The 111,067-nt window shown below is 67.0% G+C and carries 111 protein-coding genes, 1 tRNA gene and 1 pseudogene (1 of these 113 cut by a window edge); 65 read left to right on the top strand and 48 right to left on the bottom strand.

All coding sequences use genetic code 11. The annotated features are described in order from the left end of the window. The first annotated feature begins 63 nt into the window (after nt 1-63). The 3 genes from ACTIMO_RS02510 to ACTIMO_RS02500 all read left to right on the top strand — a co-directional run bounded on the left by ACTIMO_RS02510 (nt 64) and on the right by ACTIMO_RS02500 (nt 2,703). The gene (locus tag ACTIMO_RS02510) at nt 64-657 is read left to right on the top strand and encodes a TetR/AcrR family transcriptional regulator (protein ID WP_055766642.1); all 594 of its coding nucleotides are present in this window, start codon (nt 64-66) and stop codon (nt 655-657) included. Nucleotides 658-792: 135 nt separating this feature from the next. After that, nucleotides 793-1,620 (top strand): GAF and ANTAR domain-containing protein, encoded by an 828-nt coding sequence (locus tag ACTIMO_RS02505; RefSeq protein ID WP_055766645.1) that lies wholly within the window; start codon nt 793-795, stop codon nt 1,618-1,620. 15 nt (nt 1,621-1,635) lie between these two features. After that, complete coding sequence (locus ACTIMO_RS02500) at nt 1,636-2,703, top strand: Gfo/Idh/MocA family protein (protein ID WP_448181385.1); 1,068 nt, start codon at nt 1,636-1,638, stop codon at nt 2,701-2,703. 22 nt (nt 2,704-2,725) lie between these two features. On the opposite strand, the gene ald is transcribed toward ACTIMO_RS02500, so the two are convergent. Beyond that, entirely contained in the window at nt 2,726-3,841 is a 1,116-nt protein-coding gene (gene ald / locus ACTIMO_RS02495) for an alanine dehydrogenase (RefSeq protein ID WP_055766655.1), read from the bottom strand. A 265-nt stretch (nt 3,842-4,106) separates the two neighbouring features. On the opposite strand from ald, the gene ACTIMO_RS02490 reads away from it, so the two are divergent. Beyond that, entirely contained in the window at nt 4,107-5,336 is a 1,230-nt protein-coding gene (locus ACTIMO_RS02490) for a PucR family transcriptional regulator (RefSeq protein ID WP_448181384.1), read from the top strand. Between the two features lie 28 nt (nt 5,337-5,364). On the opposite strand, the gene ACTIMO_RS02485 is transcribed toward ACTIMO_RS02490, so the two are convergent. Continuing rightward, nucleotides 5,365-5,781, bottom strand: coding sequence for a helix-turn-helix domain-containing protein (locus ACTIMO_RS02485; RefSeq protein ID WP_422390807.1), 417 nt, complete (start codon nt 5,779-5,781; stop codon nt 5,365-5,367). Nucleotides 5,782-5,939: 158 nt separating this feature from the next. Between ACTIMO_RS02485 and ACTIMO_RS02480 the strand changes: the two genes are divergently transcribed. Together ACTIMO_RS02480 and ACTIMO_RS02475 are read left to right on the top strand one after the other, a co-directional pair. Beyond that, the gene (locus ACTIMO_RS02480) at nt 5,940-6,203 is read left to right on the top strand and encodes a hypothetical protein (RefSeq protein ID WP_448181383.1); all 264 of its coding nucleotides are present in this window, start codon (nt 5,940-5,942) and stop codon (nt 6,201-6,203) included. A 178-nt stretch (nt 6,204-6,381) separates the two neighbouring features. Next, the gene (locus ACTIMO_RS02475) at nt 6,382-7,146 is read left to right on the top strand and encodes a MerR family transcriptional regulator (protein WP_448181382.1); all 765 of its coding nucleotides are present in this window, start codon (nt 6,382-6,384) and stop codon (nt 7,144-7,146) included. A 109-nt stretch (nt 7,147-7,255) separates the two neighbouring features. Here the strand turns inward: ACTIMO_RS02475 and ACTIMO_RS02470 are convergent, their stop codons facing one another. Beyond that, nucleotides 7,256-8,818, bottom strand: a complete 1,563-nt coding sequence (locus ACTIMO_RS02470) for a diguanylate cyclase domain-containing protein (RefSeq protein ID WP_448181381.1) — start codon at nt 8,816-8,818, stop codon at nt 7,256-7,258. A 215-nt stretch (nt 8,819-9,033) separates the two neighbouring features. On the opposite strand from ACTIMO_RS02470, the gene ACTIMO_RS02465 reads away from it, so the two are divergent. Further along, nucleotides 9,034-9,879, top strand: a complete 846-nt coding sequence (locus ACTIMO_RS02465; RefSeq protein ID WP_448181380.1) for a DUF1206 domain-containing protein — start codon at nt 9,034-9,036, stop codon at nt 9,877-9,879. A gap of 16 nt (nt 9,880-9,895) precedes the next feature. Continuing rightward, a complete protein-coding gene (locus tag ACTIMO_RS02460; RefSeq protein WP_422390803.1) occupies nt 9,896-10,279 on the top strand; it encodes a DUF2256 domain-containing protein in 384 nt (127 codons plus the stop codon). Between the two features lie 125 nt (nt 10,280-10,404). Here ACTIMO_RS02460 and ACTIMO_RS02455 read toward each other — a convergent pair whose 3' ends face one another. The 3 genes from ACTIMO_RS02455 to rhaI are packed head-to-tail and all read right to left on the bottom strand — an operon-like array spanning nt 10,405 to nt 15,114. Beyond that, nucleotides 10,405-11,862 (bottom strand): rhamnulokinase, encoded by a 1,458-nt coding sequence (locus tag ACTIMO_RS02455; RefSeq protein WP_448181379.1) that lies wholly within the window; start codon nt 11,860-11,862, stop codon nt 10,405-10,407. 1 nt (nt 11,863) lies between these two features. Next, nucleotides 11,864-13,951, bottom strand: a complete 2,088-nt coding sequence (locus ACTIMO_RS02450; RefSeq protein ID WP_422390801.1) for a bifunctional aldolase/short-chain dehydrogenase — start codon at nt 13,949-13,951, stop codon at nt 11,864-11,866. Further along, complete coding sequence (gene rhaI, locus ACTIMO_RS02445; RefSeq protein WP_422390800.1) at nt 13,948-15,114, bottom strand: L-rhamnose isomerase; 1,167 nt, start codon at nt 15,112-15,114, stop codon at nt 13,948-13,950. Before rhaI ends, ACTIMO_RS02450 begins: the two co-directional genes overlap by 4 nt. Before the next feature lie 227 nt (nt 15,115-15,341). On the opposite strand from rhaI, the gene ACTIMO_RS02440 reads away from it, so the two are divergent. From ACTIMO_RS02440 to ACTIMO_RS02410, 7 genes are all read left to right on the top strand, one after another. Next, the gene (locus ACTIMO_RS02440; RefSeq protein ID WP_422390799.1) at nt 15,342-16,373 is read left to right on the top strand and encodes a LacI family DNA-binding transcriptional regulator; all 1,032 of its coding nucleotides are present in this window, start codon (nt 15,342-15,344) and stop codon (nt 16,371-16,373) included. A 201-nt stretch (nt 16,374-16,574) separates the two neighbouring features. Continuing rightward, nucleotides 16,575-18,065, top strand: a complete 1,491-nt coding sequence (locus tag ACTIMO_RS02435; RefSeq protein WP_055766687.1) for a sugar ABC transporter ATP-binding protein — start codon at nt 16,575-16,577, stop codon at nt 18,063-18,065. Then, on the top strand, nt 18,062-19,105 hold the full coding sequence (locus ACTIMO_RS02430) for an ABC transporter permease (protein ID WP_055766690.1): 1,044 nt from the start codon (nt 18,062-18,064) through the stop codon (nt 19,103-19,105). The genes ACTIMO_RS02435 and ACTIMO_RS02430 overlap by 4 nt, the downstream gene beginning before the upstream one ends. 166 nt (nt 19,106-19,271) lie before the next feature. Further along, complete coding sequence (locus ACTIMO_RS02425; RefSeq protein WP_448181378.1) at nt 19,272-20,360, top strand: ABC transporter permease; 1,089 nt, start codon at nt 19,272-19,274, stop codon at nt 20,358-20,360. A 61-nt stretch (nt 20,361-20,421) separates the two neighbouring features. Then, the gene (rhaS, locus tag ACTIMO_RS02420; protein WP_055766693.1) at nt 20,422-21,486 is read left to right on the top strand and encodes a rhamnose ABC transporter substrate-binding protein; all 1,065 of its coding nucleotides are present in this window, start codon (nt 20,422-20,424) and stop codon (nt 21,484-21,486) included. A 153-nt stretch (nt 21,487-21,639) separates the two neighbouring features. After that, on the top strand, nt 21,640-23,109 hold the full coding sequence (locus ACTIMO_RS02415) for an arabinose isomerase (RefSeq protein WP_448181377.1): 1,470 nt from the start codon (nt 21,640-21,642) through the stop codon (nt 23,107-23,109). A gap of 72 nt (nt 23,110-23,181) precedes the next feature. Beyond that, complete coding sequence (locus ACTIMO_RS02410; RefSeq protein WP_055766699.1) at nt 23,182-23,508, top strand: L-rhamnose mutarotase; 327 nt, start codon at nt 23,182-23,184, stop codon at nt 23,506-23,508. A 170-nt stretch (nt 23,509-23,678) separates the two neighbouring features. On the opposite strand, the gene ACTIMO_RS02405 is transcribed toward ACTIMO_RS02410, so the two are convergent. The 6 genes from ACTIMO_RS02405 to ACTIMO_RS02380 all read right to left on the bottom strand — a co-directional run bounded on the left by ACTIMO_RS02405 (nt 23,679) and on the right by ACTIMO_RS02380 (nt 30,240). Next, nucleotides 23,679-26,159, bottom strand: a complete 2,481-nt coding sequence (locus tag ACTIMO_RS02405; RefSeq protein WP_448181376.1) for a glycoside hydrolase family 65 protein — start codon at nt 26,157-26,159, stop codon at nt 23,679-23,681. 46 nt (nt 26,160-26,205) lie between these two features. Continuing rightward, nucleotides 26,206-26,937 carry an HAD family hydrolase gene (locus tag ACTIMO_RS02400; RefSeq protein WP_448181490.1) on the bottom strand — a complete coding sequence of 244 codons (732 nt, stop codon included), beginning with the start codon at nt 26,935-26,937 and terminating at the stop codon, nt 26,206-26,208. Nucleotides 26,938-27,214: 277 nt separating this feature from the next. After that, the gene (locus ACTIMO_RS02395; RefSeq protein WP_422390793.1) at nt 27,215-27,427 is read right to left on the bottom strand and encodes a zinc-binding dehydrogenase; all 213 of its coding nucleotides are present in this window, start codon (nt 27,425-27,427) and stop codon (nt 27,215-27,217) included. After that, the gene (locus tag ACTIMO_RS02390) at nt 27,372-27,755 is read right to left on the bottom strand and encodes a cupin domain-containing protein (protein WP_422390792.1); all 384 of its coding nucleotides are present in this window, start codon (nt 27,753-27,755) and stop codon (nt 27,372-27,374) included. The genes ACTIMO_RS02395 and ACTIMO_RS02390 overlap by 56 nt, the downstream gene beginning before the upstream one ends. 245 nt (nt 27,756-28,000) lie before the next feature. Beyond that, nucleotides 28,001-29,023, bottom strand: a complete 1,023-nt coding sequence (locus ACTIMO_RS02385; protein ID WP_422390791.1) for an NAD-dependent epimerase/dehydratase family protein — start codon at nt 29,021-29,023, stop codon at nt 28,001-28,003. Between the two features lie 200 nt (nt 29,024-29,223). Further along, on the bottom strand, nt 29,224-30,240 hold the full coding sequence (locus ACTIMO_RS02380; protein ID WP_448181375.1) for a LacI family DNA-binding transcriptional regulator: 1,017 nt from the start codon (nt 30,238-30,240) through the stop codon (nt 29,224-29,226). Nucleotides 30,241-30,360: 120 nt separating this feature from the next. Between ACTIMO_RS02380 and ACTIMO_RS02375 the strand changes: the two genes are divergently transcribed. The 12 genes and pseudogenes from ACTIMO_RS02375 to ACTIMO_RS02320 all read left to right on the top strand — a co-directional run bounded on the left by ACTIMO_RS02375 (nt 30,361) and on the right by ACTIMO_RS02320 (nt 44,996). Then, nucleotides 30,361-31,662, top strand: coding sequence for an ABC transporter substrate-binding protein (locus ACTIMO_RS02375; protein WP_448181374.1), 1,302 nt, complete (start codon nt 30,361-30,363; stop codon nt 31,660-31,662). Between the two features lie 9 nt (nt 31,663-31,671). Further along, nucleotides 31,672-32,697, top strand: coding sequence for a carbohydrate ABC transporter permease (locus ACTIMO_RS02370; protein ID WP_448181373.1), 1,026 nt, complete (start codon nt 31,672-31,674; stop codon nt 32,695-32,697). Then, nucleotides 32,697-33,569, top strand: a complete 873-nt coding sequence (locus ACTIMO_RS02365; protein WP_055766721.1) for a carbohydrate ABC transporter permease — start codon at nt 32,697-32,699, stop codon at nt 33,567-33,569. Before ACTIMO_RS02370 ends, ACTIMO_RS02365 begins: the two co-directional genes overlap by 1 nt. A 34-nt stretch (nt 33,570-33,603) precedes the next feature. Next, nucleotides 33,604-35,949 (top strand): beta-xylosidase/alpha-l-arabinosidase, encoded by a 2,346-nt coding sequence (locus ACTIMO_RS02360; RefSeq protein WP_448181489.1) that lies wholly within the window; start codon nt 33,604-33,606, stop codon nt 35,947-35,949. Next, nucleotides 35,946-37,202 (top strand): endo-1,4-beta-xylanase, encoded by a 1,257-nt coding sequence (locus ACTIMO_RS02355; RefSeq protein WP_448181372.1) that lies wholly within the window; start codon nt 35,946-35,948, stop codon nt 37,200-37,202. Before ACTIMO_RS02360 ends, ACTIMO_RS02355 begins: the two co-directional genes overlap by 4 nt. Nucleotides 37,203-37,514: 312 nt before the next feature. Continuing rightward, a complete protein-coding gene (gene arfA / locus ACTIMO_RS02350; protein ID WP_448181371.1) occupies nt 37,515-39,020 on the top strand; it encodes an arabinosylfuranosidase ArfA in 1,506 nt (501 codons plus the stop codon). A 172-nt stretch (nt 39,021-39,192) separates the two neighbouring features. Further along, entirely contained in the window at nt 39,193-39,942 is a 750-nt protein-coding gene (locus ACTIMO_RS02345; protein WP_448181370.1) for a YfbU family protein, read from the top strand. A gap of 293 nt (nt 39,943-40,235) precedes the next feature. Beyond that, the gene (locus ACTIMO_RS02340; protein ID WP_448181488.1) at nt 40,236-41,414 is read left to right on the top strand and encodes a Gfo/Idh/MocA family protein; all 1,179 of its coding nucleotides are present in this window, start codon (nt 40,236-40,238) and stop codon (nt 41,412-41,414) included. 43 nt (nt 41,415-41,457) lie between these two features. Continuing rightward, nucleotides 41,458-41,688: pseudogene (locus ACTIMO_RS02335) on the top strand (hypothetical protein); the annotation flags it as partial. Beyond that, nucleotides 41,685-42,380, top strand: a complete 696-nt coding sequence (locus ACTIMO_RS02330) for a ThuA domain-containing protein (RefSeq protein WP_055766735.1) — start codon at nt 41,685-41,687, stop codon at nt 42,378-42,380. The pseudogene ACTIMO_RS02335 and the gene ACTIMO_RS02330, both read left to right, overlap by 4 nt. Then, a complete protein-coding gene (locus ACTIMO_RS02325; protein ID WP_422390787.1) occupies nt 42,365-43,459 on the top strand; it encodes a Gfo/Idh/MocA family protein in 1,095 nt (364 codons plus the stop codon). The genes ACTIMO_RS02330 and ACTIMO_RS02325 overlap by 16 nt, the downstream gene beginning before the upstream one ends. A gap of 526 nt (nt 43,460-43,985) precedes the next feature. Then, entirely contained in the window at nt 43,986-44,996 is a 1,011-nt protein-coding gene (locus tag ACTIMO_RS02320) for a DUF808 domain-containing protein (protein ID WP_055766743.1), read from the top strand. Nucleotides 44,997-45,061: 65 nt separating this feature from the next. Here ACTIMO_RS02320 and ACTIMO_RS02315 read toward each other — a convergent pair whose 3' ends face one another. From ACTIMO_RS02315 to ACTIMO_RS02290, 6 genes are read right to left on the bottom strand one after another with little or no spacing between them, the layout of a single operon-like run. Continuing rightward, nucleotides 45,062-45,802: an HpcH/HpaI aldolase family protein gene (locus ACTIMO_RS02315; RefSeq protein WP_448181487.1), complete on the bottom strand. Its 741-nt coding sequence runs from the start codon at nt 45,800-45,802 to the stop codon at nt 45,062-45,064. 50 nt (nt 45,803-45,852) lie between these two features. Further along, nucleotides 45,853-46,638, bottom strand: a complete 786-nt coding sequence (gene hpaH, locus ACTIMO_RS02310; protein WP_055766747.1) for a 2-oxo-hept-4-ene-1,7-dioate hydratase — start codon at nt 46,636-46,638, stop codon at nt 45,853-45,855. Nucleotides 46,639-46,640: 2 nt separating this feature from the next. Then, complete coding sequence (gene hpaD, locus ACTIMO_RS02305; RefSeq protein WP_055766750.1) at nt 46,641-47,714, bottom strand: 3,4-dihydroxyphenylacetate 2,3-dioxygenase; 1,074 nt, start codon at nt 47,712-47,714, stop codon at nt 46,641-46,643. A gap of 40 nt (nt 47,715-47,754) precedes the next feature. Next, entirely contained in the window at nt 47,755-49,305 is a 1,551-nt protein-coding gene (gene hpaE / locus ACTIMO_RS02300) for a 5-carboxymethyl-2-hydroxymuconate semialdehyde dehydrogenase (protein WP_055766753.1), read from the bottom strand. 10 nt (nt 49,306-49,315) lie between these two features. After that, nucleotides 49,316-49,984, bottom strand: coding sequence for a GntR family transcriptional regulator (locus ACTIMO_RS02295; RefSeq protein ID WP_448181369.1), 669 nt, complete (start codon nt 49,982-49,984; stop codon nt 49,316-49,318). Next, nucleotides 49,977-51,443, bottom strand: coding sequence for a fumarylacetoacetate hydrolase family protein (locus ACTIMO_RS02290; RefSeq protein ID WP_448181368.1), 1,467 nt, complete (start codon nt 51,441-51,443; stop codon nt 49,977-49,979). The genes ACTIMO_RS02295 and ACTIMO_RS02290 overlap by 8 nt, the downstream gene beginning before the upstream one ends. A gap of 287 nt (nt 51,444-51,730) precedes the next feature. Between ACTIMO_RS02290 and ACTIMO_RS02285 the strand changes: the two genes are divergently transcribed. From ACTIMO_RS02285 to paaK, 4 genes are all read left to right on the top strand, one after another. Next, entirely contained in the window at nt 51,731-53,647 is a 1,917-nt protein-coding gene (locus ACTIMO_RS02285) for an FAD-binding monooxygenase (RefSeq protein ID WP_055766761.1), read from the top strand. 1 nt (nt 53,648) lies between these two features. Then, on the top strand, nt 53,649-54,371 hold the full coding sequence (locus ACTIMO_RS02280; RefSeq protein WP_422390779.1) for an IclR family transcriptional regulator: 723 nt from the start codon (nt 53,649-53,651) through the stop codon (nt 54,369-54,371). A 179-nt stretch (nt 54,372-54,550) separates the two neighbouring features. Continuing rightward, nucleotides 54,551-55,915 (top strand): MFS transporter, encoded by a 1,365-nt coding sequence (locus tag ACTIMO_RS02275; RefSeq protein ID WP_082471199.1) that lies wholly within the window; start codon nt 54,551-54,553, stop codon nt 55,913-55,915. A gap of 60 nt (nt 55,916-55,975) precedes the next feature. Continuing rightward, complete coding sequence (gene paaK / locus ACTIMO_RS02270) at nt 55,976-57,307, top strand: phenylacetate--CoA ligase PaaK (RefSeq protein ID WP_157365715.1); 1,332 nt, start codon at nt 55,976-55,978, stop codon at nt 57,305-57,307. An 18-nt stretch (nt 57,308-57,325) separates the two neighbouring features. On the opposite strand, the gene ACTIMO_RS02265 is transcribed toward paaK, so the two are convergent. Beyond that, complete coding sequence (locus tag ACTIMO_RS02265; protein WP_055766770.1) at nt 57,326-57,538, bottom strand: hypothetical protein; 213 nt, start codon at nt 57,536-57,538, stop codon at nt 57,326-57,328. 25 nt (nt 57,539-57,563) lie between these two features. On the opposite strand from ACTIMO_RS02265, the gene ACTIMO_RS02260 reads away from it, so the two are divergent. After that, nucleotides 57,564-58,088, top strand: a complete 525-nt coding sequence (locus ACTIMO_RS02260; RefSeq protein WP_448181367.1) for a CGNR zinc finger domain-containing protein — start codon at nt 57,564-57,566, stop codon at nt 58,086-58,088. Nucleotides 58,089-58,219: 131 nt separating this feature from the next. On the opposite strand, the gene ACTIMO_RS02255 is transcribed toward ACTIMO_RS02260, so the two are convergent. Together ACTIMO_RS02255 and ACTIMO_RS02250 are read right to left on the bottom strand one after the other, a co-directional pair. Beyond that, nucleotides 58,220-58,654 carry a VOC family protein gene (locus tag ACTIMO_RS02255; protein WP_422390776.1) on the bottom strand — a complete coding sequence of 145 codons (435 nt, stop codon included), beginning with the start codon at nt 58,652-58,654 and terminating at the stop codon, nt 58,220-58,222. Nucleotides 58,655-58,761: 107 nt separating this feature from the next. Then, the gene (locus ACTIMO_RS02250) at nt 58,762-59,172 is read right to left on the bottom strand and encodes a MarR family winged helix-turn-helix transcriptional regulator (RefSeq protein ID WP_448181366.1); all 411 of its coding nucleotides are present in this window, start codon (nt 59,170-59,172) and stop codon (nt 58,762-58,764) included. A 161-nt stretch (nt 59,173-59,333) separates the two neighbouring features. Here ACTIMO_RS02250 and ACTIMO_RS02245 point away from each other — a divergent pair, with 161 nt between their 5' ends. Next, nucleotides 59,334-59,657 carry a hypothetical protein gene (locus ACTIMO_RS02245; RefSeq protein ID WP_422390774.1) on the top strand — a complete coding sequence of 108 codons (324 nt, stop codon included), beginning with the start codon at nt 59,334-59,336 and terminating at the stop codon, nt 59,655-59,657. Nucleotides 59,658-59,723: 66 nt separating this feature from the next. Here ACTIMO_RS02245 and ACTIMO_RS02240 read toward each other — a convergent pair whose 3' ends face one another. Continuing rightward, nucleotides 59,724-61,385, bottom strand: coding sequence for a thiamine pyrophosphate-binding protein (locus tag ACTIMO_RS02240; RefSeq protein WP_448181365.1), 1,662 nt, complete (start codon nt 61,383-61,385; stop codon nt 59,724-59,726). Nucleotides 61,386-61,665: 280 nt separating this feature from the next. Between ACTIMO_RS02240 and ACTIMO_RS02235 the strand changes: the two genes are divergently transcribed. Continuing rightward, nucleotides 61,666-62,514, top strand: a complete 849-nt coding sequence (locus ACTIMO_RS02235; protein WP_448181364.1) for an HpcH/HpaI aldolase/citrate lyase family protein — start codon at nt 61,666-61,668, stop codon at nt 62,512-62,514. Between the two features lie 3 nt (nt 62,515-62,517). On the opposite strand, the gene ACTIMO_RS02230 is transcribed toward ACTIMO_RS02235, so the two are convergent. The 4 genes from ACTIMO_RS02230 to ACTIMO_RS02215 form a co-directional block, all read right to left on the bottom strand. Further along, a complete protein-coding gene (locus tag ACTIMO_RS02230) occupies nt 62,518-62,748 on the bottom strand; it encodes a zinc-ribbon domain-containing protein (RefSeq protein WP_448181363.1) in 231 nt (76 codons plus the stop codon). 440 nt (nt 62,749-63,188) lie between these two features. After that, the gene (locus ACTIMO_RS02225) at nt 63,189-64,271 is read right to left on the bottom strand and encodes a fatty acid desaturase family protein (protein ID WP_055766797.1); all 1,083 of its coding nucleotides are present in this window, start codon (nt 64,269-64,271) and stop codon (nt 63,189-63,191) included. Nucleotides 64,272-64,387: 116 nt separating this feature from the next. Continuing rightward, nucleotides 64,388-65,017, bottom strand: a complete 630-nt coding sequence (locus tag ACTIMO_RS02220) for a flavin reductase family protein (protein ID WP_055766801.1) — start codon at nt 65,015-65,017, stop codon at nt 64,388-64,390. A 109-nt stretch (nt 65,018-65,126) separates the two neighbouring features. Continuing rightward, on the bottom strand, nt 65,127-66,581 hold the full coding sequence (locus ACTIMO_RS02215; protein ID WP_448181362.1) for an MFS transporter: 1,455 nt from the start codon (nt 66,579-66,581) through the stop codon (nt 65,127-65,129). Nucleotides 66,582-66,974: 393 nt separating this feature from the next. Here ACTIMO_RS02215 and ACTIMO_RS02210 point away from each other — a divergent pair, with 393 nt between their 5' ends. Next, a complete protein-coding gene (locus ACTIMO_RS02210) occupies nt 66,975-67,892 on the top strand; it encodes an SDR family oxidoreductase (protein WP_055766803.1) in 918 nt (305 codons plus the stop codon). Between the two features lie 101 nt (nt 67,893-67,993). Here the strand turns inward: ACTIMO_RS02210 and ACTIMO_RS02205 are convergent, their stop codons facing one another. After that, a complete protein-coding gene (locus tag ACTIMO_RS02205; protein WP_448181361.1) occupies nt 67,994-69,118 on the bottom strand; it encodes a hypothetical protein in 1,125 nt (374 codons plus the stop codon). A gap of 129 nt (nt 69,119-69,247) precedes the next feature. Here ACTIMO_RS02205 and ACTIMO_RS02200 point away from each other — a divergent pair, with 129 nt between their 5' ends. After that, nucleotides 69,248-69,748, top strand: a complete 501-nt coding sequence (locus ACTIMO_RS02200; RefSeq protein WP_055766806.1) for a DUF456 domain-containing protein — start codon at nt 69,248-69,250, stop codon at nt 69,746-69,748. Between the two features lie 88 nt (nt 69,749-69,836). Here the strand turns inward: ACTIMO_RS02200 and ACTIMO_RS02195 are convergent, their stop codons facing one another. From ACTIMO_RS02195 to ACTIMO_RS02185, 3 genes are all read right to left on the bottom strand, one after another. Continuing rightward, a complete protein-coding gene (locus tag ACTIMO_RS02195) occupies nt 69,837-71,606 on the bottom strand; it encodes a glycoside hydrolase family 15 protein (RefSeq protein ID WP_448181486.1) in 1,770 nt (589 codons plus the stop codon). A 208-nt stretch (nt 71,607-71,814) separates the two neighbouring features. Next, complete coding sequence (locus ACTIMO_RS02190; RefSeq protein ID WP_448181360.1) at nt 71,815-73,323, bottom strand: S10 family peptidase; 1,509 nt, start codon at nt 73,321-73,323, stop codon at nt 71,815-71,817. Nucleotides 73,324-73,359: 36 nt separating this feature from the next. Next, complete coding sequence (locus tag ACTIMO_RS02185) at nt 73,360-74,961, bottom strand: DHA2 family efflux MFS transporter permease subunit (RefSeq protein ID WP_448181359.1); 1,602 nt, start codon at nt 74,959-74,961, stop codon at nt 73,360-73,362. 114 nt (nt 74,962-75,075) lie between these two features. Here ACTIMO_RS02185 and ACTIMO_RS02180 point away from each other — a divergent pair. Then, nucleotides 75,076-75,148, top strand: a tRNA-Ala gene (locus ACTIMO_RS02180). A gap of 130 nt (nt 75,149-75,278) precedes the next feature. Here the strand turns inward: ACTIMO_RS02180 and ACTIMO_RS02175 are convergent. Then, complete coding sequence (locus ACTIMO_RS02175; RefSeq protein ID WP_448181358.1) at nt 75,279-75,578, bottom strand: hypothetical protein; 300 nt, start codon at nt 75,576-75,578, stop codon at nt 75,279-75,281. A 1,040-nt stretch (nt 75,579-76,618) separates the two neighbouring features. Between ACTIMO_RS02175 and ACTIMO_RS02170 the strand changes: the two genes are divergently transcribed. The 6 genes from ACTIMO_RS02170 to ACTIMO_RS02145 all read left to right on the top strand — a co-directional run bounded on the left by ACTIMO_RS02170 (nt 76,619) and on the right by ACTIMO_RS02145 (nt 82,296). Further along, complete coding sequence (locus ACTIMO_RS02170) at nt 76,619-77,161, top strand: hypothetical protein (RefSeq protein WP_448181357.1); 543 nt, start codon at nt 76,619-76,621, stop codon at nt 77,159-77,161. A gap of 378 nt (nt 77,162-77,539) precedes the next feature. Continuing rightward, nucleotides 77,540-77,965, top strand: coding sequence for a hypothetical protein (locus tag ACTIMO_RS02165; RefSeq protein ID WP_448181356.1), 426 nt, complete (start codon nt 77,540-77,542; stop codon nt 77,963-77,965). Between the two features lie 896 nt (nt 77,966-78,861). Further along, entirely contained in the window at nt 78,862-80,016 is a 1,155-nt protein-coding gene (locus ACTIMO_RS02160; RefSeq protein WP_448181355.1) for an RNA-guided endonuclease InsQ/TnpB family protein, read from the top strand. A gap of 284 nt (nt 80,017-80,300) precedes the next feature. Next, on the top strand, nt 80,301-80,618 hold the full coding sequence (locus tag ACTIMO_RS02155) for a hypothetical protein (RefSeq protein ID WP_448181354.1): 318 nt from the start codon (nt 80,301-80,303) through the stop codon (nt 80,616-80,618). After that, nucleotides 80,611-81,393 (top strand): metallophosphoesterase family protein, encoded by a 783-nt coding sequence (locus tag ACTIMO_RS02150; protein ID WP_448181353.1) that lies wholly within the window; start codon nt 80,611-80,613, stop codon nt 81,391-81,393. The genes ACTIMO_RS02155 and ACTIMO_RS02150 overlap by 8 nt, the downstream gene beginning before the upstream one ends. Before the next feature lie 207 nt (nt 81,394-81,600). Beyond that, nucleotides 81,601-82,296: a DUF6308 family protein gene (locus ACTIMO_RS02145; protein WP_448181352.1), complete on the top strand. Its 696-nt coding sequence runs from the start codon at nt 81,601-81,603 to the stop codon at nt 82,294-82,296. 186 nt (nt 82,297-82,482) lie between these two features. Here the strand turns inward: ACTIMO_RS02145 and ACTIMO_RS02140 are convergent, their stop codons facing one another. Beyond that, nucleotides 82,483-83,292 (bottom strand): hypothetical protein, encoded by an 810-nt coding sequence (locus ACTIMO_RS02140; RefSeq protein WP_448181351.1) that lies wholly within the window; start codon nt 83,290-83,292, stop codon nt 82,483-82,485. A gap of 548 nt (nt 83,293-83,840) precedes the next feature. Between ACTIMO_RS02140 and ACTIMO_RS02135 the strand changes: the two genes are divergently transcribed. The 5 genes from ACTIMO_RS02135 to ACTIMO_RS02115 are packed head-to-tail and all read left to right on the top strand — an operon-like array spanning nt 83,841 to nt 85,346. Then, the gene (locus ACTIMO_RS02135; RefSeq protein ID WP_448181350.1) at nt 83,841-84,068 is read left to right on the top strand and encodes a GmrSD restriction endonuclease domain-containing protein; all 228 of its coding nucleotides are present in this window, start codon (nt 83,841-83,843) and stop codon (nt 84,066-84,068) included. 36 nt (nt 84,069-84,104) lie between these two features. Next, nucleotides 84,105-84,392: an excalibur calcium-binding domain-containing protein gene (locus ACTIMO_RS02130; protein WP_448181349.1), complete on the top strand. Its 288-nt coding sequence runs from the start codon at nt 84,105-84,107 to the stop codon at nt 84,390-84,392. Nucleotides 84,393-84,420: 28 nt separating this feature from the next. After that, nucleotides 84,421-84,633, top strand: coding sequence for a hypothetical protein (locus ACTIMO_RS02125; protein WP_448181348.1), 213 nt, complete (start codon nt 84,421-84,423; stop codon nt 84,631-84,633). Nucleotides 84,634-84,671: 38 nt separating this feature from the next. Then, on the top strand, nt 84,672-85,010 hold the full coding sequence (locus tag ACTIMO_RS02120) for a hypothetical protein (protein WP_448181347.1): 339 nt from the start codon (nt 84,672-84,674) through the stop codon (nt 85,008-85,010). Between the two features lie 9 nt (nt 85,011-85,019). Then, entirely contained in the window at nt 85,020-85,346 is a 327-nt protein-coding gene (locus ACTIMO_RS02115; RefSeq protein WP_448181346.1) for a hypothetical protein, read from the top strand. An 8-nt stretch (nt 85,347-85,354) separates the two neighbouring features. Here the strand turns inward: ACTIMO_RS02115 and ACTIMO_RS02110 are convergent, their stop codons facing one another. After that, entirely contained in the window at nt 85,355-85,516 is a 162-nt protein-coding gene (locus tag ACTIMO_RS02110; protein ID WP_448181345.1) for a hypothetical protein, read from the bottom strand. Nucleotides 85,517-85,655: 139 nt separating this feature from the next. Continuing rightward, complete coding sequence (locus ACTIMO_RS02105; RefSeq protein WP_448181344.1) at nt 85,656-85,892, bottom strand: hypothetical protein; 237 nt, start codon at nt 85,890-85,892, stop codon at nt 85,656-85,658. 54 nt (nt 85,893-85,946) lie between these two features. Here ACTIMO_RS02105 and ACTIMO_RS02100 point away from each other — a divergent pair, with 54 nt between their 5' ends. The 6 genes from ACTIMO_RS02100 to ACTIMO_RS02075 all read left to right on the top strand — a co-directional run bounded on the left by ACTIMO_RS02100 (nt 85,947) and on the right by ACTIMO_RS02075 (nt 89,693). Beyond that, on the top strand, nt 85,947-86,252 hold the full coding sequence (locus ACTIMO_RS02100; protein WP_448181343.1) for a helix-turn-helix domain-containing protein: 306 nt from the start codon (nt 85,947-85,949) through the stop codon (nt 86,250-86,252). Next, complete coding sequence (locus ACTIMO_RS02095; protein ID WP_448181342.1) at nt 86,252-86,449, top strand: hypothetical protein; 198 nt, start codon at nt 86,252-86,254, stop codon at nt 86,447-86,449. Before ACTIMO_RS02100 ends, ACTIMO_RS02095 begins: the two co-directional genes overlap by 1 nt. Before the next feature lie 8 nt (nt 86,450-86,457). Next, nucleotides 86,458-86,703: a hypothetical protein gene (locus ACTIMO_RS02090; protein WP_448181341.1), complete on the top strand. Its 246-nt coding sequence runs from the start codon at nt 86,458-86,460 to the stop codon at nt 86,701-86,703. A gap of 1,753 nt (nt 86,704-88,456) precedes the next feature. Further along, nucleotides 88,457-89,125 carry a hypothetical protein gene (locus ACTIMO_RS02085; RefSeq protein ID WP_448181340.1) on the top strand — a complete coding sequence of 223 codons (669 nt, stop codon included), beginning with the start codon at nt 88,457-88,459 and terminating at the stop codon, nt 89,123-89,125. 66 nt (nt 89,126-89,191) lie between these two features. Then, nucleotides 89,192-89,419 (top strand): hypothetical protein, encoded by a 228-nt coding sequence (locus ACTIMO_RS02080; RefSeq protein WP_448181339.1) that lies wholly within the window; start codon nt 89,192-89,194, stop codon nt 89,417-89,419. 10 nt (nt 89,420-89,429) lie between these two features. Next, nucleotides 89,430-89,693, top strand: a complete 264-nt coding sequence (locus tag ACTIMO_RS02075; protein WP_448181338.1) for a DUF6221 family protein — start codon at nt 89,430-89,432, stop codon at nt 89,691-89,693. Here ACTIMO_RS02075 and ACTIMO_RS02070 read toward each other — a convergent pair. From ACTIMO_RS02070 to ACTIMO_RS02050, 5 genes are all read right to left on the bottom strand, one after another. Beyond that, nucleotides 89,690-90,004 (bottom strand): hypothetical protein, encoded by a 315-nt coding sequence (locus ACTIMO_RS02070; protein WP_448181337.1) that lies wholly within the window; start codon nt 90,002-90,004, stop codon nt 89,690-89,692. The two genes, ACTIMO_RS02075 and ACTIMO_RS02070, sit on opposite strands and share 4 nt — an antisense overlap. A gap of 25 nt (nt 90,005-90,029) precedes the next feature. Then, a complete protein-coding gene (locus ACTIMO_RS02065) occupies nt 90,030-90,830 on the bottom strand; it encodes a hypothetical protein (protein WP_448181336.1) in 801 nt (266 codons plus the stop codon). A gap of 264 nt (nt 90,831-91,094) precedes the next feature. Continuing rightward, entirely contained in the window at nt 91,095-91,415 is a 321-nt protein-coding gene (locus ACTIMO_RS02060) for a hypothetical protein (RefSeq protein ID WP_448181335.1), read from the bottom strand. A 71-nt stretch (nt 91,416-91,486) separates the two neighbouring features. Continuing rightward, complete coding sequence (locus ACTIMO_RS02055; protein ID WP_448181334.1) at nt 91,487-91,621, bottom strand: hypothetical protein; 135 nt, start codon at nt 91,619-91,621, stop codon at nt 91,487-91,489. A gap of 432 nt (nt 91,622-92,053) precedes the next feature. Next, nucleotides 92,054-93,373 (bottom strand): hypothetical protein, encoded by a 1,320-nt coding sequence (locus ACTIMO_RS02050; RefSeq protein WP_448181333.1) that lies wholly within the window; start codon nt 93,371-93,373, stop codon nt 92,054-92,056. Between the two features lie 35 nt (nt 93,374-93,408). On the opposite strand from ACTIMO_RS02050, the gene ACTIMO_RS02045 reads away from it, so the two are divergent. Then, nucleotides 93,409-93,615, top strand: coding sequence for an SOS response-associated peptidase family protein (locus ACTIMO_RS02045; RefSeq protein ID WP_448181332.1), 207 nt, complete (start codon nt 93,409-93,411; stop codon nt 93,613-93,615). Nucleotides 93,616-93,743: 128 nt separating this feature from the next. Here the strand turns inward: ACTIMO_RS02045 and ACTIMO_RS02040 are convergent, their stop codons facing one another. After that, nucleotides 93,744-95,564, bottom strand: coding sequence for a tyrosine-type recombinase/integrase (locus tag ACTIMO_RS02040; protein WP_448181331.1), 1,821 nt, complete (start codon nt 95,562-95,564; stop codon nt 93,744-93,746). Nucleotides 95,565-96,126: 562 nt separating this feature from the next. Beyond that, nucleotides 96,127-97,392: a tyrosine-type recombinase/integrase gene (locus tag ACTIMO_RS02035; RefSeq protein WP_448181330.1), complete on the bottom strand. Its 1,266-nt coding sequence runs from the start codon at nt 97,390-97,392 to the stop codon at nt 96,127-96,129. A 131-nt stretch (nt 97,393-97,523) separates the two neighbouring features. On the opposite strand from ACTIMO_RS02035, the gene ACTIMO_RS02030 reads away from it, so the two are divergent. The 5 genes from ACTIMO_RS02030 (at nt 97,524) to ACTIMO_RS02010 (ending at nt 100,534) form a co-directional block, all read left to right on the top strand. Continuing rightward, entirely contained in the window at nt 97,524-97,694 is a 171-nt protein-coding gene (locus tag ACTIMO_RS02030) for a hypothetical protein (protein WP_448181329.1), read from the top strand. Continuing rightward, on the top strand, nt 97,691-98,260 hold the full coding sequence (locus tag ACTIMO_RS02025) for a hypothetical protein (RefSeq protein WP_448181328.1): 570 nt from the start codon (nt 97,691-97,693) through the stop codon (nt 98,258-98,260). The genes ACTIMO_RS02030 and ACTIMO_RS02025 overlap by 4 nt, the downstream gene beginning before the upstream one ends. A gap of 138 nt (nt 98,261-98,398) precedes the next feature. Next, complete coding sequence (locus ACTIMO_RS02020) at nt 98,399-98,581, top strand: SOS response-associated peptidase family protein (RefSeq protein WP_448181327.1); 183 nt, start codon at nt 98,399-98,401, stop codon at nt 98,579-98,581. A 604-nt stretch (nt 98,582-99,185) separates the two neighbouring features. Continuing rightward, on the top strand, nt 99,186-99,773 hold the full coding sequence (locus ACTIMO_RS02015; RefSeq protein ID WP_448181326.1) for an RNA polymerase sigma factor: 588 nt from the start codon (nt 99,186-99,188) through the stop codon (nt 99,771-99,773). Next, the gene (locus ACTIMO_RS02010) at nt 99,770-100,534 is read left to right on the top strand and encodes a hypothetical protein (RefSeq protein ID WP_448181325.1); all 765 of its coding nucleotides are present in this window, start codon (nt 99,770-99,772) and stop codon (nt 100,532-100,534) included. Before ACTIMO_RS02015 ends, ACTIMO_RS02010 begins: the two co-directional genes overlap by 4 nt. Nucleotides 100,535-100,609: 75 nt before the next feature. Here the strand turns inward: ACTIMO_RS02010 and ACTIMO_RS02005 are convergent, their stop codons facing one another. The 3 genes from ACTIMO_RS02005 to ACTIMO_RS01995 are packed head-to-tail and all read right to left on the bottom strand — an operon-like array spanning nt 100,610 to nt 104,383. Continuing rightward, nucleotides 100,610-101,068 (bottom strand): DUF6262 family protein, encoded by a 459-nt coding sequence (locus ACTIMO_RS02005; protein ID WP_448181324.1) that lies wholly within the window; start codon nt 101,066-101,068, stop codon nt 100,610-100,612. Then, a complete protein-coding gene (locus ACTIMO_RS02000; RefSeq protein ID WP_448181323.1) occupies nt 101,068-103,215 on the bottom strand; it encodes a tyrosine-type recombinase/integrase in 2,148 nt (715 codons plus the stop codon). The genes ACTIMO_RS02005 and ACTIMO_RS02000 overlap by 1 nt, the downstream gene beginning before the upstream one ends. Next, nucleotides 103,202-104,383 carry a tyrosine-type recombinase/integrase gene (locus ACTIMO_RS01995; RefSeq protein ID WP_448181322.1) on the bottom strand — a complete coding sequence of 394 codons (1,182 nt, stop codon included), beginning with the start codon at nt 104,381-104,383 and terminating at the stop codon, nt 103,202-103,204. Before ACTIMO_RS01995 ends, ACTIMO_RS02000 begins: the two co-directional genes overlap by 14 nt. 209 nt (nt 104,384-104,592) lie before the next feature. Between ACTIMO_RS01995 and ACTIMO_RS01990 the strand changes: the two genes are divergently transcribed. Further along, nucleotides 104,593-104,976: an SOS response-associated peptidase family protein gene (locus ACTIMO_RS01990; RefSeq protein ID WP_448181321.1), complete on the top strand. Its 384-nt coding sequence runs from the start codon at nt 104,593-104,595 to the stop codon at nt 104,974-104,976. Here ACTIMO_RS01990 and ACTIMO_RS01985 read toward each other — a convergent pair. Continuing rightward, nucleotides 104,973-105,983, bottom strand: coding sequence for a hypothetical protein (locus ACTIMO_RS01985; RefSeq protein WP_448181320.1), 1,011 nt, complete (start codon nt 105,981-105,983; stop codon nt 104,973-104,975). The genes ACTIMO_RS01990 and ACTIMO_RS01985 overlap by 4 nt on opposite strands. A gap of 235 nt (nt 105,984-106,218) precedes the next feature. After that, nucleotides 106,219-106,545, bottom strand: coding sequence for a hypothetical protein (locus ACTIMO_RS01980; protein WP_448181319.1), 327 nt, complete (start codon nt 106,543-106,545; stop codon nt 106,219-106,221). 253 nt (nt 106,546-106,798) lie between these two features. Here ACTIMO_RS01980 and ACTIMO_RS01975 point away from each other — a divergent pair, with 253 nt between their 5' ends. The 4 genes from ACTIMO_RS01975 (at nt 106,799) to ACTIMO_RS01960 (ending at nt 109,365) form a co-directional block, all read left to right on the top strand. After that, on the top strand, nt 106,799-107,404 hold the full coding sequence (locus ACTIMO_RS01975) for a recombinase family protein (protein WP_448181318.1): 606 nt from the start codon (nt 106,799-106,801) through the stop codon (nt 107,402-107,404). Then, entirely contained in the window at nt 107,401-107,703 is a 303-nt protein-coding gene (locus ACTIMO_RS01970) for a hypothetical protein (RefSeq protein ID WP_448181317.1), read from the top strand. The genes ACTIMO_RS01975 and ACTIMO_RS01970 overlap by 4 nt, the downstream gene beginning before the upstream one ends. A gap of 23 nt (nt 107,704-107,726) precedes the next feature. Next, nucleotides 107,727-108,212, top strand: coding sequence for a hypothetical protein (locus ACTIMO_RS01965; protein WP_448181316.1), 486 nt, complete (start codon nt 107,727-107,729; stop codon nt 108,210-108,212). 250 nt (nt 108,213-108,462) lie between these two features. After that, nucleotides 108,463-109,365 carry a hypothetical protein gene (locus tag ACTIMO_RS01960; RefSeq protein WP_448181315.1) on the top strand — a complete coding sequence of 301 codons (903 nt, stop codon included), beginning with the start codon at nt 108,463-108,465 and terminating at the stop codon, nt 109,363-109,365. Between the two features lie 309 nt (nt 109,366-109,674). Here ACTIMO_RS01960 and ACTIMO_RS01955 read toward each other — a convergent pair whose 3' ends face one another. Further along, on the bottom strand, nt 109,675-110,565 hold the full coding sequence (locus ACTIMO_RS01955; protein ID WP_448181314.1) for a F510_1955 family glycosylhydrolase: 891 nt from the start codon (nt 110,563-110,565) through the stop codon (nt 109,675-109,677). Nucleotides 110,566-110,787: 222 nt separating this feature from the next. Then, a protein-coding gene (locus ACTIMO_RS01950; RefSeq protein WP_448181485.1) for a DUF305 domain-containing protein crosses the window boundary here: on the bottom strand, nt 110,788-111,067 show its 3' end. 416 nt of this gene lie beyond the right edge of the window; 280 of the gene's 696 nt are visible here — the last part of the coding sequence; the start codon falls outside the window, past its right edge; the stop codon is at nt 110,788-110,790.

The following is a 111,067-nucleotide window of genomic DNA, read 5'->3' as shown; positions in this document are numbered from 1 at the left end:
AACCGCGTCTGCTCAGGGTCAAGCGGACCACGGTCCGTTTTATTCCGGGTCTATGCTTGCCCCATGCAGGGGGAGGGCTTGCTCCGGGTCACCGGCGACGACGGAGAACGCATGGATGCGGCGCGGAACCGCCGGCTCCTGCTCGACGCCGCGGCCGAGATCGTGGCGACCTGCGGTGCGGAACGGCTGACCACCGATGCGGTGGCGCGCAGGGCGGGGGTGGGCAAGGGAACCGTCTTCCGCCGGTTCGGAAGCCGGGCGGGTCTCATGCACGCACTCGCCGACGAGGCCGGACGGGAATTCCAGCAGGCCTTCATGAGCGGTCCGCCGCCGCTCGGCCCGGGCGCCCCGCCGCTGGAGCGGCTCATCGCCTTCGGAGAGGCGAGCATCGCCAGGATGCGCCTGGACGGACAGATCCTCCGGGCCACGGAACAGCAGGGCGGACCCGATCTCGAGCACCCGACGCAGCGGTTGGTCCGCCTGCACCTCGCGATGCTGCTGCGGGGGATCGGGGTATCCGATCCCGAGGTGGGCGCCTACCACCTGGCCGCCGTCCTCAACGCCGGTCTGCTGCTCCACCTGCAGGACGATCGGGGGATGTCCGGAGAGCGGCTGACCGCCTCGTGGGCCGCCCTCGTCACTGCTCTCGCCGCCTGACGGCGCGCCGCCGGCTCCGCCGCTCAGGGCCCCGGTAGGCGGTCCGATGTCGGTCCGGGGTGATCGCCGACCCCTTGTACACTGTGGAAAAAGCGCCGGCAGCCTGCCGGCGGGCGAGTCGAGGTTGGAGTCGGTATGGAGGAGCTACCCGAGGCGCAGGCCGATGCCCGGGCGACATCCGCCGGCGACGACCCGTCCTCGCGCATCCTCCACATGGTCGCCGACGAGGTGGAGGTCCTGCCGCCCGCGGAGGCCGCCGCGCGACTCCAGGACCTGCTCGTCGACCATCCGGACGTCCGGTCCTTCCTCCAGGAGCTCGCGGACTTCACGGCCGAGACGCTGGGGACGCAGGGGGACACCTACTGCGGGATCACCCTGCAGCGGTCTCCGAGCGAGCAGCTCACCGTCGCGAGCAGTGGCGAGAAGGCCCGTGCGATGGACGAGGTGCAGTACGACCATAACGACGGCCCGTGCCTGCACGCCCTCCGCGTCCACGACGAGGTCTTCATCGCCGATGTCGTCTCCGAGGACCGCTGGCCGGACTTCATGCGGCACATCGCCCGCAACGACGTCGGCGCCATGTTCTGCCTCCCCCTGGACCTCGAGGGGTCCGCCCGCGCGGCCCTGAACCTGTACGCAGAGGACAGCTCGGTCTTCAGCGACGAGTACCGCCGGGTGGCACGGGCCTTCACCGTCCAGGCGTCGCAGGCACTCAAGCTTGCGGTGAGGGTGGCGCAGCACACGGCGACCGCGGAGGACCTGCACGCAGTCCTCCAGACCCGTACCGAGATCGATCTCGCCGTCGGCATCATCATGGGGCAGGACAACTGCTCGCAGAAGGACGCGTTCGACAAGCTCCGCCGGGCGTCGAACTCCCGCAACGTCAAGCTGCGCGTCCTGGCGGCGGGGATGGTCGCCGGCCTCAACGGCTCCGTGCCCCGCGCGCACTTCGACCCGTCCTGATCCTTCCGCGCGCCCGTGTCAGCATCTCCCGACCGTCCGATCAGCACGGTCCTGGTCGGCTTCGGCCACGGCGGCCGCGTCTTCCACGCCCCGCTGCTCCGGCATGACCCGCGCTTCGATGTCGCCGCCGTGGTCACGCGCAGCGAGGCCCGGCAGGACGCGGCACGGACGGAACATCCGGATGCCGTCGTCGTCGGCACCCTCGGCGACGCACTCCGCGCGGTGCCGGCCCTCGAACTCGCGGTGATCACGACGCCCAACGCGACGCACGGTCCGCTGGCCACCGCGGCCCTGGCGGCCGGCCTGCACGTGGTGGTCGACAAGCCGCTCGTCGTCGACGCCGAGCAGGGCGAACGGCTGCGCCACGCCGCCCTGCAGGCCGGCCGGCTCCTCGTCCCCTTCCACAACCGCCGCTGGGACGGTGACGTCCTGGCCGTGCGGGCAGCGGTGGACGCCGGCAGGCTCGGGTCCGTGCGGAGCGTCGAGTCCGCTATCGAGTCCTGGAAGCCGACCGTCGGCAAGGCCTGGAAGCGCGAGGCGGCGCCCGCTGCGGGCGGCGGCGTCCTCCACGACCTCGGGACCCACCTGATCGACCAGGCGCTGGTGCTCTTCGGCCCGGGGGAGGCCGTCTTCGCGCAGCTGCACCGGAACCGGGAGGACACCTCCGCGGAGGACACGGCGTTCGTCGTCATCGAGCACGCGTCGGGCGTGACGAGCCATGTGCGCGCCGGCACGCTCGAGCCGCTGGCCCGCCCACGGTTCCGCGTGACCGGCAGCGCCGGTTCGCTCGTCATCACCGGGACGGACCCGCAGGAGGCGCTGCTGGACCGGGGTGTCCCTCCGGCCGGAGTCGCCGCAGCCGCTGCCGGCCTGCCGGGCGCGAGCCGCGGTGTGCTCGGCGCGGGCGGGACCGCGGAGCCCTTCCCCGTGGGACCGGGCGACTACCCGGCGTTCTACGCCGGCCTCGCCGCGGCGATCGACGGGGAGGGACCCCCTCCCGTATCGGTGGAGGAGGCCCTCGCCGTCGTCCGGCTCATCGAGCGGGTCCACGCGGCGTTCCCCGTCCGGCGCGGCCCGCGCTGAGCGCGCGGCCGGCGGACAGGGGTCACCCGACCAGCGCGGCCCAGTCCTCGGCGAGCTCGAGGCCGTGCGCCGCCGACACGGAGTGGTGTGCCACCCGGCCCGCGGCGACGTTGAGTCCGCGGGCCAGCGCCGGATCGGCGGCGAAGGCTCCCTGCACGCCCTTGTCCGCGAGGGCGACGGCGTAGCGAAGGGTCACATTCGTCAGCGCGTAGGTCGAGGTGTTCGGGACGGCGCCGGGCATGTTGCCCACGCAGTAGAAGAGGGACCCGTGGACCCGGAAGGTCGGGTCCTCGTGGGTGGTGACGCGCGAATCCTCGAAGCACCCGCCCTGGTCCACGGCGATGTCGACGAGGACGCTGCCGGGCTTCATCCGCGCGACGAGGGCATTCGTGACGAGCTTCGGGGCGCGCGCGCCCGGGATGAGGACGGAGCCGATCACGAGGTCCGCCTCGAGGACGGAGGTCTCGATCTCCAGCGAGTTGGAGGCGACGGTCTTGACGCGGCCCGCGTAGAGCGCGTCGATCTCGCGCAGCCGGGCGATGTCGATGTCGAGGATGGTGACCTCCGCACCCGTCCCGACCGCCATCGCCGTCGCATTGGTCCCCGCGACGCCCGCGCCGAGAACCACCACCTTGGCGGGGCGCACTCCTGCCACCCCGCCGAGCAGCAGGCCCGGGCCGCCGGCGGGCGCCGTCATCACCTGCGCGCCGACCTGGACGGACAGGCGGCCGGCGACCTCGGACATGGGAGCGAGGAGGGGGAGCGAGCGGCCGTCCTGCACCGTCTCGTAGGCGATGGCGGTGACGCCGGCGTCGAGCAGGGCACGGGTCAGCTCCGGCTCGGCAGCCAGGTGGAGGTACGTGAACAGGATGAGCCCTTCGCGGAAGCGGTGGTACTCCGCCGCGACCGGTTCCTTCACCTTCATGACCATGTCCGCGCGGGCCCACACGTCGTCGGCCTCGTCCACGAGTTCGGCTCCCGCCGCCTCGTACTCTGCATCGGTGATGCTGGATCCGGTCCCGGCACCGCGCTCGACCAGGACGGTGTGTCCGTGGGCGCGGAACTCATGGACGCCGGACGCGGTGATCGCCACCCGGAACTCGTTGTTCTTCACTTCTTTGGGGACGCCGATGATCATGGGATTCTCCAGGCTGCGATCGGGGCGGACGGGGTGACTCCACGATAGGCCCGTGCCGGGCGGCCCGATCGGGGGTCCCGGATCAACGTCACCGTGGAGCATCGCCGGCCGGCCCGCCCGGCGGGGCGGAACAGCGCCCCGCCGCGGAACCGTGGCTCTGTGACGCGCACCACTAGCACGGCGACGTCGATGCCGCCATCGACAGATGTCGAGTCCGGGCGCGGCAGATGTCGCCCGCGACGACCGGTCGCCCTACTGTTGGTCTGTGCAGAACCAGGCCATCGAGGACGTCGTCGAGTCCATCGCGCAGCGCCTCGGACGCGGGCTCTCGCTCGAGGATCCCGACGGCGTGCTCCTCGCCTACAGCAGCCACCAGACCTCGGCCGACCGCGTCCGCGTCAACTTCCTCCTCAGCAAGCGGGTCCCCGCCGACGTCAGCGAGTGGCAGCAGCGGCACGGCATCACCCAGGCCGTGCGCGCCGTCGCCGTTCCGGCGAACGAGGGTCTCGGGATGCTCGGACGTGTCTGCGTTCCCCTCCTCGTTCGGGGCTTCCGGGTCGGCTACCTGTGGGTGCAGCAGCAGTCGAGCGATGACCCCGCCGCCGGGATCCTGGCTGCGCTCCCGGCCGTCCGGCCGACCATCGACCGGCTGGCCGAACTGCTCCTCGAGACCGACACGGCATCCTCCGAGCGCCGGACCCGGCGTGAAGGGACGTTCCTGGCGGCCTGCCGCGGCGTCGCCACCGCCGTCGAGGAGCTGCGGGGCTGGCGGGAGCTCGGTGGCCACGGCCCCTGGCGCATCGCCATGGTGTACGAGGTCCCCCATCCGACCGCACCGAGGGAGGGGGGCGACCCGAACGAGGCCGCGCTGCTGCAGCGCACCCTCGCGCTGCAGGCGACGGTCGGCGTCGCACCCGTCCTGTTCAGCGCCGGGTCCTCGGACGTCTCGGTCCTCCTGTGCGCGGCGGACGTGGGCCGCACGGCGCTGGCGCAGGTGCTGGACAGGTACACCCGCGAGGTGGAGAAGCGCGCAGGCCGGTCGGCCGGCCGCTTCATCCTCGGGTTGAGCGAGACCGCGGCCGATCCACGGGACCTGATGGAGGCCATGCTGGAGGCGCAGCATGCCGTCCAGGCCGCCGCAGTGGATCCGCAGCTCGGCGAGACCTGCGCCTATGCGGACATCGGGGCCTACCAGTTCCTCGGCGCCGCCGGCTGGCAGGCTCCCGCGCCGGGCAGCGTCCACTTCGCGGAGCTGAGCGAGGCCGACCGTGTGGAGGAACTCCTTCCGGTCCTCGAACTGCTCTACGACAAGAACGGGTCGGTGCAGGACGTCGCAGCCCAGCTCCATCTCCACCGCAGCAGTGTCTACAACAGGCTGGCGCGCATTCGTTCCATCATCGGCGTCGATCCGCTGGCGGGGCTGGTGCGCCTCGAACTGCACCTGGCCCTCAAGGCCCAGCGCTGGCGGTCACGGCCCCGTTTCGAGCGCGACTGACCGCGTCCCACCGAGCTGATCCGGGCCGTCAGCGGGACCCGGCCGCGTCCGCCCCGTGCGGTGCCCCGGCCGGATCCCTGCGCTCGAGCTGGCCACGGAGCCACTCCTCGACGTCCGCCCTGCGGAGGCGCCGGTGCGAGCCCCGGTACTCGACCGGGAGGGTTCCCGCATCCGTGAGCTTCCGGAGGTAGCTGTGCGAGATCCCGGCGAGCTCCGCCGCCTGCGACGTGGTGAGCAACTCGGCGACCGACGTCACCTGCACGGCATCGCCGTCGGACAGGCGGGCGAGGAGGTCGACGACGGCGGCCTGGGCCTCCGCGGGAAGGCGGTGCGCCGTGCCGTCCACGAAGACGGTGACGTCGCGGCTGGAGTCGAGGGCCCGGCGGAGCGGACCCGCCAGTTCCGGCGGGAGGGCTGGTGACGATCTCGGGGCCCTGGAAGTCATGGAGCCCATTGTGCCAGCCGGCGTCGCGGCATCCGGACCCCGCCCCGGCGCCGAGAAATCCCTGCTTCCGCACGGCGGAGCGGGAGTCTATATTCTAGGTATAAGTACCCTTACTACTTGTTTCCAGTGCCGGAGGCAAGACGAAAAAGGTGAATCTCATGACAATCATCGATCACGGGCGGAGCCTGCGCACCAGCGGCCCCACCTCTCATCTCCTCGACACGGGCGAATCACCCTCCTGCCCCCGGTGCCACACCGACGACTACCTGATCTTCGAGGAGTTCGTCCCGGCTCGGCAGGCCGACCACTCCACGGACCTGCTTCCGGCGAGTGCCAGCTACAGCTGCTCAGAGTGCGGTACTTTCAACGCCCATACGGTGCCGACGTCGTGGCGCCCGCCCCAGTGGTTCTGGTACAGCTGACGCTTCCGCAGTGCACCGCTGTCCGGTCGGGCTGACCGGCCCGACCGGAGACCCACGGCTCCTGTCCACTATCTGCGCGCCGTGGCCGACACGCCTTATTTGACCCTGCCTCTGCGTCAACTCCTACCGTTGTACCCACCGGTGCCCCTGAGCGCCGGAGGTACGAGGAAGGAGCGGCATGGACTACCCCATCACGGTCGTCGCGCGGCTGGCGGGCACCACCAGCAGGACGCTGCGCCACTACGGCGAGGTGGGCCTGCTCGAGGCGACACGCATCGGGGCGAACGGGTACCGGTACTACGACTCCGCTGCCCTGTTGCGGCTCCAGCGCATCCTGCTGCTGCGCACCCTGGGGCTGTCCCTGCCGGCGATCCGCACCATCGTCGACGACGAATCGGGCGGCAGTCCGGCATCGGCCCTGCGCGCACACCTCGATCATCTCCGCAGCGAGCAGCGCCGGCTCGACCAGCAGATCAACGCGGTCCTCACCACGGTGGAGGCCCTCGAACGAGGAGAAGAACCGATGCCCGAGACCATGTTCGACGGATTCGACCACACCCGCCACGAACGGGAGGTGACGGAGCGATGGGGCGAGGACGCCTACGCGCAGGGCGACTCCTGGTGGCGGGGCAGGAGCGAGGAGGAACGGCGCGCCTTCCAGGACGAGGTGGCGGACCTCAACGCCGCCTGGACGGCCGCCGCGTCGACGGGGGTGTCGGCCGGCAGCGCGGAGGCCGGCCGGCTGGCCGACCGGCACATCGCCTGGCTCTCGACCGTGCCGGGCGTCCCCCGCGATGACGAGGGCCGGTTGTCCTCCGACTATCTCCTCGGGCTCGGCGAGATGTACGTCGCCGACCCGCGCTTCGCCGCGAACTACGGCGGACCGGGCGGCGCCGAGTTCGTCCGGGCGTCGCTGGAGGCATGGCTGGCACGCCGGCCCTGAGACCGGCCCGCACGGTCCGCACCCGCCCGGCCGGACCGCCCGATCGGCCCGTGCGGCCCGTACCCGGCCGGCCCTGCACGGCGTGCATCCTCTGTGGATCCAGGGGTGGCTACCAGGGTCCGACGGCCCGGTCCCGTCCCGTGCGCTTGGCACGGTAGAGGTTGAGGTCCGCTTCCCGGAGGAGGGCGGACGACGTCGTGCCCGGTACGCACCCCGCGAAGCCGAGGCTCGCGGTGAGGTGGAGCCCGCGGTGGATGTGGGGCCATCGCAGATGGCGGACAGCGGACAGGACGGCGTCCGCCACATCCTGCGGGTCCGCGTGCTGCTTGAGGACCAGCAGGAACTCCTCGCCGCCGATGCGCGCGACGTCCCGGACGCCGTGGCATTCCTGCAGGCACTCGGCGACCGACACGAGGACGTCGTCCCCGGCAGCGTGGCCGAAGCGGTCGTTGACCTGTTTGAAGTGGTCGAGGTCCACGATGGCCAGGGACCCGGTCCAGGCGCCGCCGGTCTGCCATGACCGCACGACGTCGGACAGGGAGTCCTCGACCCAGCGCCGGTTGCGCACCTTGGTGAGGGGATCGACGGCGACGGCGGCTTCTGCCTGTTCCGCCCTGACGATCGCCTCGGTGAGGTTCTGGGCCGCGAACAGGTGGTCCACCTGGGAGCGCCGGGCCTCGAGCCAGCGGGTCCGGGAGGCGCTGTGGAACGCACGGTGGAGTTCGTAGGCGAGTGTGAAGTCACCCTGGGTCGCCGCGACGGCGGCGCGTTCCTCGAGGACGGACGCCGCGATCTCCTCGAGCTCGTGCAGGGTCGTGAGGGCCTCTGCCTCGTCGAGGGCGCGGACAGCGAGGTCCAGCTCCCCGAGCCCGTGGTGGATCTGCGCGAGGAGGAGCCTCCGGCTCGCGCGGAGCTCAGGCTGCGATCCCGGGGTGACGTCCATGCCGTACCGCTCGAGCACCACCGACGCGTCCTCCGGCCGGCCGGCCGCGAGGTGACCGCGGATGAGGACATCGCTGAACTCGCTCTCGAGGTGCGGTGCGGCGGCGACCACCTCGTCGAGGATCTCGGTCCACAGGGATGCCTCTTCCGGCAGCGCCTCGTCCATGGCGGCGTGGAACGCGTTGGAGGCGAGCTGGGCCTTCAGCTCGTGGTCGGCCAGCCGCTCCGCGAGCACCAGGGCTCGCCGGGTCACGTCGAAGCCGTGCTGCGGCAGGCCCGCGGCGAACAGGCCGACCGCCTGGCGGGTGAGCAGCTTCGCGCGGAGGCGTGGCAGCTCGGTCCCGTCGAGCAGCGTTACGGCGATCGTGGCGTGCTCGGCGCCGGCGCCCGAGAGGCCAGCCATGAGGTCCGTCATCGCGAGGAGGGCATGACAGCGGCTGGCGAGCCGGGTGTCGCCCTGCTCGGTCGCCCAGCCGAGGATGCGCGCACCCCGAGCCCGGGCGTCGCGCGCGCCCTCGGTCCGGGTCAGGGCGTCGAGTGCGGTGACCTCGGCCCACAGGGCGACGTCGGTGCGGCCGAACTCCTCCGCGGCCGCCTTGATCGCGGCCGCGTCGATCATCGCCTGCGGCAGGTCGGTGCTAATCTCCACCGCCTCCAGCCCCACGATGAGGTCCCGCTCCTGCGCGAGGCGCAGCGAGCCGCTCTCCGTCACGACGTCCTCATTCAGCATGTGCACTCCCAGTGGTCGAGACAGCGCTGTCCGACGTACTGCTGGGGTGAGACCGGGGTGTGCGCTGGCGTGCCGATGCAACCGGCACCACCAGTGTGCCGCCTCGGAGCGACAGCCTCAAGGGGGTGCCGCTCCTCCTATGCTGGAGGGGAGACGTCCGGAGCGTCCCCGCCGACCGGCGGAAGGGACGGCTGGGGCAGATGCGGGAGGGCACGGTGGCGACGACGGACAGCAGCGCGGGCCTGCGGGGCCGTGCGAGCCGCGCGGCCGACGCCGTCGAGCACGTCTCCGACACGCGTGTCCTCGACGTGGCGGCGCGGCTCGGATTCGGAGCGCTCGCGGTCGTGCACATCCTGATCGGCCTGATCGCCCTGCGGATCGCCTTCGGGGGAAACGGGGAGGCCGAACCGACGGGTGCGCTGGAGGAGGTCGCGGAAGGGCCCGCAGGGACGGCGCTGATGTGGATCTGTGCCGTCGGCTGCGCGGGCCTGGCGCTCTGGCAGTTCAGCGAAGCAACCCTCCGCGCACGCCACCTCCCGCGGAAGCAGCGCCTCGGCAAGCTCATCTCGTCCGGGTCGCTCGTCATCATCTACGGGTCGATGGCGGCGACCTTCGCGCGGTTCGCCCTCGGCGACGGGCCGGACTCCTCCGAGTCCACGGTCGACTTCACCAGGGCCCTGCTGGCCTCGGCGTTCGGTGTGCTGCTCGTGTTCCTGACCGCGGGCATCATCCTCGGCATCGGCGTCCACTTCGTGGTGAAGGGGGTGCGCAGGAACTTCCGCCCGGAACTCAGGACCTTCGAGGACACCGCCCACGGCCGCATCATCGAGGTGGTCGGGGTCGTGGGGCACGTCGCCAAGGGCCTCGCGCTCCTCCTGGTGGGCGCCCTGTTCGTGATCGCCGGCCTGGTCCGCGATGCCCAGGAGTCGACGGGGCTGGACGGCAGCCTCAAGGCCCTGCAGCACCACCCGCTCGGTACGTACGTCCTGACCGCCGTCGCCCTGGGCCTCATCTGCTACGGCGCGTTCGCCGTGATCCGCTCCGTCTTCGGGCGCATGTGACGGGCGTGGTGCGGCAATGGTGAGGTCGGCAGGGCCGGCACACGAGCCCAGGTCCTGCCGCTCCTGCGGACGCCGCATCGAGTGGCGGAAGAAGTGGGAGCGGAACTGGGAGGACGTCGCCTACTGCAGCGACGCCTGCCGGTCCCGCAAGGTCCGCGCCATCGACACGGCGCTGGAGGAGTGGCTGCTCGGGCGGCTCGGCGCCGGAGCACGCGGCTCGGGGGTCGACCCGGCCGACGCCGCAGCGGCCCTCGGCGGACATGGTGCGTCGCTGCACGAGCCGGCGCGGAACGCCGCCCGCAGGCTCGCCGCCCGCGGACTCGCGGAGATGGTGCAGCGCGGCGTCGTTGTCGATCCCTCGACGGCGAAGGGCCCCGTCACACTGCGCCGACCCCGCTGATCGCGCCGCACTGCGGGCAGGTGTCCCGCCATCGTCGGTGCTCCACGCCAAGACGTGCCGTCGCCCGGACTATCCATCGTCCGGACCGGCCGCACAGACGTCGTCAGGGCGTTCGCCCGCGGACCTCAGGCCTGCTGGGGCACGGTCGTCCGTGCCCCGCTGCGTGCAGGCTCGTACCGGACCGTGTCCGCCGCGGCGTACGCCGCTCGCCGGATGCTTCCGAGACCGGGGCCGCTCTCCAGGAGGCCGGCCGCCCGCGCCTGGACCAGGATGTTCCCGAGGGCTGTCGCCTCCACGGGACCGGCGAGGACCGGCAGGCCCGTGCGGTCCGCCGTCAGTTGGCAGAGGAGGGCGTTCTGCGATCCGCCGCCGACCACGTGGATGACGTCGATGGTGTGTCCTGAGAGGCGTGCCGCGTCCCGGAGGGTGCGCGCGTAGGCGTCGGCGAGGCTGTCCATGATGCACCGCACCACCGACTCCCGGGTCGGGAGATCGCCGGCCGCACGGCGGATGCGGCCGGGCATCCCGTCCGGCGCGAGGAAATCCGTGGACTCGGCGTCGATCATGGGCCCGCCCGCCGGGAGCGTCGCGGCAGCCGAGAGCAGGGTCGGCAGATCGGGGGCCGGCCCTTCGACGGCCCACTCCCGCAGGCACTCCTGGAGGAGCCACAGCCCGCCCGTGTTGCGGAGGTAGCGGATGGTCCCGTCCACACCCCGCTCGTTGGTGAAGTTCGCGGCGCGGCTCGCGGCCGTGAGGATCGGCGCGTCGAGTTCGACGCCCACGAGCGACCAGGTGCCGGAGGAGATGTAGGCGAAGCCCGGCCCGGTGGCAGGGACGGCGGCGACCGCGGAGGCGGTGTCATGGGAGCCGACGGCGACGACGGCCGTCTCCTCGGGCAGTCCGGTGGCGCGAGCGACCTCGGGCAGCAGTTGCCCGATGACGGCTCCGGGTTCCACGAGCGGGGGGAACAGGTCACCGGGGAGACCGAGCGCGTCGAGGAGATCCTCGGCCCAGGTACCCGTCCGCGCATCGAGCAGGCCCGTGGTGGACGCGTTGGTCGCCTCGGTGCGGCGCTCGCCGGTGAGCCGGTAGGCGAGCAGGTCCGGGATCAGGAGGGCCTGCACGCCGTCGAGCGACCGCTCGGCGGCGAGCTGGTAGACCGTGGTGAAGGGCAGGAACTGCAGCCCGGTCCGGTCGTAGAGGGTCTCGGGTGGAAGCGTGCGATGGACGACGTCGACGGTCGCCCGGGTCCGCGTGTCGCGGTAGCTGAAGGGCAGGTGCCGCAGGATCCCGCCGTCGTCGACCAAGCCGTAGTCCACGGCCCAGGTGTCGATGCCGATGCCGGCGATCCGCAGACCCGACTCCGCTGCGGCGGAGGCCGCCAGGCGCAGCCCCACCACCACCTCGGCGAAGAGGGCATCGATGTCCCACCGCAGCGCGCCGCCGAGGAACTGCGCGCCGTTGGGGAAGCGGTGGACCGTCGTGAGGCGGGGGCTGCCCCCGGAGACGCTGCCGAGGATCACGCGGCCGGAGGAGGCCCCGATGTCGACCGCAGCGAACACGGGTGCTGGAGGGGCGCCCATGTCAGCGCAGGAAGGCGGCGGCGACGCCCGCGTCAACGGGGATGTGCAACCCGGTGGTGTGCGAGAGCTCGTCGGAGGTCAGGACGGCGACGGCGTTCGCGACGTTCTCGGGCAGCACCTCGCGCTTGAGGAGGGTGCGCTGGGCGTAGTACTCGCCGAGCTTCTCCTCGTCCACGCCGTACACCGCGGCGCGCTTGGCGCCCCAGCCGCCGGCGAAGATCCCGGAGCCACGGACCACCCCGTCGGGGTTGATGCCGTTGACGCGCACGCCGTACTCGCCGAGTTCGGCGGCGAGGAGGCGTACCTGGTGCGCCTGGTCTGCCTTCGTCGCGCTGTAGGCGATGTTGTTGGGGCCCGCGAACACGGAGTTCTTGGAGGAGATGTAGATGATGTCCCCGCCCATGTCCTGCTCGATCAGCACCTTCGCGGCCGCCTGCGACATGAGGAACGAGCCCTTCGCCATGACGTCGTGCTGCAGGTCCCAGTCCTTCTCGGTGGTCTCCAGGAGCGGCTTGGAGATGGACAGCCCGGCGTTGTTGACCACGAGGTCCAGCCCGCCGAAGGCCAGCACGGCGGCCTGCACGGCACGGAGCACCTGGGCGGGGTCGGTGACGTCGGCCCGGACGCCGATGGCGACGTCCGGCCCACCGAGATCCTGGGCGACACTGCTCGCGCTGTCGATGTTCAGGTCCGCGATGACCACGCACGCGCCCTCGGCCGCCAGACGGGTGGCGATGGCCTTGCCGATGCCCGACGCCGCTCCCGTCACCAGGGCGATGCGCCCGGCGTGGGACTTCGGCTTCGGCATCCGCGCGAGCTTGGCCTCCTCGAGCGACCAGTACTCGATCCGGAACTTCTCGCTCTCCTCGATGGGCGCGTAGGTGGACACGGCCTCGGCGCCACGCATCACGTTGATGGCGTTGAGGTAGAACTCCCCTGCGACGCGGGCGGTCTGCTTGTTGGCGCCGAAGGAGAACATGCCGACGCCGGGGACGAGCACGATCGCCGGATCGGCCCCGCGCATGGCGGGTGAGTCCGGCGTCGCGTGCCGGTCGTAGTACGCGGCGTAGTCGGTCCGGTACTCGGTGTGCAGTTCACGCAGGCGCAGCAGGCAGCTCTCGACGTCGGCGTCGGCCGGGAGGTCGAGGACGAGCGGCTTGACCTTGGTGCGCAGGAAGTGGTCGGGGCAACTGGTGCCGAGTGCGCCGAGGCGCGGGTGCCCGCTGGAGGCGAGGAATTCCAGCACCCGCGGATCATCCGTGAAGTGGCCGACCTGCGCCCTGTCGGTGGAGGCGAGGCCGCGGATGGTCGGGGCGAGGGCGGCGGCCCTGGCCCGGCGCTCGTCCTCCGGCAGCGGGCCGTAACCCTCCAGGGCAGGCCCGAAGGGCTCGGGGGTCCCGTGCTCGGCGATGTACCGCTCGGCGGTCTCGATGATCCACAGGGAGTTCGCCTCGGCCTCGGCGGAGGTGTCTCCCCAGGCCGTGATGCCGTGGCCCCCGAGGATGGTGCCGATCGCCTCGGGGTGGGCGTCCTTGATGGCGGCGATGTCGAGCCCGAGCTGGAAGCCGGGACGGCGCCAGGGGACCCAGAGGACCTTCGGTCCGAAGATCGCGGTGGTCAGGGCCTCGCCGTCCGCCGACGTCGCGATCGCGATCCCCGCATCGGGGTGCAGGTGGTCCACGTGCGCCGCATCCACGAGGCCGTGCATGGCGGTGTCGATGGACGGCGCCGCACCGCCCTTGCCGTGGAGGGTGTAGTCGAAGGCCGCCACCATCTCGTCCTCGCGCTCGACGCCGGGATAGACCCCCTGCAGCGCGCGCATCCGATCGAGGCGGAGGACGGCGAGGCCGGCCTCCTTCAGCGTCCCCAGGTCACCGCCGGAGCCCTTGACCCAGAGCAGCTCGACGTCCTCGCCCGTCACGGGGTCGGTGCCCACACCTTTCGCCGAGGTGTTGCCGCCGGCGTAGTTCGTGGTGCGCTTGTCCGAGCCCAGGCGGTTGGAGCGCTCGATGAGCTCCTGCACGGTCCGATTGACCGTCGGGTTCGTGGTGGCGTCGGTCGCGGGTCCTGTCGTCGTCGTCACTGTCATGCTCCCCATCCGGCCTGCTGGCCGCCCTGTCGCTCGCTGTTGATCCGGTCCTGGTAGCCGCTGGTGCGGTAGGCCTCCATCGGGTCGGCCGGAAGGCCCTTCGACGCACGCCACTGCGCGAGTCCGGGCCGGACATCGGTGTAGAAGGCATCCATCAGGATGGCGTTGGCACCCAGCACGTCGCCGGATTCCTGCGCGGCGGTCAGCGCGGCGCGGTCGATCAGCAGGGCACGCGCCGTCATCTCCTGCACGTTGAGCACGGAGCGGATCTGGCCGGGGATCTTCTCCTCCAGGTTGTGGCACTGGTCGAGCATGAGGGCGATCCCGCTCTCGGGCGAGAGGCCGCCGCCGCGGACCACCTCGGCCATGATGCGGAACAGCTGGAACGGGTCCGCGGCTCCCACGATCAGGTCGTCGTCCGCATAGAAGCGCGAGTTGAAGTCGAAGGAGCCGAGCTTCCCGAGCCGGATGAGCTGGGCGACGATGAACTCGATGTTGGTCCCGGGAGCGTGGTGGCCGGTATCGAGGCAGACGAGGGCCTTCTCTCCGAGCTGCAGGCAGTGGGCGTAGGAGGTGCCCCAGTCGGGGACGTCCGTGTGATAGAACGCCGGCTCGAAGAACTTGTACTCGAGGACCAGGCGCTGGTCCTCGCCGAGCCGGTCGTAGACCTTCCGCAGCGAGTCCTGCAGCCAGTCCTGCCGGGAGCGCATGTCGGCCTGGCCGGGGTAGTTGGAGCCGTCCGCGAGCCAGATCTTCAGGTCGCGGGAGCCGGTGACGTCCATGACCTCGATGCACTCGTACATGTGGTCGATCGCCTTGTTCCGCACCGCCGCGTCGCTGTGCGTGAGGCTGCCGAACTTGTAGTCGTCGTCCTGGAAGGTGTTGCTGTTGATGGTGCCGAGGCGCATGCCGTGATCGGCCGCGTAGGAGGCGAGGACGCCGTAGTCGTCCACCCTGTCCCAGGGGATGTGCAGGGCGACGCTGGGCGCCAGGCCCGTGAGCCGGTGGACCGTGCCCGCGTCGGCGATCTTCTCCTGCACCGTGCGCGGCGTCCCGGGGGTCGCGAAGACCCTGAAACGCGTCCCTGAGTTTCCGTAGGCCCAGGACGGGACCTCGATCGCGAGCTGGTCCAGCTCCGCGGTGATGTCGTCGATGACAGTCATGTACTCTCTCCAGCGTGTGGCGGCCGGCTGCTCCATCACAGACCGGACAGCGATTTCTCGGGGATCTTCCACGCCCGGGGACGGCTCGGGAGGAGAAGCAGAAGTGCCGTGCCGTTGAATCGTTTCATTAGCACGTTTCAAAGCTATCCTTGCTGCAGACCGAGTGTCAACAGTCCCGCCGGCCGACCGTCCCGCGGGGTCCGAGCGCCGAGGAACCCGAGGTATCGATGGAGAGCCGACCCGTCAGCATCAAGGACGTCGCCGACCGCGCGGGGGTGGCCGTGGGGACGGTGTCCAACGTACTGAATCATCCCGCGCGGGTCTCGTCCGCCACGCGCGAGCGCGTCCAGGCCGCGATCGACCACCTCGGTTTCGTGCGCAACGACGCCGCCCGGCAACTCCGTGCGGGCCAGAGCCGAACCATCGGGTTGATCGTGCTCGACGTCGGCAACCCGTTCTTCTCCTCGCTCGCGCGTGCCGCGGAGGACTGCGCCGCGGAGAACGGGAGCACGGTGGTGCTGGGGGACAGTGGGCAGGACACCGAGCGCGAGGCCCGCTACATCGACGTCTTCGAGCAGCAGCGCGTGCAGGGCCTGCTCATCTCGCCCGTGGGGGACGTCGGACCGCGCGTCGAGGCCCTCCGGAAACGCGGCATGCCCGTGGTGCTGGTGGACCGCGTCGATGCGCAGCGACGCTGCAGCTCGGTGTCGGTGGACGACGTCGCAGGCGGCTACATGGCCGTGCGCCACCTCCTCGAAGCGGGGCGCCGCCGCATCGTGTTCGTGGGGACGAAGGCCTCCTTCCGACAGGTGGCCGATCGCCTGGCCGGCGCCCGCCAGGCCGTGGGCGAGCAGGAGGGCGCGGTCCTCGAGGTCGTGGAGGCGGACGCCATGACGGTCCTCGCCGGGCGGGACGTGGGCGGCGTGATCGCCCGTCGGCCGGCGGGCCGTCTGCCGGACGGGATCTTCTGCGCCAACGACCTCCTGGCCATCGGGGTCATGCAGGCCGTGCTCCTGATCCGTGGCCTCCGCATCCCCGAGGACCTGGCACTGATCGGGTACGACGACATCGACTTCTCCGCCTCCGCCGTCGTGCCCCTCTCGAGCGTCCGCAAGCCGACCGAACTCATGGGGCGCACGGCGGTGGAGCTGCTCCTCGAGGAGATCGAGGGCCCGTCCTCGCGGCGCCGCCAGGTGATCTTCGATCCCGAACTGGTGGAGCGCGGCAGCACGACGGCGGCGGTCCGGGCCGCGGGCTGAGCGCCCGGCGGCGGTTTGCGGGCCCGAGCCGAAGCTCGATCCGGGGCTGTTGACGGTGATCTGGGTCACGCCTACTATTCGAGGTGGACCGTTGCTCTGAAACGATTCATTCTTCCTCGAGGAGTTGCATTGACGCACTTTGATGGTCGTGGCAGTGACGCCGCGGACCGGGCCGCACCAGCCGGCGGCCGACGGGAGAGCGTGCTGACCCTGCGGGGGGCACTCAAGACCTTCGGGCCGGTCGTCGCCCTCGCCGACGGCACCATCGACCTCGCACCGGGTGAGATCCACGCCCTCGTCGGCGAGAACGGCGCCGGCAAGTCCACGCTCGTCAAGATCCTCGCCGGCGTGCACCAGCCGGACGCAGGGGAGTTCACCGTCGCCGGGCAGGAGGTCAGCTTCCGGACCGTCGCCGACAGCAAGGCGGCCGGCATCTCGGTCATCTATCAGGAGCCCACCCTCTTCCCGGACCTCACGGTGGCGGAGAACATCTTCATCGGCCGCCAGCCCAAGGGCCGCTTCGGACTCATCAGTCGCGGTGAGATGCGCCGCCAGGCCAGGGAGCTCTTCGGGCAGCTGGGCGTCCCCATCGATCCGGACCGTGTGGCGGAGGGTCTCTCGATCGCCGACCAGCAGATCATCGAGATCGCCAAAGCGATCTCCCTGGACGCGCGCATCCTCGTCATGGACGAGCCGACGGCCGCACTCAGCGGTATCGAGGTGGAGCGCCTCTTCGCCGTCGCCCGGCGCCTCCGCGACGCCGGCAGTGGCATCCTGTTCATCTCCCACCGCTTCGACGAGGTCTTCGGCCTCTGCGACCGCATCACGGTCATGCGGGACGGCGCCTACATCGCCACGCACGAGACCGGCGCGACGACGGTCGAGGCGGTGGTCCGCGAGATGGTGGGCCGCGACATCGACGCCCTGTTCCCCAAGACCGAGACGGAAGCGGGGGACGTCGTCCTGCGGGTGAGCGGCCTGACGCGGCCCGGGGTGTTCCACGACATCGACTTCGAGGTGCGTGCCGGCGAGATCGTGGCGCTGTCCGGACTGGTCGGTGCAGGCCGCACGGAGGTGGCCCGTGCGGTTTTCGGCATCGACCGCTACGAGTCCGGCAGCGTGGAGATGCTCGGCCGGACGCTCCGGGGCAAGGACCCGAGGGCGGCGATCGACGCCGGGATCGGCTTCGTGCCGGAGGACCGGCGCAAGCAGGGCCTGGTCATGGAGCTCTCGGTCGAACGCAACGCCGCCCTGACGCTCCGGCACTCGCTCGCCCGCTTCGGGCTGATCAGCGGGAAGGCGGAACGCGAGGCCGCCGCGACCTGGGGGAAGCGCCTCCAGGTCAAGTCCGGTTCACCCGAGCACGCCGTCTCGACACTGTCCGGCGGGAACCAGCAGAAGGTGGTCCTCGCCAAATGGCTCGCCACGGACCCGAAGCTGCTGATCATCGACGAGCCGACCCGCGGGATCGACGTGGGGACCAAGAGCGAGGTGCACCGCCTCATCTCCGAACTCGCGGGCAGGGGCATCGCGATCCTCATGATCTCCTCGGAACTGCCCGAGGTGCTCGGCATGGCCGACCGCGTGCTGGTCATGCGGGAGGGCAGGATCACCGGCCGGCTGGACCGCTCAGAGGCCACCTCCGAAACCGTCATGCACGCCGCGACCGCAGCCCTGGAGTCCTCCCGATGAGCCTCGACAGCAGACACGCGGCGCCCGCGCAGCCGGCCGCGCACCCGACGTCCTCCCCCCTCGGCTCGTTCCTCAGGCTCCGCGAGCTGCCCGTCATCCTGGCGCTCGTGCTCCTCGTCGCCGTCACGGCGGCCATCAACCCGCTGTTCCTCAGCGAGCAGGGGGTCAAGGACCTGCTGCTCAACGCGACGATCCTCATGATCCTCGCGGTCGGCCAGACCCTCGTCATCATCACCCGGAACATCGACCTGTCGGTCGGGTCCATCCTCGGCCTGGTCGCCTTCGGGACGGGCAGCGTCTTCGTGGCCGCGCCCGGCCTGCCGATCATCCTGGTCTTCCTCATCGGGATCGCCTTCGGGGCGGTCCTGGGAGCGGTGAACGGACTCCTGATCACCATCGCGAAGGTGCCGGCCCTGGTGATCACGCTCGGGACCCTCTACATCTTCCGGGGCATCAACAACGCCTGGGCCGGGGGCACCCAGTACTTCGCCGGCGATCGGCCCGAGGCCTTCGGCAACCTGTCCGTCGACACCGTTCTGGGGTTCCCCGTGATCACGCTGATCGCCGTCGTCGTGGTCGCGATCGTGGCGGTCTACATGCTCGGCACACGGCCCGGCCGTGACCTGTACGCCATCGGCTCGGAACCGGAGGCCGCGAAGCTCTTCGGCATCCCCGTGACCCGCCGCGTCCTGCTGGCCTTCGTGGTCAACGGCGCGCTGGCCGGACTGGCCGGCGTCCTCTACGCGAGCCGCTTCAACTCCGTGGGCGCGACGACGGGATCCGGACTCGAGCTCGACGTCGTCGCCGCGGCGGTGGTCGGAGGGGTGGCGATCTTCGGTGGCAGCGGCACGGTCGTCGGCGCGGCGATCGGTGCACTGCTCCTGACCACGATCACCAGCGCCCTGACCGCCCTCCGCGTCGACAAGTTCTGGCAGCAGGCGATCGTCGGCATCCTCATCCTCGCCGCCGTCGTGATCGACCGCATCGCCGGAGTGCGTGCCGCCCGCAAGCTCAGGATCGCCGAGGCCCGCAATGTCTGACCGCCTCGCCGGCCGGCCCGGCCCGCAGGCGGCAGCCGTCCCGGGCGGCGTGGGGGCGCAGGCCCCGGCGGAGGACGGGCTCCGGGACGCAGGGCAGCACACAGGGCAGCACACAGGGCAGCACACAGGGCAGCACACAGGGCAAGACTCAGCGGAAGGCAGGCGCATGGCCGCCCCAGACACCAGGACGTCCGAGCCGGTCGCTGCGGGCGGTGCCGTGCAGCACACGGTCGGCACCGCGAAGGTCCTCGCCGTCCCCAAGGGCCGGACGGGCGCCGCACGGCTGCTGCTCGGCCGTGACGCGGTGATGATCTACGTGCTCCTCGTCGTCGTGATCTACGCGTGCCTCGTCATCCCCCGGTTCGCCTCGCCCGTGACCGTCGGGTTCCTCCTCCTGGACGTGATCCCCACGCTGCTGATCGCGCTGCCGATGACGCTGGTCATCATCTCCGGGGAGATCGATCTCTCGGTGGCGAGCATCGCGGGGCTGACCAGTGCGCTGATGGGTGTCCTGTGGCAGGCGGGCGTACCGATCGCCCTGGTCCTGGTGATCTGCCTCCTCGCCGGTCTCGCTGCCGGGGCCTTCAACGGGGTGCTGATCGCCTACCTGGGATTGCCCTCCCTTGCGGTGACCATCGGTACGCTCGCCCTGTTCCGCGGGCTCGCGCTCGTGGTGATCGGCGACAACGCGGTGGCGAACTTCCCTCCCGCGCTCACGGCGTTCTTCACCTCGAAGATCGGCGGTACGGGCATCCCCACGGTCATGATCGGCGTCGTCCTGCTGATCCTCGCCTTCGCCGTCGTCCTGCACTTCACGCCGTTCGGCCGCGGGCTCTTCGCCCTCGGCTACAGCAAGGAGGCCGCGACCTTCGTCGGTATCGACGTGGCCCGCTCGAAGTTCCTGCTGTACCTCGCGACCGGGACGGTGTCCGCCCTGGCGGGCATCTACTGGACGCTGCGCTACTCGAGTGCCCGCAGCGACAACGCCAGCGGCCTGGAGCTGGCGGTCATCGCGGCGGTGCTGCTCGGCGGCGTGTCCATCTTCGGCGGCAAGGGCTCCATCCCGGGGGTCCTCGCCGGGGTTCTGCTGATCGGCACCATCAACTACGCACTGAAACTGGATCGCGTCTCCGAGGTGGTCCTCATCATCGTGACCGGTTCCCTCCTCATCCTCTCGGTCGTGGCCCCCACCATCACCGACGCCCTCCGGCGGGCCCGCCATGCGCGGCGTGTCCGCTCCGCACCACTTTCCTAGGCCGTCCCCCTAGGTTCGCACCCGGCGACTGGTCCCCAGCGCCCATCGAAAGGAAGAAACAATGAGGTTCATCCATTCAGGAACCACCCGACGCCGGGCGGCTTTCGCTGCCCTGGCGACGAGCACCGCGCTGGTCCTCAGCGCCTGCGGCGGTGGAGCAGCGTCCGAGGGCGGCGGTTCCGAGGGCGGCAGCGGGTCCGACGGCGAGCAGACCGTCACCTTCATCCCCAAGCAGCTCAACAACCCCTACACCGACGTGGTGCTCGGGGGCGGGGAGGACGGCGCATCGGAGGCCGGGTTCGCCTCCTCGGAGGTCGTGGGGCCGCTGGATGCCAGCGCGTCCAGCCAGGTCTCCTTCATCAACGCGGAGACGCAGCGCGGCACCAACGTGATCGTGATCGCCGCGAACGACCCCGACGCCGTCGGCCCCGCCCTCGAGGAGGCCCGCACCGCCGGAGCCAAGATCGTGGCGTTCGACTCCGACACCAACCCCGACTACCGCGACGTCTTCGTCAGCCAGGTCGACGCGAAGGACGTGGCACTCATCCAGCTCGAGCTCATCTCCGAGCAGATCGGCGGCGAGGGCGAGATCGCCATCCTCTCGGCCACGGCGAACGCCACCAACCAGAACGAGTGGATCAAGTACATGGAGGAGGAGTTGGCCGCCAACCCCGACTACGCGGGTATCGAGCTCGTGGCGAAGGTCTACGGCGACGACGACGACACGAAGTCCTTCCAGGAGGCGCAGGGCCTGCTGCAGGCGTACCCGGACCTCAAGGGCATCATCTCGCCCACCACGGTCGGGATCGCCGCCACCGGCCGCTACCTCTCCACGTCGGAGTACAAGGGCAAGGTCGCGCTGACAGGGCTGGGGCTGCCGAACGAGATGCGCCCCTTCGTCAAGGACGGCACCGTGACGGAGTTCGCGCTCTGGGATCCGGCACAGCTCGGCTACGTCGCCGCCTTCGCGGGCAAGGCACTGGCCGACGGCGACATCACCGGCGAGCCCGGCGACACCTTCGAGGCCGGCGAGCTCGGCGAGCGTGAGATCGGCGAGGGCGGGATCGTCCTGGTCGGCCCGCCCACGCAGTTCAACGCGGAGAACATCGACGACTACGACTTCTAGCCGCACGAGCGGGGCGGGGCGCCCACCACGGCGCCCCGCCCTTCCGCACCCCTTCCTTCCGCACCCCTTCGTCGTTCCGCACCCCCTGTCCTTCCGCACCCCCTGTCCTTCCGCGCCCCCGCCCGCCGTTCCGCTTCCCGTCGAGGAGCCACCATGACCACCGATTCCACGGGTGCGCCCTCCGCATCGCCCGCCCTGTCAGGACTGCTCGAACCGGTCCGACGCCGGCCGACCCGCCTGGGCCTGGTGTCCGGAGGGCTCGGCGCCTACTGGCCCCAGTTCCCGGACCTGCTCCCGCAGCTCAGGGAGTCGGCACGGTACGTGACGGAGCGCTTCACCGCCCTCGACGCCGAGGTCACCGACGTCGGCTTCGTGTCCGATCCCCGTGAGGCTGCCGTGGCGGCCGAAGAGCTGCGCCGCGCGGACTGCGACCTGATCGTCATCTTCCTCACCACCTACCTGACGTCCTCGATGGTGCTGCCGATCGCCCAGCGCGCGAAGACGCCCGTCCTGGTGATCGACCTGCAGCCCACCGAGGCCATGGACCACGCGAACGTCGACACGGGGACATGGCTCGCGTACTGCGGCCAGTGCCCCGTGCCGGAGGTGGCGAACGTGTTCAAGCGTGCCGGTATACCCTTCCGTTCCGTGTCCGGCTACCTCACGCAGGAGTCCGCCTGGGCGCGGATCGACCATTGGGTCCACGCCGCCGGGGTCCGCGGCCGGCTGCGCCACGCCCGCCACGGACTCATGGGCCACGTCTATCCGGGCATGCTCGACGTCTCGACGGACCTGACCTCGGTGTCGACGACCTTCGGCTCCCACGTGGAGGTCCTCGAGTTCGACGACCTCCGCGAGCTCGTCGCCGAGGTGACCGACGAGCAGGTGCGTGAGCGCCTGGCGCTGGCGCGTAGCCTCTTCAGCGTCGACGAGTCCGTGGACGACGGCGATTTCGCCTGGGGCGCGCAGGTGTCGGTGGGACTCGATCGGCTGGTCGCCGAGTTCGACCTCGATTCGCTCGCCTACTACCACCGGGGCCTCGCCGGCGAGCAGCACGAGCGGCTCGGAGCGGGGATGATCCTCGGGGCTTCGATCCTCACGGCCCGCGGCGTCCCCATGGCGGGCGAGTACGAACTGCGGACCTCGATCGCGATGCTCGCCGCCCAGGCCATGGGCGCGGGCGGATCCTTCACGGAGATCCAGGCCCTCAACTTCTTCGACGGCGTGGTGGAGATGGGCCATGACGGGCCGGCCCATCTTGCCGTCAGCGCCGCGGACCCGCTCCTGCGCGGGCTCGGCGTCTTCCACGGCAAGCGCGGGTGGGGCGTCTCGGTCGAGTTCGACGTGCGCCACGGGCCGGTCACCACCTTCGGGATCGGCCAGGATCCGGACGGCTCCTACGTCTTCGTCACGTCCGAGGGCACCGTGGTACCCGGGCCTCTCCTGGCGATCGGCAATACGACGTCGCGCGTGGACTTCGGCGGTGACCCCGGACTGTGGGTCGACGCGTGGAGCCAGACCGGCATCGGCCACCACTGGGCACTGTGCGTGGGGCACCGTGCGGCCGATGTGAAGGCGGCCGCGTCCCTCCTCGGTGTCGAGCACCGCCACGTCACCCTCTGACAGCCCACCCCCAGATCGACCACAGACCGACCACGGACCGACCACAGATCATCGAGACATCAAGGAGAACCCATGGAACGCGTCTGCTTCCAGTTGCAGATCCGCCCCGAGAGCATCCCCGAGTACCGGGAGCGGCATGCAGCCATCTGGCCGGAGATGGCGCGGGCGCTGAAGGACACGGGGTGGGACAACTACTCCCTGTTCCTGCGGCCGGACGGGATGCTGATCGGCTACATGGAGTGCGAGGACTTCGCCGCGTCCCAGGCCGCCATGGCTGCCACGGAGGTCAACGGGCGGTGGCAGGCGGAGATGGCGCCGTTCTTCGTCGCGCTGGAGGGGCGCCCGGACGAGGGGTTCCTGCGCCTCGAGGAAGTCTTCCACCTCGAGGACCAGCTGTAGGGCAGTGGCGGGGTTGTCCCGGCCCGGAGCCGGACGTCCCGCACGGCCTCGCGTCTCGCGGTCCATCGAGGCCGGTCCTGTCGGGTCCCTCGAGGGCCGGTCCTGCCGGGATCGTCGCCTTTGCCGCCAGACACTGATTCGTTCCGTCCGCAGGGACAGGGAGTGCCGATTCAGGGGTCGACGGAGATCCGGGGGATCGAGGCCGTGACCAGGGAGCCGTCGGCACGCCTGCTCCCCTCGATGTCGCTCGTGGTCGGCGTCCCGGTGAGGCGTGGGCCCTGGTCCTCGAGCGCCACGGTGACCGGACCGGACGCCGTCACCGTCACCGGCCGGCCGTGGACCCAGACGGTCGCGGTGTCACCGGTCTCGACCGTGAACGTGATGGCCTGCTGCGTCACCTCGACGCGCAGTCGCGTCCCCCGCAGGGTGACCCGGAAGGTCACGCGCGTCCACGCGACCGGCAACCTCGGCTCGAAGGTGATGCGGCCCCCGTGGTCGCGCATGCCCCCGAAGCCGTACACCAGGGCGCTCCACACGCCGCCGGTCGAGGCCACGTGGATGCCGTCGGACGTGTTCCGGTGCAGGTCGGCGAGGTCCACGAAGAGCGAGGACATGAAGTACCTCAGCGCGAGGTCGTGGTAGCCGACCTCGGCGGCGATGATCGACTGCACCACGGCGGAGAGCGTGGAGTCCCCTGTGGTGAGCGCCTCGTAGTACTCGAAGTCGGATCGCTTCTGCTGCATCGTGAACTCGTGTCCCTGCAGGAGCAGCGCGAGGACGACGTCGGCCTGCTTGAGGACCTGGAAGCGGTAGATCACCAGAGGGTGGTAGTGGAGCAGGAGGGGGCGCTTGTCCGGGGGAGTGTTCTCGAGGTCCCAGAGCTCCTTCTCGAGGAACGCGGCGTCCTGGGGGTGGATGCCGGCGCGTTCGTCGAACGGGATGTGCATGCTCTCGGCGGCATGTGTCCATTCCCAGAGTTCGTCCTCCTGGAGGTCCAGCCGCGCGACCATCCGGGCGTGCGCGGCGGGATCCACGTCGGCGAGTGATTCGACGGCGCGCACCGCGGAGCGGAGGTTAGCCCGCGCCATCACGTTCGTGTAGAGGTTGTCGTTGACCACCGTCGTGTACTCGTCGGGTCCGGTGACGCCGTGGATGTGGAAGTTGTCATCCCCGTTGCTCCGCCAGAACCCGAGATCGGCCCACATCCTCGCTGTCTCGACGAGGACGTCGACGGCGCCGCGGTGGAGGAAGTCGTCGTCGCCCGTCGCCGCCACGTACTGCATCATGGCGTGGGAGATGTCGGCGTCGATGTGGTACTGCGCGGTGCTCGCTGCGTAGTAGGCGGAGGACTCCTGGCCGTTGATGGTGCGCCAGGGGAAGAGGGCGCCGCGCTGGTTCAGTTCGCCGGCGCGCGCACGGGCGGAGTCGAGCATCGACTGCCGGAAGCGCAGTGCGTTCCGCGCGACGGTGGGCGCGGTGTAGCTCAGGAACGGCAGGACGTACACCTCGGTGTCCCAGAAGTAGTGCCCGCCGTACCCGGAGCCCGAGACGCCCTTCGCCGCGATACCGCCGCCGTCGGTCCTGGCGGTGGACTGCGCGAGCTGGAAGATGTTCCAGCGGACCGCCTGCTGAACGGTGGGCTGGCCCTCGATCTCGACGTCGGAGCGGGTCCAGAAGTCGGCGAGCCAGTCCTTCTGCTTGCCGAAATGCTCCTCCACCGTCGTCTCGCGGGCGCGGTCGAGGGTGCGCCCGCAGCGGTCGGCGAGCTCTCGGGCGGGCACGCTGCGGGATGTGTGGTAGCTGATGGTCTTCAGGAGGCGGACGGGATGGCCGGGCCTCGCGCGGACGCGGTAGACGTGCTTCGCGAGGTCGTCCTCGATGTGCGAGCTCTGGTCCCATTCGTTGTCCGTGAGCAGTTCGTGCTCCATGGCGCAGGCGATGGTCATGCGCGAGTTGGTGGTGCTGTAGCCGAGCAGGTAGCGCGGACCGTCGGAGCGCTTCAGCCGCGGCTGCAGCACGCGGTCGCGGAACGATTCCGCCTTGCGGGGGTCGAAGGACTCCCCGTCGACCGGGGCGCTGACGTGGTACTCGTCCAGGCCGTCCTGCCGGTTGAGGATCTGGCTGGAGATGAGGATGGAGGCGTCGGCGTCGAGCATCTCCACCTCGTAGTCGATGAGGGCGAGGTGCCGGTCGGTGAAGGAGACCAGGCGGCGCGAGCGGATGAGGACACGCTTGCCCGACGGCGTCCGCCACTCGATCTCGCGGGTGAGGACGCCGTCGAGGAAGGAGAGACGCCTGGTGTGCCGGAGGATGTCGGCGCGCGTGAGGACGAAGGGCTCGTCGTCGACGTACAGCCGGATGATCTTGGCATCCGGCACGTTGACGATCGTCTGGCCCACGCGGGCGAATCCGAAGGCCTCCTCGGCGTGCTGGATGGGCCAAGTCTCGTGGAATCCGTTGATGAAGGTGCCGGCGTCGTAGCCGTCCCTCCCCTCATCGAGGTTGCCGCGCATCCCGAGATAGCCGTTGCCGACGGTGAAGAGGGTCTCGTTGCGGCCCGCATGGGCGCCGTCGAACTCGGTCTCGACGAGGGCCCACTCGTCCACCGGGAAGTGGTTGCGGTCCACGGGGTCTGCTGGGGGGAAGATCATGGGGTTCCTGTACTGGGTGAGCGGAAGCGGGCAGGCAGCGGCGGCGTCAGCCGGCGGCGAGGAAGGGGATCAGTTCGGCGAGATCGTCCACGACGACGTCCGCCCCGTCGCCCAGGAGTGTCGCAACACCCACGCCGCGATCGACGCCGATCACGAGCCCGAAATCACCGGCACGACCGGCGGCCACCCCGGAGGGGGCGTCCTCGACGACGGCGCAGGCCGAGGCCGGAAGGCCGAGCAGTTCCGCCGCGTGGAGATACGTGTCGGGGGCCGGCTTACCCGCGATGCCGAGCTCCGCCGCCAGCAGGCCGTCGACCACGGTGCCGAAACGTGCGGTGAGGCCGGCCGCCGCGAGCACCGCTGTGCCGTTCCGTGAACTGGTGACGACGGCCGTCCGGAGGCCGGCCGTCCGCGCGGCGTCGAGCAGTGCGAGGGAGCCGGGGTAGGCCGCGACACCCTGTTCCTCGAGGGTCTCGTTGAAGGTCCGGTTCTTCCGGTTGCCGAGGCCGCACACCGTGTCCAGCGTCGGCGCGTCCTCGGGTGAACCTTCGGGCAGGGTGATGCCGCGGGAGGCGAGCAGGGCCCTGACGCCGTCGTATCGCGGGCGTCCGTCGATGTGCGTGAAGTAGTCCTCGTCTGTGTAGGGGCGGTCGATTCCCCGGCCCGCAAGGTATTCGGAGAAGAGGCGGGCCCAGGCACGCATGTGCACCTCGGCGGTCGGGGTCAGTACGCCGTCGAGGTCGAAGAGGAGGGCCTGCAGGGAGGCCAGCCGGGCCATGGCGGGGGAAGGGTGCACGGAGTGGCTTTCGGGAGGGTCGGTACACCATCCCGCCTGCGCGGAGTCGATGGTGTCGGGCGGAGTCGGCGACGACCCTCGGTGGTGCTTCGGGTACGTCGTCGGGTGCGAGGACACGCGACTTTCCGCCCATGTAAAGCGCAACCCTGCGCCGCCATCCTACCCCGGGGAGGTGGAGGGTGCGCAGGATGACGGGGCGCCCACCGGTCGTCCGCTGCCGGCACGGTCCCCCGTGCCGGCAGCGGACGGTCCTGCCCGGTCAGGGGGTGACGACCAGCTTGCCGACTGTGTGACCTTCTGCTGCCCGCCGGTGCGCGTCGGCGATGTCGGCGAGGGCGTAGCGTCGTTCCACCCGGAGGGCGACGAGCCCGGGGATCACCCCGGCCCCCGGGCCGGGACGGACGGCGCTGCGGGCCTCAGGCCAGGTGACTCGTCTGGTCGGCGATCGGAACCGAGCCCGCAACCGCGACATCGCCGGTGTGGGAGGTCGTGACCGTCTCGACGAGGACGATGTGCACTTCCTCCTCGGCGACGGGATTGTGCCGCACGCCGCGCGGTACGACGTAGAACTGCCCGGGTGCCAGTTCCACGGTCGCTTGTCCGTCGATCTCGATCCGCAGGTGCCCCGAGACCACGAGGAACATCTCGTCCTCGTGCTCGTGGGCGTGCCAGACGAGTTCCCCGAGGAGCTTGGCCACCTTGATGTACTGATCATTCACCTGCCCCACGACGCGCGGGGTCCAGTGCCTGGTCACCTGTCGGAGTTCGGCGGCGATGTCTGTTCCGGAGAAGTCGGTCATGGCACCAGTGTCCACCAGGGTGCGAATGACGGACGGTGAACCGTGGATGATGCCGCGGGCGATGATCGATGCCCGTCGCACCGAAGCTGCCCGATCGGGGCTTCGGCCTGCCCCAGGGCGGGTGCTGTCCGGGCACGAGATACCCGCTCCAGGAAGTGCCCGGACATACACCGAGGTCGACGACGTGATCCTCGTATCAGCAATGGAGAGGTTGCCCCGGCGAGGTGCAGGACATCATTCGTCCATCAGAGAGGACGCGGTGCGTAGACGTCAGCGAGCCGATCCATCAGGGCATCCATCCGGGGGTCGACTATTCGGCGTCCCGGGTCCGCGTCATGCCAGGCGATCATCTCTCGAGCGCCCTGGCTGAACGGAATCCTGGCCGCGAATCCGGGGACGAACGAGCGGATTTTCGAGTTGTCGAAAATCATCGTGTGCGATTTGTCGCCCAGTAGACCTGCGCCCCACTCGGGGTCGGCTTCGGCAATGGATTCCGAGGCCACGTGGACCAGGACGGGGTCGGGGACGCCGGCAGCTTCCGCGATCTGGGCATAGATCTGGTTCCACGAAGGGGCCTCCTGGCTGGTGATGTGCACAGCTTCACCGATCGCGCAGGTATTTCCGAGCAGACCGACGAAGCCCCTCGCAAAATCGCGGCTGTGGGTGATCGTCCACAAGGAGGTTCCGTCTCCGGGCACGATGACGGGCCGCCCGGCGCGCATGCGGTCGACAACGGTCCATCCTCCGTCGAACGGGACCAGTGTCTCATCGTAGGTATGAGAGGGTCGCACCATCGTGACGGGAAATCCTTCCGCGCGATAAGCCGTGGTGAGCAGGTCCTCACAGGCAATCTTGTTGCGCGAATACTCCCAGAAGGGATTCCTCAAAGGAGTCGATTCCAGTACGGGCATGTGCGTCGGCGGTGTCTGATAGGCAGAGGCCGAGCTGATGAAGACGTACTGTCGGGTACGTCCGGCGAAGATCTCGATGTCCTGCTTCACCTGCTCGGGAGTGAAATTGACCCAGCTGACCACACAGTCGAAAATGTGACCGGCTGTGGCATCGAGGACCGCCTGCTTGTCCCGGGAGTCGGCGATCAACGTGGTGACGCCCTCGGGAACCGGACGCAGGGTGTTCCTTCCTCGGTTGAGGAGATAGACGTCCATCCCTGCGTCGACTGCCTGTCTCGTGCAGGAGGTGCTGATCACTCCACTCCCGCCGATGAACAATACTTTCAAGCCCTGCATGGTTGTCTCCTGATAATTCATGGAACCCGCCTGTTGTACGGTCCCTGACGATACGCCGCTGAGGGACCGGAATGAGTAAGAGCTGGGCTGCGGTCGACGGAGGCACAGGCTGTCCTGTGCCTCCGTCGACCTCGTTGTTCCCGTCACCATCGACGAAGGGTTCGCTGTCGGGTCATTGAGACGATCCGCGGTCGATCTCGGGTCGTATCAACCCCGTCTCGTCAGCCCGCAATCGGCGCGGCCGTACTGTCACGGAGGACGAGCCGCGTTGCGAGGTCCATCCGCGGGATGGTTCTGAGGGTGCTTTCACTCATGCGGATCACGAGCCGCGCCGCTTCCTCAGCCATCGCAGTCAGAGGCTGATGCACGGTCGTGAGCGCAGGGCTGGACCACTGGGCAAGCTGAAGATCGTCGTACCCGACGATCGACAGATCAACGGGCACACGCAGGCCGAGGGTCCTCGCAGCCTCGATGACGCCGAGCGCCTGGAGGTCGCTCCCCGCAAAGATGGCTGTGGGGCGGTCGGGCATCGTCAGAAGTTCACGAGCGATACTGCGGCCACCATCGACCCGGAAGTTACCGAATCGCACGAAGCGGTCATCTATCTCGATGCCGGCGGTGTTCATGGCGGACCGGTATCCGTCGAGGCGGGCAAAGGAGCACATCATGTCGTCGCGACCGGTGATCGCGGCGATCCGGGTGTGGCCCAGTTCGATGAGATGGCGGGTGGCGACGAGGCCGCCGGACCAGTTCGCCGACCCGATCGCGGGGACGTCCGAGGCCGGATCTCCGGCCGGATCGATGATCACGAACGGGATGGCACGCGATTGGAGAGTTGCCTTGGCTTCAGCTGCGAGATCGGCGAAGACGAGCACCACCCCGACGGGGCGCCTGCGGAGCACCCCGGTGAGCCAGGCCGGCGACGGGGAGTGGCGGTCGCCCGACTCCGTGAGGACGACGCTCAAATCGTTGGTACGAGCGACATTTTCGACTCCTCGAATGATCTCCATGGCCCACGCCGTTTCGAGTTCGGGAAAGACGAGCTCGATCAAGGTGTCCCTGTTGGGCAAGCCGGGGCGTCGTTGGTACCCGTGCTTACCGAGAAGATCCTCGACTTTCGTTCTCGTCCGCGCGGACACGTCCGAACGGCCGTTGAGGACCTTGGAGACCGTGGAGAGCGAAACACCGGCCTCCGCAGCCAATTCATTGAGCTTGACCTTGCGGCCTGAGTCGATCATCGGGATCCAATCCAACCTCTTGCGGCAAACACTTGCGTCACACCCGGCCATCACTGTTACGCTCACCACACACTAGGTGTCTTCGACGAAAATGTCGAAACTTTCGAGAGGTGTTCAAAGATGAACAAGCACAACATGAGGAAGCTGCTGACCGTCGGGGCGGTATCAGCTCTCGCCCTCGGCGGGCTGTCGGCGTGTGGATCCGGCGATGGAGCAGCGGAAGACGGTGGCGATGTCACCATGACCTTCTGGCACAACTCGACCACCGGCGCCGGCAAGGCGTACTGGGAGGAAACCGCCGCAGCATTCGAGGAGGCGAACCCGGGTGTCACGATCGAGATCCAGTCGATCCAGAACGAAGAGATGGACGGGAAGCTCCAGACGGCGCTGAACTCCGGCGATGCACCCGACATCTTCATGGCGCGCGGCGGCGGCAAGCTCGCAGATGTCGTCGCGGCCGGGCAGGCCATGGACATCACGGACTCCATCGACGACGCCACCAAAGCCGCTGTGCCCGAGAGCGTGCTGAACGCCTTCGCGGTCGACGGCAAGATCTACGGCATGCCGACAGCCCTGCTGCCCGGTGGCATCTACTACAGCCAGGACCTCCTCACCGAAGCGGGCGTCGAAGGAACACCGACCACCATCGACGAGCTCGGTTCAGCCGTCGACGGTCTCAAGGGCGCGGGCATCGATCCCATCGCGGTCGGCGCGAAGGATGCCTGGCCTGCTGCTCACTGGTACTACTTCTTCGCGGTTCGAGCCTGCTCGCAGGACGCCATCAACACGGCCGCCGACACCATGGAGTTCGATGACCCGTGCTGGCTGGAGGCCGGTGACAACCTGCAGGCATTTGTCGACACGGAGCCGTTCAACAACGGATTCCTCACCACCTCGGCGCAGCAGGGCGCGGGTAGCTCTGCCGGACTCCTCGCCAACAAGAAGGCAGCCATGGAGCTCATGGGAGCGTGGAACCCCGGTGTCATCGCTTCGCTGACTCCTGACGAGAAGCCTCTGCCGGACCTGGGGTGGTTCCCGTTCCCGGAGGTCGACGGCGGCGACGGGGAGCCTGGCGCCATGATGGGCGGTGTCGACGGATTCACCTGCTCCGCTCAGGCACCCCAGGAAGAGTGCACCGCTTTCCTGAACTTCTTCATGCAGCAGGAGCAGCAGGAAGGCTACGCAGCGGCGTTCCAGACGATCCCCGCCAACCAGGACGCCCAGGCGGCTGTCACTGATCCGGCGCTCCAGTCGATCCTCGAGGCGTACAACGAAGCACCGTACGTCACCGTGTGGCTCGACACCCTCTTCGGACAGAACGTCGGAAATGCGCTGAACACGGGCGCCGTCGACATGTTCGCCGGTCAGGGTACCGCCGAGGACATCGTCGCCGGTATGAGCGACGCAGCGGCCAAGGGCTAGCAGCAGATCATGATCCAACCTGCAGGGGGTGCTCCGTCGATGACGGACCAGCAGCCGCCGCGGGGCACGGTTGAGGCAGGGGATGGCGCTCATGCGGCATCCCCTGCCGCACCGCGACCCAGACGGCGTGCAACCGACTGGCGCAAGCGCCTCGAGATCATCCTTCTGGCCGGGCCGGCGATCCTCGTGTTTGTCAGCTTCGTGATCTTCCCGGTCGTCCTCGCCGGCTACTACGGTTTCTTCCGCTGGAAGGGCTTTGGTCCGGCCACCGACTTCGTCGGTTTCGAGAATTACCTGATCATCCTTCAGGACAGCGCGTTCCACGACGTGCTGCGCCACAACGGGTTCATCCTGGTGCTCTCGCTGGTCATCCAGGGACCGATCGCGATCGTCCTCGCGCTCTTGCTCAACCAGAAGATCCGGGGCCGCTCGATCATCCGGGTGCTCATCTTCGTCCCGTACATCATCTCCGAGGTCATCGTCGGGATCGGCTGGGGTCTCATGCTGCAGACCTCCGGTTCGGTCAATGGCCTGCTCGACAGCATCGGATTGGGAGCTTTCCAGAAGGACTGGCTCTCCGATCCGAGTATCGCCATCTGGTCACTGATGGTGATCATCTCGTGGAAGTACATCGGCTTCGCCGTCATCCTCTTCCTCGCCGGCTTGCAGAGCATCCCCGACGAATTGTTCGAGGCGGCCGCGATCGACGGAGCCAGCTACTGGCAGATCCAGCGCACTATCACGCTGCCGCTCCTCGGGCCGACCCTGCGGATCTGGGCGTTCCTGTCGATCATCGGCTCGCTGCAGTTGTTCGACCTGGTCTTCATCATCTGGGGCCAGTACGTCGCCTCCACTGCTGGGACCTCGACCATGGCCACCTACATGGTCGCCAACGGACGCACGTCCGGCAACTTCGGCTACGGCAGTGCTGTCGCCGTCGTCATGTTCCTGATCTCCCTCGTCATCGCACTGATCTACCAGCGGTTCGTCCTTTCACGCGACACTGCCGGTGCCCTCACAGAAGGAAAGAAGTGATGGCTGTTCTCGAAGCTCCACCACGCCTGCACAAGAAGCGTCCGCCGAGTGACCGCCAGGAGTGGGGGAGCCCGGCGACCTATTTCATCGCCTTCGTCTTCATCGCACTCTGTCTCGGACCTGTCGTCTACATCATCCTCGGTGGGTTCCGTGACAACTCGCAGATCACCAATTCGCCCGCCGGGTTCCCGGATCCGTGGAATTTCGACAACTATGCGGAGGTGCTCGCGAGCCGGACTTTCTGGCAGCAGGTCGGCAACTCGGCGATTGCCGGTCTCGCTACGACCATCGGTGTGGTGGTGCTCGGCCTGATGGCGAGCTTTGTCCTCGCGCGGTACAGGTTCGCCGGCCGCGGGGCCATGTACTCACTGTTCGCTGCCGGGCTCATGTTCCCGATGACCGTGGCGATCACGCCGCTCTACATCCTCGTCAGGGAACTGGGCCTGATGAACAGCCTCGCCGGCGTGATACTCCCGCAGATCGCCTTCGGCTTGCCGGTGACGATCATCATCCTGGTGCCGTTCCTCAAGGCCATCCCCGATGAGATCGAAGAGGCGGCGTCGATCGACGGGACCAGCCGGCTGGGCTTCTTCTTCCGGATGGTCGTTCCCCTGTCGCTGCCGGGCGTGGTGACGACGGGCATCCTTGCGTTCGTAGCGAGCTGGAACAGCTATCTCCTGCCGCTGTTCATCCTCGGTGACCAGGCGACGTACACCCTGCCGCTCGGCGTCCAGGCGTTCGCGTCGCAGTATTCGGTGGACACGGCGAAGGTTCTCGCCTTCACCTCCCTGTCCATGATTCCGGCACTCATATTCTTCACGCTGTTCGAGCGTCGCATCGTCGGCGGACTTACCGGCGCCGTCAAAGGTTAGGACCCCCTTGAGCACCACGACATCCACGACGACCATGCCGGCATGGCACGACGTGACCGCATCTGCTTCCGACCGTGCCGAAGCACTCCTGACCGAGCTCACGCTCGAGGAGAAGATCGCCCAGTTGTTCGGCGTCTGGGTCGGAGCGTCCACCGAGGGCGGAGACGTTGCACCCCATCAGAACGACATGGACGACGTCATCGACCTCGACGCTCTCCTGCCGAACGGGCTCGGCCAGTTGACTCGGCCATTCGGCTCGGCTCCGGTCGACCCGGCACTCGGAGCGCTGTCCCTCCTCCGCAGCCAGCGTCGGATCGCAGCATCCAACCGGTTCGGCATCCCGGCTGTCGCGCACGAAGAGTGCCTCGCCGGCTTCGCCACCTGGGGGGCGACCGCCTATCCGGTGCCCCTCGCCTGGGGGGCCTCGTTCAACCCGGGGCTCATCGAGCGGATGTCGCGCCGCATCGGTTCCGACATGCGCTCGGTCGGCATCCACCAGGGCCTCGCCCCGGTGCTCGACGTCGTGCGGGATGCCCGTTGGGGTCGCGTGGAGGAGACGATCGGGGAGGACCCGTACCTCATCGGCACCATGGGAACGGCGTACGTCCGTGGCCTGGAGTCCGCAGGGATCGTCGCAACGCTCAAGCACTTCGTCGGATACTCGGCGTCGAAGGCCGGCCGCAATCTCGCGCCGGTGTCGGTCGGGCCGCGTGAACTCGCCGATGTCCTGCTCGTCCCGTTCGAGATGGTCATGAGGGAGGGCAAGCCGCGTTCGGTCATGCACTCCTATACCGACATGGACGGTGTGCCATCGGCGGCGGACGAGTCGCTGCTCACCGGAGTCCTGCGCGACGCCTGGGGTTTCGACGGCACGGTCGTGGCCGACTACTTCGGGATCGCCTTCCTGAAAATGCTGCACGGCGTCGCAGGGTCGTGGGGCGAGGCCGCCGCTCTCGCGCTCACTGCGGGCGTTGACGTCGAATTGCCGACCGTGAAGACTTTCGGCGCACCGCTGGCTGAAGCGGTCCGGTCGGGCGAGCTGCCCGAGTCGGTCGTCGATCGCGCGCTCCGGCGCGTGCTGCGCCAGAAGGTCGAACTGGGGCTGCTCGATCCGGACTGGGATGCGACCCCCGAAGCGTTGCGGGACGTCGACGTGGACACGGCGGACGGCATCCGCGGCACCATCGACCTGGACAACGCCGGCAATCGGGCGGTCGCCCGCGAGATCGCCGAGCAATCCATCGTGCTGGTGAGCAATGACGGGATCCTTCCGCTCGCCGCTCCCCGCCGGATCGCCGTCGTCGGGCCGACGACCGACGACCCCTTCGCCGTGCTCGGCTGCTACTCGTTCCCCGCGCATGTCGGCGTGCAGCATCCCGACACGCCCCTCGGCATCGAACTGCCGACACTGTTGGCCAGCCTCCGCATCGAGTTTCCCGACGCTGACATCGAGTACGTGCCAGGCACGACGATCGACGGAGGTGAGACCGCCGGGATCGCAGCAGCCGTGGAGGCTGCGACGCGGGCCGACGTCGTCGTCGTCGCCCTCGGTGACCGGGCCGGGCTTTTCGGCCGCGGTACGAGCGGTGAGGGGTGCGATGTCGAGTCGCTCCGTCTCCCCGGAGCCCAGCAGGACCTTCTCGACGCCGTGCTGGCGACATCGACTCCTGCAGTCGTCACGCTGCTCGCCGGACGACCGTACGCGCTCGGATCCGCTGTCACGGGCGCCGGTGCGATCGTGCAGGCGTTCTTCGCAGGAGAAGAAGGAACCGGAGCACTCGCCGGCATCCTCTCCGGCCGGGTCAATCCGAGCGGACGCCTGCCCGTCAGCATCCCGGCCTCGGAGGGAACGCAACCGTCCACCTATCTGGCCGCTCCCCTTGCGCGCTCCAACGACGTGTCCAGCATCGACCCGACCGCAGCCTTCGCGTTCGGGCACGGGATGGGCTACACGACCTTCGACTGGAGTGCCGGCCAGCACGGACCGAACACGGTCGGAGTCGACGGCACGGCGACCCTCGGCCTCCGTCTCAGCAATACCGGGGACCGCTCCGGGACGGAGACAGTCCAGGTCTACGTCCACGATCCGGTCGCGTCAGTGGTGCGCCCGGTGCAGCGTCTCGTCGGATTCCAGCGCGTCGACCTGAACCCGGGCGAATCCGTCGAACTCTCGGTACACGTCCCCGCAGATGTCACCAGCTTCACCGGCAGGAACGGCCAGCGGGTCGTGGAACCGGGGGAGATCGTCCTTACTCTCGGGGCATCGAGTACCGATCTGCGGATCACGCACTCGGTGCAGCTCGCCGGTGAAGCCCGCGTCGTCGGCTTCGACCGGGCCTTCCACCCGAGCTTCACCGAGATTGCACGCAGCGCCTCATGAGTGTCGATCACCGCCGGGGAACCATGCAGATCAGGGTGCTGGACGCCGTCGGCGACCCTGTGCGCAACGCACATGTCACCGTGGAACAGCAGAGTCACGAGTTCGCCTTCGGCAACATCGGTTTCGACTTCATCCCGCTGGCCAATGGTGAGACCGCGCAGGACACCGCGGCGGAGCCCGTTCCCGGCGGGGCGCAGCTCGACGGCCTGCCGGAGCTCGGGACGATGTGGCTGGACGTCTTCAACACTGCGACCCTTCCGTTCTACTGGCGGGGATTCGAGCCGACCCGCGGCAGGCCCGACACTCAAAGACTGCTGCGGGCCGCCTCGTGGTTCGCTGGGCACGGCGTGACGGTGAAGGGGCACCCGCTGACCTGGCACACACTCGCGCCCGAGTGGCTCACCGGTCTACCGGTCGCGGAGATCGAGCGGTTGCAACGCGAGAGGATCCGACGCGAGGTCACCGACTTCTCAGGGGTGATCGACACGTGGGACGCCATCAACGAGGTCGTGATCATGCCCGTCTTCACCGCAGAGGACAACGGCATCACCCGGCTCGCGCAGAGCATCGGCCGCGTGCCCATGATCCAGCTCGCGTTCGAGGAAGCTCGCGCCGCCAACCCGTCGGCAACTCTCGTCCTGAATGACTTCGACCTGTCGACGGACTACGAAGCCCTGATCGAGGGCGTGCTCGAAGCAGGGATCGCCGTAGACGCGATCGGCCTGCAGACGCACATGCATCAGGGGTACTGGGGAGAAGAGACCATGCTCGCGATGGTCGACCGGTTCGCCCGCTTCGGGCTGCCCCTCCATCTGACGGAGACCACGTTGCTGTCGGGGGACCTCATGCCACCGGAGATCGTCGACCTCAACGACTATCAGATCCCCTCCTGGCCATCGACACCCGATGGAGAGGCCAGGCAAGCCGATGAGATCGTCCGCCACTATCGTTCGCTCGTGGGTCACCCAGCGGTGCACGCCATCACGTACTGGGGCTTCACCGACGACGGAGCATGGCTCGGCGCACCGGGCGGAATGGTCCGGGCCGACGGCACGCCGAAACCCTCGTTCCATGCACTGCGGTCGCTGATCAAGGACGAATGGTGGCTGCCTCGAACATCGATGCGCACGAATCATGACGGACAGGTGTCGATCGCAGGGTTCTTCGGTGATTACGTGATCACGCGCGACGGGCGGAGCGCCCCCGTCTCGCTCTCCCGGGGGCGTGAGACGGACGCGATCCGATTGTGCTGACTCCGATCGTCGCGCCAACCGGACCGCAACCACCTGCACCCGGCAACTCGTCACACGGCCCGGAACGCGGCCGACCTCGTCATTCCTCGGACCGGTGGTGGGTCCGGGCGATCCTCACACCGCCCCTACGTCCTGCGAGGTGTTGTGCATGAAGGCGATGACGGCGATGGAGGAACGCCTCGCTCAGGAGGAGCGATGCCGAGCAGTTCCTTGTTCCACACCAGGGCCAAGGCCCCGGGCATGGCGCCGCTCGGGGGGCCCGGGCTCTGAGGGAAGAGTTTCCTCAGACGTAATGATGGACAGGATCATGTTGTGACCGATGCCCGTATCAGTATTGAACGTTCAGCGATCGTTGCACCCCTGAACCGCAGGATCTTCGGGTCGTTCGTCGAGCACCTCGGCCGGTGTGTGTACGGCGGGATTCACGAGCCCGATCATCCCACCGCCAATGAGGACGGGTTCCGGCTCGACGTGGTCGAGCTCGTCAAGGAGCTCGGATCGACCACCATCCGTTACCCGGGTGGCAACTTCGTGTCGGGTTATCGCTGGGAAGACGGTGTGGGACCACGCGATCAACGCCCGGTACGGCGCGACCTCGCCTGGCATGCTCTGGAGTCGAACCACGTAGGAATCGACGAGTTCGCTCGCTGGTGCAAACTCACCGGCTCGGAGTTGATGATGGCGGTGAATCTCGGGACTCGTGGGATCGACAGTGCCCTTGACCTCCTGGAGTACGCCAACCATCCAGCAGGAACGGCACTGAGCGACCAACGCATCGCCAACGGCGCTGTGGAGCCCTACGACATACGCATGTGGTGTCTGGGAAACGAGATGGACGGACCGTGGCAGACCGGATACATGAGCGCCGACGCTTACGGCCAGATCGCTGCCCGGACCGCACAGGCCATGAAAGCGGCGGACAAGACCCTGGAACTCGTGGCCTGTGGATCCTCCGGGTCCTCGATGCCCACCTTTGGCGACTGGGAGCGCATCGTGCTCGAACACGCCTATGAACATGTGGACTACATCTCCTGTCACGCGTACTACCAGGAGCGCGGTGGTGACCTCGATTCCTACCTCGCCTCGTCCTTGGACATGGAGTACTTCATCCGAGCCGTCGTCGCCGCCGCTGACCACGTCAAACACAAGGTGCGCAGCGACAAGACCATCAACCTGTCCTTCGACGAGTGGAATATCTGGTATCTCGACGAGCATCAAGCGTCCGGACAGGTCGATGACCAGTGGACCTATGCACCCCGCCAGCTCGAGGACGTGTACTCCGTCGCTGACGCCGTCGTGCTCGGCAACCTCCTGATCACCCTGCTCAAGAACCACGACAGAGTCACCTCTGCGTCGCTGGCACAACTCGTCAACGTCATCGCGCCGATCAGGACCGAGCCAGGTGGTGCTGCATGGCGTCAGAGTACGTTCTTCCCTTTCTCGGTCACGGCACGCCTGGCCCGAGGCCAGATCCTTCGCCCGATCATCGAGGTGGCCACCTACGAGACTTCCGTCTACGGCCCTGCCCTTCTCGTCGACGCCGTTGCAACAATCGATGGGGAGGCCGGCTCGTCTGCAGTGTTCCTCGTGAACCGCAGTCGAACCGAATCGATCGACGTCTCGATCGACGTCTCCGATCTGGGAGCCACCACGATCACCGAGGCACTCACCCTGCACGATGACGACGTCTACGCGAAGAACACGTTCGAGGACCAGAACCGGGTCGGCCTCGCACCACTCGGGAGCGTCGCTCTCAACGAAGGGACGCTCACCCTGATCCTTCCGCCTGTGTCCTGGTCCGCCATCAGCCTCAGGTAGCTCTCCGGTCCTGACGCTCACCACGTCAGGGATGCCGTGTGACAAAGGCCTGAGTCCCGGATTCGAGGCTGGATGCGCCGGCACACATATTCGTACGAAGGATCTACCCCTCATGACTCACGTCAGTGCCGACCGACCCGCGCAAGGGTATCTGCCCCGAGAGGAGGCCTGCATGGTCACCACCGTCACGATACGACTCGACGATGAGCTGCGAGATCGGATTGCAGAAGCAGCGCGGCTGCACGATGTGACGCTCAGTCGTTACATTCGGGACCAACTCGCCGAGAATATGCAGTTCGAAGTACGAGAGGGCCCAGATGGTGATGGGTCGGACCTGGACGTCGACAACCCTGATCTATCACCCTTCGAGCGCAGGATGCTCGTTCAGGCGCACCGGTTGGTTCTGGCAGCGAAGGGAGACCTCGGAGAGGCCTACTACAACAAGGACGATGAGGTCCAAGCGATCCAGATTCTGGAAAGCGGATTCGTCGGGGACTATTCGGCGGAGTTCGCTGGGATAGTCACTCCGATGTCTCAGGCGGAATGTGAGCTCGTCTGGGACATCTTCGACATGTTCCGGGTCATCGGAGCCAGTGCCAGAGCCCTCGACGGGGGGTGGCAGCACATCGGGGTGGACGAGCGCTACGGTACGTTCCGTGGTTTCGACGGAAACCATCCACTCGAGAGTCGCATGCTCGGCTACGCCAGATACCTCGTGAAGCACGACCGATGGACCGAACAAGCTGATGTGGTCCTGGCGAAGGGCGGCGTCTCGCCTACCGAGATGCTGCCGACCTACAGATCCATGCTGCGGGCCTTCAAACCTCTCTGGAGCCAGGTAGTGAGAGACGGCACGCGCTGGCACTTGTCAGAAGAGCAGATCAGGCAGGTCCTGGAGAACGTACCGGATGAGCGGGGTTGATGGATGGATGGCGACATCGCGGACGTGAGCATCCCGAGCGCGGGTCCGGAGGAGCGGCCGGGGTGACTTCTTCGTCTCGGTCAGGGCCTTCCACGTTTGCCACCGGCGATCTGCTGATGACCGACCAGTAGAAGCTTCTGACTGCTACGTGTGACGCGGATGACTGCAGGTGGGCCGTTTCCCGTCGTCGAAGATCTTGCTGTGATCGGGAAACCGGGCAGCTCGTTCGCTGCCTAGGGTGAGGGCGAAATTCTTGCTCGATTCTCTTGATGAAAGGAACTACCAGCCTCATGATGTCCACAGACAAGCCCGCCCTGCGGGTCGGTATGGTCGGCTATGCCTTCATGGGAGCGATGCACTCCCATGCCTGGCGCACCGCGCCCCGCTTTTTCGACCTGCCTCTTCATCCCGAGCTCGCCGTCCTCGCAGGTCGGGACGGACGTGCCGTGAAGGCCGCGGCCGGGAAGATGGGATGGGCGGACACCGAGGTGGATTGGCGGGCCCTGGTGGATCGTGATGACCTCGACCTGATCGATATCTGCACCCCCGGGGATACGCATGCGGAGATCGCGATCGCGGCGTTGGAAGCCGGCAAGCACGTGCTCTGCGAGAAGCCGCTGGCGAACTCGGTCGAGGAGGCGGAGCGCATGGCGGCGGCAGCGCAGGCCGCCGCGGCGAAGGGTGTCTTCGCGATGTGCGGGTTCTCCTATCGCCGCACTCCGGCTCTCGCCCTCGCCCGGCGGCTCGTCGGGCAGGGGAGGATCGGGACCATCCGGCACATCCGCGCCCAGTACCTCCAGGACTGGCTGTCGGATGAGACTGCGCCGATGACCTGGCGCCTGGACAGGAGCAGGTCCGGTTCGGGTGCGCTGGGGGACATCGGAGCGCACAGCATCGACGCCGCGCAGTACGTCTCAGGCCTGCGAGTCACGGGGGTCTCCGGTCTCCTCAACACGTTCGTGAACGAGCGCCCACTCGGGGGGACCCTCGTGGGCCTGGGCGGTCAGGGCGCCAGTGACGGGGACACCGGAACAGTCACGGTCGACGACGCCGCCGTCTTCAGCGCACGCTTCGACTCAGGGGCTATCGGGGTGTTCGAGGCCACGCGCTTCGCGCTCGGCAGGAAGAACTCGATGAGGCTCGAAGTCAACGGCAGCCTCGGTTCGCTCGCCTTCGACTTCGAGAACATGAACTCACTGGAGTTCTACGACGGCACTCAGCCCGCCGAGACCTCGGGCTTCAGCACCATCAATGTCACCGAACCCGTGCACCCCTACACCGGGAACTGGTGGCCGGCCGGGCATGGCCTCGGCTACGAGCACGGGTTCACGCACCAGGTCGTGGACCTGGTGCAGGCGATCGCCGACGGCGTGGTGCCTTCGCCGTCCTTCGACGAGGCCCTTGGGGTCCAGAAGGTCCTGCACGCCATCGAGCGAAGCGCAGCGAACGACTCGGGGTGGCAGCATGTCTGAGGCTGCCCCGGCCGGTATCGGACCGCGCCCCGTCACCCTCCTGTGGAACCCGATCTTCCGCATGCTCGACTCGATCGGCTACGAAGGCCACACCAGCATCGAGTGGGAGGACGCCGGGATGGACCGGCTCATCGGCGCACCACGAGCGTTGGCGCTCGTCCGAGAGCCGGCACGCCCGGCCCCGTCTGCTGCCGCCGTCGACGCCGCTTGCCCGGTGCGGCACGCGAGCACCCCTGACGTATCCGAGCACGCCTCCACGAAAGAAGGATCATGACCATGAAGAAAGCACTCGTCGTCCGCGGGGGGTGGGACGGTCACCAGCCCGTTGAGGCTACGGACCGTTTCATCCCGTTCCTCCGCGAGAACGGGTACACCGTCCGGGTCGAGGGATCGCCGAAGATCTACGCGGATGCGGACTACCTGTCGACCGTGGACCTGATCCTCCAATGCACCACGATGAACACCATCGAGAAGGACGAGTTCATCGGGCTGCGGGCCGCCATCGAAGCGGGGACCGGGCTCGCGGGATGGCACGGCGGCATCGCCGATTCCTACCGCAACGAGTCGGACTACCTCCATCTCATCGGGGGGCAGTTCGCGTGCCATCCGGGCAAGCATCCGGATGAGAGGATCGGCGAGCAGTCCGACAACTACGTGCCCTATCGGGTCACCGTGCTGCCGGCTGCGGCGGACCATCCGATCATGCAGGGGATCGGGGACTTCGACCTCGTCACGGAGCAGTACTGGGTCCTGGCGGACGACTACATTGACGTGCTCGCGACCACGACCCAGGCGGTCCGTGACTGGGACCCGTGGAACCGTCCCGTGACGTCTCCGGCCGTCTGGACCCGGCAGTGGGGCGAGGGACGCATCTTCGTCTCGACGCCCGGTCACCGCGTCGAGATCCTCGATGATCCGAACGTCCGAACCATCATCGAAAGGGGTTTGCTGTGGGCGAGCCGTTGAACGTCGGAATCATCGGCTGCGGAGCGATCGTGGCCCAGTACCTGAAGACCCTGCCGTCGCTGGAATCGGTGAATCTGAGGGCGGTGGCGGATCTCGACTTCAGCCGCGCGGAAGCCGTCGCCGCATCGCAGGAGGGCGTGCGGGCGCTGACGGTGGACGAACTCCTGGCCGACCCCGGGATCGACACGGTCCTGAACCTCACGATCCCTGCCGCCCACGCAGAAGTGGCTTCCCGGGCCATCGCTGCCGGCAAGAACGTCTACGGCGAAAAGCCCCTCGCTGCGAGCACGGATGAAGCACGGGAGGTGCTCGCCCTGGCCACCGAAGCCGGAGTGCGCATCGGGTGTGCGCCCGACACCGTGCTCGGGACAGGCATCCAGACAGCCCGCGATGCCATCGACAGCGGCATGATCGGCCGCCCGATCTCGGCCTCGGCCACGATGATGGCACCGGGCCACGAACGGTGGCACCCCAACCCCGACTTCTACTACGTCCCCGGTGGCGGTCCCCTGCTGGACATGGGCCCGTACTACGTCACCGCGCTCGTCACCCTGCTGGGGCCGGTCACGTCCGTCATCGGTGCGGCCAGCCACACGCGGAAGGAGCGGACCATCGAATCCGGTCCGCGCGCGGGGCAGACCGTACCCGTCTCCATCGACACGCACGTTACCGGCGTCCTCGTCCACGAGTCCGGAGCTCTGTCCACCTTGGTCATGAGTTTCGATGCGGTACGAACACGGGCTTCCAATATCGAGATTCACGGGGAGCTGGCCAGCCTCACCGTTCCTGATCCGAATTATTTCGACGGCGAGGTGTCCATCTGCAACCTCGGGAACGGGGATCAGGACGGGTGGACGGTGCTGCCCGTCAGCGCGGGATACACCGGTGCGGGCAGGGGGTACGGGCTCGCCGACATGGCATCAACGCCGAACGGCGAGCAGCACAGGGCGAACGGCAACCTCGCCTACCACGTACTCGACGTCATGGAATCGCTGCTGACTTCTACCTCCAGCGGGAGGGCCGAGACGATACGGAGCACGGTGGTCAGACCCCCCCTGGTGCCGCTGACCTCCCTGTGAGGGACGGTTGCCCCTGGGTCGACGACGGGAGAGGCCGTCTCCTGGAATCTCTCTGACCGCAGTTCCGCAGAACGTCCTCCGCCTCGGGCAGCACCGAATCTGCTCACTGACTCGAGGTTTCCTCGGAAGGCCACTGATTGCCCTGCGTCCCATCCGGTCCGCGATAGCTGGATGGGTGCTCGACCGGTCGTGCGAAGCACACGCCGGTCGAGGAGAAGGGCCTGGTTGCAGTGAGTGGCTGCAACCAGGCTCCTCTCGCCGCGACTCGTGACGTGTGTCATCTCGATGGGCCGGGGCGACCCACGTGCCAGTACAGGCTGGTCAGCTCCTTGGACCGTGAACGCCTCGGCCCGGCCATCGATCGAGCCGCGAGGGCGGAGCGGTCGCGAGGACCGCGACCGCATGGGCGGGACCCCCGCCTGCCTCCGGTGCCCACCCCGACATATGATCTGACCATGCCGAACACCTGCTCCGCCCGGGGCTTCCATGCCCAGCCGTCCGTTCCCGCGGGGCGGGGTGGGTCCCTGTGAGCGGCGGTCTCGTCGCGCTGCTCGACGACGTCGCGGCGCTCGCGCGCATAGCCGCCGCCTCGGTGGACGACGTCGCCGCCGGTGCCGGACGTGCCAGCATGAAGGCCGCGGGCGTGGTGATCGACGACGCCGCAGTGACGCCGCAGTACGTGTCCGGCGCCGATCCCTCCCGTGAACTGCCGATGATCAAGCGGATCTTCTGGGGTTCGCTCCGCAACAAGCTGCTGATCATCCTGCCGGCACTGCTACTGATCAGCGCCTTCATCCCCGGGGTCATCCCGTTCGTCCTGATGCTCGGCGGGACCTACCTCTGCTACGAGGGCGCCGAGAAGGTGTGGCACAAGCTCCGGGGCCACCACGAGGCCAAGGACACCCCCGCCGTCGACCGCGGACCGGAAGCCGAGGCGAAGATCACCAAGGGGGCCATCACCACCGACTTCATCCTCTCCTGCGAGATCATGGTCATCTCGCTCAACGAGGTGGCAGCCGAGTCCATCTGGGCCAAGGGGATCATCCTGGTCGTCGTCGCCCTCATCATCACGGTCGCCGTCTACGGGGCGGTCGCGCTGATCGTCAAGATGGACGACATCGGGCTGCATCTGACGACGAAGGATTCACCCGCCTCGAAGCGCCTCGGTGCGCTCCTCGTAAGGGGGATGCCCGCCGTGCTCGCCGGGATCACCCTCGTCGGAACCATCGCCATGCTGTGGGTCGGCGGGCACATCATGCTGCAGGGCGCCTACGACCTCGGGTGGCACCTGCCCTACGACCTCGTGCACACCGTGGAGGAGCCGTTCGTCGGCATCCCCGTCGTCGGCGGCTTACTCGCCTGGCTCGTGAACACGCTGTGCTCCGCGATCGTCGGTGCCATCTGGGGCTCCGTGGTCATGGCCGTGGTGCACCCACTCCTGAAGGTCCTGCCCTTCGGCCGGAAGGGGGACCACCAGGAGGGTGACCTCCGCGCGGCCGTCGCGGGTCACCGCCCGAAGGGGCACGACGGCGCCTGACCGGCCCGCCGGGCCCGGCCGTCGCGGGGCATGACCCGAGGAGCGAGGGCCGGCACGCCCGGAGGTCAGTAGCTCGTGGTTGGTCCGGTCTTGTCCGCAGACCGGACGAAGGCCGCGGCCAGATCCTCCGATCCCCGGGCGAGCAGGGCGACGTCGGCCCCGACGAGGATGAAGCGCGCCCCCGCGTCGAGGTAGTGGTGCGCGGTCGCCGGGCTGAAGGCGTTGACGCCGGCAGGGACATCCGCGCGTTCTGCCGCAGCGAGGCAGTGCTCGACGGCGGCACGGACCTCGGGGTGTTCCTGCTGACCGAGCAGCCCCATCGAGGCGGCGAGATCGGACGGTCCCACGAAGATCGCATCCACGCCGTCCACCGCGAGGATGTCCTCCACCGCGTCGACGGCGGCGGCGGACTCGATCTGGACGGTCACGCTGACCGTGGCGGACGCGGTGGCAAGGTAGTCCGGCACCCTGTTCCAGCGCGCGGCGCGTGCCAGCGCGGATCCGACGCCCCGCACGCCCTCGGGCGGATACCGGGTGGCCGCGACGGCGGCCTCGGCGTCCGCCACGGAGTGCACCATGGGGATCAGCAGGTTCTGCACGCCGAGGTCGAGGTACTGCTTGATCAGCACGGGATCGTTCACGGGCGGTCGCACGAGCACCTGCACGGGATAGCCGTGGACGGCCTGCAGCTGGGCGAGGATCGATTCGAGCCCGTTCGGGCTGTGCTCGGCGTCGACCAGCAGCCAGTCGAGGCCGGAGCCGGCGCAGATCTCCGCGACCAGCGGGCTGCCGGAGCAGACCCACATCCCGGCGAGCGGACGCTCCGAGGTGGCGAGGGCGTAGGGGAAGGTGGGGCTCAGTGGAAGTGGCACGTCACGGCTCCCAAAGGTCCGTAGTCGGCGTGGATCGTGTCGCCCCTGTCCACCGCGACCGGGCGCGTGAAGGACCCGGCGAGGATGATGTCCCCGGCCTTCAGCCCGTCGCCGTGGGCGGCGATCTTGTTCGCGAGCCAGTGCACGCCGGCAGCGGGATGGTCCAGGACCCCGGCCGCGACACCGGTCTCCTCCACCACCTGGTTCCGGTACAGGAGGGCGGCGACCCATCGGAGGTCGACGGCGTCGGGCCGCACCGGCCGGCCGCCGACCACCATGGCGCCCATCGCCGCGTTGTCGGAGATGGTGTCCACGATCGTGCGGCCCGCCATCTCGATGCGCGAGTCGAGGATCTCCAGGGCGGGCACCACGTAGTCGGTGGCGTTCAGCACGTCGAAGAGGGTGCAGCCGGGCCCGGTGAGATCGTCCTTCAGGACGAACGCGAGCTCCACCTCGACGCGCGGCCCGGTGTAGCGCTCCCACTCGACCGAGCAGCCCGTCTCGAGGACCATGTCGTCGAAGATGGAGCCGTAGTCGGGTTCGGTGATGCCGGTGGCGGCCTGCATGGCGCGCGAGGTCAGGCCGATCTTGCGCCCCACCAGCGTGCGTCCGGCTGCCTCGTTCCGCTGCCGCCACAGACGCTGGACGGCGTAGGAGTCCTCGACCGTCATGTCCGGGTAGCGCGCGGTCAGGAGGGGGACCGGGGTCCGCGTGCGGCCCGCTTCGAGGAGTTCGTCCGCGATGGCCCGGATCGTCGTCGTGTCCAGCATGGCTACAGCTGCGCCCCGAGCTTGAAGCCCTTCTCGGTGCCCGCGTCGCGGGTGTAGGAGAAGCCGTCGGCGCCGACGGTCACCGCCATCTCGCTCCTGTCCTCGCGGGCCGCGACGGGCTGCGGGTTGCCGTCGAGGTCGAGCACCAGGGACGCCTCGGTGTACCAGGACGGCACGACGGCGTTGCCCCACCAGTCGCGGCGCTGGTTGTCGTGCACGTCCCAGGTGACGGTCGGGTTGTCCGGATCACCCGTGTAGTAGTCCTGCGTGTAGATCTCGATGCGGTGGTCGTCCGGGTCGAGGATGTACAGGTAGAAGGCGTTCGAGACGCCGTGGCGCCCGGGGCCGCGCTCGATGCGGTCGGAGATGCGGAGGGCGCCCATCTTGTCGCAGATCTGGATGATGTTGTGCTTCTCGTGCGTGGCGAAGGCGACGTGGTGCATGCGTGGTCCGTCGCCTCCGGTCAGCGCCGTGTCATGGACCGTCTGCTTGCGGTGCATCCATACCGCGTAGGTGACGCCGTCGGCGTCCTGGATGTCCTCCGAGACGCGGAAGCCGAGGTCCTCGAGGTACGCCCTGCCGCGGGGGACGTCGGGGGTGACCTGGTTGAAGTGGTCCAGCCGGACCAGTTCACCCGCGGAGTACAGGTCGTAGCGCTGCGTCAGCCGTTCCACGTGCTCCACCTCGTAGAAGAACTCGTAGGGGAAGCCGAGGGGGTCCTCGACCCGGACCGAGTCGCCGATGCCCTTCGTGAAGCCGCCGGCACGACGCTCGGTGCGGCAGCCCAGCTCGCGGTAGTACGCCTCCGCGGCATCCACCTCCTCGGGGGACCTCACCCGGTAGGCGAAGGCGGCCACGGCTGCGACCGGTCCCTTGCGGAGCACGAGGTTGTGGTGGATGAACTCCTCGAGCGAGCGCAGGTAGATGGCCTCGTCGTCCTCCTCGGTGACGTGGAGGCCGAGCACGTCGACGTAGAAGGCGCGCGAACGGGCCAGGTCGGTGACCACGATCTCCATGTAGGCGCAGCGCACGATGTCCGGGGCGGGCAGGGCGGGGGTGGGGACGAAATCAGTCATGGTCTTCTCTTCTTCGAGGGAGGGTGGTCGGGAGGGCGGGTCAGCCCTCGTTGGCGGCGGAGGCCGCGATGCTGCCGAACTTCGGTGTGTGGACCGGGCCGAGGGTGATGTGGACGGCCTGCTGATCCGTGTAGAAATCGATGGAGCGGTAACCGCCCTCATGGCCGAGGCCGGAGGATTTCACGCCACCGAAGGGGGTGCGCAGGTCGCGGACGTTGTGGCTGTTGAGCCACACCATGCCCGCCTCGACGTTCTGCGAGAAGGTGTGGGCGCGCGCCAGGTCCCGCGTCCAGACGTAGGCGGCGAGCCCGTACCGGGTGTTGTTCGCGAGCTCGAGCGCCTCGGCGTCGGTGTCGAACGGCGTGATGGCGACGACGGGACCGAAGATCTCCTCCTGGAAGATCCGCGCGTCGGGCGAGACGTCGGCGAACACCGTGGGGGCGATGTAGTTGCCCTCCGGGAGGTGGTCCGGGCGTCCGCCACCGGCGAGGAGGCGGCCTTCGGTCTTCCCGAGCTCCACGTAGGAAGCCACCTTGTCGAAGTGCACCGGGTGGACGAGGGCGCCGACCTCGGTCTTCGGGTCGTGGGGATCACCGACGACGATGGCCTTCGCCCGCGCGGCGTACGCCTCGCAGAACGCGTCGTACACCGGGCGTTCGACGAGGATGCGCGAGCCCGCCGTGCAGCGTTCGCCGTTGAGGGAGAACACGCCGAAGAGCGCGGAGTCGATGGCGGCGTCGAGATCGGCGTCCGCGAAGACGATGCAGGGGGACTTGCCGCCGAGCTCCATGGAGAGGCCCTTGAGGTTCTCGGCGGCGTTCCGGAAGATGGTCTGCCCGGTGGTGGTCTCGCCCGTGAAGGAGATGAGCGGGACGCCGGGGTGCTTCACCAGCGCGTCCCCCGCTTCCTCGCCGAGGCCGTTCACGAGGTTGAAGACCCCCGCCGGCAGGCCCGCGTCCTCGAAGATCCGCGCCCAGAGGGACGCGGAGAGGGGCGTGAACTCTGCGGGCTTGAGGACCACGGTGTTGCCCGTGGCCAGGGCGGGAGCGAGCTTCCACGACTCCAGCATGAAGGGCGTGTTCCAGGGCGTGATGAGCCCGGCGACGCCGATGGGCTTCCGGTTCACGTAGTTGATCTGCGATCCGGGCACCTTCATGGCGTCGTCGAACTGGGCCACGATGAGATCGGCGAAGAAGCGGAAGTTCTCGGCGGCGCGCAGCGCCTGGCCCTTGGCCTGGGTGATCGGCAGGCCCGTGTCGAAGGTCTCGAGCTCGGCGAGCCGTGACTCCTGGGCCTCCACGGCGTCCGCGATGCGGTTGAGGACGCGGGCGCGCTCGCGCGGCTTCATGCGGGGCCAGGGGCCGTGCAGGAACGCCTCCCGCGCAGCGGCGACAGCGGCGTCCACGTCCTCCGCCTGGCCGGCCGCGGCCGTGGCGTAGGCCCGGTTCGAGACCGGATCCAGCACCTCGAAGGTCTTCCCGCCGATGGAGTCGACGGTCCGTCCACCGATGTAGTGCTGCAGGTGGGTGGGCAGGTCCTCGGGCACGAAGTGCCGGGAGCCGGCGGCAGGGGTGTCTGCAGGGGGCGTCATGGTGCGGGTCCTAACTGTTGTCCGCGCCGGTCCGGGCGAGGTAGGCGTCGAGGGTGGCACTGCGGTGGAGGCGGGCGGCGCGTTCGATCACGTCTGCGCCGGCCCCGGAGCCGATGAGGTCAAGGAGGGCGTCGTGCTCCGTGACGGACTCGCTCGCGCGGCCGGGCACGAAGCGGAAGGTCGAGGAGCGCATGGAGGCGAGGCGGGTCCAGCCCCGGTGCACCAGGTCCAGCAGGTGCGGATTGGGGCAGTGCTCGAACAGGACGCTGTGGAAGTCCTGGTTCAGCCGGGTGAACCTGACGGGGTCGAAGTCCTGCAGGCAGGCCCGCATCTCGCCGTTGACGGCCCGTGCGCGATCAAGGCCCGCGGGACCGATCAGCGGTGCGGACAGCGCCGTGGCGGCGCCCTCCACGATGCTCAGCGTCTGCATCGTGTAGAGGTATTCGGTGGGATCGATCCCGGCGACGGTGGCGCCGATGTTGCGCTGGAACGTCACGAGCCCCTCGGCCTCGAGGCGGCGGATGGCTTCCCGGACGGGCACCACGCTCACCCCGAGGTCGTGGGCGAGGCGCGCCAGCACCAGCCGGTGTCCGGGGGAGTACGTGCCGTCCGAGATGCGGGCCTTGACCGCGGAGTACGCCTGCTCGGACTTGCTCGCCATGAGCGCCGGTTCAGTCATGCGGGGCCCCGGCGTCCTGCTGCTCGTAGCGCGCCCGCCAGGCGGCGTTCATCGGGTAGAGGCCGTCCACGCCGTGGCCCTCGCGCACCATGGCCGCGATGAACTCCTCCTCCCGCTCCTGCGCGAGGGCGTCGTCGGCCACCTCCTCCGCGAGGGACGGCGGGATGACGAGGATGCCGTCGGAGTCGGCGACGATGATGTCGCCGGGCTGCACCGTGGTGCCACCGCAGGCGATGGTCACGTCGGTGTCCCAGGGGATGTGGCGCCGCCCGAGGACAGCAGGGTGGGGGTTGGCGTAGTAGGTGGGGATGTCGAGGGCCGCGACGGTCGCGAAGTCCCGGACGCCGCCGTCGGTGATGATGGCCGCGGCTCCACGGACCTGTGCGCGGAGGGCGAGGATGTCGCCGATGGTTCCGGTCCCCTTCTCCCCGCGCGCCTCCATGACGAGGATCTCGCCCGCGCCGACCGAGTCGACGGCCCGCTTCTGCGCGTTGAATCCGCCGCCGTGGGCGGCGAAGAGGTCCTCGCGGTTCGGGACATAGCGCAGGGTACGGGCGAGGCCGACGACGCGACGGTCGGGGCGGGTGGCCTGCAGCCCGTCGATGCTCATGTTGTCCAGGCCGCGCCTGCGCAGCTGGGAGGACAGCGTGGCGGTGGCGACGCGCTCGAGCTTCGTCCGCAGTGCTGCGGGGAGTGCGGTGGCTGCGGGAGCGAGCCCGGCGGCTTCCGCGGAGCCGTACGCCTCCTCGCGCTGGACGGCGTCGGCCTTCGGGCGCGCGCCGTAGGCGGCGAGCGGCGTGGTTCCCGCGGTGATGCGGGTGGTCAGGCGCCCGGTCGCCGCCGTCCCGTCGACGGTGGAGACCTCGACCTCGACGACGTCGCCCGGCACGGCGACGGAGGCCCCGGCAGGAGTGCCGGTGAGGATGATGTCACCCCTCTCGAGCGTCAGCAGCTGGGAGAGATCGGCGATCAGCCGGGCGAAGGGGAAGAGCAGGTCCGCGGTGGTGTCGTCCTGCACCACGGTGCCGTTGTGCCAGGTCGTGATGCGCAGTGCCGCCGGGTCGATGTCGCCTGCCCGGAGCAGGCCGGGCCCCACCGGGGTGAAGCCGTCGCCGCCCTTGGAGCGGAGGTTCGAGCCCTTGTCCGCGGAGCGCAGGTCGTACACGCCCAGGTCGTTGGCGGCCGTCACCCACTCCACGTGGCTCCACGCGTCCGCCGGGCCGACGCGGCGCGCTGGGGTCCCGATCACGAGGGCGATCTCGCCCTCGAACGCGAGCAGCTCGCACCCGGCGGGGCGTTCCACCCCGGCGCCCGTCACGGCCAGGGAGGAGGAGGGTTTGAGGAAGTAGGAGGGCTGCTCCGGCGTGCGGCCGCGCTGGGCGGCCCGGCTGGGGTAGTTGATGTGCACGGCGATCACCTTGCCGGCTGCGCGCATCAGGTCCTCGGATACCAGGTCCATGCCCTACTCCCTCGTAGACGATCGGATATGAAATCGTATACGAACGTTAGGGCTGTGACCGGGGACACGTCAAGCCCGGATCGACGGGCCGGCGCTCAGGTCGTCGACATGCCCTTGACGTCCGCCAGGGTCGCGACCAGCAGGTCCTGGAACTCCGCGTCGCGGAATCGACGCCACGATCACGGGGGTGATTGTGCGCGCTGTCACACAGGGCTACCATCGCTGGACGAAAGAAGAACATGCCGTTCGATTATCGAACAGAGTCGTCACGATGAAGTGAGGAACCCTTGCAATTCCATCATCACGGGTACGTCTCCGGCGATCCCCGCGTGCACCCTGCGGCAGGTGCCGGCATCGATCGTCCCGAGGATCTGCCGGACGAGGTCGACGTCCTCATCATCGGAACCGGTCCCGCGGGCATGATCACGGCGGCGCAGCTCTCCCAGTTCCCCGGGATCACCACGCGCATCGTCGAGCGCCGTCCGGCTCGGCTCGCCATCGGCCAGGCGGACGGCATCCAGGCCCGTAGCGTGGAGACCTTCCAGGCGTTCGGGTTCGCGCAGCGCATCACGGACGAGGCCTACCGGATCGTGGAGATGGCCTTCTGGAAGCCCGACCCCGAGGACTCCACGCGCATCATCCGCACGGCCCGTCCCGAGGACGATCCGGCCGGTATCAGCGAATTCCCCCATCTGATCGTGAACCAGGCGCGTGTGCTCGACTACTTCGCCGAGTTCATGAGGAACGCGCCCACCCGCCTGGAGCCGGACTACGGTTTCGAGTTCGTGGGCCTCGACGTCGACGACGATCGGGAGTACCCGGTGGAGGTCACCCTCCTCCGAACGGCCGGTGCGGGCGAGGGCTCCACCCGCAGGGTACGGGCCAAGTACGTGGTGGGGTCCGACGGCGCCCGCAGCAGGGTCCGCGCAGCGATCGGCTGCACCCTCGCCGGGGACAGGGCGAACCATGCGTGGGGTGTCATGGACGCCGTCGCCGTCACCGACTTCCCCGACATCCGCCGCAAGTGCGCCATCCAGTCCGGCGAGGGTGGCAGCATCCTGCTGATCCCGCGCGAGGGAGGCCACCTCTTCCGGATGTACGTGGATCTCGGCGAGACCGGACCGGAGGACGACGGCGCCGTCCGTCGCACGACGATCGACCAGATCATCGGCAAGGCCAATGCCATCCTGAGCCCCTACACGCTCGATGTCCGGGACGTGCCCTGGCACAGCGTCTACGAAGTGGGTCATCGCCTCACCGACAGGTTCGACGATGTCCTCCCGGAGGACCGCGGGAGGCGCACTCCGCGGGTCTTCATCACCGGAGATGCCTGCCACACCCACAGCGCCAAGGCCGGCCAGGGCATGAACGTCTCGATGCAGGACGGGTTCAACATCGGCTGGAAGCTGGGCCACGTGCTGGAGGGCCGGAGTCCCGAGGAGCTGCTCGCGACCTACTCCGCCGAGCGCCAGGTCGTCGCGCAGAACCTCATCGACTTCGACAAGCAATGGTCCACCCTCATGGCGAAGCGGCCCGAGGACTTCGCGAGCCCATCGGAACTGGAGGACTTCTACGTCCGCACCGCCGAGTTCCCGGCGGGCTTCATGACGCAGTACCAGCCGTCCCTGCTCGTCGCCGGGGACCAGCACCAGGGCCTCGCCGAGGGCTTCCCGATCGGCAAGCGCTTCAAGTCCGCCCCGGTGGTCCGCGTCTGCGACGGCGTCCCGACCCACCTCGGCCATCACGCCACGGCGGACGGCCGGTGGCGCATCTACGTCTTCGCCGACCCTGCCGAGGCCGGTGCCGCGTCAGGCGTGTCCGCCCTCGCGGACTGGCTCGGTTCCGCGGCAGATTCCCCGCTCGCCGCAACACCCGAAGGCCTCGACGGTGATGCCTGGTTCGATGTGAAGGTCGTCTACCAGCAGGCCCACACGCAGGTGGACATCGGCCGGGTCCCGGTGATGTTCAAGCCCTCCGTCGGGCCGTTCGGCCTGACCGACTACGAGAAGGTGTACGCCACCGACCCCGGTGCCGACATCTTCGAGGAGCGCGGGCTGCACCGGGGCGGCGTCGTCGTGGTCGTCCGCCCGGACCAGTACGTGGCGAACGTCCTGCCCCTGGCCGATACCGGCGGGCTCGCCGCGTTCTTCGCCCCGCTGCTGGCGGCCGCCCCGAGGGTGCAGCGCGGCCGGGCGTTCGCCTGACATGAGCACCGCGGACACCGCGCGGGCGGCCACCTCCGCCCCCGCCTCGCAGACCCTCTCCCGCGGCATCCGCGCGCTGGAGATCCTCGCCGACGCGCCGGACGGCAGGACCACCGCACAGGTCTCCGTGGAGCTGGGGGTGCACCGCTCCATCGCCTACCGGATCCTCCGCACACTGGAGGAGCATTCCCTCGTCATCCGGGACGCGGGCGGGCGGTTCCTGGCCGGTCCCGGTCTCGCGAACCTCGCCCGGGGGGTGGCGCCGCGGCTGCAGACGGCCGCGCTGCCGGAGCTCACCACCCTGGCGGCGGACCTGCGGATGACGGCGTTCGTCGCCGTGTGGGACCGCAGCCACTGCGTCACGCTGGTCGCCGTCGAACCGCCCCACGGGGAGGGGACGATCGTGCAGCGGCCCGGCTCGCGCCATCGGTTCGACGCCGGTGCGCCGGGCATCGCCATCCAGTCGGCCCTGACCGAGGCGGAGTGGGACCACCTCGCCCCCGGTCAGCCGTACCGCGAGGAGTCGCGCGCGGCGGCGGTCACGGGGTTCGCGGCGAGCCACGACGAAGTCATCCCCGGGGTCAGTTCCATCGCTGCCCCCATCCTGGTCCGGGGGCAGCTGCCCGCCGCGCTCGCCGTCGTCTACGTCCGTAGCGACTCGTCCGTCGAGGATCTCGGAGCGCGGGTGGCACAGGCTGCCCGTGCCGTCGGGGCGCTCCTCTGATCCGGGGTCCCACCGCGTCCGCGTAACGCGCGTCACAGTCACGTCACTCAGAACCCAGCATTACCGAATGAACGATCGTTCGGTAATGTGTGGGGCACCGACCACCGGCCGAGCTCCCGCTCCCGGGCCGGCGCCGCACGAACACCCGCACCACACACCGGAAGACGAAGGAGTTTTTCATGGCACTGGCACCAGAGCGGCCGCAGTCGGGCACCGACGCCCGCATGAGCTCGCAGGACCGCAGGGTCCTCGCCGGCACGATGGTCGGCACCACGATCGAGTGGTACGACTTCTTCATCTTCGCGCAGGCCGCGGGCATCGTCTTCGCGACCCTCTACTTCGGCCCGCTCGAAGGCGAGAGCCCCGGACTCGCGCAGCTCGTCGCCTGGGCCACCATCGGCATCAGCTTCTTCTTCCGTCCGCTCGGTGCTGTCGTCGCCGGTCGGCTCGGGGACAAGATCGGCCGTAAGGCGATGCTGGTGTTCACCCTCGTCATGATGGGCGGTGCCACCGCCCTCATCGGGTTGCTGCCCACGTACGCGCAGATCGGCATCTGGGCTCCGATCCTGCTGATGCTCCTGCGCATCCTGCAGGGCTTCTCGGCCGGTGGCGAATGGGGTGGCGCGGCCCTCATGGCGGTGGAGCACGCGCCCGTGCACAAGCGTGGCTTCTGGGGCGCGTACCCGCAGATCGGCGTTCCCGTCGGGATGATCCTGGCGACCTTCGTGCTGTTCATGCTCCGTACCTCCCTGTCTCCCGAGGACTTCCTCGCGTGGGGCTGGCGCATCCCGTTCCTGCTGTCCGTGGTCCTGATCGTGGTGGGGTACTTCATCCGGTCCGCCGTCGCCGAGAGCCCCGTCTTCAAGCGCATGATCGAACGCAAGCGCGAGACGGCGACACCCCTGCGGAATCTGCTGCAGACCAATAAGAAGCAGGTCGTCCTCGCCGCAGTGATCTTCATCGGCAACAACGCCGCCGGCTACCTCGTCATCGCGTTCCTCTCCTCCTACGCCCAGCGCGTCCTCGGGATGCCCGCCGCGCCGGTCCTCCTCGCGACGCTCCTGGCAGCCTTCGGCTGGCTCATCTTCACCCTGTACGGCGGCATCCTGTCCGACCGCATCGGACGCGTCCGCACCTTCCAGATCGGCTACGGGCTCATCTTCGTCTGGATGATCCCGCTGTTCCTGCTCATCGACACCCGCAACATCTGGGCCTACGGGATCGGCATCTTCGTCCTCACCATCGGCCTCGGCCTGTCCTACGGGCCCATGTCCGCGATGTACGCCGAGATGTTCCCCGCCAACGTCCGGTACTCGGGCATCGGGATCGGCTACGCCCTCGGGGCGATCCTCGGTGGGGCGTTCGCGCCGCTGATCGCGGAAGCGCTCCTGCGGGAGACCCAGTGGTCGGGTTCCATCAGCCTGTACATCATGGCGCTCTGCATCATCTCCTTCGTCGGCGTGACGCTCGTGAAGGAGACGAAGGGCGCCCCGCTCGAGGCCGGCGAGGAACAGATCGCCGACCGCGCCGCCGACCGCGGCTAGCCGGCCGTCCCCGACAGGCCGGCGCCCGCGTCCACCACCACCACACTGCTGAGGAGCACCATGCACACCACCACCCTGCAGGCCTCGGCGGCCGACCCCTCGACGCTCGACGTCGAGGAGACATGGACGCGCGACCAGGTGGAGTCGGTGCAGCTCGAGCGGCTGCAGTGGACCCTGCGTCACGCCTACGAGAACGTCCCGCTCTACCGGCGCAAGTTCGACGACGCCGGAGTGCATCCCGACGACCTGCGGTCCCTCGCCGATCTGGCCCTGTTCCCCTTCACCACGAAGGAGGACCTCCGGAGCGTCTATCCGTTCGGCATGTTCGCCGTTCCGCAGGCGCAGGTGGCGCGGGTGCATGCGTCATCGGGCACGACGGGGCAGCCCACCGTCGTCGGCTACACCGCCGGTGACCTGGACCGGTGGGCGTCGCTGGTGGCGCGGTCGCTCCGGGCCTCGGGCGTCAAGGCCGGCTGGAAGGTGCACAACGCGTACGGCTACGGACTGTTCACCGGGGGGCTCGGCGCCCACGCGGGTGCCGAGCGCCTCGGTTGCACGGTCATCCCGATCTCCGGCGGGCAGACCGAACGCCAGGTGCAGCTCATCAGGGACTTCGAGCCGGACGCCATCCTGGCGACTCCCACCTACCTGCTGACCATCCTCGACGCCATGGCGGCGGCCGGGACGGATCCGCGGTCGACCTCCCTGAAGACCGCCGTGCTCGGGGCGGAACCCTGGACCGAGGGCATGCGCCAGGAACTCGAGGGCCGCATGGGCTTCGACGCGTGTGACATCTACGGGTTGTCCGAGGTCATGGGCCCGGGGGTGGCGGGGGAGTGCGTGGAGTCCAAGGACGGCTCACACGTCTGGGAGGACCACTTCCGGCCGGAGATCATCGATCCCTTCACGGAGAAGGTGCTCGACGACGGCTCGTCCGGCGAGCTCGTGTTCACCTCGCTCACCAAGGAGGCCCTGCCGATCATCCGCTACCGGACGCACGACCTCACGCGGCTGCTGCCGGGTACGGCCCGCCCGGGGATGCGGCGGATGGAGCGCATCACGGGCCGGAGCGACGACATGGTGATCGTGCGCGGGGTCAATCTGTTCCCCACGCAGGTCGAGGAACTCGCCCTGGCCATCCCGGCGCTCAGCCCGCACTTCCAGCTGGAACTCACCCGGCCCGAGGGCCAGCGGATGGACCAGCTCACCATCAACATCGAGGTGCGCGAGGGCGTCTCGGCGAGCGACGGCGCCGCCGCCGCACAGGAACTGCAGCACCGCATCAAGACCCACATCGGTTCCACGTGTTCGGTCCGGATCGTCGAGCAGGGCTCGCTGGTCCGCTCCAGCGGCAAACTTCGGCGCATCTACGACCTGCGTCCGCGAGGCTGACGGGCAGTCCGGCGGGCCTCACCTCGAGCTGCCGATCGGGCAGCTCAGGGCGATCGGCGGAAGGGTGCCGGTCGGCTGCAGGTCGACCCGCCGGACGTCGCAGGTGCCGCAACGCACATAGTGCACCCGTCCCTCCGACGTCGGGTGCACCGACTCGGTCGCCCAGGCGTGCTCGTGGTGCAAGTGCACCGGGTCGGGGCGGGTGGTGTCCTGGCGCGGGGTGGGTCTCATGTCCTCAGGGTGGTGTAATGCCGTTATGCATCTCAACCCTTACGGTGAATACGCGGTCCTCCTCGCGGCATCACTCGCGGACGACTGGCCTCCGGATCGGGCGGGCATCATCTCCAGGACGCGCGGGTTCGGCATGACCATGGCCTTCCCCTCCGCACGCGATGACCACCCGTCGGTGCGCGGCGTGATCGACGAGTGGCTGGCCGTCGTCGATGCCGACTCGGACGATACCCGGGCTGCGCTGCTGAACCACGTGATGGCCGCAGTGGCCGCATATCCGCGCCTGACCGACCACGACGGCGAGGGCTGGCACCTGCACTACCGGGACGAGGGCCAGGCCCTGCCGAGCGTGCTGCGGGCCGTGATCGGGGTCGGTACCTCGCTGCACCTCGTCACCCGGGGCATGCACCGGCTGGGTCGCTGCGCGGGGGACCCGTGCTCGCGCGTCGTCGTCGACACGACGCGGAACGGCCGGCAACGGTACTGCTCCGTCCGGTGCGCCAACCGGGCAGCAGTGCGTCGGCACCGGAACCGCGCCCCGGGTCGATGACCGCCGGAGCCCGGACCCCGCCCTGAGGTGGTCCTGGCCGGAGCGGTGACCGCGCTGGCCCTGGTGCCCCTACTCATCCGCCCGCTCCCTCCGAGGGCCGGGGGAGTCCTGCCGTCGGGCGTCGAGGGGCCTCAGTCGAGGCAGAACTCGTTGCCCTCCACGTCCTGCATGACGAGGCACGCCTCGTCCTCGTCGTCCGCCGGCAGGAGGTGCAGCCGGCGCGCGCCCAGCGGAACCAGCCGGGCTGCCTCGGCCTCCAGCGCGGCGACGCGTTCGTCGCCGCGCAGCCCTGTCCCGACGCGCACGTCCAGATGCATCCGGTTCTTCACCGACTTCGGCTCGGGTACCCGCTGGAAGAAGAGGCGGGGTCCGATCCCGTCCGGGTCCTGGCAGGCCGACATCGAGCCCCGTCGATCCTCGGGCAGGGAGGCATCGAAGGCCTCCCAGGAATCGAAGCCCGGCGGCACGGGTGGGTCCACGTACCCGAGGGCGGCTTTCCAGAACGCCGAGACGGCGCGCGGATCGGCGCAGTCGAAGGTCACCTGTACCTGCTTCACGTCAGCCATCGCACCAGCGTAGGAGCGCGGTGGAGGTGTGTCGACAGGGGTGGGTGGCCCGGCCGGCGTCGCGTGCCGCACCGGCACCGCATCGTGGCCCTGGCCGTCACCCTCCGCTACTGCGGAGGTCGAAGGCCCTGTTCGCGCATCCGCGCGATCGACCGGATCGCGTCATCGACGAAGCGCTCGGTCAGGGCGGTGTAGCGGTCGATGTCGGAAGCAGACCAGTCCTCGAGCACTTCACCGATCATCCTGTCACCGAGGGCGTAGACGCCGCGGGCGGCCTTCACTCCTGCCGGCGTCAGGGTGATCAGGGTGGCTCGGCGGTCATCCGGGTCCGTCGACCGCTGGACCAGGCCGTCGGCCTCGAGGCGACCCACGATCTTGCTCACGTACGACGCCCCGACGCCGAGTTCGTCCGCGAGGGCCGTGGGGCGCAGGGAGCCCCATGCCAACAGGAGTCGAAGGGTCTGATGGGAGGGTTGATCCAGGGACTCGCCGCTCTTCGCGAGGATCTGGCCCTGCACGGCCGGGGAGTCCCACAGGAGGATCAGCGCGCTGAGGTTGGCAAGCGAGCAGCGCAGGCTGTCCGGGCCCGATCCCGGTCGCCACCTCCCGACGGCATGAACCGTCGGTCCGAACCCTGCGGGCGCGTCTCGCGCCCGCCCCACGAGAAGAGAGCATCACCATGGCTGAGATCACCCTGCCCGCCACCGTCGGCGACTTCGTCGCTGCGACGAACGCCCACGATGCCGACGTGCTCTTCGCCGTCTTCGCCGCCGGCGCGACCGTCACGGACGACGGGACCACCTACGACACCGAACCCGCACTGCGCGAGTGGATCAAGGTACACCAGGTCGATCAGAGGATCGTCATCACCCCGATCTCGTGGCAGGGGACGCGCCTCGTTGCGTCGGTCGACGGTGAGTTCCCCGGCGGTCCCCTCAGGTTCGCCTTCACCTTCACCGAGCAGGACGGCACCCTCACCGGGCTGTCGATCGAGCCCGCATGATCGACCTGCCGCGCAGGCGTCGACGGATCCAGCCACCCCCAGTCGGAACAGGAGGCCCGCTCAGCGCTACTTCGCGCCGGTCGCGACGGCGACGATCTCCTGCATGTACGGAGCCACGACCTGCTGGGAGATCTTGCAGTCGAGCAGCAGCACGCCGTCGTCGTCGGAGCCGAGCCAGCCCGCCACGCCGTCGAGATCCTGGAGGGTCCTGACCGTCCGGCCCGTGGCGCCGAGGGCGGTGGCCAGGGCGGCGAAGTCCACCTCGTCGATCATCATGGGGCCGGAGTGGATACCGCGCACTGCGTACTGGTGGATCTCCGCGCCGTAGGCGGCGTCGTTGAACACGACGATCACCGCGCGCCGGGCGGTCCGGATGAACGAGTCGAGGTCGGCGAGGGCCATCAGGCCGCCGCCGTCACCCGTGCAGAGCACGAGGGTGGACGCAGGCAGGGCACGCGCGGCACCGACGGCGCTCGGGAAGCCGAGACCGATGGTCTGGTAGGCCGTCCCGACCATGATCAGCCGGTCGGGCGCCGGGACGCGCAGGTAGCCGGGCGCCCAGCCGATGAAGTGGCCGCCGTCCTGGACGATCGTGCGGTCCGCCGGCAGCATTCCGTCGAGCGCGCGGCACAGGCTGCGCGGATCGAGCCGCCCGTCGGCGGCGAGGGCGTCACCGTCCTCGCGGGCGTCGTGGGCCAGCAGGGCGCGGGCTGCGGCGACGTCGCTCCAGCGCGCAGCGGCGTGTCCCGCCGCAGGCGTCCCGATCAGCACGTCCGTCAGCGCCTCCGCGATCGCGCGGGCATCGCCGCGCAGATGGTCCGTGACGACGGCCGAGGTGGGGGCGTCGGCGACGTCCACCTGGATCACGCGGGCGGAGCCGCCGAACGCGTGCCCGAAGCGGGTGGTGAACTGGTTGAGCCGTGCACCGAGGACGAGCACGACATCGGCCTCGGCGATCAGCTGCGCCGAGGGTTCCGAGGCCCATCCGCCGGCGATTCCCAGTGCCGCCGGATGGTCGCCGAAGAAGCCGGCGCCGAGGCCGGACGTGGCCATGAGGGCCCCGAGGTGCTCGGCGAGCTTCGTCGCTGCGCCCTGCGCCCCACTGATCCAGGCTCCGCGGCCGGCGAGGACGAGCGGCCGCTCCGCTGCGGCCAGGACCGCTGCCACGCGTTCGAGGTCACCCTCGGCGGGCAAGGGCGGCACCTCCGGCCCGACGGGGACGGGCTGGTCCTCGTCCGCGGCCTCGACGCCGGCGAGGTCGTAGGGGATGGCCAGCACCACGGGTGTCCGGTGGCGCAGCGCGTGCCCGACCGCCGCCGTCGTCTCCGTCAGCACGTTGTCCGCTGACACCGTGAAGGTCGTGGCACCGAGCCCCGCCGCGATCCGCACCTGGTCGACGTCCCAGGGACGCCGGCCGCTGGTGGGGGCATCACCGACCACCAGCACGAGGGGGATGTCCGCCTGCACCGCTTCGGCCAAGGGTGTCAGCGCATTCGTGAAGCCGGCGCCGTAGGTGGTGGTGGCGATGGCCAACCGGCCGGCGGCGCGGAAATAGGCGTCCGCGGCGGCGACCGCGCCCGCTTCGTGCCGGACGGCGGTGTAGTGGAAGGCGCCGGGTGCCGCCATGACGGCGTCGAGGAAGTGGGCATTGCCGTTGCCCATGACACCGAAGACCTCGGAGGCAGCGGGCTGGAGGGCGGACACGATGCGGGCGGAGACGGTGGCCATCGGACATCTCTCAGGACGAACGTCCGGGCGGTGGCGAGGTGCACACGGTCACCCGGGACGTTAGTGGGTGGGATCCGTATGTGCCTCGGGCCGACAGCCCTTATTGCCTCTTTTTCAGGCACGACGCGCGGTGGGCGTCCGACGACGCCACTATAGCCGACCCCGAGCACCCGTCGGTCGCCCCCCCCGTCCGGGCCCGTGCGCCTTTTGGTCGTAGTGTTCACGGACCGCGGTGCGTCTCCGGTGGATAATGCGCAGCACTCCTCAGTACTGTTTGACCATGGCCACCTACCTCAGAAACAGCCGCGCCGCCGCGCTTCCCGCCAAGCTCTCCCGATCGTGGCTGCTGGCGTCCGCTGCTTCCGAGGACAACTTCATCCCGGCGCTGACGTCGGAGGCGGACTCCGTGGTGTTCGACATGGAGGACGCCGTCCCCACCGCGGGCAAGGCCGAGGCACGCGATCGCGTGGTCGAGGCCCTGTCCACCGGGATGACCGCCTGGGTGAGGGTCAACGGCATCGAGACCGACTACTGGGCGGACGACCTCGCGGCCCTGTCCAAGGCACCGGGCCTCCGCGGCGTCATGCTGGCCATGACGGAGAAGCCCGAGCAGGTCACGCACACGGCCATGCGGCTGCAGGCGGGGACCCCGGTCCTGGCCCTGGTCGAATCCGCGCTCGGCATCGAGAACGCGACGGCGATCGCGAGTGCCCCCGGCACCTTCCGCCTCGCGTTCGGCGTCGGCGACTTCCGCCGCGACACCGGGGCGTCCGACGACCCGATGGCGCTGGCCTACGCACGGTCCAAGCTCGTGGTGGCGTCGCGCGTGGGGCAGCTGCCCGGTCCGATCGACGGGCCGACCGTCGGTGCCCTCGGCGACGACCTGCTGGAGGCATGCAAGGTGACCGCTTCCATGGGGATGACCGGCAAGCTCTGCCTCCTGACGGATGCGACCGACACCATCAACCGGGGCCTGTCCCCGAGCGAGTCCGAGATCAGCTGGGCCTCCGAGCTGCTGCGTGAGCACGCGGCCGGAGCGGTGGTGGGCGATGGCTCCTACCTGCCGCGGCTGGCACGCGCGCAGAAGATCTCCTCGCTGGCGGACTCCTACGGCCTGTGGAACGCCTGACCGTCAGCGTGCGAGTGCGTGTTCTTCCGACCCGCTGATCCGTGAGGTGCCGCCACAGTTGGTGCACACCTGCAGCCGCGTCCGCTTAAGCGTGAGGAGCGGCACGAAGAACACCGACAGCCGGGTCTTCCGCTGGACCACCTGCTGCGGGGCGAACTGCCCGCAGTAACGGCAGGACGCCGATCGGGTGAACCGGAGCTGCTCGCGCATGGCGAGGCCGAAGAGGAAGAACATCCCTCCACCGTAGCGAGTCCTTCCGGCCGGTGAGCATCCACCGGGGGGATGAACAGTCCGCGTCCCGTCACCTCGGGGCTCCGCGGTCCCAGCCCGAGATCGTATCTCCCCGTGGGCACCTCGCCGATGACCACATCGTCGATCGGTTCGACCTCCGCGGTCATCGTGCCCCCGAAGTACAGCTGCGAGACGGCGATCCCGGATCCCACGAGGCTGTGCTGCCGGAAGGTCATGCTCCTACCGGTGAACGCGGTCCGGAAGCCGAAGACGTTCTCGATCGCCTCCATGGCCTCGTCGCGTTCGGAGGTCTCGACGTCGACCCGGAGCACACTCACCCTCCAACAGTGCCCCTGTCCCCGTGCCTCCGTCCACCTCCCGCGCCGATCGTGCATCCGGCCGGGCCGGGACGGGTGAGGGCGGAGCTGCTCACTGTCGGGGTGTCAGGGGCGGCGGAAGCGGTTGACCATGGGGCAGTCGAAGGGGTCGCGGGCGGCGAGGCCTACCCGGTTGAGGTAGGAGACGACGGCGCCGTAGGAGGCCGCGACGCCTACTTCGGTGTAGGGGACGCGGAGGCGTTCGCAGTGTTCGCGGACGATCACGGCCGCTCGGCGCAGGTGCGGGCGTGGCATGTCCGGGAAGAGGTGGTGTTCGATCTGGAAGTTGAGGCCGCCGTAGGCGTTGTTCACGAAGGACCCGCCGCGGATGTTGCGGGAGGTCAGGACCTGCTTCTGGAAGAAGTCGAGCGTGCTGTCCTTGGGGACCACGGGCATGCCTTTGTGGTTCGGGGCGAAGCTCGCTCCCATGTAGACGCCGAAGACGGCCAGTTGGACGCCGAGGAACGCGAAGGCCATGCCGACGGGCAGGAACCAGAAGAGGATGCCGAGGTACGCCCCGAAGCGGGCGCCGAGGAGTGCAAGTTCGACCCAGCGGCCCTTGATGGTGCGGCGGGCGAAGAGGGTGCTGATGGAGCGGGCGTGGAGGTTGATGCCCTCCATGGTGAGCAGCGGGAAGAAGAGGTAGCCCTGCCGGCGGGTGATCCACGCCTGGAGGCCTGTGGCCTTGGCGGCGTCCTCCTCGAGGAACGAGATGGTGTCGACCTCGATGTCGGGGTCCTTGCCCTTGGTGTTGGGGTCGTTGTGGTGGCGGGTGTGCTTGTCCATCCACCAGGCGTAGCTGATACCGACGACGCCGGCGGCGAGGATGCGGCCCGACCAGTCGTTGGCGCCGCGGGTCCTGAAGATCTGGCGGTGGGATGCCTCGTGGGCGAGGAAGGCCATCTGCGTCAGGACGACGCCGAGCACCGCGGCGATGAGCAGCTGGAACCAGGTGTCACCCAGGAGCGCGAACCCCGTCCACGCCGCGCCCATGGCCAGGGCCAGGAGGGCGAACACCGCGACGTAGAAGCGGCGTCGGCGGTTCAGCAGGCCTTCCTTCCGTACCTGCTTGAGCAGGACCGAGTAGGAGGCGACGACATCGTTCGGCTTCGAGATACGGACGGTGCGCGGTGCGGCGGCAATGCTCAATGGGATTCCCTGGGGCCGGTGGAAGGCTTCCCAGCCCGGGGTGGGGTGCTAACCCGCAGATTCACTCACTGTATGTCAGGAGCCTGAGGAGTGGCTGAGCGTATGTCACGGGCAGGTCACGGTGTTGCTTTCTCGGCGTCGTAGTGCCCGGGCCAGTCCTGCACCGGGATGCGCGTGATCTCCCGGACCGTCCCGGCCGTGCCCCACTCGTCCTTCCCGAGACGGGAGAGGGGCTTCAACGCCTGGACCGAGGGCAGGTCGCCGTCGAGCATGTGCTCCGACACGACCGCGTGCAGCACCTCACCGAAGACGAGCGTGCAGTCACCCATGTCCTGGATCAGGTGCAGCCGGCACTCGAGGGCCACCGGGGATTCGAGGACGCGGGGTGGGCCCACGGTCGCACTCGGCTCACGGGTGAGCCCCGCCGCATCGAATTCGCTGACATCCGGGGGGAAGTTCGTCCCGGTCGCGTTGACGGCCTCGAAGAGACCCTCCGGTGTGAAGGCGACCACGAACTCGCCGGTCGCCTCGATGTTGCGGACCGAGTCCTTGCGGCCCACGGAGGTGAACTGCACGATCGGCGGGTTGACCGAGGCGATGGTGAAGAACGAGTGGGGTGCGAGGTTGTCCACCCCGTCCGCAGAGGTCGAGGAGATCCACGCGATGGGCCTCGGCACCACGACGGAGGTCAGGAATCTGTAGAAGGCACGGCTGGAGTCCGGGTCGGGGATCACGTCTTTGCGCATGCCGGAAGCCTAGCCCGGCGTGCCGGGTACCCCGGGCGGATCGACCGGTCGCCGCCTGGTCAGGTGTTCGGGGTCGGTGTGCGCGCCGCTGGTGCAGCCCCCGGAGCTCTCAGGGTGTCGTGCTCCCGGACGGGGCGTGGGTCCCCTCGGCGTCGGCCGCCACCGTTCCGTCCGCACCGGCGGCTGTACCCTCCCGGTAGGACGCGGAGATCCGGCGGTACACGGGTGTGAGGAAGGCGAGGAGCGCCGCGAGGATGATGACGATCCCGGCCACGAGGAACACCAGGGCGATCCCGCGGGACGTCCCGTTGCCCAGGAGGGGGGCGAGCTGCGCCGCACCACCGTCCGAGCGGGCGTAGGGGATGATCCAGAACTGCGCGAGCGGGGCGATGAGGAACGCGGTGACCGGAGCTGCTGCGGATTCGAACGCCATGGCGAACCCGAAGACCCGGCCCTGCCGTTCGAGGGGCACCACCCGCTGGATGACCGTCTGCTCGGCCGCCTCGATGAACGGCACCAGCACGAGGTAGAGCCAGATCCCGAGGACATACAGCCAGGCCCATTCACGGATGGTGAACAGGGCGCCGATGACGCCCATGAGGACGACGGCGACGAGCATGGTGCGCAGGGGGTTCCGCCCCAGTCCGAACTTCGCGATCAGGGCTCCGCCCACGATGAACCCGGAGGCTCCGACGGCGAAGAACGTGCCCCAGAGCTCCACGGAGAACAGCTCGAGCCCGTACGGATCCATCAGCGCCATGTAGACGCCCCCGACGAAGTTGTTGAACGTGGAGAACAGGATCAGGGCGAAGAGGCCCGTGATGGCGAGGACCGCCGCGTAGGATCCGCGGAGGTCGAAGGCGCCGTGGGCGTCGGTGGCGGCGGCACGCACCTCCTCCGGCATGCGCAGGGTGAGCAGGTGCGCGAAGGCCAGGGCGGTGAGTGCGAGTGCGACGACGATGGTCCAACCCATGCCGAGCAATCCCACGGACAGTCCGGACAGCACCGAGGTGATGATGAACATCAGGCCCTGGACCATGCCGACGAGCCCGTTCGCGTTGGCCCTCCGGTCCGGCTCGATGAGGATGGTCACCGTTGTCGACAGCGCGATGTTGCGCATGTTCTCGACGACGGCGCCGATCAGCACGATCAGGGTGAAGACCCAGAACCACGGCCGTGCCAGGTCGAGGAGGATCGGTTCGGGCGTGACCAGGAACATGGCCCCGGCGAGGGCGAACATCCCGAGCGTGAAGGCGCCGGCGAAGCGCATCACGGACACTTTGCGGTAGCGGTCCACGAAGGTGCCGAAGCTGATGCTCGAGAGCGCCACCAGGAGCATGTAGGCCCCGCCGATCACCCCGGTGGCGATCACGTTGCGTGTCTCCAGATAGGCCCAGAAGGTCAAGGCGAACCAGAGGTAGCTCGTGGTGATGTTGGCGATGCCGGTGTTGACCAGGATGCCGGTGAAGGTCCGTGAGCGTTCGGCCGGGGACCGCACGGAGAGGTCGACTCCTCCGGGTGCGTCTGTGCCGGCCCCCGGAGGAGCCGGGGGCTGCTCGGTCATGGCGCCCAGTGTACGTCCGGCGTGACGGGCCCAGAAGGGGCCGGCCTGCACGCGACGGAGCATGCGGTCGGTCGTTGTCCGCATCCCGCCGAGGACCCTCCGGCTAGACTGGCCGCACTATGGATCTCATGCGCAGGCTCCGCACCCCGATCATCTGGCTCGTCATCGCAGCCCTGGTGCTGAGCATCGGCGCGGGCCTCTTCTCCGTCGTCTTCTGACCGCAGCCCTCCCGTAGCAACTCCCACGGTCGAGGTCCACCCGCCCCCCACCCCGCCGGCCGGGTTGTCCGCCGCCACCCTGTGGCCCTAATGTGATAAGCAGGCTTAGCTTCCGGCGGCCAGTCCATCCCGCGCCCGCTGCGCGGGACACGCATTCTGTACAGGGAGAACACACATGACCTCCGACAGCACGACAGGATCGACCGACCAGTACACCTTCCAGAACCCCGTCACGCGGTTCGAGAGCATCTCGCCGCCCGCGGAGCACACGGCTGAGCCGGGCCTCGAGTCGGACCTCGAGATCAAGGCCGACCGCGGGGAGACCTCCTACCGCGGCACCGGACGACTCGTGGGCCGCAAGGCGCTCATCACCGGCTCCGACTCCGGTATCGGTGCGGCCGTCGCCATCGCCTACGCGCGCGAGGGGGCCGACGTCGCCCTGTCCTACCTGCCCGAGGAGGAGGAGGACGCCCAGGTGGTCAAGGGCATCATCGAGGCCGAGGGCCGCACCGCCGTCTGCATCCCCGGCGACCTGAAGGACCCCGCATACTGCACCTCGCTGGTGCAGCAGGCCGTCGACGGACTGGGTGGCCTCGACATCCTCGTGAACAACGCGGGCAAGCAGGTAGCCGTGGAGTCCCTCGAGGAGCTGAGCGACGAGCAGCTCGACCACACGTACAAGACGAACATCTACTCGTTCTTCCGCGTCACACGGGAAGCGCTCAAGCACCTGAAGCCCGGATCGGCGATCATCAACTCGACCTCCATCCAGGCCTACGAGCCCTCACCGACACTCGTGGACTACGCGAGCACGAAGGCCGCGATCAACAACTTCACGAAGGGGCTCGCGCAGCAGCTGGCGCCGAAGGGCATCCGCGTCAACGCCGTCGCCCCGGGTCCCATCTGGACACCGCTGCAGCCCTCGGGCGGCCAGCCCGCGGAGGCGTTGCCCGAGTTCGGGAAGTCGACCCCGCTGGGCCGCGCGGGCCAGCCGACCGAACTGGCTCCGGCCTACGTGTTCCTGGCTTCCTCCGAGGCGAGCTACGTCCTCGGTGAGACCCTGAACGTCAACGGTGGGATGCCCTCGCCCTGAGTTCCGCGGCGCCGCACGGAACAGCCCCGGACTCCAGAGGGTCCGGGGCTGTTCCGTGCTCTGCCGGAGGCCGGTGGCGGTTGCCCGCGTCCTCGACGCTCCTACGCCGCGTCCTCCAGTGCATCGAAGTCGGCGCGGTCGATCTTCCGGTGGTAGCGCATCCCTGCAAGGCCGCCGAGGATCGCACCCACCAGTGCGATGGCCGCGACGACGAGCAGGCCGATCAGGCCCGGACCCGTCAGGTCCTGCGCAGAGGGGACGCCGAGTCCCTGGAAGCGCTCGGTCACGTTGGCCTGGTTGCCGATGATGAAGCCGACCACGGCGAGGACGATCGCGATGATGACGGCCCACAGCCAGACGGCGAGGCCCTGCTTGACGCCGCTGAAGCGGGCCATCCGCCCCGCCACGTATCCTCCGGCGTAGTAGGAGACCAGGAGGATGACGCCGAGCACCACGGCGGCCGTGATGCCCGTGCTCTGGGCTTCGGTGGACCCGCTCGCGAGATCCGACGTCGAGAGGTTCGCGCCGTAGCCGAACGCGCCGGCGATCGCCCCCACGAGGGCGGAGAGCAGCACGAACATGCCCGTCGCCGTGAGCCACCCGAAGAAGGCGGAGCCGAACTTCATGCCGCCGAAGTGCTCCTTCTCGCGCTGGTGGACCAGTTTGCGGTCCTCGAGGCTCGGCAGCCCGGACCCGGACCCCGCAACGGCGCCGGCGGTGGCGGTGCGCGGGAAGTGGCGGTCCTTCCCGCGGTCCTCGTCGTGCGCCTTGGACGCGGTGACGGGTGCCACCTGCGTATGGACCTGCGTCGGCGGCTGGGCGTCCCGCGAGGACGCCGGTTCCCGCGATGCCGCGACCGGCGTCGGGCGGGTGTGCTCGCGGGTGGACGTGTCCTTCGACGACCGGTCCTCCGGGGACGGGTCGGAGTACATGCCCGGCACGTAGTCGCCGCTCGTGTCCTCCTCGGCGGAGTAGCCACCGGGCACGTAGTCGCCGGTGCCGCCGTCGTTGCCGGAGCGGGTGGCTCCGCTCGCCCGATCGCTGCCGGTCCCGCTACGTGATCCAGCGCCGGCCCCACTGCCGGTGTCGGTCCGCCCGGCGCTGCTCGCCCCCGCACCGGACCTGCCGGTGTCCATCAGCTCGGTGGGGGACTCGACGTGCCGGGGGCCGTCATCGTCCGCGGCCCGGCGCTCGCCGTCGGTGTTCCCTGTTCCTGGTGTACTCACTGGTCCTCCTGATCTCAGGGCCCTCGGGCTCGCTAAGTTGGCTTAGTATCCGTCACAGTATTCCACGCGACGCCGCGCAGGAGCCGTTCCGCGGCGTCGCGTCGCGCAGCCGGATGCGAGACTTGAACCATGGATCTCCAGGTGTTCATGACGGTCGTGTGCGGCGCGCTCATCGCGGTGGGTGTCGCGGGAGTGGTGGTGCCGGTCCTGCCGGGCAGCGTCCTCATCATCGTCTCGCTGCTGGCCTGGGCGCTGACGGTGGCGAGTACCGAGGGCTGGGTGGTCTTCGCGATCGGCACCGTCCTGGCCGGAGCCGGTCTCGCAGCCGGGATCGTGCTCACCGGCAGGACCCTCAAGCAGCGGAAGATCCCGGGCAGGTCCGTGACCATCGGCGTCCTGCTGGGCATCGTGGGCATGTTCGTCATCCCCGTCGTGGGCCTGTTCGTCGGCTTCGCCGTCGGACTCTTCGCCAGCGAGTACGCGCGGCAGCGTGACTCCCGCGCCGCCCTGACCTCGAGCCTGCACGCCCTGAAGGCCACGGGCCTCGGCATCCTCGCCGAACTGGCCCTCGCCTGCCTGGCCGGCACCACGTGGGTCATCGGGGTCTGGGTCTACTTCGCCACCGCCTGAGACCGGTCCGCACCCGGCCGCTCCGCGGTGCATCCGTGCCGCACCGGCCCTCGGCTCGCCGGCGCGGCCCTGACCGCGGCGCTCGCGGTCAGGACTTCCCCGAGATGGCCAGCGCGGCGACGATCAGCGCCAGGTGGCTGAGCCCCTGCGGCACGTTGCCCATGAAGGACAGGTCATCGGGATCGATCATCTCGGCCATGATCCCGACGTCGTTGGCGAGCGGGAGGAGCTCCTCCATCAGAACCACCGCTTCGTCGCGCCGGCCGACGGCGACGAGCGCCGACACCATCCAGTACGCGCAGGCGACGAACGTGGCCTCCTCGTCCTGCATGCCGCTGTACCGGTAGAGGAGGGGGCCCGCCCCGAGCTCGGCGCGCAGGGCGTCGATGGTGGAGGACATGCGCGACCCCGTGTCGAAGCCGCTCATGGCGTGCAGGAGGATCGAGGCATCGAGGTCGGTGGAACCCGGGTACCAGACGTAGCTCTGCCGCTCCTCGGACCAGCCGTGCTCCTGCACCCAGTCCCGGATGCGGTCCCGCTCGGCCTCCCACCGCTCCACCGGTCCCTGCAACTGCCCGTGCTCGACGAGGAGGACCGCGCAGCGCAGGGCGTTCCAGCATCCAAGCTTCGAGGTGACGTAGTGCCGTTCCTCGGGCAGCTCCCACATCCCTGCGTCCCGGCGCTGCCAGATGTCGCAGGTCAGATCAGCGAGGTCCGCGAGCTGCCGCATGGTCGCGGGGTCGAGCACGTGACCCGCCTGCACGTACTGCCAGACGACGTCGAAGACGTCGCCGAAGACACCGAGCTGCAACTGGCCCGCGGCGGGGTTGCCGTCCACGACCGGTCCGATGTGCCGCCAGCCGGTGAGGTCCGGGCGTTCCGTCCCCTCCGGGACCTCGCCGTTCAGGCGCGTGAACACCTCGAGGTCGGATCCCTGGGAGCGGAGGTTCTTGAGCATCCAGGACACCGCGGCGTGGACCTCCTCGCGGAGTCCCGCGCGCGTGAGCGCATGGAGCGTGTAGGCCGTGTCCCGCACCCAGGCGTAGCGGTAGTCCCAGTTCTTTCCGCCGGCGGCACTCTCCGGGAGCGAGGTGGTCGCCGCCGCGGCGATCGATCCGGACGGGCTGTGCAGCAGCAGCTTCAGCGTGAGGGCGCTGCGCAGCACCGCGTGGCGGTAGTCGCCGTCGTACGCGAAGCTGTCGGACCACGCCTGCCAGTTGCGGATGGTGCGGTCCACGCCGTCGTCGATGGTCTGCGGGTCCGGGAGGGGCAACGGCTCACCGTGCGTGGACACGACGGCGACGAGGTGGCGCGATCCCACCGAGGTGGTGAAAGCGCCGTCGATCGACCGGGCGGAGGCAGTCTTCACGCCGTGGTCGATGCCGCGAATGCCCAGTGCGACGGCATCGACGCGGAGGATGGGGCCCCCGGGACCGCTGTCCACCCACGGCGAGGCCGTGCCGAAGCAGGTCCCCGGCGCCACGGACCAGGCCATCTCCACGGAGCCGGTGAGGCCGTCGACGCGGCGGGCGAGTTCTCCCCAGGGGAGACGACCCGCCACGCCGGTGTTCAGCGAGTCCGTGACGCGGACGGTCCCGGTGTCCGTGGTGTACGTGGTCTCCAGGACATTCGACCCGTCGGCGTACCGGCGCTCCACCGAGAATCCGCCCCTGGGGGCGAGGGCCATGAAGCCCTCGTCGGCGTCGAGCAGTCGGGCGAAGGACGGCGTCGAATCGAGGTCCGGTGTGGGGTACCAGTCGATGGAGCCGTCCAGCGCCACGAGGGCGACGGTGCGGCCGTCCCCGATGGCCGCGTAGGAGCGGATATCGGCGAAACCGTCCGCGTCACGGAATGCGATGGCCGTTCCTCCCTGCCGTTGAGCGTGCCTGCCGGCTGACGGGCTACTTTCCCTTGAAGCGTGTCTTGTCGGCGCGCGGGGCCTGCCCGTTGGTGCGCTTGGCCAGGACGCGGGAGGCGATGACGGGCACCAGGGCCCACAGGATCTTCTTCAGCATGATGATGTCCTCTGCTCGGGAGCCGGCGGCGGTGATCGCCGGACTGTTTCATCAGTCTACGTACTGTTCCCCTGCGGTCCGTCCCTCGGTGACGAAGTCCCGCAGCGCGTGCAGCTGTGCCTGTCGTGCCACCGGGTTGAGGTACATCATGTGGCCGGCCTCGTGGTAGTGGTGCGTGAAGCGCGCACGGGCGGCGTCGTCGAGGTTCATGTGGGCCCAGACGTACTCGGCGGCGAAGTGCGGCGTCGCACCGTCGTGGTAGCCGTAGTCCACGTGCACGCGCAGCGCGGGATTGTGCACGAGCAGGCGCTCGAGAACACCCGAGACGTCCACCGGGGCGCCCTCGAACGTGCGGTAGCTCCACGGCTGCACCCGGGCGGTGAGGATCTCGTACGGGAGATCGTTCTCGTAGCCCAGTTCGGCGCGCACGTAGTGGTTCATGGCCGCCGAGTACGGGCCCGTGATCGCACGGATGCTCGGGTCCTCGAAGGAGTCGGACGCCTGGAGGTTGGCCGGACGGGCGGCGAACCGTCCGTCGATACGACCGACGGCGAGTCCTTCCGAGCGCAGGATCTCCGCCGCGAACTCGTGGTAAGCCCAGCGGAAGTTCGAGCGGCGGATGAATCCGGCGTCGAGCGTCGTGATGGCCTGCAGCCGCGCCACCGTCTCCTCGTACTCCTCGGGCGTGAGCCGGCTGCCCTGCGTGAGGGCGAAACCGAAGTCCCGGGCCGCGTACTCCTCCGCCTCGCGGACGACGTCGGCGAGCTCACGGTCGCCGTGGCGGCCGTGGTAGTGCGCGATCGCGGCATACGTGGGCAGATGCAGGGCGTAGGGGAGGTCACTGCCGGGGAAGAAGCGCAGGGTCGACATGTTCAGCACCGTCGAGATGAGGCCCAGGCCGTTGACGGCCATGCCGTACGCGTCGAAGAGCCGGCCGGCGACGGCGACGGCGCGCAACGTCCCGTAGGACTCCCCGACGAGGTACTTCGGCGACAGCCAGCGGTTGTTGCGCGTGGTCCAGAGACGGATCACCTCGGCCACCAGGTCGCGGTCCTGGATGAAGGCGTGGAACTCGTCGGCCTTCTCGCCCTCGACGACCCGCGAGAACCCGGTGTTCACCGGATCGATCATCACGAGGTCGCTGAATTCGAGCAGGCTGTCCGGGTTGTCGACGAGCCCGAAGGGGGCCGGCGTCATGAACCCGACGTCGCCGGAGTCCACCAGGCGCGGGCCGAGGAGGCCCAGGTGGAGCCAGACGGAGGCCGAGCCGGGCCCGCCGTTGAAGGCGAAGGTGACCGGGCGCCCGGGTACGGCGTCCTGCTTGGTGTACGCGACGACGAAGATCTCGGCCTTCGGCTTGAAGCCGTCGGCCTTCCCGTCCTTCGTCTCCTCGCGCCGCAGCACCAGGCGGCCCGTGGTCGTGGTGTACCTCAGGCCGGACGGTGCCGTGTGCTCCCGGACGGCGAAGTCGTCCGAGACGTCTTTCGTGTCCGCGACGCCCGCGCCCTTCCGCGCATCGGTCGCCGTCGTTCCTGGTGTGTCCTGCGTCTCGTCAGCCATGGCAGAAGACTACCGGTAGTTCCCAGAGGCAACAGCTCAGGTGTCGGCCGGAGTCGCCTCGCGCCGCGTGGCAGGTCCGGTGGCCCCGCCCTGCTCCGGTGAGGAGGATGCGGATCCCTCCGTCGCGGGTGCTCCGACGGCTCCTGCGTCGCCCTCCCAGACCCGGTTCTGCTGGGGCTTGGCGAAGAAGAGTGCGGCCGCGAAGCCGATGAGCACGACGACTGCGGGGAGATAGAGGGACTGGCCCATGGACAGGGCATAGCCCGCCTTCGCCTCGTCGGGAAGGGCGCCGCCGGGGGTCGCGGTCATTCCTCCACCGCCCATGTTCGCCATGAGCCGTGACTGCATGATCGCTGCGATGGCGGCGCTGCCGAGGACCGCACCCATCTGGCGGGTGGTGTTGTAGACCCCCGACCCGGCACCGGCCAGTGACGGAGCCAGGTTGCGGGTGGCGGTGAGCGACACGGGAGCCCAGATGCCCGCACTCGAGAGGCCGAGCAGGGAGATGGGCAGGAGCAGCTGCCAGAGGGCGACGTCCGGAGTGAGGATCGAGCCGAGCCAGAAGAGGGCGGCGGACATCCCCGCGAAGCCGGCCACGGCCATGAACTTCGGGTTGTTGCGCTGCACGAATTTCCCGACGAACGGAGCGAGGACACCCGAGATCACGGCCATCGGCGTGAGCAGGAGGGCGGCCTGCGTGGGCGAGAGGCCGCGGACGGTCTGCGCATAGAGCATGAGCGGCAGGGTCATGGTGGTGATGGAGAAACCCATCGCGGTGATCGAGGTGTTGGCCAGCGAGAAGTTGCGGTCGCCGAAGAGGCGGAGCGGCACGAGGGGTTCACCACGGTTGATGCGCTGCCAGACCACGAAGGCGACGAGCAGCACGATTCCCGTGATGATGAGCGACCACACCGACAGGGGGCCGGCGATGGTGCCCCAGTCGTAGCTCTCCCCTTCCTGGATGCCGAACACCAGGCAGAAGAGGCCCGCCGCGCTGAGGAAGACCCCGAGCATGTCGAAGCGGTGCGAGGTGGTGGGGAGTGTGGGTACGAGACGTGAGGCGAGGATGAACCCGACGACACCGACCGGCACGTTGATGAAGAAGATCCATTCCCAGCCCGCGGAGTCGACCAGGACGCCGCCGAGGACGGGGCCGACGAGCGTGGCGATGCCGGCGACCGAACCCCATAGGCCCATGGCAGCGCCGCGGCGCTCGGGCGGGAAGATCCGCGTGATCACGGACATCGTCTGCGGCGTCATGAGCGCGGCCCCGAGGCCCTGCAGAACGCGGGCGATGATCAGTGCCTCGACGGTGCCGGACAGGCCGCACCAGGCGCTGGAGAGCGTGAAGACGACAAGCCCCACGAGGTAGATGCGCTTCGGTCCGAAGCGGTCCCCGAGCCTGCCGGTCACGAGGAGCGGCACGGCGTAGGCCAGCAGGTAGGCACTGGTCACCCAGATGACGCTGTCGATACCCGCGTCCAGCCCGGCCATGATGGCCGGCGTCGCCACGGAGACGATCGTCGAGTCGACGAGGATCATGAAGAACCCGATGACGAGCGACCACAGGGCGGGCCACGGCCGGACGTCGTCGTTCTGGGGCTGGGCAGGGGCTTCCTGCCGGGGATTGCTGGACATGGGGAGAAGACTACTCCCGGCCGCTGACACCCCGGTGCGCACCGGGGCGGCGGACGGCGCTTTGGGATCAAGCCGCCCTTCTGGGTACAGTATGGGTGTTCGGCAGAGGTGTCCGGGGCTTTAGCTCAGTTGGTAGAGCGTTTCGTTCGCAATGAAAAGGTCGGGGGTTCGATTCCCCCAAGCTCCACTGGTTCCGCGGATCCTGAAGGGATCCGCGGACTCGGGACTCGGCAAATAACAGATATTTCACATTTTGCTGATGTTCCGAGAGCGATCCGGTAGATCATGTGAGTCATCCTTGAGGGCATGCGGCCATCCTAGCGAGGGCCGCATGCTCGTCCCAGTTCAACTGTGGCTCCAGAATCGGAAGCTGCCGACAAGGGGACGGTGACGGCCGGCGGCTCAGCGGGCAACGTATCGGCTGGTTCGGCGGACGGCTTGACCTCACGCGCGATCAGGACATTTTCGAACACCAGGCTCGCGCCAAGCGCGGCGATCGGCCTGAGCGCAGAAATCGACGCCCCTGCGTAGGTACCCGTCGTCCATGTCTCCTGCGGCCCGGCCGGGATGAGCAAGTGGACGACGTCGGCAACGATGCGGGCAACGACCCAGAACACAGCCGCCAGATTAGTGACCGAAGTGAATTTCTGCGGTGTCGGCGCAGCAGTGTGGCGACGGTGAACAGCGGCAGGGCCAGGTCCACGACAGCGGGAACGACGTACTGCTGCTAAGTGTGCGGAAGGAATCAGCTCAAACGGCGACGATGGCCCGCTCCATTACTCACCCCGCGTGCACCTACGGTGATGACCTCTGGGCTTCAGGATCTGGCTCAGGCGGCTCGGGTTGACCCGGTCCAACTGGCGATCCCGACCCGGTCTATGACCAAGGTCAGGAGGGTGCTGGATGAGGTCGGACTGACTCCCGATGACGGGTCTCCGTTGGGACACCATGGCCGTTACGGACCGTCTCAACGCACGGGCCCACACCATTGGTTCGTTCGCTGCCGCCGTCGAACCCAAAGCTCACTCCACCGTCAACGCAGCGAAGCTAACTACTGATCTGAAGCGAGTCAGGGGAGGCCGGGCACAAGCGCAGCGCAGACTGGCCTCGAAAGGGCGTTCGGCCCGGTCGGTTCAATTCGTGCCTTCGATGCACCGGTGGCCCGCCGTAATACTTCGCTGAGTTGTGTCTCAAGCGCTCTGTGGAGCCGGTCATCGAAGAGCGGCGTAGTGCCTGCAGTACGCGCTCACCCGCCGACTTAAGGTACACGGCTATAGAGGGGACACCCTCTCCCGCCTGGTCAATCACCTCCTGGCTCAGGCACTGTCCGTGCTGGCCGAGGATGCCAAGTCCACGTCAACGGAGGATGGGCCCGTAAAGCGACGGTGGCTCCAAAGCGCCGCGCGCACGATGTCCGGCCAAGTCATGACACCGTGAGAGCAGGAACTTTTAATGCGGACATCTTCTCGAAGCTGCGGCGTCGAGGGTGTGAGAAGGCTAGGGCAATGGAGCTCGCACGTCTGCTCCTGGACCACGTCCGCGCCGCCGAGGCGGCGTAGAGGAAACACCGGGCGTGCATGAATGAGGGAGATGCGGCGGCGGCTCATGCAGCTGCGGTTACTAGGATCAGGTCAGGAAACACCGATCAAAGGAATCCATGAACGGCACCGAGCAGCAGCCCACCAAGGATGACCGTCGCTTCCTCAGGGAGATGGGCATGACGGAAGTCGAGCCGGGCCGCTGGGTCGGAGCGCCAGAGGCAAACTCTCCAGGAGCACGGGCCTTCCTGGACGACATACGCCCAGAGGAGCAGGAGCAGCTGGCCCTGCTGATGTGCGCCGGCCGCGTTCAGAACAAATTCGCCCTCGAGCGGGGCGACGGATTCGCGGCTACTGTCCACTCCATCGCTGAGGGGACACTGTTACATTCAGCGCTGAGTGCCGAGGATTTTGAGCACAGCCACGTTGACTTGGCCGTCTTCATCGCCATCGAGGCATCCAGTGCAGAAAGCGTCGATGAGGTTGGAGGGGACACCATTGAAAGAGTCTTAGACGAGGTGGCCGCGAGCTACCCCCTAGTGCCTCGCGCGGATGCGATTGCGGTGGCTCTCCGCAAGCTCGGCATCAAGAGCAAGGCGATCCATATCGACGCCCACACGGCCGGCCCGGGTGAAGGCCCCGATCCTCGTGACTACGCCTGATTCCGAGCAGTCCTGCTGCACTTCCCGGGCGGACGGAAGGTCTGGCTGGACTGAACCCAAGGCGTATCGAGAGGGACATAGATACCGGTGAGGAACCCGTTCAAGCCATCCGCCGGCACGAAGCCGCCCGAGATTATCGGACGATCAGAAGTAGTTGAGAGATTCGAACATAGCCTGCACCTCGGGTCCGGGGAGTTGCGGCCCCTGATCATCACCGGTGCCCGCGGTGTGGGTAAGACGGTCATGCTCCAGGCGGCCGGTTATCTAGGTCGCGACCATGGTTGGGACGTTGTTTCGGAGACGGCGACATGTGGACTAGCGGGGCGATTACGGGAGTGGGTACGCCTGCAGACCGGACGAGTCGGGCTGGTAATTACGGTGGATGAGATCCACGCGGTAGACCGTCGTGAGCTTGCCCAGATCGGCGCCGACCACGAGGGCTTCCACTGCCAAGGTCGCCCCGTCATCTTGGTGGTGGCCGGATTACCCGCGCTGGTGGCCAGGCTCCTGGCTGAGGCGCCCGCCGCCTTTCTGTTGCCAGCTGACCGCATAGTCCTCCATAACGTGACCGTGCCCGACGTCGAGAGATCTTTCGCCAGGACGTTCTCACACGGAGGCTTCGACCTGCCAGCGCCACTCCTCCGCCAGGCAGCTGAGGCCACCGGGGGCTACCCCTTCATGGTGCAGCTCGTCGGGTATCACCTCTGGCGTGAGACCGCGGACGCGGCCGAGCTGACACCGGCCGCTACGGCGAAGGCGATCGGACGTGCCCGGGAGCGGCTTTCCCTCATAGATCTGACATAGCAGAAGGGGACGAGGAAACTCCGCCGGGCCCGTCTCTGAAGTGCGCCTCCGCGCCCAATCGGAGTGTGACCCCAATGTCCTGATACCCCCGGGTGTTGCGGCGCTGTGCGCCTACAAGTTTGGACGAGCGCGTCTGCTGCCGGGCGCGCTCCCCACCCTCGGTCAGCCAACTGATCCTCGAGCTTGGTCAAAAGCTTGCTGTCATGGGTTGTCACGAATTGAAGGCTTCCCTGCATCTCCAGGAGGCGGTTGTACCGTGCGATGACAAGGGCGGCACCTTCGAGCAGCAGGGACTCCTTCGATTTCGGAGGTCCATGCCATCGCATAGCCCTTCACCGTCTGCTTCCGGCCGTCCGGGTACTCCAGCTCAGCTCAAAGGGCAGGTGCCTTCGCTGGCCCTGTCGCCCGACTGGTCGGGCACCTCTAGCTGTAACGGGGGGACGTAGCGATCAGCACTTGGCGGGATACCATGCCAGCCAGGTCGAGGAATCGGAGTCACCGGTACAACCTATCGGCGCTCCCGACATGAAGCCCTACGAGTCTCGATCCGTATGGATTGCAATCAGGCGGTATCTTTCGCGCATTCGGGAGACCCTCAGTGCCTTGGCATCTTCATAGGTCGAGGCTTCATCGCTTACCTGATCGATTTCTGCACCTTAAACCACTCCTGTAACAACTACTGGACCAGCCTAGCTGCGGGCTCCTGAAAGGGTGGGAGGCCGTGGATACACTGCACGCATGAGGCAGGAGTTGCGGCAATGCCGACCAGGGCAGGCAGCTCGTCGGCACCACCACCGGCAGTCACCATGTACTCGACATGACCGTCAGGACGGTCAGCCGGCTTCCGTCATGAATGTGACCCGGCTCGATGCGGGCATCGTCTACACAGGATGGCTATGAAGCGTACGTTGCGGGTGAAGCTAGTGCCGGGGCCTGTTACGGGTGCGGCGCTGCTGGCGACCCTGCATGAATGTAACGAGGCTGCGAATCTAATCTCTGTTCACGCCCGGGCCGCCGGACGATACCGCCAATACGATCTTCATCGCGACATGTACGGGAAGATTCGGGATGAGACCAGGCTGTCCGCGCAGCTTGTTGTCCGCGTCATCAGCAAGGTCGCAGACGCCTATAGAACCCGTAAAGCGTTGCTCCTCGCCGGGAAGTACGCCAAGGCAGGCTCATCCCGGCGGGCAAAGATAGAAGCCAAACCGGCGAAGTTCCGGCCCACGTCGGCCCAGCCTTTTGATCACCACTGCCTGTCCTGGAACCACACGGCGCGGACCGTCTCAATTCGAACAGCTGCCGGGCGGATCAAGGGCATCCCCTTTACCGGTAAACCGGAACACCTCGACCTCATCGCAGCCCACCGCAAAGGTGAAACCGACCTGATCTTTCAGGACGGGAACTTCTACCTCTTCGCGACCGTCGACATCGACCCGACACCTATGAATACCGCCCCGGCGGGGTTCATAGGTGTGGATATGGGCATAGTGAACATCGCCACCACTTCTGACGGTGACAACTGGTCCGGTGGCGCCGTGACCGCCCGGCGGCAGAAGAATAACCGGCTGCGCGCCCAGCTCCAGGCCAAAGGCACCAAAAGCGCCAAGCGATTGCTGAAGAAGCGGTCGAAAAAAGAATCCCGGTTCGTCGCTGACGTCAACCACCGGGTCAGCAAGAAGATTGTGGCCGAGGCTAAACGCACCGGACGCGGAATCGCCATTGAAACGCTCACTGGCATCCGCGAACGGGTACGGCTTAGGAAGCCCCAGCGGACCACTCTCCACTCGTGGGCGTTCGCCCAGCTCGGCGCGTTCCTGGCCTACAAGGCAGAAGCCGCCGGAATCCCCCTCCTGCACGTAGATCCGGCCTACTCCTCTCAGGAGTGCTCCAGCTGCGGGCACATAGAGAAGAAGAACCGGCCTGACCGCGACACCTTCAGGTGTCTCTCATGCGCATTCTCGCTGGATGCAGATGAGAACGCAGGCAGAGTGCTTGCCAAACGCGGATCTTTTGCCTGGGGCGCAGTCAATCGCCCATACGCAGCCTGAACCACGCCAGCCAGGCGCGAGTTAGAGCAGCAAGCCCGGTCCGCGTGGCCAGGTGTTGATACCCGTCTGTGTGCAACCTGCAGCCGGAGTGCATGGGGCCGGGTACGCCTGATCGAACTGGTTGCTGAATTGGGGATCTCTCAATGAAACCCGCTGTCCGGTGATGCAGTCAGGCCCCGGGCGTGCGAGGGCTTCACCGTGTCCTCGTGGTCGTGTCGATACTTCTTCTCACCATGACTTCTCGGTACGTCCAAACGGGGAGAGGCCGCGGCTACGCTGACGGCATGAAACGGGAGCTGAGCAACACTGACCAAGGGGCATACCTCGTCACCACGGCAACGGGTAGCCGCTACCGGACCGACCTGACCTCCCGGACGATGAGCCGGCAGATGGGTGCAACGGCGCCGCGGCTTGACTACCTGCCCGCCGGCTTCGCGGAGCTCCGTCGCGACGGCGAGGCTGTCGATCTCCTGATGGTGGAGCACTGTTTGATGGGTGAGTCCGGACTCTTCTGGCTCCAGATCCGCGGTGACCACATCACCACCTTGAGGACGACCTCTCCCATCGTCCAGATTGAAGAGCTGGCCGCCGGCGGTGAGTGAGCTTGCTGGCGCGCGCCCCCTTGCATTCGTAGGAGATGTCCATGGCGACTATGGGTGGATGCGCATGGTGGTGAAGTCTGCTGCGAGGGAAGGTGTGCGGACTCTCATCCAGGTTGGAGACCTAGGTCTCGACTTCCCGGGTGCCATGCGTGGACGATTTGAACACCGCCTCAACCGACTCCTTTCCGAGTACCAGATGGACCTGATTTGTGTGCCCGGAAATCACGACAACACGACCCGTATCGACAAGCTCGATGTCCAGGACGACGGTCTTATTCATTGGCGAACCGCCATAAAAGTGCTCCCCAAGGGTGGCCGCATGATCATTGAAGGACTCCGGATAGGAGGCCTTGGTGGCGCCCTGTCCGTCGACAAGAAGTGGAGGACGGAGGGCAAAGATTGGTGGGCAGACGAGGAACCCACCCGCCAGCAGGCGGAGCAGCTGATGGCCGGTGGTGAGGTGGACATTCTCGTAACGCATGAGGTGCCCGCAGGCGTCGCGGTGAGGAGCTCCATGGTGCTTCCACCCGAGCTCATCCAGCAGGCAAACCGATCCAGGATCCTCCTAAGGGAGGTCGTTGATCGCCTTGCGCCCGCCCATGTCTTTGCAGGTCACTGGCATCAGCGGCTGATTCAGGAGCTAGTGCATCCAGACCAGCGAGTGACCCGCGTGGATGTGCTTAACATGCAGCACAGCCGTGAGGGCAACGCAGTGCTGGTCCTTCCGGGCAGCAGACCGCTGCATGTCGAACCGCTCATCGTCCGAGGTGCCTAAACAAGTTGCTCACCGAAGTCCTCAGTTGCGGACGCAGCACAATGGATGTTGGCGACTCCTAACAGGTTGCCGGTCTCCATCAAGAGTGCGTTTCGGCTCGGAACGAACATCCGCCGGCCAACTGGCGATTAAGCGACGCAACCTCACGGCCAGCTATCGTGACCCTGTGCCCGGGGGGCGGAAGGGGATCACAACGAGGGGGAGCGGATGCTGCACGAGATCCTGAACGACGTCGACACGGCAACGGAGCACGTCCGCGAGTACTACCGGCAGGACATCGACCGGGGGCTTCCTCGCACCGGCGCCAGCTTCGATGAGTGGAAGGGCGGCGGCGACCGGCCCGACATCGCGAACGAGATCACCGGTGACGACTGCGTCGCGGTGTCGTTCCTCGCCGTCGAGGTACCGAGAGCAGCGGCGATCGGCCTGATGGATCGCGAGAAGGAGAACGTCGACCGACTCCTGTCCCTGATCCCGACCGACATCAACATGTGGGACCTCGACGAGGCCGGCTACGAGAAGCACCTGGGCATGCAGAGCCCTGCGCAGGAGTTGTGGGACGTTATCACCCGCCGGAAGGGCGAGAAGTGGGACATCGGACGGACCAAGGGAAGCAAGATCATGGCTCGGAAGCGCCCGAACCTCATCCCCATCGTGGACTCGGTCATCGACGACCTGATCGGCTACGGGCACTACTGGCACGACTGGCACAGAGCTCTCACCGACGGTAGTGGCCTGCCGCAGCGCCTCGAGAAGATCCGCCAGGACTCCGGCATCCTCGAGCTCGACTATAAGCCGTCCATCCTGCGCATCATGGACATCGTCCTCTGGACCGAGGGCAAGGCGGCCATCAAGCGCCGCAACGCGGTCTCCGCCGCGGCGTCTACAGTCCTGCTTCCCTGATCTCGTACTGAAGGGCGATGCGCCTTCATCGAGGTGCTCGGACACGAACGGGATGCCGGTCATCGGCGCGACGTTCCACGACGGCGGTATCTCGTCCTCCATGGACTCGTCGACCTGGAAGGCGTCGATCCTGGCTGCCCGGTTGCCCGCAATGACGAATCGTCCACACATGGCGTTGATTCTGCCCTAGCCGAAGACTCCGATGGAGCTCAATGCTGCCTGCTGAAGCCGGGGGAAGTCGTCCGGGTACATGAGGGCGAGGTCCTTGATCTTCGGCGCGAAGGCACTGTTGTGCCACAGGAAGCACACCAGACGCCGGCGGCCGCCGACCTCCATCTCGATGATGCTCTGGGCGGGATCGACTCGGCCCATCGCGGCGTCGTCGCGGCCGAAGCGCGGGAAGCGCTCGGCCACTTCCGGGTAGGCCAGCATGAACGCCTTCCGCGACGGATCGCCGACCACGACGATCAGCCCGGCGGGGGAGCCGGAGAGCGTCCTGTCCATGTGCTTGCTGCTGCAGAACCGTGCCGCCTCGGCGACCCCCTCCTCCTTCTGCGATTTGCAGTGCACGACCTCGGTCATGGCGACGTTCTCGTACCAGGGGAGATGATCACCCACGAGCTGCCAGGTCTGCTTCTGGATCCACGACCAGTACCGTTCGCGGGCTCCCCGATCGACGGGCTGGCCGGCGGCTGCCCTGCCGATGGTGTCAGCCGGCGACTCGCCATCAGCGCTGGCCTTGAGATGCTGGAGGTTGGCGTTGACCCAGCCGGGCTCGGGGTCGAAACGGTTGAGCATGAAGTCTGCGACGAGGGCGTCGTCCCACTCCACAGTGGGATAGAGCTCAGGAAGGTGCTTGTACCGGGCCTTTGCCTCCGGTTCCCCGGCGCTGATGGAGGGGTTCGAGGACAGGAAGACGACCTTGGCGGTGTCAAGCTTCCCGGCCCATGCCTCAGGGACCTGGAAAGGGCCGTCGTAGCGGTCCTGGGAGCACACGACTTTGTGGCACGGGTGCCTCGGGTCAGCGGCTGCCCGCGGTACTTCCGGGCACCGGGCGACGCTGAGCGCTAGTTCGGCAAGATGTACGGGCACGGCTTTCCCCAATTCGAGCGGCGTTGGAGCGAGCCTACCGCCCCGTGCCGCGGCCACCTCACTGCCACGCGCCCCGGTGGACTCGGAGACGATGAGCAGAACCGCCGCACCCGCACACATGATGACCATGGCGAACCAACGCCTCTCCCGCCTTGCCCTTGCCGCCGCCGTTCTCGCCCTGGGCCTCACCGGTTGCGACACCGTGATGTCGGTCTACCCGGATCCCGGTACGAGCATCGCTCCCGCCGAGGCGGGAACAGCACTCGCCCTGCTCGAGGAAATTCCGGTGAAGGGGCGCGCTCCGAAGACCGGTTACAGTCGCGAGGCGTTTGGGCCTACCTGGGCGGACGTCGACGGAAATTCCTGCGATACCCGCAACGACATACTGAACCGAGACCTGACCGAGGTCATGCACACCAACAGCGTGCCGTGCAAGGTCGAGTCCGGGGTCCTTGTCGACCCGTACACGGGAACTGTCATCCAATTCCAGCGCGGTCAGGACACCAGCGCTGCTGTCCAGATCGAGCATTCAGTGGCCCTGGCAGAAGGGCGTACAGCAGCTCAGCGCCGAGCAGCGACTGCAGTTCGCCAACGACCCTTTGAACCTGCTCGCCGTCGACGGGCCGGCGAACATGGCCAAGGGTGACGGCGACGCCGCCACGTGGCTGCCCCCGAACTAGGCATTCCGCTGCGAGTACGTCGCACAGCAGACCGCGGTGAAGGCCAAGTACGAGCTCTGGATGACCGAGGCCGAGCACGCGGCCATCAGGGGCATCCTCGAGTCCTGCACGGACCAGCAGGCGCCCGCCGAGGCCCCGGAAGCACCCGCCGCTGAGCCCGCCCCAGCGGAGATTCCTGCAGCTCCTGCCGCCCCCGAGGGCGAAGTCGTCTACGCCAACTGCGCCGAGGTGAAGGCTGCCGGAGCGGCGCCAATCAGTGCCGGCGATCCCGGATTCAGCCCCAAGTTCGACGGTAACGGCGACGGCGTAGGATGCGAGGCATGAGGACCGGGGAGAGGTCAGGCGGAGTCCGATGATCGAGGTCGTTGCGCCCATCGTCGGACTCATCGCGCGGATCCTCCTGGAGGTGGGGTTCGAGCTGCTCTGGCTCTTCGACTTTCCCGGCCGCTCGAAGTACCGCGAGTACCTCGGCACAGTCCCTCCGGGCGGCAAGCGGCTGTCGAAGCGCGAGTGGAAGGCCGCGGGCAAGCCCGAGCGACCGGAGAGCGCGGACAGCGCCTCATGACCGAGGCCCAGCTGCACTCAGAGGTTTCAGGCGACCACGTGACAGGTCCTCGTCGGGGCTTCCTCCGGAGCTTCCTACAGGTCGTAGCCGCCGCATCCTGGATCCCGCTGCTCTACCTCGCCGTGTTGTTCGTCGGCTACCGGCCGCCGAGCGGCTCCACGTCAGCAGTACTGGGCGACGTCGTCATCTTCACCATGCCGTGGCTCACCGTGTTCGCTGCACTGAGCTTCCTCTTCGACCGTCGATCCACGCGCGCCTGGGTGCCGCTCTCCAACGTGGCCTTCCTGACCCTCAGCATCGCGCCTGCGGTCGTGCTCGCCTGCCTGCAGTTCATCGCCCTGCTCGGCTTCATCGGAGTGCCGCCCGCCCCTCGATAGGCTCAGGGCATGACGCGCCTGTCCGACCTGCTCAACGACTCGAACACCGAGCGGATCTCTGCACGCCGCATCCAAGCGATCGCAGAAGCCAAGGGCGTGACGGTCTCCAACACCTCGATCTCGAAGTACCTCCGTGGGGAGCCGGACCAGCCCAGTGAGTCCGTGCTGACAGCGTTCAGCCTGGCCCTTGGAGTCCCGCTGAAGATGCTCCGCGAGGCGGCCGGCCTGCCAGCGGGGGAGCCTGACCCCTTCGTCCTGCCGGAGTCCGCCAACCGGCTCAATGCACGTCAGCGAGAGCTCGTCCTCCATACGGTCCGAGTGATGCTCAACGAGTGATGCCGCCCCTACCTGCGGTGCGCGGCGACCCAGTCGGACATGGAGCGGAATACCGGGGCGCTCATGACGAGCCCGTTCGGGTTGAAGAGGCCGAGGAGGGCTCCGAAGCGCATCGCCAGATTTGGCCGCCCCTCGTGCTCGAGCACGATCATGGCGCCGGCGCAGTGCATCGACCTGTCCGTCGTTGAGCCTTCACCGTCGTCGCGATCATCATGGTTGTGCTCGCCGGCAGCGGCCTCGTGTCCGCGATCAGCATGTTCTGACGCCCACCGGTTCACGACGTCCGCCTGGATCCCCGACCGATCGCGCCTACTCCGAACTCAGCTTCCTGAACTCGTCGAGCTCTCGGCGACGCGCACCGACGATCATCAGGACCACCCACGTCAGCGTGAGCGCGACGCCCGCGATGAACAGCACCCGGTCATCGACGGCCCATGGCCCTTCCGCCCAACGGATCAGTGTCGGCACGATGATGAGGACGCCGACGATCACACGGCAGACCTGCGCCGGCACGTTGTTCAGATACGGGTCGGGCTTTCTTGCCATACTGCAGTTTCCCAGTGCGCGGTCGACTCCGCACGCGTCGGGCAAGATGGGCCCATGACCGAATCACCCGCGCGCGATACGACTGAGCTACCGGCGAGCAGCAAGCCCCTGCGGTTCCTCACCCTGCGCCAGGTTGCCGACGAGCTCAACACCGGCGAGCCCGTGATCCGCGGCCTCATCCGCTCCGGTGAACTGCCCGCAATCCAAGTCGGGGGCCGAGGCCAATGGCGCATCGAGCGCGCGCGTCTGGAGGAGTTCATCGCTGCCGCCTACGCCCGTGCCGCCGCAGACATCAAGCGCGGCGACGGCCCGAAGAACGACAAGCCCGCTGCCGGTGACGACGCGGACAGCAACAGTTGATGGACGGCTTCGACGTCGTCTCCGCGGTTCAGGCCTCCGGGGGCGTGGGTCTCTTGATTGTCGTAATCGTGATCGCGAGGAAGGCATCCTCTGCAGATCCGACGGATGAGGCAAAGGTGAAGCGTATGGTCGTCCTGTTCCTCATCCTCGCCGGGATGCTCCTGTTCCACGGCCTATCAGGACTCACCAGGCCATGACATCCCGCATGAGTAGCTCGGACGAGTACCGGAACCTCCCGCCGAAGATGAAGCGCTTCGCGCGCACGAGCCTGCTGCTCTTCGTCGGCTCGGTCCTCGCCGCGACGGCGCTTCGACCGATGCTGGGATTCTGGCTCACCGTTCTCTTGGTCGCCCTGCTGACGTGCGCCGTGCTGATTCCCCTGGCTCGTGCAGCGCGGCAGGAGCGCAAGGATCTTCAGGGACCGGGCGATTCCTCGGGACCACCGTCCTGACGTTGGCGTCATTGGCCGGCGGTCGCCGCACTCCGCCGAGCACCAATCCCCGCTGTCCGTTCCGGCCCGCTCGTCGGGTCTGCTGTGTGATGGTCCGGCGATAGCCGCGGTCGGCGTTGAGGTCGAGCGGAGTGGGATCGGTTGTGGGGTGCGCGAGTGTGGCGTCGGGAGTGGGGGCATATTAAGAAGACTCGGGCCTGGCGGCCCTCGTCCTTGATGGATCCCGTTGTGGGGACCGTCTTGGTTCTCGATGTGGCTTCGTCTCCCGTTGTGAAAATCTTCTTGCTGTCCTGCCTCTTGGGCGCTGCGCGCCCTGCGGGCTTCTTCTTCATCCGCTGCTCACGCGTGTCGGCCTGCGGCCGCCGCGCTGCGCGCTTGGCCTTCCACTCCGGTGACCATCATGTTTCCCAGGGCGCTGCGCGCCCGGTGCTCTTCTCCCGCCGCGGCTGCGTGTCCTCTCGTTCGCTTCGCTCTCTTCCGGCCACCGCATCCACGTCTGCCGTGGTGCCTACCTTTCCCCCGTTTGGCGGCTTCGCCGCCGTCTCGTTTCCCTCTTCGACACGCGTAGCGCTGTCGTCATGACGATCAGCGGCTGCGCCGCAGAACCAGCGTGGTCTTCATCCGCGGTGGACCTCTTGTCCGGTGATGCCCTGCGGGCGGCGGAGTGATCTCGTGATGCGTCATGGAGGTCAACTCGTCGAGCGGGGTGGTGCTCGAGCTGCTTCCCGGTCTCCGGCTTCGCCGTCGCCATTCTGGTTGTCCAGGTGCTTCCCCGTGTGATGCGCATCATGTGTATCAGCGGCTGCGCCGCAGGACGCTTCGCTCACCTGGTCTGTCCGGCCGAGGATCGATCCCGCTGCGCGGAGCAGTCAGCGAAAGGACCCGTCATGGTGCACGGTCCGACGACGATCCGGTGAGCATCCTGCTTACCCGTGAGGTTCTTCCCGCCGCGCGCAGCGCTGCCCTTCACGAGTGCCACCATGATTCAGCCGACGATGTACCACTCGTTCCACCCACTGCCGCGCGCAGCGCATCCCCGTATGCATCCCAGTCTGCTTCCCTCGAACACCCAGCCGTCTGTGAAAGCCCGCTGCAGGCGCAATGTCCGTCTGACAAGGACCGATGTCTCCCCGCACGCGCGCCGCACGAAGTGCAGAGCGACTCCCACGCACCGCGGGGGAGAAAACCTTCGAGGCTTTCGATCGCCCGGGACGAAGGGCCGCACACAGGAAGGTTGACGGGAAGCGTCGCGAAATGGGTCCCCCAAACCGCACAAGCACCACTGAGATGCCAGGGCTACGCCCCGTGTCGAAGACACCATCGAATTCATACCGTAGTCCGGGCACGGTTTGGATACCCGCGGTGGGCGATTCCGGGCTGGGCCCCACAGAATCTCCGGAGCGTGGATCGCCCTAATCTCCGGCCTCAGGTCGCACAGGGGTGGGGCCCTGATCTACGCATGTTTGATTGCATGGGACACGTCATCTACCACTTCGCGCGTACCGGCGGCATCGAAACCAACCCCACGACCTTCAGTCAGCGGGCGGCAACTTTCGCCTCCACCATCGCGGCCTCCGGCCATGCCACGCTGTGCTCACTACGTCCTCTTGCCGGCGCTGCGCGAGACGCAGTCGGGCATCGATCCCACCGAACTTCCGCGTCTAATCGGGCACACGCTGCCTGAGGGTTCATAGGTGGCTGTATCAATGCGCAAGCTATCCAGTGGAACCGACATTCGAGCAAGGACAAGCACATGAGACAGCCTGAAAAGGTTTGGGTTGCCCGCTTTGCCGTCGCCCTGAGCGACCCCTTGATCGCCGTCGACGCCCGCGTCGAGACGGAGCAGGCCGTCCTGAGCCTCGCCGGACGCGACCCCCACTGGTTCGCCGCCTGGTCCTCCGGACTGGTCTCGGACATCGTCCGGACCCTCGATCCTGACGACCCGTGGCGTAAGATCACCGTGGTCAACGGTCAGGCGCAGCACCCCGACGGCAGCCCCTTCGGCTCCTACGTGGACTCCACCGACCTCGTGCATGCCCAGACCGAGGACATCCGTTCGGACCTCGGATTGGCCGCGCTCGAGCAGCGCCTTAATGCACGCACGACCGAGCTCCTTGCGGTCGCCGGCGGCGGCTTGAGCACCACCCTGGACTGGATGCGCGCGAACCTCATCCCCGACGCGGCCCTGGAGGGCCCCGACGCAGAGGTCCTCTTTCGCACGGTCGTCACCGCGCTGCGCTGGGCCATGCACCGGCGCCGGCTCTTCGTCGGCTACGACGACCAGTTCCTCGCCGTGTCCGGCGTCGAGTGGGCGAACCGCGCGTACAAGATCATCAGCGGCGAAGACTGGGACGAAGCCCGCGCAGCCCGCTTCCTGAAGCAGTCCTCGGTAGCCCCGGGAACCTACGCCCAGTTCTCGTAGTTGGCGAGGGCAGTACGCCCTGCCGTACACATGGTGCTTTCGTGCAGCCTCATCGAAGGAACGCCCATGACCGACTCCTCCCCTATACCTGCCGGCTCCGAGCCGACCGGGTCATTGGTGCAGCCCATCGTGCTACTCATCGACAAGGATGACCCGGCCCCTGAGGCCGACGGCATCGGGCCGGGCCAGAAGGAGGCGCGCAGGGTGGCAGGGAAACCACTACATCTTGTCGTCGGTCAGGAGCTCGGTGCCGATCGTGGAGAGCTCCCCGATGCGGCCGATCGTCCCGGCTAGGCTCAGCGGCATGGACGAGATCGCAGCCTTCATCCTGGCGTGCCTGGAAGACGAGGAGGCCGCCGTCACCGCCGGTGCATACCCGGAGGAGTGGGTGGTCGACCAGCAGCGCGCGTCATGTCGCACGAGACGTGAGCTCGTCGCGCACGCCCAGCGCATCGATTGGGACTACGAACCGGCCGGCGAGGCCGACTACATGCGGACGATCCTGGAGATCCTCGCCGAGCCGCACGCGGACCACCCCGACTTCCGGCCGGAGTGGAAGCAGGTCTAGTGCCGGCGGGCGCCGCCGCGGGCCTTCATCCGTGCGGTCGCCCGCATCGCCATCCCGATACCGATGCCGAGCAGTAGCAGTAGCAGTAGCAGTAGCAGGGTGCTCGGACTCACGGGGACGCCGAGGCCCGCCATGGCGAGCGACGCAGCGACGGCGAGCAGCAGCCGGGCAAGGTAGCGGTAGTGGCTCACGCTGAGGAGTCGACCCAGCTTGGCCGGCCAGGGGACGAAACGGACGTCACTGGTGTCGACGTCGAGGGACTTCAATCTGCGCATGGGCGCCATGTGTGCGGGCGGTACAGTGTCGCTCACCGCTCAGGGCTATTGGCGTGGTTGGTCAGCCGAAGTTGGCTATCGCTTCCTCGATGGCCTCATCCAGGACGCCTGCCCTTTCGGGACAGAAGTACGCGACGGTAAGTCGAAGGATCTCAGCCCCGCTCCCCAATGCCGGGTCGCCGTCATGCAGCTGGCGCACGTTCCTGCGGAAGGAGCCCGTCTGGTCGGATGTGTCTCCCTCGCACACATTCGCCTTCATGAACGGGGCGTAGTCCGAGATGTCGTCCGGGAAGAAGCCAAGTGCGGCCAGGTCTTCCTCGTATACGCCGCTGATCGGCAGGGGCTGGGGGAGAGCCTGCGGGTCCTCAGCAAGCTCCTCGGACGCTGAGAAGTAGGGGGTGCAGAGGTTGACTAGTTCGGTGCCGGCGGCCTTGAATTCTGTGGCATCGAAGTTGTACGTCGACCCTCCACCCCCCGTGATGTCGATCATCTCCGTCATGGGGCTGGCGAAACCTTTGAGGAATGGCTTCATGTCGTCCTCAGCGTGCACGGCGAGACCATCGACTTCGGCCTTCAGGTCACGAGCCTTCGCGATAGTGTCCGGGTCAATGTCCTGGAACTCATTGACGAAGTCGATCGTCCGGAACAAAGGGCCGTCCTCGTCCGGGCCGAGGAGTTGGTTGCAGGTCGTCTGTCGCGACACCTGGAAGGCCGGCTCGGTTTTTTCAACCGTGGCCGACGGCGTCGGAGTAGAGGTCGGAGTGGAACGCACGCTCTCTGCTGGCTGCGACTCCGCCTCGGGGGCGGCACACCCGGCGAGCAGGACCAGGGCAAGCGGGATGGCGGCGAAGCGAGCGTTCAAGGAGTCCCCCAGTAAGTGATGTGGCTATCAGGGTAACTGCGGGATCGGCTCCCGACCATCAAACTCTCCGGGCGAGCAATCCGGCTGCGCGACGCTCCGTCCAGAGTCACGCTGCAGCGCCAACCAGCAGCTGGTTTGCCCCGTCTGTAGGAGCACGACCGCCGGCTGAAGAGGAGATCCCGGAGTGCTATCTGAATGGGGGAACGCAGGTAGACCTCCGGGATCTCTCTATGTTTGTACCCCGGGTGAGGGCTTCCCTGACAATCAAGTTTCTCGAGGAGACGCACACTCCGATGGCGGACGCTCGTCCTCTCCGTCAGGTGCTGGTGTGACGGCACTCAGCCACACCCAGCCTTCGCGGTGGATCTTGATGAGTGGTTCGAGGAACCGGATCTTCACCGCTGTGCGCGTGTAAGCGATCGCGTGCGCTTGAACCCGGATGGCTTTGGAGGGGTAGCGGACCCAGGCGTACACGCGCCGAGGCTGCGGGAAATCGGTGGGGCGGTAGTTGTCGACGTCGAGCTCGGCCGCGGTGAGCATGATCAGCTCCTCGCGCATGACGAACTCCTCGATTCGATCGTCCATCAGCTTGGCGTAATGCTTGCCGTACCTCTTCGAGCCACCCATGAGCTGGCCCCGATCTGTCTATCGCTGGCTCAGAACCCGTCGACACCGGCGACGCGGCGCAGCCGCCAGTCCTGCCACCGCGGATCCGCGCTCATATCGAACTCGAGCACCGGGGATGCGGGCCCGGTCTGCGTCTGGAACCGCCAGAACCTCGTCGTAAGCATGCGACTCTGGCCGGCGGGACCATGCGGGGGAGTGGTGGAGGGTTCCCGCCAGCTGCTCGAGCTGGACCACGACACCGGCTCCCCGATGACCTGCCACAGGCCGCCCTTCCATCGGAGCGCCAACGGCAACCCCGACGGCAGGAACCGAACGTCAGCCACCTCGTCCAGCACCCGCCAGGTGGACGCGGCTGAGTCCTGCCCGTTAGCCCCTGTAGTCGTGGTGCGTTGGCTGTCGACTGGTTGCGCTGTCATCGTCCGTGCCGTCCTGATCGTCTGCCGTCCCTCGTGCAGAGTTAAAAATAGAACACAGGTTCGATTATTTGGGAAGCTGGGCGCAAGCTGACACACCGGAGACGGAAAGTGTATTTACTCATTTACTCTAATGAGTAAATATGGTGAGGGATGCTTTGCTGTGCGGCGGGTGAAGCAGAGCTATGGGCGTGTCCTGGCCATCAGGGACGCGAAGTCGAGCGGCTCGGACACACGCACTGAGAGGGTGTCCGTGAAGGCATGATCGAAGCCACGAGCCGTGATCCGCCAGTGAGCGGCAACCGTAGGCGCTGTAGCGATCAAAACTAGATCGTCGTCGTCACTGATCCACGGCGTGCCTGGGCGGAGCTGAGTAAGCTCGATGATCACCCGCAGCCCACCCGGTTCGTTATCCCAGTGCAGGGGATAGGTGCTGTTGGCAGCACGCAGCCCTGAATAATCCATTGGCTGAAAGAGGTCCAGCCCGTAAGGATCGCGCGTGCGTACCACCGGAGGGATCAACTTATTCTTGTCAAGGTCTTCGACTTCGCTGTGTTCGATGCCCCGCACGTTCTCGAAAAATACGTCGACCCTTACAGCTTCCAGGAACTGGCTCTGTGTGTTTTTAACGCTGAACCTTGGACCTGGCAGGACGGCGCCAGCCAGCTTGTCCAAAATGCTCGGCCAGCTGTCGATGAGTTCGTCCTCCCACTCCTCCGCACGCTCATCAAACCTCTTTGAGGTCCAGTCAGAACCACCGAACAAGGGATGAGATCCGGTCAGTGCGGCCAACGTGACGTTTGGGAACGCACTTGGCTGCTCCTTCACATACGTCTCACGCGCTCTCTCGATGGACTTGTCCGCAATACGCTCTCGGATCTCATCGGAGGGAAGGATGAAATGGGCGGGGCTGTCTACGCTGATCTCGAACTCAGGCGTCACCGCCGTCGCCTGAGTAAGGCGAGCCATCAGGCGATCTAGGTCGGCTGAGGTAGCCTTCTTCGTTTCTCCTTGGGAGCGAACGTACACGTCCCCGTCACGGAGGCTCGACGAGTTGTTGCTTCCGTCGTAGCTCTTGCGGCAGACAAACACTGGATCGCCTTGCTGAGGGGGCTGGATCAAAATGAACAAGGCTTCTGTGCCGGCTTCATCGGCAGGGTGGCGTTCAAGGTCCCATTGAGGTCCGCTCGTTCCCAGGTAGTTGCCGATCTTCTGCTCTAGCGCGAGTATTTCTATCCCTGCAGGAACCCCACCTATCCGGCCCTTTTCGGCGCCGAGCACCATCACGGCATAACCGCCGAAAGCACGAGCCGCAAGATCGACAGGTCGATTCGCTGCACCCAGGATGTATTTGGCGACCTTTGCGCAGTCATCCATGGACTTCAGCTCGAAGGTACTCTTCACTTCTAAGAAGTGCTTCTCCCTGACATCGCCGTCCTGCCGTATCGCATCCAGTATGGCGCTACGCTGACGTTCTCCTAGCGGCGCACGGCTTACATCCATGAGCTACATCCTGCCACTGAGGCAGAATGGCGTGCATGTGTGGACGCTTCGTCATTGCCGGGAACAAGGCCGCTATCCGGGACGCGTTTAGCGTCGACGAGACGTTCCAGGACGAGTTGAAACCGTCGTGGAACGTGGCCCCGATACAGGGGATCCCGTTCGTGTCCGAGCAGCTGCGCGAGGGTGAACTAGTGCGCCGCCTCGAGATAGCACGCTGGGCACTCGTCCCCGTCTGGTCCTAGGACCCCAAGGCCGGAGCCCGGATTCTCTGCACTAGTGCCGGCAACTGAACGCGCTACCTATTTTGAAGCTGTCGGTATCGGGCGGGCGCAGATTGGCGCCTCTGTACCTTCGCTCGTAGCCGCGATCGTCAGCTCCGTACCTTTGGCATGCCGAGCAGGGTGGCCCGTGGAGTCCTTGACGCCTCCGCTATCTTTTCTTGCAGCAGCCGCATTGTCAGATCAATGCCTTCAATCTCGCCTTCCCAGCCTTCGGCTTTTGCACGGGCGCGTCGTTGGTGAAGATCTTCCTCGATGTCCTGCAGTCGAGGTAGTACTTTCGGGTCGACTTGCAGGACGGGGCATCGGATACAGGCGTGTTCGTGTTGGCACGGGGTTCCGTAGGGTCTGGCGCACGATCCCAGTTCGACTTTGCGTTTGTCGAAGTGTTCTTCGAAATCCGCCCATTCCTGCTCGGTGACGCCGGTGTATTCGTCAGTTGGTCGTTGCGCACGGCGTCGGGCGAGATAGTCCTGGTAGTGGCGGACTGTGTCTTCCTCGAAGATTGCGACGTATCCCTGGGTGGTTTGGAGGTTCACGTGTCCGAGTAGGCGTGCCCCGATGTGAATGGGTAGTCCGGAGTTGACCAGTTCGGTGGCGAAGATCCGGCGGAAGTCGTGCGGTGTGAAGTGCATGCCGTCGAAGGCTTCGCTGGTGGCAGATAGTTGCTTGCAACGCCTGATCAGCATCTGTCTGACGTTTGTTGCGCTCAGCACTCCTCGGCCCAGAGCCGGGCGTTGGAAGAGATACGGCAGAGGTTCTGACCAAAGTCTCTCCTGGGGGTCGTACCGGCGCACGACCGGCACTGACCGTCCCGTGCCCTGATTTCGACGGATGATCATCGCCAGGACATGCAGCAGGGCTGCGGACACGGGCACGACGCGTTCTCTATCGCTCTTGGATGGTGCGATCACGAGCAGACCGATGACTTCACCGTTTGGCCGCTGGTACTGGCGGATACTCAGTTGCGTGAGTTCAACGAGCTCCTCGATCCGCACCCCCGTGTGCCGCATCGTTTCGACGCAGGCCCACTCCCAGAAGGTGTCGTCCTCCTCAAGGGTGATGTTGCGTATCTGTCCTGTGTCAGCGTGTTGAAGGCGTACGGCATGGACTCCCGAGCTGCGGTTTTGGCGGTCGTGGACGGTGTCAGTCCTCCGCCACGTCTTCCCGCCATGGGTGAGGGTAGAACCGGGGGAGGTGTCTTCGCCGGCTGGCAGTAGGGCCCGGAGCTCCTCGAAGTGAGTGTTGAGGTGCTCAAGTAGTGCGGGCAGGAGGGGTTGTCGTATCCGGGTCCTATCGGCCATCCTCTCCGCGACTCGATGCCGTCGTTCGCGGGCCTTCCGGACCTCCGACGCTGTGACCGGATTTGGTGCATCCCAAATGCCCCAACGTGCAGGGTTCTCGAGTGCCATCTCGTGCAGCTCAAGGTAGAACGCCCGAACAGGCCCCAGGATGTATCCCCGAGATTTTCTGCGCCCACCGGACAGGCGTTCCTCCAGCCCGCCATGCCAGCGGGCAAAGGTGTCGGGTATCAGGCGGAAGTCCGCTTGATCAGGGTTGATGAGCTCGATTTGCTTCCAGAACAAGCCGACAATCCTGTGGGAGAGCGAGAACAAGGTGGTGTAGTCGATGCCGTCTCGCCGGCGCTGTAGGTAATCGATGAGCACCTGACGAACTGATTTGTTACTGACTTGGTGGCGGTCGACCAGTTCCTCGATCGTGAGCTGCCGGTGACCACTGAGACAGGCGATCAGGGTCGGTGGCGTCGATGCCGGGAAGTGGCCTATCCGATGAAGGATCTCCCAGGCGTGGGAGCCGTCCCAACGATCTTGAGCGGGTAGATCGCCTTGATCCCTCGCTTGTCGTAGTTCTAATACGCAGTGGAGAAACACCGCCGGTGTCAGGTGCTGCATGGCGATTCCTTGGCTGATAAGGAAACCGGCGACGTCCGCGGTTGCTCTCCGGTGGGCTGCTGCACCTGTGCCGCTCGTTCTGGCTGCAACAACGAATCGCTCGAAAGCAGGGTCTTGTTCGGCCGTCAGTAGAGCTGCTGGTAGGTCCATGATCCTGTTTGCCCTGATGGAGGCGAGTGAGGGGCGGAAGACTCGGAGACTTATAGCTGTGCGGAAGCCTGCTGCCATAGCTTCCCGGGCAGCAGCGCGCCCCTCTCGCGGTCCGCCCGTCGCGGCGACACTCGCCTGCGGGCTATCGAGCCCGCTGGCGACCCACCGCTGGGTCCAGGTCTCTCCTTCGAAGCTGGCCAAGTGTCGCAAAAACATCCGGAGAAAGTAGCGCCTCTGTTTCTGCGCTTCGCGAGAGCCAGGCCAGGCTTCGTCGACCAACTCGATGATCGACTCAAGTGGTGTGCTCTCGAGATCACCGTGACGGCCTGGAGGTGATTCCGGTCTGGGAGCGGCTTCTGGAAGGATTTTGGGGTGTTCAACTGATTCAGCGAGGGCACGGGCGGCTGAAATTCTAAGCACCGAAGACCACCGACGCGTCAAGCTCGTCGTAGCCCGGTGCGTATGTTCTGGGACGTTGTGGCCGGTCGTAGTGGGCCTGCAGCCGATCGAAGAGGTCATCGACGCGAACCGCGGTGTAAAGAGCGGTGGTACTGATGTCCGCGTGGCGCAGGATTGCCTGCACGTCGGAAAGGGCAAAGGAAGGATCGTTGGCGAGCCGTGTCGCCGCAGTATGGCGAAGATCGTGGAGCGTCCAGTTCGTGGCGATCTTCTCGTTCGCTCGCTGTAAGACCCGCCGGGCGGCCGAGTAGGTCAACGCCCGCGGTACGCCCCGTCGAGTACGCCACAGCGGCTCGTTGGGTGCCGGAGTCCCATCCTCGGCAAGGTAAAGCGCCAGGTAACGCAGCCCTTCCGGTGACACGGGGACTGACTGCTTCTCTTTACTGCCCTTGCCGGTGACGTGCAGAACCTGGCGGGACCAGTCGACGTCCGCCAACCGGAGAGTCAGCAGTTCAATCGCCCGTGTTCCACTGGAAACGTAAAGGGACAACAGGGCGCGATCACGGGTGCAGTTCATCGACAGGAACAGCTCGTCCCAGAGGCTGTCCGGGATGGCTCTGGGCAGGGTCCTGGGGACCTTCTGGCGTAATCGTCCGCGCCGGGGATACTGCCACGCGGAGCGGAAAGCTTCTGAGCCGTTGTTGTCCCACCAGTTGGCGGTCGTTCCGGGGACCGGATTCACGACGGGCCCGGCCCCGAGGCTGGAGTGGAACTCGTAGAACTGGTGCACCACGCTGAGCGTGTGATTGATGGTCCGTGGGGCGAACCCGGAGGAAAGTGACGGCTTCCCCGTCTTCGGGTTTACGCTCCCTGGTCCTTTCGATTCGGAGGAATCGTGGCCACGTTGGTAGTTGAAGGTGTTGCGCATCCAGCTCACGAGCACCTCAGCGTCCGCCGGCGTTGACGCATCCCACGGCGTTTCAACACACCACATCAATCTGAACCAGCGAAGTAGATCAAAAGCGTAGCTCCGGCACGTCAGCAGACTCATGTCACAAGCGACCAGGTGCCGCAGATACCGCTCAATCGGCACAATGGCATGACCATCCGCATCCAGGACTTTCACTCCTCCCGCAGCTGTCCCGGCTACTACGGCGCCGACGCGCGGTGGATCCGACTTGCCGTCCGCTACGCTGCGTCGATCGAAGATCACCGGCTCACTTTCCCACGTGACCCAAGGATTATGGCTACCTCTTTCGATGACTTTTACAAAAGGCATGCTCGTGGGTCTCCTGAGCAAATTGCCGCAACCTCAGTAGTAGTCAACTACAGATTGACATACCCGCTTTGTCAAGAGATGGTTGACGCATGATGAAACGAAGCGCGCCGCTAGCCTCACGACCTGCCCTCATGTCGATCTTCCTCGCGTTGGTTTCGATGGGCATCGCCCTCTCCACACTTTTCGTCGCGTCCGTGGCGATCAAAATCGTGATGCTCGTCGTCGCCGCGTTCGTTCTCGCCGCGACTGGAGCAGCACTGGCCGTCGTCCTCGCCCAGTCGCGACCACCAGCACCGCGATGAGCCACGAATCACCACAACCCGACGAACAACTACGCGCAGCGCTCTCACAGGTAATAGCCGCGATCAACCCGACACTCGCCGATCGACTCGAGCACGACGTCGATTCCTACCTCGACCTCATCGACGCGACCCAGCAGGGTTCCCAAGAGATCGCTCAGCTACTACAAGCCGCAGTGACTTCAGCGCGGCTAGCCGGCGCCAGCTGGGACCGCATCGGCCAACGCATGGGCATCAGCCGACAAGCAGCACAGCAACGATTCGGGCGGACACCCGCAGACAACGAAATCATCAGCACGGAGGCTACTCGCCGACTCACACCAGTGACAGCGTTTGATGAGATGGAAGCGTTGTCCGAGGCTGGACGCGATGGATGGCATTCAGTCGGATTCGGCATGTACTTCCATGATCTGGCTCGTTCGGACGAACAGTGGGAACACCTTCGTGTAGGAGCCTTCAGCGCCAAACACAAGGATCTACTGCAAGCGGGTTGGCAGAGGATTGGCTCGATGTGGTTCCCCTGGGCTTACTACAAACGCCCTACAGGGGCACCAGTCAGAACAACGTAACCGCAGCACCGCAGCACGCGGAGGAGTTTCCTTCGTGCGTCGGTGAGCTCAGTCGCTCATCCCAAGTACGCATCGGCGCTTCACTCGAAACTCACTCATGCTTCGAAGGCAGCAGTGTCACTAGTGCAGTTAACACGGATGATCAATGCCCGCAGCGAGACGGTCACCGAGAAGCCGTCGTTCCGCACCGCGGCCGCCAAACGACGCGCCCTCATGCCGGCATATCTGGAGTCCGTTCTGTCCCGGTGCCTGTCTTCGGTGATCGAACATTTGAAGTCGCGTCCTGAAACGTACGTAGGACCAAGCCCCCGCGGTGGTTGAACAGACACGCGTTCGATGATGAGCTCATGCTCCGCCCGTGTGGTGCTGCTCGGCTAGTCCGTCATGATCGAACGCATCCTCAGCTTCGGAACTGTCCATTGGCGGACCCGTAGGAGGGCGTGATGACTAGTCGGTACGCCCTCACATCAGCCCACTGCCGCCGCGCCCACGGCTATGGCGTTGCCCTTCATCGTCGACCGGAAGTCTCGCATCGGATTCGCGAAGGCGCCCCGCGACCAAAGCGACCAGCAGAGAAATAGCTATCACGGCAACCGTTTCAGGAAGCGTCACCCTGCCAAGGACCCAGAATCCGACTCCGAGCAGTCCGGCCGAGACGATCACTGCAGTGACAAGAATTCTCATCGTTTCCCCATAGCAACATCCTGCCACCTGTGGTGATGAAGCAAACGGCGGCACTCCAGGCCGGACTGAACCGCCATCACCGTGAAGCGACCCTGATGCTCGAGCTGTCCGTGCTGCTCATCAATCTCGGCGAACTCCGGACGCAAGCGGGGCTTGTGGGGCCGCTCATTTGGTCTGTGGAAGATTCTCGTGTGCGCTGTAACTTTCTGGGGCTGGGCGGACACTACTGGGTATGGGGACGATGAACCTTGACGATGGCGACTTGTGGTCGCGGAGCCTGACCGGCGACGGTATTGCTTTCGGTGTCCTGTTCGACCGGCACCGGGATCGCGTATATCGGCACGCCTACCGGCTGGCGCAGAACAGATCGGACGCCGAAGACACCAGCGCGGTCGCGTTCCTGGAGCTGTGGCGCCAACGCGCCAGGGTCACCCTGGTCCAGGGCTCGGTCCTGCCGTGGCTGCTGGTGACGACCACTAACTGCGGGTTGAACCTTCGCCGGTCCACCCGCCGGTACGACGCACTGTTGAAGAGGCTGCCCCGCACACCCCACATGGAGGATCCTGCGGACAACCCGCAGGGCAGTTTCCTGGACACCGTTGACGCCCACCTGGCGGACGCGTTGCGGGAGTTGAAACCTGTGGACCTGCAGCTCATCACCCTCGTCGCCCTTGAGGGCTACGACATTGCCGCTGCCGCGTCGATCCTGCGCCTTGCCCCGGGTGCCGCAAAGACCAGACTGCACCGGGCCCGCCAGCGACTCCGCGACCAGCTACCAGCACCCTCACCGGCACGACCACTTACACTCTCGCAGGAGGGACAACCATGAACCTCAACCAGATGGACCCCACGTTCAGTCAGGGACTGCGGACCGCCCTGGTCGAGCAAGTCACTGCCGCCTCACCCGCCCGGGCGCGCCGGCACCGGTGGTGGATCGGAGCCGGCGTATTCGCCGGCGTCGGACTCATCGGGGGCGTGGGAGCAACCGCCGCGGGTTTCCTCGTCGAGCCGGGCACAGACGTGGTGACCGAGTACGGAAACCCGGTCTCCGGCAGCTACACCGGCCCGCAGACGATTGAGTTGGGCGCAGCGCCTGACAGCGCGACCTCCATCAAGGTGGAGCTGACATGCCTCAGTGGCGGCACCATCTACCTGCCCGACGGGGCAAGCACGACTTGCCCCGACGTCGGTACCGGTGCAATGACGTCCACGTCATTGGCCCTATCGCCAGGACAGGACTCTCTCGCAGTAGGAACCAGCGCAGCCGAAGTCAGCTATCAGGTGCACATCATCTATACGAGCAGGACCCCGACCGACTGGGCCGTCAACGAGAACGGCGATACCTACGGTGCCACCAATGCAAGGGGCGAGGCGGACCTTATCTCAGTGATCACCACTGACGGGAAGCTCGGCTACGTGTACGCCGACGAACTCAACGAAGCCTCGGGCAGAACCGCATCCACCGGTTTCACCAGCCCAGCCGACGCCCGGGCCTGGCAGGAAGCGCGAGAAGGGACAGTGGCCCTAATCCCGGTCTACGAATCCGACGGTGAAACCGTTGTCGGAGAGTTCGAGGCAGGACGCTGGTGAGAGTTCCTTCCACCTAAGGGATAACCCATCCCAGCAGAACGACGCTGCACGATCGTCATAGGTGCGACACGCAGCTCAGCTTGTTGCCGCCTGATTGTCACCTTCTGAATGAATGCCCGCTCCGAGACCTTGTTGTCGTTTCAGGGTGAGTATTTCTCCATGTGCTGCGACCAGTGCGTTTCGCAGCTCAGAGAGTTCGCGGCGGTGCTGGACGCGTTCCGCGGTGAGTTTCGTGCTGAGTGTTCTCACTATGCTGCTTGTGCTCTGGCGTTGAGTCTCCCCTTCTGTTGCCGCTGCCGGGGGGTGGGGTGTTTGTGGGTTTTGCTGGTTCCGTAGCTGGGTGATGCGGGCACGCAGTTCGGGAGTTCGGTAGAGGAAGTCCTTGGATACGCGGCCGGCTGCTGCCACAGCCTGAAACGTGATGGGCTGGCCGGCTTTGATCAGCTCGTGTAGGCCTCGTTCGGCCCGTTCGGTCGCGGCGGCCTGTTTGGCTTGAGCTGCTTTCCTGAGGTTGTCGGGGTTGCCTCGGCTCATCAGCCGATCCGTTCGTGGGGGTGGTCCTGGCGGTCCTCCTCGATGCGCGCGGGGACTCCGGGTGCCGCGAAGGGTGTGCCTGGTGTGGGTTGTTTCTGGAGGGCGTTCACGATCGTTCCGAGGGCTTTTTGCTCTCTCCGCCGCAGGGTAAGCCAGACGTGGTTTTCGGACATTGGTTCCCCGGTCCGTTGTTGGTGGGCTTGCTGGCGTCTGTCGATCAGGGATTCCAGCGAGACGAGTTCGCTTTCGTGAATGTCGAGGAAGCGTTCATCTGTGACGAAAAGGTCGCACGTCAGGCAGGCGTTGCCCTTGTCGCAGGATCGCGTCGGAGGCAGTGTGCACCAGCCGTTGGGAAGGATGCGGTCCGTTCGGGCGTCCAGCGCCATCACGTCGTAGAGGTCCTCGGGTGGGATGGAGGGCTGCTGGCCGGCGTGGTTGATCTTTTGGTAGCGCAGGAATTCGGCTTTGGCGGTGGAGTCCAGGGTCTGGGCGTAGTGCATGGTCATCTCCGGGCTGGTGTGGCCCATGTACCGCTGGACGACGTGCAGGGGGACGCCCGAGTTGAGCAGTTTCGTTGCCTTGGTGTGGCGGAACCGGTGGGTCTTGGAAAGCTGCAGGGGCTGACCGTCGTTGTCTGTCATCCCGGTCTGCTCGACCAACTTCCGCAGTTGGGTGCGGAAGACGTTTGAGATGTAGGGGTGTTGGCCGCGCAGGTTGTTGTGGGATTTCACGAACAGGTACTTCGGTGCCTCGAGGCAGCCCTGACCGGCCAGGTGCGCCGTTAGCCACCGTTGTTGCTCGGCGATGATCTCGATGACTTCCCCATCGACGAAGATCGTATCGGGTGCTCCTTCGATCTTTGTCTGTTGGTAGCGCAGCTTCGCGATGCGGGAACCGCCTTCCCTGGGCTCGTATTCGACCGGAAGCAGCGGGTGAACGTCCAGCATGCAGATTTCGCTGATCCGTCGCCCGGTGGCCAACATCAGGAGAAGGATCCGCATAGCTTGAGGATCTGCGCGGCCGCCGTCTTTGAGGGGAGCGGCCAGGAGGTGGGCATGCTTGGCGATCTTCGCCACCGCACCATCGCTGAGCAGGTGCCGTTCATCGAACCGGCTGATCGGTTTTCTAGGAATGTCTCCGGGGCGCCAGAACCGCAGGTGTTCTGGGCCGAGATCTGACCATCGGGGGTCGCCGGTGGCCCGAGCTGCGTCCTGGGCATGGTCGTGCATGAAGGAGTAGAAGCCCCGGATGGCTGCGGTGATCTGGCCAATGTTGGAGTGGGAGCGGCTCTTGCCGGCGTTGTGTCCATGGGTCATGTGCTGGGCTCGGGTTTCCTGGAGGAACTCCAGCATCAATGGGCGCACCTGAGCAGGATCGTCGGTAAGGAGCGGGGAGTTCAGTTGCCGCTGTACGGCGAACTTAGCGAAGACAATGAAACCTGCCTGGATGTAATGCGCTGTGGTCCACGTGATCTGCCCGGACTCCAGCAGGGTCTTGACGTAGAACCTCACTCCGAGCCGTAACCACGTCGGCTCGATAGAATGCCAATGCAGGATCCGCTGCTGGAGAGGCTCCTGCTCCCGGCGTGGAATACGCGGGTCCATCGTGAGGTCCCAGATCTCGCGTTTCCACCAAGGACTCGTATCGTAGGCGAACCACAGCAGCTTGCAGGCTCGGTCCAACGGCGCCATGTACGTGCGCAAGGTGTTCGGATTGGGAAGTTCCTTGGTCCGTCTGACCCAGGTGGTCGTCAGTTCCGTCTTCCATTCGTGCGGGGTCCGGTCCATCAGGCTGGTGCAGGGTTTGTCGGAGGCCCGGAGCCTACTCGAGGTCGCACCGAGTTCGCGGACCAAGAGCCCCAGCGGGGCGCATGGGACGCGGCCCCCGAGTTCGACAATCCGCCAGATAGCGAACATCATCTCGCGCTGCATGGGCTCCGGAAGGCCATCAAGATGAATGTTGCCGATCTTGTCGTGGTAGAAACCGAACGAGGCCCGGTACTGCTCGGGGATGGATTGACGGGTGTAGTGCAGCAGGCGCAGGCCTTCGGGGACCGTGTCCCAGAGACGCCGGTTGGTGGTTTCGGAGAACGGGCGCGGGTTCAGCCCATAGAGGGAAGTGAGGGTCGCCGCGTCAGCTGGTTTCATGGCCAGTTCTCCAGGTTTCGGTGGCGCTCTTCCAAGCAGCCAGGGCGCGCAGTTCATCGTCCTCGGTGACCCAGGCGTATGTGTTCAACGTCGTTTGCACGTCGGCGTGTCCGAGGCGGCGGCTGACGACGTGGACGGGCCGGCCGGAGAGTAGCAGGGCCGTCGCGTGGGTGTGGCGGAACCAGTGGGGAGACCAGTTCGCCGGGACTTGATCGCCTAAGCTCCGCCGGATCCGGCTCACGAGCTTGTAGATGGTTTCCGGCCGGATCGGGGCGAAACGCTCGCCCCCGTACAGGTTGACGAAGACCCAGGCACTATCCATATCGGGCACCGACAAGTCCATGCCCTGGTCGCAGACCTGCCAGACATACTCAGCGTATAGACGGTCGAGCTCACCGGAGATGTAAATCTTGCGATAGTTCCCGCCCTTCACCCGTGCCCCGTGCGGATGGGCTCGCGGCACGACCTCGATGAAGGGATTTTCGCCTTGCCCGCTGTGCCAGTCGCGGTGCTGCAGGCACAGCGCCTCGCCGAGTCGAAGTCCCGTTTCCTCAAGCAGCGTGAAGAACAGTCGGTCCCGCACCGACCCGATCCAGGTCGCCAGCAGCGGATCGTAGCGGGCGCAGCAGTCCTTGATCAGGTGAATTTGGTGTGGTGTCAGTGTCGGCGCCGAAACCCGTCGACGGCGCACGCGCACCGTCACCGCCCCCTGCGTTCGGTTTCGGCCGAGATGTTCGAGGAATGGCGTGTAGGGCGCACGGGCCGGCCTCGCGCTGAAAAGGCACGCTGGAACATTCACCCCGCGCCACTGGTGGTAGACGTAGAACGACCGCACGCCCTGCAACCGGATCGCCAGCGTGGCCTCCGAGACCAGTGCAGGGGTTTCCCCCAGCGCTGCCACACCAGGCGGTAGACCGTGCCGTAACCACGCGAGGAACCCGGTGAGATCCTCCAGGTCGAAGGAATCCCACCCGTGGCCGCGGAGGCCCAGAAATCGCCACCACAGTTCCAACGCCCGTGCATACGACTTCACGGTGTTCGGCGACGCACTCGTTTGCCGAAGGTACTCCAAGAACATCTCCACCGGCACAATGGGCAGATGGTTGTCTCCGAGCACGGTCCAGGAATCGTCGAAACCGTCAATCTGAATACGCTGAACTCGGACCATGGGAGGCGCCCCCGGAAGCAGTTGCCACACAGCATCCACCTCAAGAGGGGTGAAGCTTTACTGACACGCCGGTATGCGTCTCGTTCTGTTGAAGACGAGTACCAGATACGAGCGGCTTCAAGCGCCCTGGGAGTAGCTGGGGACACTCTTCAAGACGTCGAAGACGGCGCTCGAGGGATACCGGATAGCCCAGCGAACGGCTACTACGAGTGGCAGAAAAACGACGACGGGGCGAAGACCCCTCACTACCTCCACGGCGAGGACGAGGACCTGCTGCTGGGCTTCGGTCGGGCCTGTACGAGTTCTGGCCCGACCCCACCAAGGACGAGGATGCCGAGGACAAGTGGCTGGTCACAGCGACAATCCTCACCCGCGCCGCGCACGATGCGCTCGGCCACATCCACGACCGGACGCCGGTCATCATCCCGACCAATCTGCAGGATCAGTGGCTAGACCCGACCATGACCGAGCGGAACCAAGTGCAGCATTTCATTGACACCATTCCCGAACCCAACCTTGTCCCGCGGATCGTCAGCAAAGAGGTCGGATCAGTCCGCAACAACGGACCCCAGCTAGTCCTGCCAGCCGTCTAGAGCCCGTTTAGTCCAATGGGTGAGGGAGCGAGAACCTGTGGAACGTTTGGCTCTGTCTTGATTAGCCCAAGGGTTACAAGTCCTGCTGGTGAAACATCTGTCCTGATCAGTTCCGGTTGAGCCAGCGCCGAAATTGATTCGATGACTTCAACGACCGGATAGTTGCTGCGGTCCGCCAGGTAGCGAGCAACTTGTCGTGCAGCGGGGCGAGGGAGGTTAACCTCCTTGGGCAGTTTTGCGTCGGCGACAAGGAAAGCAACTACGACTTCCCAGGCCTTATAGAACACCTCGACAAAGGCGCCATCGTAGGGGACCGGGCATACAACGAGGTTTTTGCTTTCGTCCAAGCGCACTCGGTCGTCTTTTCCTTCTGACGCCGGGACAAGACCCAAGCGGAGGCCGCGGGATGCCTCTAGCTTGCTCGGGTTGATCTTTACCGTGGTTCCGACCCACTTTTCTGAATCGGGATTACCTAGGAAGAGGTCGGCTTTCCAGAGTCCATCGATGCTCTGCGGAAGGCGCGAGCGATCACCTTTCACCCGCATTGACGAAGCCACCTTAGAGATGTGCCGCTTGAGGGCGACAGGCCTCCCCTTCGTGCCTGTCATCAGAACCGAATCCTTGGTGAGCAGGGACTCGGCAGTGTCGATGATCTGCTGGCTCCCCGCCTTCTCAACCCCGAACAGAATGGAGGACACGTCCGTGCTGGGGATTTTGCATAGCTTCAACGCGGTGACAACGCGTTCTTGGACGGACGCTTCACCGCGAGTCACGGCGTCGTGAAGTGCGTACTCAAAGCAGATGCCAGTATCGCCGTCCCCCTCCCGACGGCTGCGAGGGAGCATGAATAGAGGAACCTGCTCGTAGCCGCCCAACCGCTCGGCAACGTCCTTCCGTAAGGAGTACAGAATCCCCCGGAGGATTGGCCCGACTACTGCCGTGATTGCCGAAACTTCATCAGCAACAGGGTTCAACTGAACTTCTTTGCGCAGATCCTGAGTGGTCACGGCCTCATCCTAGGCTCCAAACGGGACTTGATGCCCCGCGGTATCGCCTCGGACCGCTCGGGAGTGTTGCGTTTGGGTACACCCCAGCGCCACAGTGCAGAACGGCTCAGATCGTGTTGCTTTAGGGTCCTTTTGTGGCTTCTGCAGCAGAAGCGACCGCGGGTCTAGACATCACGCAACGCCGCCCTGGCGTGCGTCCTGCAACAGGATCGGCTACCGGATGAAGCGTGGGTGGTCAGAGCAGGTTGCGGGGGCCGCGGAGTTCGCCCCATCCGAAGTGGCTCTCGGCGATGAAGTCCTGCAGGTCGCTCTGCACGAAGCGGACAAGTGCATCTGCACCGTCATCCAGAGGAAGGCTGCCCGAGCCGCCCTCTTCACCCAGTGTCTGCCATCGTACCCAGGCGTCGTTCGTCTTGATGTTGGTGTCGTCGGGAAGCTCGACGCCGTCGGCGACCCTCTCCAATCGGAACGTGAATGACCGTAGCTCTCTGGGGCTAAGCATCGACTCGAACATGGGCTCGAGGAGCCGCTTCACGTCTCGCACGTGCATTGATCCAATCATGTCTTCACGATAGAGATGCTTGGGGCGCCACCACCCACGCCGAGTGATCGAAAGCAGATAGCCCAGCACCCGCTATTTCCAGTCCAGTCAAAGGATCCTTTGACCGGACGGTTCAGTTGGGCGCCCAGAGGCCCGATCGTTATCAGCATCGACGCGAGATTGTGGGGTCGCATGTTGTCTCGGCAATGTGTCTCACGTCGAGTATTCTCATCAAAGCGGAATCGGGCCTTTGATGAGTGTTAGGAGCGGCAAGGTGGGAAGCATCGGGTACGCGAGAGTCAGCACGCTGGAACAGAACGCGGATCTGCAGCACGCAGCGCTTTCTGCGGCTGGGTGCAGCCGCATCTTCACCGATCATGGGGTGAGCGGCACGATGGCGAGTCGACCGGAGCTCGACAAGCTCCTCGACCACCTCCGAAGCGGTGACGAGGTCGTGGTGTGGAAGCTGGACCGGTTGGGACGCAACACCCGGAACCTGCTAGCCCTCATCGACGACCTCGAGCGTAGGGGAGTCCATTTTCGCAGCGTGACTGAGGGGATCAGCACTACCGGTCCCATGGGGCGAGCCATGCTGACGGTCATGTCGGCCTTCGCGCAGCTCGAGCGCGACCAGCTCGCCGAGCGGACCAGAGCCGGTATGGCAGTAGCCGCCGAGCACGGACGGAAAGCTGGCCGGCGGGAAGTTACGACCGACCACGCGAAGGTGAAACGCGTTAGGGAGCTGAAAGCCCAGGGGCTCGCGCCGGCAGACATTGGCAAGATCATCGGCGCGAGCCGTGCGACCGTGTACCGCTACCTCAATATCGCCACTGAAGCCGAACTCAACAGCCAAGACCCGCCGGCCACCAGGAGAACATGATGATCAGGATCATCCGCTGGTTGCTCACCTCGAGCATCCGGTACAGCTACCGGTTCGTCCGCGCTCTCATCCGACTTCCCCTGCTGCTGCTGCCGATTCCGCCGCGGGTCCGTAACCAGGTCGCTGGTGCGTTGGCCGTCGGCCTCTGGTTTTTCTCGATGTGGTTGGTCGCGACCGCAGCCGGCGCGCCGTGGTGGGGACAGCTCATGATCGCTGCTGCAGGGGCCCTCGTCATCGCCGGTGTGGTCCGGATGGAAGGTCGCCGGCCGATCGTCCGGGGGCCGGTGCGCGTTCGATGACGTCCTGGCAGAGGTAACTGGGGATGAGAACGCGCAGGGGGGAAGCTGACCGGTTCTGGGAGAAAGTAGTCAAAGGCCCGCTGCCGCATGACTGCTGGATCTGGACCGGAGCCGTCGCTGACGACGGCTACGGGCGGTTCTGGGTCACCAGAGACGGCGAGCAACGCGCCCTGCGGCCGCAACGCTACGCCTACGAACACCTCACCGGAGATACCCTGCACCCCGGCATCGCGCTCATGCACGTCTGCGACGTCCCTCTATGCGTCCACGCCAGCACCGGAACAGAAACACACCTGCTACCCGGCACTCAGGCGTTGAACATGCTCGACCGATCCCAGAAAGGCCGGCATGCAAACGCGTCGACCTTCCGATGGCGCGGTGTCGGCCGCGCCCAGTTCCGGGCCCAGTCCGTCGAGCTGCGCACAGCCCTCCTCGAGCACGGATGGAATGAACCGATCATCCGACCCCTGCTGGCCGGCATCGACCCCGAAGCCCCAACGCTTTTCTAGGGCTTCCCCAATTTGCACTACCAAGGTTGCTCGCAGTACACAGCGTCCGGACACGGCTCACGCAACACGACTACCGCTCCGGGCGCAGCTACTTCTGGATGTCTTATGGACGGTCGTCTGATGAACGACACCTCGCATCGTTGTTGTTGACCATAAGCGCAAGCCTTCCTGCAGCTCATCGCTGTTCGTGCTTGGTGACCAAGGAAGAGAGCTTGTCTGAATTGACAGAGCTGAACCGTAATCTCATGGCATGCAGCACAGGAAACGCATCGAGCATGTCGTTGATCACTCCACTGTCGATGCATGGAGCGATGCGTTCGCGCTGCTCGAGTTCAATCGGTACGAAGGTCAGGCTGTTCGTGGGTTCCTTGAGGAGATGGAGCACTTGATCGAGCATCGTGATGACGTTGACCTCCTGCGATCAGGCTTCACCGTCGATCCGCGGACTGGTCGTCAGTGGCCGGACGACCGGCAGAAGCGGCGCCTGTACTCTTCGACAAAGATTTACTTCGACACGTACTACAGTGCGCTGTCTCACCTCTCCTCGGTGGTGGCGCGATTCTCCAAAATCTTCGGAGGTGTCGCCTACACGGAGAACAAGCCCTTTCTGACGTGGTTGGAGAAGTATCACGCCGATCTTCCAGCGCACTTCAACGTCGGATCGCTGGTGTTCCACGAGTTGGAGTCTGCCCGGCGATTTCGAGCACTCCTGAATCATCCGCAGCAATTCTCGCCGCCTGACTGGTCGACGGAGACTCGCCCTTTCTATGACGTGGTTCATATCGTGATGCACGGGGCGCAGTCACGGACGGGCAAAATTCCCCCTGGGAGTCGGCGTGACATGATCCCACCGTTCGTGGAGGCAGATTGGAGAATGGATGCCCCCGACGAGGTGAGTGTGACCAACTGTCTGACAAACGTCGCGGCTCCGATCCTCAGTGCAGTACTCGCTCAAAGGAGGCCCGACGCAGCTTTCGTCAATGCTGACAGCCGTAAAGCTGCCTCTGACGCGACTGTGCTGACCGGTGGGCGCCGTCTCCGGCCCGGTTCAAATATCAGTACCCCGCAACCTGTGAAACCAACTGCACGCGATGTGCACGTTGTTCGGGGTGAAGTGGCTTCTTGGCTTAAAAGCCGTGGAGGAACTTGGTGACCGGCTACCAGATACGAAACATGGCGAGACAAGTTTCCGAGACAGGAAGAGGCCTGTAATCGCGGGGGAGTGGTCCCTCGAGCTGGAACCGCTGCAGGTGTCCTAGGAAGCTTTAGGTTTTCAAGACATGTCGAAAATCGTGGTCATCGAGGGTGGAACTACAGCGTGCCGCGTGAACGGGGTGCGGCAAATAGCTCTCGGACACGATTAATGAGACAGGGTGCGCCGTCCCGATAGCGGCGGCCTTGGAGTGTTCTATGGGAGGTTGTCCGCGAGATGAGTGCATCCGTCCCGTGAGCCAGATGAGTTCTAATTTGGGCGCGGCGAATATGTGAAGGTGGTTCCGTTGTCGCTGGAAACCTGGATGCCCTTATCTGTGGCGATCCAGATGCGGTGTGTGTCGTCATTGGTGTGGGTGGCGGCTATCGCTGCGGGTTCCCCTTCAATGGTTCCTTGCTGTGCCCAGGTCAGGCCCGCGTCAGCGCTGGTGTGTACGACGCCGTCGGGGGTGACTCCGATCGCAGTGTCGCCGGCGAAGGTCGTGAAGATCAGAACCGGGGCGTCAGCCACCGGTTCCCATGTCGCTCCATTGTCGTCGGATCGGTACGGGCCGTCCTCGGTGGTGGCAAGGACGACACCGTCTTGTGATGCCGAGAGGTTGAAAGCGGGGAGGTTCTCGCTCGTGACGGTCCACTGCTGCCCGTCCGGGCTGGTAAGGATGCGCCCTTCGTGCCCGATGAGACCGTCCTGTGTGGCGGCGAGGGAGTGGAAGTCGGTTTCACCCTGCCGGGACACGGGTTCCCAGGTGAGGCCGTCGTCGGTGCTGGTGATCAGGCCGACGGGATCGGGAAGGTCCGTGCCTGGTCCGGGGTGTCCTGATGCGTATAGGGTCCCGTCGCTGGTGGTGGTGAAGCCCATGAGGTCGATCGTCGGGCCGATTTGCTGGACCGGGGATCGGCTGACGTCGAAGAGGCCGTCGTGGGTGGCGAGCAGGATGCGGTTGGTGCCCGGATCGACGCTCATGCCGTGGATGTGCCCGGACGGGTAGTCGGCCGGTGATGAGGGTGTCGCTGGTGCATCCGCTGATGCGTCCTCTGGTGTGTCCAGGGAGGTCGAGGTTGTGGTGGTGCAGGCGCTGAGCAGTACGGCGAGGACAGCAATCGAGCCAAGGTGCGCGGCGCGGTACAGGGGAGAAGGCAACAGGCAGTCCTTACAGGAAGCGTCGAAAAATCAGTCGACACAGGGAGGGTCGCCGGCTCGCTGACCGGTGACTGAGGGTTCGGTGGGTGGTCGAAACGGTGCCGGTGTGGAGGGAACGGGGCCCCCACACCGGCACCTGTCAGAGGGCAGTCCACCTTCGGGTCAGGTCCTCAAGGGGACACCTGATTGAGGGGTGGACTGCGTGGTGGAACTGGCGTGGGGTCAGAGGCCCGCGAGCAGCTCTTTCATCTCGTCGATTTCGGCCTGCTGGGAGTCGACGATGGTTTCGGCCAGCTCGATCGCTTCGGGGTTCTCGCCGTCATTGATCTCGGTCTGAGCCATACCGATGGCGCCCTCGTGGTGGGCGGTCATGGACTCCAGGAACATGCGGGACGCCTCGGTGCCTTCGGCGGATTCGAGGGCGGACATCTGGTCCTCGCTCATCATTCCCTCCATGCCGCCCATGGATTCCGAGTCGGACCCCATGTCGCCCATGTCGTGG

It is taken from the genome of Arthrobacter sp. CP30 (assembly GCF_053470025.1).
The sequence above is the reverse complement of the archived record's forward strand: the minus strand, read 5'-3'. Positions and strand labels throughout refer to the sequence as shown.

Excerpts from the sequence above, each read along its gene's own strand:
- ACTIMO_RS02510 (WP_055766642.1), top strand. The coding sequence starts at position 64 with ATGCAGGGGGAGGGCTTGCTCCGGGTCACCGGCGACGACGGAGAACGC.
- ACTIMO_RS02505 (WP_055766645.1), top strand. The coding sequence starts at position 793 with ATGGAGGAGCTACCCGAGGCGCAGGCCGATGCCCGGGCGACATCCGCC.
- ald (WP_055766655.1), bottom strand. The coding sequence starts at position 3,841 with ATGATCATCGGCGTCCCCAAAGAAGTGAAGAACAACGAGTTCCGGGTG.
- ACTIMO_RS02485 (WP_422390807.1), bottom strand. The coding sequence starts at position 5,781 with ATGACTTCCAGGGCCCCGAGATCGTCACCAGCCCTCCCGCCGGAACTG.
- ACTIMO_RS02480 (WP_448181383.1), top strand. The coding sequence starts at position 5,940 with ATGACAATCATCGATCACGGGCGGAGCCTGCGCACCAGCGGCCCCACC.
- ACTIMO_RS02475 (WP_448181382.1), top strand. The coding sequence starts at position 6,382 with ATGGACTACCCCATCACGGTCGTCGCGCGGCTGGCGGGCACCACCAGC.
- ACTIMO_RS02470 (WP_448181381.1), bottom strand. The coding sequence starts at position 8,818 with ATGCTGAATGAGGACGTCGTGACGGAGAGCGGCTCGCTGCGCCTCGCG.
- ACTIMO_RS02460 (WP_422390803.1), top strand. The coding sequence starts at position 9,896 with ATGGTGAGGTCGGCAGGGCCGGCACACGAGCCCAGGTCCTGCCGCTCC.
- ACTIMO_RS02455 (WP_448181379.1), bottom strand. The coding sequence starts at position 11,862 with ATGGGCGCCCCTCCAGCACCCGTGTTCGCTGCGGTCGACATCGGGGCC.
- ACTIMO_RS02450 (WP_422390801.1), bottom strand. The coding sequence starts at position 13,951 with ATGACAGTGACGACGACGACAGGACCCGCGACCGACGCCACCACGAAC.
- rhaI (WP_422390800.1), bottom strand. The coding sequence starts at position 15,114 with ATGACTGTCATCGACGACATCACCGCGGAGCTGGACCAGCTCGCGATC.
- ACTIMO_RS02440 (WP_422390799.1), top strand. The coding sequence starts at position 15,342 with ATGGAGAGCCGACCCGTCAGCATCAAGGACGTCGCCGACCGCGCGGGG.
- ACTIMO_RS02430 (WP_055766690.1), top strand. The coding sequence starts at position 18,062 with ATGAGCCTCGACAGCAGACACGCGGCGCCCGCGCAGCCGGCCGCGCAC.
- ACTIMO_RS02425 (WP_448181378.1), top strand. The coding sequence starts at position 19,272 with ATGGCCGCCCCAGACACCAGGACGTCCGAGCCGGTCGCTGCGGGCGGT.
- rhaS (WP_055766693.1), top strand. The coding sequence starts at position 20,422 with ATGAGGTTCATCCATTCAGGAACCACCCGACGCCGGGCGGCTTTCGCT.
- ACTIMO_RS02415 (WP_448181377.1), top strand. The coding sequence starts at position 21,640 with ATGACCACCGATTCCACGGGTGCGCCCTCCGCATCGCCCGCCCTGTCA.
- ACTIMO_RS02410 (WP_055766699.1), top strand. The coding sequence starts at position 23,182 with ATGGAACGCGTCTGCTTCCAGTTGCAGATCCGCCCCGAGAGCATCCCC.
- ACTIMO_RS02405 (WP_448181376.1), bottom strand. The coding sequence starts at position 26,159 with ATGATCTTCCCCCCAGCAGACCCCGTGGACCGCAACCACTTCCCGGTG.
- ACTIMO_RS02400 (WP_448181490.1), bottom strand. The coding sequence starts at position 26,937 with ATGGCCCGGCTGGCCTCCCTGCAGGCCCTCCTCTTCGACCTCGACGGC.
- ACTIMO_RS02395 (WP_422390793.1), bottom strand. The coding sequence starts at position 27,427 with ATGTCGCGGTTGCGGGCTCGGTTCCGATCGCCGACCAGACGAGTCACC.
- ACTIMO_RS02390 (WP_422390792.1), bottom strand. The coding sequence starts at position 27,755 with ATGACCGACTTCTCCGGAACAGACATCGCCGCCGAACTCCGACAGGTG.
- ACTIMO_RS02385 (WP_422390791.1), bottom strand. The coding sequence starts at position 29,023 with ATGAATTATCAGGAGACAACCATGCAGGGCTTGAAAGTATTGTTCATC.
- ACTIMO_RS02380 (WP_448181375.1), bottom strand. The coding sequence starts at position 30,240 with ATGATCGACTCAGGCCGCAAGGTCAAGCTCAATGAATTGGCTGCGGAG.
- ACTIMO_RS02375 (WP_448181374.1), top strand. The coding sequence starts at position 30,361 with ATGAACAAGCACAACATGAGGAAGCTGCTGACCGTCGGGGCGGTATCA.
- ACTIMO_RS02370 (WP_448181373.1), top strand. The coding sequence starts at position 31,672 with ATGATCCAACCTGCAGGGGGTGCTCCGTCGATGACGGACCAGCAGCCG.
- ACTIMO_RS02365 (WP_055766721.1), top strand. The coding sequence starts at position 32,697 with ATGGCTGTTCTCGAAGCTCCACCACGCCTGCACAAGAAGCGTCCGCCG.
- ACTIMO_RS02360 (WP_448181489.1), top strand. The coding sequence starts at position 33,604 with ATGCCGGCATGGCACGACGTGACCGCATCTGCTTCCGACCGTGCCGAA.
- ACTIMO_RS02355 (WP_448181372.1), top strand. The coding sequence starts at position 35,946 with ATGAGTGTCGATCACCGCCGGGGAACCATGCAGATCAGGGTGCTGGAC.
- ACTIMO_RS02345 (WP_448181370.1), top strand. The coding sequence starts at position 39,193 with ATGGTCACCACCGTCACGATACGACTCGACGATGAGCTGCGAGATCGG.
- ACTIMO_RS02340 (WP_448181488.1), top strand. The coding sequence starts at position 40,236 with ATGTCCACAGACAAGCCCGCCCTGCGGGTCGGTATGGTCGGCTATGCC.
- ACTIMO_RS02330 (WP_055766735.1), top strand. The coding sequence starts at position 41,685 with ATGACCATGAAGAAAGCACTCGTCGTCCGCGGGGGGTGGGACGGTCAC.
- ACTIMO_RS02315 (WP_448181487.1), bottom strand. The coding sequence starts at position 45,802 with ATGTGGGTCTGCTCCGGCAGCCCGCTGGTCGCGGAGATCTGCGCCGGC.
- hpaH (WP_055766747.1), bottom strand. The coding sequence starts at position 46,638 with ATGCTGGACACGACGACGATCCGGGCCATCGCGGACGAACTCCTCGAA.
- hpaD (WP_055766750.1), bottom strand. The coding sequence starts at position 47,714 with ATGACTGATTTCGTCCCCACCCCCGCCCTGCCCGCCCCGGACATCGTG.
- hpaE (WP_055766753.1), bottom strand. The coding sequence starts at position 49,305 with ATGACGCCCCCTGCAGACACCCCTGCCGCCGGCTCCCGGCACTTCGTG.
- ACTIMO_RS02295 (WP_448181369.1), bottom strand. The coding sequence starts at position 49,984 with ATGACTGAACCGGCGCTCATGGCGAGCAAGTCCGAGCAGGCGTACTCC.
- ACTIMO_RS02290 (WP_448181368.1), bottom strand. The coding sequence starts at position 51,443 with ATGGACCTGGTATCCGAGGACCTGATGCGCGCAGCCGGCAAGGTGATC.
- ACTIMO_RS02280 (WP_422390779.1), top strand. The coding sequence starts at position 53,649 with ATGAGCACCGCGGACACCGCGCGGGCGGCCACCTCCGCCCCCGCCTCG.
- ACTIMO_RS02275 (WP_082471199.1), top strand. The coding sequence starts at position 54,551 with ATGGCACTGGCACCAGAGCGGCCGCAGTCGGGCACCGACGCCCGCATG.
- paaK (WP_157365715.1), top strand. The coding sequence starts at position 55,976 with ATGCACACCACCACCCTGCAGGCCTCGGCGGCCGACCCCTCGACGCTC.
- ACTIMO_RS02265 (WP_055766770.1), bottom strand. The coding sequence starts at position 57,538 with ATGAGACCCACCCCGCGCCAGGACACCACCCGCCCCGACCCGGTGCAC.
- ACTIMO_RS02260 (WP_448181367.1), top strand. The coding sequence starts at position 57,564 with ATGCATCTCAACCCTTACGGTGAATACGCGGTCCTCCTCGCGGCATCA.
- ACTIMO_RS02255 (WP_422390776.1), bottom strand. The coding sequence starts at position 58,654 with ATGGCTGACGTGAAGCAGGTACAGGTGACCTTCGACTGCGCCGATCCG.
- ACTIMO_RS02245 (WP_422390774.1), top strand. The coding sequence starts at position 59,334 with ATGGCTGAGATCACCCTGCCCGCCACCGTCGGCGACTTCGTCGCTGCG.
- ACTIMO_RS02240 (WP_448181365.1), bottom strand. The coding sequence starts at position 61,385 with ATGGCCACCGTCTCCGCCCGCATCGTGTCCGCCCTCCAGCCCGCTGCC.
- ACTIMO_RS02235 (WP_448181364.1), top strand. The coding sequence starts at position 61,666 with ATGGCCACCTACCTCAGAAACAGCCGCGCCGCCGCGCTTCCCGCCAAG.
- ACTIMO_RS02230 (WP_448181363.1), bottom strand. The coding sequence starts at position 62,748 with ATGTTCTTCCTCTTCGGCCTCGCCATGCGCGAGCAGCTCCGGTTCACC.
- ACTIMO_RS02220 (WP_055766801.1), bottom strand. The coding sequence starts at position 65,017 with ATGCGCAAAGACGTGATCCCCGACCCGGACTCCAGCCGTGCCTTCTAC.
- ACTIMO_RS02215 (WP_448181362.1), bottom strand. The coding sequence starts at position 66,581 with ATGACCGAGCAGCCCCCGGCTCCTCCGGGGGCCGGCACAGACGCACCC.
- ACTIMO_RS02210 (WP_055766803.1), top strand. The coding sequence starts at position 66,975 with ATGACCTCCGACAGCACGACAGGATCGACCGACCAGTACACCTTCCAG.
- ACTIMO_RS02200 (WP_055766806.1), top strand. The coding sequence starts at position 69,248 with ATGGATCTCCAGGTGTTCATGACGGTCGTGTGCGGCGCGCTCATCGCG.
- ACTIMO_RS02190 (WP_448181360.1), bottom strand. The coding sequence starts at position 73,323 with ATGGCTGACGAGACGCAGGACACACCAGGAACGACGGCGACCGATGCG.
- ACTIMO_RS02185 (WP_448181359.1), bottom strand. The coding sequence starts at position 74,961 with ATGTCCAGCAATCCCCGGCAGGAAGCCCCTGCCCAGCCCCAGAACGAC.
- ACTIMO_RS02170 (WP_448181357.1), top strand. The coding sequence starts at position 76,619 with ATGAACGGCACCGAGCAGCAGCCCACCAAGGATGACCGTCGCTTCCTC.
- ACTIMO_RS02160 (WP_448181355.1), top strand. The coding sequence starts at position 78,862 with ATGAAGCGTACGTTGCGGGTGAAGCTAGTGCCGGGGCCTGTTACGGGT.
- ACTIMO_RS02155 (WP_448181354.1), top strand. The coding sequence starts at position 80,301 with ATGAAACGGGAGCTGAGCAACACTGACCAAGGGGCATACCTCGTCACC.
- ACTIMO_RS02145 (WP_448181352.1), top strand. The coding sequence starts at position 81,601 with ATGCTGCACGAGATCCTGAACGACGTCGACACGGCAACGGAGCACGTC.
- ACTIMO_RS02125 (WP_448181348.1), top strand. The coding sequence starts at position 84,421 with ATGATCGAGGTCGTTGCGCCCATCGTCGGACTCATCGCGCGGATCCTC.
- ACTIMO_RS02115 (WP_448181346.1), top strand. The coding sequence starts at position 85,020 with ATGACGCGCCTGTCCGACCTGCTCAACGACTCGAACACCGAGCGGATC.
- ACTIMO_RS02110 (WP_448181345.1), bottom strand. The coding sequence starts at position 85,516 with ATGCACTGCGCCGGCGCCATGATCGTGCTCGAGCACGAGGGGCGGCCA.
- ACTIMO_RS02105 (WP_448181344.1), bottom strand. The coding sequence starts at position 85,892 with ATGGCAAGAAAGCCCGACCCGTATCTGAACAACGTGCCGGCGCAGGTC.
- ACTIMO_RS02100 (WP_448181343.1), top strand. The coding sequence starts at position 85,947 with ATGACCGAATCACCCGCGCGCGATACGACTGAGCTACCGGCGAGCAGC.
- ACTIMO_RS02095 (WP_448181342.1), top strand. The coding sequence starts at position 86,252 with ATGGACGGCTTCGACGTCGTCTCCGCGGTTCAGGCCTCCGGGGGCGTG.
- ACTIMO_RS02090 (WP_448181341.1), top strand. The coding sequence starts at position 86,458 with ATGAGTAGCTCGGACGAGTACCGGAACCTCCCGCCGAAGATGAAGCGC.
- ACTIMO_RS02085 (WP_448181340.1), top strand. The coding sequence starts at position 88,457 with ATGAGACAGCCTGAAAAGGTTTGGGTTGCCCGCTTTGCCGTCGCCCTG.
- ACTIMO_RS02080 (WP_448181339.1), top strand. The coding sequence starts at position 89,192 with ATGACCGACTCCTCCCCTATACCTGCCGGCTCCGAGCCGACCGGGTCA.
- ACTIMO_RS02075 (WP_448181338.1), top strand. The coding sequence starts at position 89,430 with ATGGACGAGATCGCAGCCTTCATCCTGGCGTGCCTGGAAGACGAGGAG.
- ACTIMO_RS02060 (WP_448181335.1), bottom strand. The coding sequence starts at position 91,415 with ATGGACGATCGAATCGAGGAGTTCGTCATGCGCGAGGAGCTGATCATG.
- ACTIMO_RS02055 (WP_448181334.1), bottom strand. The coding sequence starts at position 91,621 with ATGCTTACGACGAGGTTCTGGCGGTTCCAGACGCAGACCGGGCCCGCA.
- ACTIMO_RS02050 (WP_448181333.1), bottom strand. The coding sequence starts at position 93,373 with ATGGATGTAAGCCGTGCGCCGCTAGGAGAACGTCAGCGTAGCGCCATA.
- ACTIMO_RS02045 (WP_448181332.1), top strand. The coding sequence starts at position 93,409 with ATGTGTGGACGCTTCGTCATTGCCGGGAACAAGGCCGCTATCCGGGAC.
- ACTIMO_RS02040 (WP_448181331.1), bottom strand. The coding sequence starts at position 95,564 with ATGCAGCACCTGACACCGGCGGTGTTTCTCCACTGCGTATTAGAACTA.
- ACTIMO_RS02035 (WP_448181330.1), bottom strand. The coding sequence starts at position 97,392 with ATGCCTTTTGTAAAAGTCATCGAAAGAGGTAGCCATAATCCTTGGGTC.
- ACTIMO_RS02030 (WP_448181329.1), top strand. The coding sequence starts at position 97,524 with ATGTCGATCTTCCTCGCGTTGGTTTCGATGGGCATCGCCCTCTCCACA.
- ACTIMO_RS02025 (WP_448181328.1), top strand. The coding sequence starts at position 97,691 with ATGAGCCACGAATCACCACAACCCGACGAACAACTACGCGCAGCGCTC.
- ACTIMO_RS02020 (WP_448181327.1), top strand. The coding sequence starts at position 98,399 with ATGATCAATGCCCGCAGCGAGACGGTCACCGAGAAGCCGTCGTTCCGC.
- ACTIMO_RS02015 (WP_448181326.1), top strand. The coding sequence starts at position 99,186 with ATGAACCTTGACGATGGCGACTTGTGGTCGCGGAGCCTGACCGGCGAC.
- ACTIMO_RS02010 (WP_448181325.1), top strand. The coding sequence starts at position 99,770 with ATGAACCTCAACCAGATGGACCCCACGTTCAGTCAGGGACTGCGGACC.
- ACTIMO_RS02005 (WP_448181324.1), bottom strand. The coding sequence starts at position 101,068 with ATGAGCCGAGGCAACCCCGACAACCTCAGGAAAGCAGCTCAAGCCAAA.
- ACTIMO_RS02000 (WP_448181323.1), bottom strand. The coding sequence starts at position 103,215 with ATGAAACCAGCTGACGCGGCGACCCTCACTTCCCTCTATGGGCTGAAC.
- ACTIMO_RS01995 (WP_448181322.1), bottom strand. The coding sequence starts at position 104,383 with ATGGTCCGAGTTCAGCGTATTCAGATTGACGGTTTCGACGATTCCTGG.
- ACTIMO_RS01980 (WP_448181319.1), bottom strand. The coding sequence starts at position 106,545 with ATGATTGGATCAATGCACGTGCGAGACGTGAAGCGGCTCCTCGAGCCC.
- ACTIMO_RS01970 (WP_448181317.1), top strand. The coding sequence starts at position 107,401 with ATGATGATCAGGATCATCCGCTGGTTGCTCACCTCGAGCATCCGGTAC.
- ACTIMO_RS01965 (WP_448181316.1), top strand. The coding sequence starts at position 107,727 with ATGAGAACGCGCAGGGGGGAAGCTGACCGGTTCTGGGAGAAAGTAGTC.
- ACTIMO_RS01960 (WP_448181315.1), top strand. The coding sequence starts at position 108,463 with ATGCAGCACAGGAAACGCATCGAGCATGTCGTTGATCACTCCACTGTC.